This is a genomic window from Acinetobacter sp. CFCC 10889 (assembly GCF_003268395.1).
Taxonomy (GTDB): Bacteria; Pseudomonadota; Gammaproteobacteria; order Pseudomonadales; family Moraxellaceae; genus Acinetobacter.
The window spans coordinates 1-115343 of the sequence record NZ_LQXQ01000004.1 but is presented as its reverse complement, the minus strand read 5'-3'; the positions used below and the strand labels follow the sequence as shown (position 1 = coordinate 115343).

Genomic DNA, 115343 nt, shown 5'->3' with positions numbered 1-115343 from the left:
AAGGCAATATGAAAATCTGAAACAAGTTCAATTTCAACAGGTTCCAAACAACGTTGGCACTCCATTAAAACTTTTGTTTCAGCATGTCCATCTAACCATACAATGCGATGATAGGCATCCATTGATAGTGTACAGTCTATATTGACCAATTGATCATCAATTGATCCAACAGCTTCACGAGCAATACGAACACAGCGAGACAATGGCAGTGTACCTGACCATGTAAAGCCCTGTTCAGCCCATTTAAACGGCTCAATCTGTGCCGGAAAGGTTTTTGCTGACATAATTAAGGCGGCAATTCTACAAATTCATCGGTACTCTGTCAAAGATTAAGATACAATTTTGTACTTATTTAGACAGATCTTTTAGGTAATTCAAGTTATGCAACAGTTGCAGCCGCAACCTGAAGTCAAAACGTCATTACAGTTAAACACTTCTTCGACCTTAAATTGTGCTGAAAAATCAAACACTGTGCAACGTTTACAGTGGCATGATTTAAATACAGAAGCGCAACAAGTCGATTGGCTTATCTTACACTTTAATCAGTGGTTTTCCCACCTAAATGTACAACTTGTTCGTGGTGACTTTGAACCTGAGTATTTTCCTGCGACAGATCAAGTGCCTGCACGGATCCAATTTGCTCATGGTTATTTTAATAGTGCCTTACATGAAATCAGTCATTGGACTATTGCTGGTGAACAACGTCGTTTATTGCCTGACCTTGGTTATTGGTATGCACCTGATGGGCGTACTGCTGAGCAACAAGCCTTATTTGAACAGGTTGAAATCAAACCACAAGCAATTGAATGGTTATTTGCAAAAGCTTTTGGACGAAAATTTCGTGTGTCCTTAGACAATCTCACAGGTGAAAGTGGCGATGGTGCAATATTTAAAGATCAAGTTTTTGCTCAAGTACAGCGTTATTTTTCAGGGGAAGCACAACTGCCACGTGATGCAAAATGCTTCATAGAATGCATCTGCACAAGTATACGAAGTGGCAAAACATTACAAATTGCCGAATTTCAGCGTGAAATGCTTGATTAATTTACATAAATCAACATAGTGACATTGCAACTGTGCTTTTAAGCAAGTGATAATGAATGAAAAATATTCAGGAGAGAAAAATATGCTGCATTTAAGAGTTCATCCTGACAATCCTCAGCCACGTTTAATTAGCCAAGCTGTGGAGCGTATTCGTGCAGGTGATGTTGTGGTCTATCCAACCGATGCAGCTTATGCAATTGGCTGTCAGATTGGAAATAAAAATGCGATGGAACGTATTGCTCAAATTCGTGGCTTAGGTCCAAAGCATCAATATGCCATTATCTGTGCAGATTTATCAGACATTGCCACCTATGCCAAAGTCGACAATGCCATGTATCGCCTACTTAAAGCGAATACTCCTGCAGTAACCACTTATATTCTACCTGCAACCAGTGAAGTGCCACGTCGTTTGATGCATGCGAAAAAGAAAACCATAGGTTTACGTGTACCAAGCAACGCTGTTTGCCAAATGTTATTGAAAGAATTAGGTGAACCTTTACTGACCAGTACCTTGATTTTACCCAATCAAGATCAGCCTTTAGATGATCCTTTCGACATCGAACAACAACTGGAAAAACGGATTGATGTTTTTATTGATAGTGGTTTAGGTACATTAACCACCACCAGTATTGTTGATTTATCAGGGGCTAATCCTGAAATTATCCGCCGTGGTGTTGGGGATGTGAGTGCTTTTGAATAAGATTTTTTTATTAATATTCAAAATCTTATATTAAAAATCATTGGTATTTACAATCAAATGCTGAAGTGATTCAACATGAAAAATATTATTCACCAATATAAGAATATTTTTTAGAGGTTTGTATTGTTTTAGAGATCTTGGAAGAAATGGAAGCATCTAATTTGTGTATTCAAAATCAATACTGAACAAACATTGAATATGCAATTTATGATGCTTAATGATTTAAAAAGTTAATTTTATTAAAACAACATATTAGAAAAAATATACCATATGATTTAAAATCCACTCCTAACAAATATTCTAAATCTAAAAATAGCCCAATGAATAAAGTAGAAGCAGAAATTCAACACCTTAGCCATATCATCCAATTTGGTATTCATCAGCAAAATGTAAGTCTAGACATAGATCTTTTAGCAGATAAACTCACAGGGCAAATTCCTCGAGGTGCAGACGCACCGACTTTTTCAGCACGTAAAAATATGATCAATGCTCAAATTTTTATGAAATGTATACAATTTTTCTTTGCTGCAATTATCGCATTTTTAGTCGCTTTGGTTTTTATTTGGTTGAGTTGGGGAGAATTACAAAAATCGAATATTGAGCCAATGTTTATCGGTATTGCGCTTGTTGCTATAGCAATTACTGTATTTTCTACTTTAAAATTTAAATATTACTTTCAAGTTTTTAATGCCATTCGTAAAGTTATACAAGTGCAAGCTGATCCTGAACGTCGACAAATAGATGCTGATGAAAATTTCTTAACGCAACAATTTTCTACGCAAAGACGAAATACTCGCTTCATTGGTCTATTCATTACCCTACTCAGTGCTGTTCTTCTCACTTATATCTTCATGACTGCACCACAAAATCTGATCAAACTCGCCTTTGTATTACCGTTTATGTTGATGCTCGGTATTGGCATCATGATTCATCCAATTTCCAAAGCAGAAAATATGTATCTTTATGGTACAACACAAATGCCTTGGAAATATTTTCCAACAGCTTTAAAAGTCTGCACAATTCTAGGTGTTGTATTTTGTATTTTAATGTTGGCTTGGTTTGAAATTTAAGTCCTTTAAATACTGAAGGCTTTCATCATCCTCGAGTCTGTAAACGCTCTTTTTGCTGCCCATTCTCATCAAAATTTTCAGGGCTTAGCCAGTCCTCATAATTTTTTTGAATTGCTTGCCATTCTTCATCTAACATCGAAAACCAAGCCGTGTTGCGATTATTGCCTTTGGAAATGCGGTCTTGTCGAAAAGTCCCTTCATACTGAAAACCAAAACGTAATGCAGCATCCTGAGATGGTTCATTTAAATCATCACATTTCCACTCTACTCGTCTAAATCCTTGCTCAAAGCATGCTTTTAAAAGTAAATAAATCGTTTCTGTTGCTGCAATACTGCGTTTCATTTGATGTGAAAAATACACATTACCAATTTCAATCACACCATGCGCTGCTCGTTCGTTCATTAATGCAACCCAACCCAAAATCTTCCCTTCAACTTCGATCAAAAAATGTTGCGTATCAGCAAAACCAAAATTTTTCTTCAACGCTTGCTCTAGTTGTATTTGAAAGCTAAATGCCACATAAGGTAAATACGTCCAACATGCATGATTCGGCTCACTTTCCATCGCTTGCCATAAATAGGAAAATGCTGCTGTTTGTAAAATATCATGTTGCATAGGAATCAAACTTACAGATCGCCCCTTTAAGTGACTTGATTGAAAAGCTTGAGGGAGATCACTTGTAACTTTTTTACCAATTTTTTGTCCAAATTCATTAACTTGGTGTTTTTGATAGTTCAGCATTTTGATTATTTATAGTCATACATGAAAGAATAATATGCCCGTTTTTTGCTATTTTCTCTAGTAAAATTCTGCCTAATTGTTTAACAAAAAAAGCCTGAGCATTATCACGTAAGAAAATATTCCCTATTTATTTTCAGGTTTTTTTCACATTTCTACACAATAGTAATTTATTCCCATGACTTTTTAATTTAGAATACGGCTACTTCTATATTCAATGCTATTCGAATATCACTTCACATCTCCTATTCTTGAAAAGTGATCTCCCGAATCGCCTAACATGCCTTTGAAAATTCGCGTGGCTAAAAACGGTAATGACTCAATCAGTCTATAACTCAATGGAAAGCATTCCACAAATTCGAGTACTCGATGAGTGGCAAGATTCGATCCCTGAGGATTTATACATTCCACCTGCTGCATTCGAAATTTTGTTAGATCATTTCGAAGGACCACTCGACTTTCTCATTTACCTGATTCAAAAAAATGGTTTTGATTTGCTTCAGTTAGACATTGCACCAATCGCAAGTCAATATTTGTCGTATATGGACAGCATGAAGTCATTAAATATTGAACTTACCGCAGACTATATGGTGATGGCTGCGCTATTGGCAGATTTGAAATCTCGTTTATTATTGCCAAAACCAAAAACTGTAACGCTAGAAAAAGATCCTAAACAAGCATTAATAGACCGTTTAGAAACTTATTTAAGAATTAAAAAAGCTGCTGAGCGTTTAGGGCAAATGCCTGTGTTTGAACGTGATATTTTCCCAACAAATGTTTCTATCGGACAAACAGCAACAGTATATGAAGGCTATGCAGCTGAAATGCTGCGTGATGCTTTATACTGTATTTTTAATCGTCCTGAACCTGTCATCCATAAAATTGAGCATGAACCTGTTTTACTTGAGGAACGCATTGCTTATATTGAAAATATGATTACATCAGGGCAAGTTTTGAGTTTTGAAAGCCTGCTTTTGCCCACCCAAGGTCGTATGGGCATGGTCGTCACTTTTATGGCAGTATTGGAACTGACTCGCCAACAGAAAATACAGATTATTTCTAGTGGACTTGATGCGCCGCTTGCAATTCAAGGAGCTGCCGCATGACCATTGATCAACATAATGTATTTAATGTCGATGGCTCTCAACACGATCATCATCATGAAGTTTTGATGCAAATGGAAGCAATTATTTTTGCTAGTGATGCACCTGTGTCGATTGCTCGTTTAAAAGAAGCTTTTCAAAATCAATACTCAAAGCAACAACTGCAAAATTATTTGCAACAATTGTCTGTTTTACAACATGGTCGTTCGATTGAATTAGTCGAAGTTGCACAAGGCTACCGCTTTCAAGTGCGTGCCAAATATCGCAATATTATTAGCCAAGTTTGGCCAGAACGCCCAACCAAATTATCCCCGTCACTGTTAGAAACCATTTCAGTGATTGCTTATCATCAGCCCGTAACCCGAGCTGATATTGAGCAAATTCGTGGAGTGACAAATAATAGTCAGCTACTCCGTACTTTATTTGAATGGAACTGGATTAAAGAATCTGGTTTTCGTGAACTCCCAGGAAGACCTGCGTTGTTAGTCACAACGCCACAGTTTTTAAATGCTTTTGGTCTAGCGTCATTAGGTCAATTGCCTCCCCTACAGGATGCCAAGGAAGCTTTTATGGCATTGGATGCGCAAGCACCAAAGTCGTAAATAGGCACACTGTTGATTATTATTTCTAAGGTTATGCTGTCATGAGTGAAAAGTTGCAAAAGGTACTCGCACGAGTAGGATTAGGCTCTCGCCGTTATATGGAAGAGGTCATTGCTGCCGGTCGTGTGAGTGTCAACGGTCAAGTTGCTCAAGTGGGTGAACGTATCGAACCAACCGATGAGCTTCGCATTGATGGTCGTAAGGTTCAGTTCCAAATTGAAGATGAAATTCGTCGTCGTGTGTTGATTTATTATAAACCTGAAGGCGAAATTTGTTCACGTAACGACCCTGAATCACGTCCTACTGTATTTGAACATTTACCTCCGATTGCCAATGACCGTTGGGTGATGGTGGGTCGTTTGGATATTAACTCAACAGGTTTGTTATTGTTTACCAATGATGGTGAACTTGCCAATCGTCTAATGCACCCGTCAAATGAAATTGAACGTGAATATGCTGTGCGTGTTATGGGTGAAGTCACTCCTGAATTGCGTAAAAACATGCTCAATGGTGTTGTTTTAGACGATGGTCCTGCTAAGTTTGAATCATTTACTGAAATTGGTGGTGAAGGAATCAACCGTTGGTATCAAGTGGTAGTAAAAGAAGGTCGTAACCGTGAGGTTCGTCGTATTTTTGAATCTCAAGGTTTGAAAGTAAGTCGATTATTACGTACACGTTATGGCACAGTGATTTTACCACGTGAACTTCGTACAGGTCGTTGGATGGAACTTGATAAACAAGACATCGACAATTTAGCAAAAACTGTTGAGCTTAAACCTCGTCAAGGCACAGGTTTATACGGTATGGCAAAACGTCGTAATGAACGTATGCAAGACAAACCGATGACAGCACGTCGTGGTGGTTATTTACGCCAACAGCGCCGTGATAGTGAAAATGCTCATGAAGATCAAGGCTATCAAAATCATCGCCAAGACACACGTTCTGAGCGTCCTGCTTATGGTAACCGTGACCGTAATGACTTCCGTGCTGAACGTCCTGCACCACGTTTTGAGGGCAATCGTGATCGCAACGACTTCCGTACTGAACGTTCTGCACCACGTACTGAAAGCAACCGAGATCGTAATGGCAATAACTTTAATAGCCAAAACCGTGATGAGAATAAATTTTCACAGCGCAAACCATTTGGTTTAAAAAAAGGTTTTAATAAACCTTAATTGAGCGTTATAGAAATAATAAAAAACCACTATTTCGATAGTGTTTTTTATGCAATATTTTCTAAATAAACTTTCTCTGACACCAAATACTTTTGAAATTCAGCCCGATGCTTCTTCTGTTAAATCCTTAATTGTTTCAGAAACTCCATTTTTCTTCACAGATTCAATGCCGTTATCTCGTGCTGCATCACCTGAATAAAATTGACTCGACCCAATAATCTGATGATTTGCTGCTTTTAAATTAAAATAAGGCTTACCATTTTTTGCCTCTAAACGATCATAACGACCATCATCGGGGCTATTCTTCTGTACTGAAGCAATACCATTTTGTGCTGATGCTTTTGCTTTATAAAGCTCACTGGTTAGAATCACTTCCCCATTTCCTGCTTTTAAAACAAAGCGATACTGACCATCTTTTGCTTGACTAATTTCATACCATCCAGACATTGTTTCACCTCTTAATTTTTGTCTGCTTATTTTCACTTCACAGTGTTTATCGACTAAAAAATACACGAAACATATAAAATATAGATGACTTTTCAATATTTAAAAAGCTGATTTTGTAATAACTTTACATTTTTTATGATTTTAAAATTTTCAAGCAATGCAGCTCTTTTAAGCTGCTGAATCAATATATCACCAACCACACATTTCCCTGATTATTTTGAATGTTGTTGCCAAAGTTCATATAAATGAAAAGGTACATCTGCTTGCAGTTGTGCATAACTCAAACCTTGTTGTACATGCGGTTCATCTCTTAAACTTTCAGCGATTTTTGCAGTAGACAGACCAAAAGGTTCAGCATCTGCATTGGAATAGGCATAGACAATTTTTTCCACACCCGCCATTCGTAGTGCTGCCAAACACATTGGGCAAGGCTGTCCACTTGCATAGACCACACAATCTTTCAGCGAGGTGCTTTTTAGATTTTGCGCTGCCTGACGTAAAGCATTCAGTTCCGCATGTGAGGTTGGATCGCCTGTCGTCAATATCTGATTAACACCTGTACTGATCACTGTGCCATTTTTGACAATCACGGCACCAAAAGGACGACCACCTTGTTCCACATTGACTTTGGCAAGATGAATGGCTTGGCTAAGGAAATCTAAATCTGTCATGATCAAACCTATACTTTTCAAATGAGTCCAAACTCAAATTTAACTGTCTGATAATTTTACCAAAGTATGCGCTTCACCTTGTAATTCATCCTCAATGATTTGAGAAATAATTGACCAATCACCATGCGCCAAACCTGCACCAATCAAAGGATAAGCGATTTTCAAGCCTGAAAATTCAGCTTTAATTCCTTGAAAAACCTGCCGAATAGCATCGTAATCGGCTTTTAGACCACGCCCACGCCAATCAAATTGGCTATACGCATTGATGATAATAAACTCAACACCATCACGCTGAATCTTGGCTTGCGAATAACTGCCCAACTTTTCCCGATCACCTGAAATAGTTTGTAAATCAGCCTGATAGGCTTCAGGGAATTGTGCTTTAATCGCTTTGGCAATGCCTGCACCCATCGTACAAAAGCAGTTACAGCCATGTACAATTACATCAAACTGTCCCTGCTCAGCAAGTACCAACAATCACCAATCACAACTTTCATTTTTTATTCTGCAAAAAATATTTCTGTTTAAATTACAGGAATATCCATCCAAATACTGTTTGGAAAATGTTTAGCCAAATAAGTTTTTAAATATTCCGCAGTATCTTTGGAAATCAGTTTATCCTGAGATTGATCTTTTAAGTTATAAGCCAATGCATAAAGTTCCAAACCACGACTTTTCAATGCTTCCAGACTCAAGATCGTATGGTTAATACTGCCCAAACGCCCTGAAGTCACGAGAATCACAGGCAATTTTTTCTCAGCTACATAATCAATTGTAAGTAGTTCTGTGGTTAACGGCACCATCAAACCGCCTGCACCTTCGAGCAAGACAACCTCATACTTTTCAGCAAGTTGAGCAGTCGCATTTTCTATTTTTTGAAAATCAATCTCACGACCATCAATTTTGGTTGCCAAGTGTGGCGATGCAGGATAAGTAAAAATTTCAGGCATGGTCAGTTTACTGTCATCTTCAGGAAACCAGCCCATACCCATGATTTCACGATGCTGCTCAATGTCTTCTGAAATATCCACATTACCCGTTTGAATCAGTTTTTGCGTGATGGTTTTCTTACCTTGCGCATTCCATAACTTTGCTAAATAGCCTGTGGTGTAGGTTTTGCCAATGCCTGTATCGATTCCACTGATGAAGTAAACTGAACCTGTCATGGCATTCTCCGCGCGATACAATAAATCGGATGATAAGACAAAGGATATGACGCTTTACCCAATTCATCCTGTGTTAAAAACTGCTGATAATTCAAATAAAAATCCTGCAAACTTTGCTTTGTCCAGCGGAAGTTTGAAGCCGTAGCAGTGACACCTGTGGCTTTTAAATGTTGCAAAATTTGCTTTGGATGTTCGAAATTTAAAGCTTCAATCTGTTCGGAAATATGCAGAATTTCAAAACCATTTTTTAGTAGCTTTTCCTGAATATTTTCAAGGCTTAAATAATCCAAGCCCTGCCCTGTTAAAGCTTTAATTTCCTGTAAATTCTGCTGACCAAAAGTCGAAAAACACAACAATGCTTGAGGATTTAAACTGTGTCGTGCTTTGGTGAATACAGCACCTAAATCACTCATCCATTGCAGAACAGAACTTGAGGCAATCAGGTCGTTATTTTGAGGAAAATTCAACTGTTCAATATCGCCAATCAGGAACTCAATCTTTGGCTGAGTTTGAACTGCTTGAATCTGATCTGACTGAAAATGTTGCTGAACTTCTGAATAGAGATCATTCAAAATCAGATGCTTGATCTGTAAATTTTCAATGAGTAGATGACTTAAATTACCCGAACCACACCCCATTTCAAAAACCTGATTTAACTGCTTAGGACTATATTGTGCGATTAAATCAAATAATTGCTGTGCAATTTTGCGTTGCACAATTGCATGTTCAGGATAGCTTTGCCCTGCTTGTGCAAAGCGCAACGCCACTTGCGTTTTATCAATATGTTGTGGATTTTTCATTACAATATTCATCATCAGTTCACAACAAAGTCACAAGTTGCTCAAGCTCAGATTGCTTGATTTGTGCAGTGAGTGAAATGCGTAAACGTGAACTGTTTTGTGGCACTGTCGGTGGACGTACAGGCATGATGTAAAAACCCACATCCTGCAACGCTTTGGCTTTTGCCACTGTTTTGGTAGATTCACCGATAATCACAGGAACGATATGCGAACTTGAAGGACAATCAAAACCTTGATTAATCACAGCTTGTTGTAAATATGTGCTGAGCTGTTGTAAATGCTGACGTTGTGAATTTAAGTTCAACACTTTCTGAAAAATAAAATTTGTCCATGCCATACAGATCGGTGGTTGTGCAGTACTGAAGATCAATGGACGCATCGCATTAATCAAATAATCCCGAATAATTACATGACAAATCAAATATCCACCGACTGAAGCAATCGCTTTACCAAATGTCCCAACCAAAAGATCAATGTCATTGATCACGCCATATTGTTCCGCACAGCCTAGACCCTGCTCGCCACGCACACCGATTGCATGCGCTTCATCGACATAGAGCATGACTTTGGAGAATTGCTTTTTAATCCGAACCAGTTCAGCCAAATCTGTTTCATCACCATCCATACTGAAAATAGATTCAGTCACTACAATGATGCGTTCAAAGGCTTCATCTTCATGATATTTATGTAAAAGTTGAGTCAGATGAGCCAAATCATTATGACGATAACGCACATATTTTGCAGTGGATAATCGAATCCCATCAATCATACTTGCGTGAATCAGCTTGTCAGCAAGAATCAAAGTTTTACTGTCTGCAAGCGCAGGTAAAATTCCAATATTCATGTGATAACCACTGTTAAATAACAGTGCAGCACGACCATGAAAAGCCTGACCTAAACTCGCTTCAAGCTGTTCATATTCAGGAAAATTTCCTGTGAGTAAGCGTGAAGATGTCGAACTCATCCAGCGTTGATCATTCGGTGTTTCATCAAAAAACTGTTCACGTAATTGCAGGTCAGAATTTAAACCCAAATAGTCATTCGATGCGAAATTGAGCATGTTCCGACCATCAATCTGAATATAACGATCTTGCTGAATATTGGACGTAAATTGACGAAAATTTCCCTGTTGTTTCAGTTGATTCAGTTGTGCTGAAAAATGCTCCAGTAAATGACTCACAATGCATTCTCCATAGCATTTTTCATGTTTTCAACCACTTCAACCAGTTGTTCTAACAGTGTTTTTAATTCATTTTCGGAAATAACATAAGGCGGCATCACATAGACCAGTTTGCCGAATGGGCGAATCCAAATCCCACGGCGCACAAACTCTTGTTGCAGGGTTTTCATATCGACGTTAAAGGTCAATTCCACCACGCCGATTGCACCTAAAACACGCACGTTATTGACAAATTCAAGCTGTGCCAAAGGCTGTAAATGACTTGATAGTTGCTGTTCAATGCGCTGAATATTCGCTTGCCAATCCTGAGAAATGAGCAATTCTGTACTTCGTACCGCCACCGCACATGCCAAGGGATTTGCCATAAAAGTTGGACCATGCATAAACACACCCGCTTCACCCTGACTAATGGTTTCCGCTACTTTTTTTGTGGTCAGCGTCGCTGATAAAGTCATATAACCACCTGTCAAACCTTTGCCGATACACATAATGTCAGGCTCTACACCTGCCCATTCCCATGCAAAAAGCTTGCCTGTACGTCCAAAACCTGTGGCGATTTCATCGAAAATCAGCAGGATATTGTATTTTTCACAAAGCAATTTGGCTTGACGTAAATATTCAGGATGATAAAAACGCATACCGCCTGCACCTTGTACAATTGGTTCAAGAATAAGTGCAGCAATATTCTGATGTTGTTCTGCTAAGGTTTTTTCGAGTTCGGCAATGTCAGATGGTTTCCATTCCTCATCAAAAGCTGTTTGTGGTGCAGGTACAAAAATCCGATTCGGTAAACTTGAACCAAAAATCTGATGCATACCTGTGACAGGATCACACACCGACATCGCATTCCATGTATCACCATGATAGCCTGAGCGCGGTGTAACAAAGTTGGTCTTAGCAATTTTGCCTTGCGCAGACCAAAACTGAACTGCCATTTTCAGCGCCACTTCTACAGCAACAGAACCTGAATCGGCATAGAAAATTTTATCCAAACTCGGAGGCGTGATTTGAGTAGTAATTTACCCAATTGAATCGCAGGATCATGGGTAAAGCCACCAAACATGATGTGCGACATATTTTGCAGTTGATCAGTCACTGCCTGATTCAGCTCAGGATGGTTATAACCATGTATCGCACACCACCATGACGACATGCCATCAATCAACTGCCGACCATCTTCAAGTTCAATGATCGCACCGTGTGCCCTTTTCACTTTAAACGTCGGTAGCGGGTTGGTCATAGACGTATAAGGATGCCAAATATGTTGTTGATCAAATGCCTGATCACTGAGTTGATCATTCAACGAATCATCTAATGTTTGGTTTGATTCAGTATTTGAATCGGTCATCCTTAACTCCATGTACATCTATCACAATAAATCTATTTTACAGATCTTAAACCTGCATGAATGATAAATAAATTGCGAGATGCACCACTTATCAGGATGTTTGCTTTATTTTTTGTAAATATTGGCAGATTTTGTCAGTAATTAGATCAACTTGGAAAACAGGCAAACCATGTGAGCCACTGATTAACTCAGCTTCTAAAAACTTTGCGTCTAATTTTTGCAGATTCTCCAAGACTTTGTAACTAACTAAATAATCCTGTTTTCCGAAGATATGATATTGCTGACCTACATAATTTTTCAGAATATCAACAAGATTTAAATTTTCCAACAAGTTTAACCCATCTTGTAATAGCTCAATCTTCTGTGCCTGTATCAAACTTTGCAACTTTACAAAATCTGCTTTGGTACTTTCTACACCTTGGCAGACCATGTAGCCAAATTTCTTTAAGGTCGCAATTGCGTCAGCTTCAAAGGATTGTTTAAAACTTTGGAATGTTGTTTGTGGCATAGCTGTTTGCCATTCAGCATTGGCAACAAAACATGGATTGGATGCTAATGTAATCAGCACTTTGTGTTGTTGGTATTGCTTGGAAATTTGATCAACCAATAATGTGGCAAGTTGCCCACCCAAAGACCATCCGATGATCACATCAAAATCTTTGGCTTTTTCAGTTTGGCGTTGCAATTCTGCATTATCCAAAGCATTGAAAATATTGATCAGTTCAACTTCATGTCCTTGGTTTTGTAAAGCTTGCTGTAAGGCGCTGAGTAGTTTAGTACCACCGCCCCAACCTGTGATGAGTAAAATTTTTTGGTTCAATTGAAAATAAACTACATTGTCATTCTTGAAACTTTATTAGATCATGCTTAAAGTTCAACAACAATCATCTTCAGAAAGAAAGTAATGACTATCGTTTTAATGATAGAGAATCCAATAAATGAGATAGAACAAAGTACTATTCCCATTTCCACAGAAGCTTTTTTCACTAAAGCTTGGCAACCTTTAGCTAAAACCTTAAAATTAGAATGGGTTCCAATTTTTCAGACAGGTATTTTCATTAGTTTCTCAGATAAAAATAACGTATTGACTGAACTCAATTTATTATTAAACAATCTAAATTTGATTTCATTGCTCGATTCTGAAATAGCTTATTTTTCTGAACGACTAAATCTGTTAATTAAATCTATAAATTCAATTTTCGATTTAAGGGAAAATATTGTTCTGTATATTGGTTAATTCTTTATTTTTCATCATTATCCAAATCCACCAACAACGTTGCTTTATAACCCTTTTCCCAATTTTGCTTAAACTGTTTATGCATCGCATCTATTGGAAACTGACTTTCACGTCCGACTTGTTGCGCTTTAGCAATGTCTTCTGCTCGCATATAAGCAATCAAATAATCCTGCCCCTCAAGTGCCACATGAAACCATGATTCAACAAAAACACCTTCAGCTTTTAAAGTTTCAATCGCCTCAGCTTTTCGTGCATTCAATTCAGCCTGCCATGCTTCAACATTCTGCATTGAATTGCCTTTTAATTTAATCAGCACTGCACCGACATCCATTGTTTTTCTCGTTGTATTTATTGAAAATGTGAGAATAGATCATAAATTTATTTCGCATAAATACCAACATTTTTCATCACGCATGAAATCTAAAATTTGCTATGATCAAAACAGCTTAAATGTAGGAAAAATCTGTAATGAAATTCGTTAAACTCGTAAGTATGAGCCTACTTTCCATTTCTACATTAGGCATGTTTAATTTCGCCCAAGCTGAAAACTCAATTTTTTCCAAAGTAGATTCAGATCAAAAACAATGGGTAGGCAAACCTGCACCAAGTTTTAAATTACAAGATCAAAATGCAAAATGGCATGAACTCAGCCAATATAAAGGCAAATGGGTCGTACTCTATTTTTATCCAAAAGATAACTCACCAGGTTGTACCCAAGAAGCCAATCAATTTAAAACGCTTTATCCACAATTTATCAAAAATAATGCCGTGGTTTTAGGCGTAAGTTTAGATGATGTTGAGTCACATCAAAAATTCTCTGAAAAATTAGGTTTAAACTTTCCAATCCTTGCTGACAATGATCATCAACTTGCAAGTCAATTGGGGATTATTCGAAATCTTGGTATTACAAAAATCGCCAAAAGGGAAACCTTTCTGATTGATCCACAAGGCATTGTGACCTATCACTATAGCAGTGTGAATACACAAACCCATGCAGGGCAAGTTTTAGCAGATATTCAAAAGTTTTCTAAAAAGTAGCCCATAAAAAGAATGCTGATCAGTTAAGCAAAATTATTGGAAAAATTCCTAAAATCTCCCCTAACCCTGAGCCATATATGGCGCAAGGAAAAGAGGGGAACTTCTTGTAACTAAAATAATTTTTTAGTAATCTTGCGCAGCTGAGCTACTCATCCCTCCTTTGAAAAAGGAGGGTTGGGGAGGATTTAAAAACTAAACTGACGGACAATATCCAATAAAAAAGCCTTTAGACATTTACCTAAAGGCTTTTATTCCACCTCATCCCAACCTTCTCCTCAAGGAGAAGGAATGAACAAAGTAATCTTACATTTGAGATTGAATATAGTTTGGTAGACCAATCAACTCAATCAAACGCATTTGTTTTTCTAACCAATACGTATGATCTTCTTCAGTATCCGACATTTGCTGACGAAGCATATCACGCGTGACATAATCGCCTTTTTCTTCACACAGCTTCACGCCTTGCGCTAACTTTTCACGTACATGATATTCAAGTGCCAAGTCTGCTTTTAAGCAAGTCACTACATCTGTACCAACTTCGATGTCATCACGATCCATGTTGGGTGTGCCATCAAGGAACAATACACGGCGAATCAAAGCATCTGCATGTGCGCCTTCTTCTTGGCTTTCATGGTCAATACGTTCGAAAATTTTGCTTAAACCCCAGTCTTCGTACATACGAGAATGGATCAAATATTGATCACGAGCAGCCAGTTCACCACCGATCAACATGTTTAGATAGTCTACAACTTCTGGATTGCCACGCATTTCAATTACTCCATACCCTTTTGCTGTATTATGGACAATTTTTCCATACAATGCAAAAAATAAAATGTGTAAGTTTATGATTTTTATAAAATTAAAATGAGAAACATACGCATTTACAGTCACATTCATAAATTTTTTAGATAAAAAATAAGCCTTTGCAAACTTTTTAGAGATGGCAAAAGTATAAATCTGAGCAAATTCGTCAATTTTAAAATTTGTAACGATTAGGAATGTGTCTTATTTCAAGTATTTTAAATGAGAATACGCATAATTTAAAATCAACATCATGACTTTCTAGCAAGCTTTCATAGCTGTATGTAATGTAATCCTATTTAAAAATATAGCCCATTTCTCAATATTAAAAATGGGCTATATTTCAATTGATCCTAGACGATGCATTCAGTCATCAAAAGACCCTCTTTTAGAAGTCAAAAGTTACCCCTGCTTTATAAGTACGTGCACCACCCACTAAAGCATAGTTTTCAGTAAACATTCCTTCCCAATATTTTTTGTCTGAAACATTATCAACATTTACAAGGAAAGTCGTATCTACACCACCCAGCTTAGTCTTATAACGTGCACCCACATCAACAATGGTAAAATCAGGAAGTTCTAAAGTATTGGCATTATTCATATACTGTTTGCCAACATAGTTGACACGGGTATTAACATTTAAACCGTCAATAAATGGAATTGCATAGTCCAAACCGACTGATGCTGTCCATTCAGGTACACCATATACCGTATTGCCTTCATTGGTGACGCCTTTGCTCACTGCTGCTTTGGTTAATTCAGAATCATTATAAGCAACATTACCCAATAAATTTAAACCATCAATGACTTCACCTGAAATCGCCCACTCTACGCCACGTGAACGTGTTTCAGCATCATCCGTAGTGATTTGATTAATTTTATCATTTGTTGTACTTGAATATGGCATCACCATCGTACTTGGCTTTTCAATTTGATAAAGTGCCAAAGTATTGAGCCATTTACCTGCTTGATATTTTGCCCCAACCTCATATTGTTTGGTTTGGAATGGTGCAAATGTTACACCTGCATTGGCATCGTTGCTTAACGTACTGTCAACGGTTGAGCCTTCAGATAATCCTTCGACATAACTTGCATACAATGACAGATTCTCACCAAATGGTTTCACCACAATGCCTAAACTTGGTGAAACTTTATCTTCGCTATATGCTGTTTTTTTCTGTAAATTTTTCGTATCAATGTCTTGATAACGTGCCCCCAAAATCAACTGTAAACGATCATCTAACATCGAAAGCTGATCTGTTAAGGTATAACTGACATAGTCATTATCCCCCATTGGTGCAATTTCAGGTCTTAACAGTGGCATATTGCCTTCATGTGATGGGTTATAAATATTGGTATTAAATGGAACAGCTGTTGCACCTTGCCCTTTATGTTGATCAAATTTACGGTTTAAATAATCAGCTCTTAAACCTAAAGTATGTTTAATTGAACCTGTATCAAATTTTGCTTCAAAACCTGCATTGGCAGACGTATTTTGTTCTTGTGAACCAACACGGTAATATTGCGAGGTCGCATCGCCTTGTGCATTTTGTAAAATCATGCGTGTGCCAAATAAATGCCCTGCATATTGTTTTTCAATATAGCCCACACCTGCAAATGCTTTTAGATCTGGCGTAAATTTATATTCCCCAGATAAACCAACAAAATTACTTTCTGTATGACCTTGTAAATGTGGAAAATAATTGGAATCCCCTACAGGTGCTTTCACAACATGATCCAACTTTTGCATAGAAACCATGGCAGGTGAACCACCATCTCGGTCATCACGTACAGCATAGGAATCAAAGTTAATTTTCACTTTGTCTGTGGTATAGTCCGCAGCGATTGCCCCTGAAATGTGGCGATCATCCATACCATCAATGGTATGTTCACCTTGACCATATGTACCATTGACACGCAAACCAAATTCTTTGTTCTCACCAAAACGGCGTGAAATATCAAAACCTGATTTGTAAAAACCTTCATCTTCAAAAGAGCCTGACACTTGTGTGACTTCTTTGTCAGCACGTTTAGAGTTAGCAATGACAACGCCACCGACACTACCTGTTGGTGCTACACCTGAAACCAAAGCATTTGGACCTTTTAGCACTGTAACGCTGTCTAAGAATTCAGTGGGCACACGTCCATACGGTGCAATTCCAAACAAGCCGTTATAAGCCATGTCTTCGTGATTTAAATCAAAACCACGGATTTTAAAGTTTTCATTTAAATGTCCTTGATTACTTGTGATACGAATACTTGGGTCATTTTTGAGTACATCCCCCACAGTTGATGCTTGTTGTTCTTGAATGAGTTGTTCGCTATATGAAGCGATGCTAAATGGTGTATCGACAATTTTTTTATTGCCCAATGGACCTAAATTGGTCTGTTGTTTGAGTTGCCCATTGGCGAAAGTCTCATTATTTTTTTGTTTTTGCGCTTGCAGAACCACTTCAGGTAAAGTGGCAACTTCATCTTCTGCTGACACAACCGAGCTAAACGTGCTCGTGATCATGGCAAGCCCTATTGAGCTTACTAATATTTTTTTAGAGAACATGGAAATAACACACAATTACTAATGAGAATGATTATTATATTCACAATCAATTCGTTTATTTATTGTAAAATTTAATCTTGCTTTAAGTTTACATCTGTTTTAACAATAATAAATATTATTCTCATTTAGAAACATGCTGTATAAATTTCTAAATTAAATTTAAATCAATAAATTAAAGTTATTTTTCAGATTTTTCTTCAGCTAGCTGTGCAAGTACAGCAGGTGCAATTTCTTTACTTTTATATTTTTTTGAGCCAATTTGCACATGATCTAATGCAACGCTCCACCATATTCTACGTGTTTGGCTATCCCCATTTTGAATGGAATCAAAATATAAATATGCTTTTTTAGTATTGGGTAACTTGATTTGTATTACACATTGACGTACTTCATTCTGTTTAAAAAAAGACCATGACTCCAATGTCTCTGCTGTCCGCGTATTGAATGGTAGTTTTGTTTTTAAAATATTGATTGCTTCTCTTTTATATTCAAAACCACTTTCAATCATAAATTTTTGTTTTTTCAATAATCTTTTTGCAAGATCTGGTTCATCTTTTAGTAATTTTTGCAACTGTAAATCTTTCTTTTCAAAAAACAAATCAAGTTGTTGAACAAGTGGTTCGTAATTCTTTTTAATTTTAAATTTATGTTGCCCCATTAAAACAGATTGATAAATTTGATCATTTTCAGTGAGCTGATCTTGTTGATTTATATTTTCTAGCTTTAAAAGCATTTGATTAAATATAATTTTTTCTTGCTTTCGTGTATTTTCTTGTTGTTGGACACACATACTAAGCTGCAACATATTCAAGTCTTCTTGTTGCGTATTTGCTATACATTTCCCTGCTGTTTTATAAAGATAAACCCGCTCAAAAGCGTCATTACGCTCAAGCAAATAAGGCATTATTTCATTTATTAATTGTGTGTAAAATACCTCATTTAACTGATTAAGGACTGCTGTACGGTCACAACGGTTAAAAGTGTTATCACAGCGATATAAAACAAAACATGCGAAAGTAACTAATCCGATCCAAATTATAAATTTCATTATTTTTCTACTCATATTAAAAAGGAGAGCCGAAACTCTCCTCTGTACCACTCAAAATTTATTGATATTGTTTTAAAAACTCTAAAAACTCTTGCTCAGTCAATACTGGTACACCTGCTTTTTCAGCTTTTTCAAGCTTTGAACCTGCTTTTTCACCTGCAACGACACATTTGGTTTTACTCGAAACACTGCCACTGACTCGTGCACCTAAAGCCTGTAACATTTGTGTTGCATCATCACGTCCCATGGTCGCCAATGTTCCTGTGATCACCCAACTTTCACCATTTAAAGGCTGACGAGTAGGTGCAGTTGGCGCATCCCAATGAATGCCAGCTGCAAGCAAACGATCAATTACTTCAAGGTTATGTGGTGCTTGGAAGAAATCAGCAATCCATTCTGCGGTAATGTCACCAACATCAGGGGTTTTCTTCAATGCTTCTACATCCGCTTGTCGTAAAGCCTCAAAAGTTTGAAAAGTTTGCGCCAACATTCTTGAGGTATTCTCACCAACTCCACGAATACCCAAAGCATAAATAAAGGCAAATAATGTGGTTTTTTTACTCTTTTCAATCGCATCAAAAAGGTTCTGAACTGATTTTTCACCCATTTTTTCAATGCTTAATAACTTTTCACGGTGTTCATGCAAATGGTAAATGTCCGCAACATCTTTCAATAAATCAAGATGTAATAGAGACTCCACCCAACGTTCACCCAAACCTTCTATATCCATCGCTTTACGAGATACAAAGTGGCGAATCGCCTCTATACGCTGTGCTGCACAATATAAACCACCCGAACAACGTGCCAAAGCTTCGCCCTCAGGCATCACCACAGGCGAAGCACAGACAGGACAACTTTCAGGCAATGTCACTTCTACCACATCGGTAGGACGAAACTCTAGCCAGACTTTTTCAACTTTTGGAATCACATCACCACTACGATATACGCTGACAGTATCACCAACCCGCACATCTAAACGATGGATCTCACCAATATTATGCAGTGTGACATTGGAAACAGTTACACCACCAACTGCGACAGGGTTTAAACGTGCCACAGGCGTTAAAGTACCTGTACGTCCCACTTGCCAGTCGATATTATCCACTGTGGTCAATGCTGCAACCGCAGGGAATTTATATGCTGTTGCCCAACGTGGTTCACGACTTAAAAAGCCCAATTGCTGCTGCTGTTTGAGTGAATCAACTTTGACCACCATGCCATCAATTTCAACGGATAAACTTGGGCGTTGTTGGTTAATTTGTTCATATTTTTCTTGAACTTCTTGAATACTACTGCAAACAAAATGTTGTTCACCGATAGCAAAACCAAAATTAGTCAACCATTCCAAACTTTCTGACATTTTGTCTAAGCCATGATGTGGCTCACATTGTGCGATTCCATAAGCATAAAATGCTAAAGGACGTGCAGCTGCAATACTTGGATCAAGTTGACGTAAACTTCCTGCTGCGGCATTACGAGGATTAGCAAAAGTTTTTTCACCTTTGGCTTCATTCTCAGCATTCAGTTTTTCAAAGCCTGCTTTAGGCATCAACACTTCACCACGTACTTCTAGCAAACGTGGCACTTCCGCTTTATCTGATGCCAAGACTTTGGGTAAATTACGAATGGTTTTCACATTTTGGGTAATGACTTCACCTGTTTCACCATCACCACGAGTCACGCCACGGACTAACACACCATCTTCATACCATAATGAAATCGCTAATCCATCAAATTTTAATTCAACATCATATTCTATTTTTTGATTGGGTAAGCGCTCTTCCACACGTCGAGCAAAAGCAAATAATTCTTCTTGATCGAAGACATTCCCTAACGATAACATGGGTACAGTATGGGTAATATTGTCAAATTTAGACAATGCTTTCCCACCCACTTTGTTCGTTGGTGTATCTGCCTGAATAAGATCAGGATATTGTTCTTCCAATGCTTTTAGCTGATGAAAAATTTGGTCATATTCACTATCAGCAATACTTGGTTCATCCATCACATAATAGGCATGATTATGTTGTGCTAAGATTTGAATCAATTGACGCATTTGAGAAATTACGGCAGTTTTATCCATATTGTTTTTCACCATATAAACAGGCGAAAAGTCCGCCCTAAGTAGATTTGATCGTAAGTATAAAGGAATTTTGTTGCAGGATATAAGTGAATGCCATAAGCCTTACGACAAAAATTGTCGTACTGATCTTTAAATAGACTTCATGATCATTTTTTGTTTTTCATATTTTCTAATCAAAACATTTTTATCATTTTTCAATAAAACCCCGCCATCCATAAATCACGGGGTTTTCCACTCAGGTCTATACCTTAAGCTTCTTGTTCAGAACGATAATCTATCGCTTTATGACGCCAATGCTCTTTTAATTGCGGGGTAAATTCCAGATTATTTTCATCATATACTGTACCATCCACTTCACGTGCAATTAAACCAGCAATGCTTGCCATGGTATCAAAACCTTTTTGCACATTGCTATGTGGTAAAGCTAAGAAGAATGCCAGACCTTTGACTTGCTCAGTTGACAATGTTTCCAAATCAAAACCTACAGGTCCTTCATCCGTCAAACGCAATACGGAAAACATCAGTGGACTTGGCTCATCAATATTGTCATAACGATGGAAACACGATAATTCACCATAGCGTAAACCGTATTTTAATAATACTTTTAGTGTTTTATCACCTGACAATGCTTTACGTGGATTTGGATAAACATTCAGTGCAATGATGCTTTCAGCATTCGCTAATGTGCTTTCATCATCAAAACGTTGCTGTTCATGCAAATGTACATCTAAGATACTGCTTTCATCATCAAACTCTTTGATTTCAGCTGTTTCCACATTTGGATTTAAACTAAATTCTTCAGCTTTCGCGTCTTTAACTTCAGTTTCAGTCACTTCTGCTTGTTCAGCTTTTACATCTGCATCTGTAGTTTTCTCAACAATTTCTGCTTTTTCTACAGTCGTCTCAACCGATTTTTCAACAGCTTCCGCTTGAATAACAACAGATTCTACCTTTTCTTCTACAACAGTCTGTGTTGCAACTGTAGATGCATTCTGTTCAGCTTTAGGTGCATCTGCCACTTGTGCAGTATCCAAAGTATTTAAATTGGGTTCTACTCGAGCGGTTTCTGTCTCTGCTTGGAGTTGATCACGAACATGACGTGGAATAACAGGTTTATTACTTTCTGAGTTAATGTGCAACTCTGATTCTAAAGAAGGTGCTGCATCATCTGATTTGCGTAAAACCATTCTTAGACCAATAAGAATAATAATGACTGCAACAACAATCCCAACGATTGTGGTGATTTCCATACTACGACTCCGCGGCTAAACCGTATTCTTTTGCCTCTTCCAAATTTACAGTGACGAGTTTTGATGTTCCCGGTTCGGGCATCGTCACACCCAGCAAATCGGTTGCCATCGTCATTGCAACTTTATTATGCGTAATGTAAATGAATTGTACCTGTTCAGAAAGCTCTTTTACCAAATTACAAAATCTTCCTACATTCGCATCATCTAACGGCGCATCAACTTCATCTAACACACAAAAGGGCGCAGGGTTTAATCTAAAAATAGAAAATACCAATGCCAATGCGGTTAATGCTTTTTCGCCTCCAGACAATAATGCCAGTGAACTGTTACGTTTCCCCGGTGGACGAGCCATCAATTTAACACCCGATTGCCAGTCATCTTCAAGGCTTAAACTTGCTTCACCGCCATTAAATACTTTTGGAAACAAATCTTTTAGCTCAGTATTCACCCGATCAAAAGTATTCATGAATAATTTTTTGGTTTCTTGATCAATACTTTTCATCGCATCTTTAAGCTGTGTCACAGTATTTTCCAAGTCTTGCATCTGATGACTAAGCTCTTCATGACGTTTTGACACTTCTAAATATTCTTCCGAAGCTGCCAAATTCACAGCACCTAACTTTTCAAACTGCCGTTGTGCCTTTTCTAAGTTCTGTTGATGAGCAACCAAATCAATGCTTAAACCTTGTTTGACTTTGGCATTTAAAGCATTGAGCTGATCTGAATAATGTTGCAAATCAGACTTTGCCACTTGCCAAGCCAAACGCTTTTCTTCTAACTGCGTGCGCAATTTTTCATCATTTTGCTGATGTAAATGACGCATTTCCGTTAACTTTTGCTGCTTGGACTGCACACTATTCAGTTCAACTTGCCAATCTGACCATGTCTTTTGTAATTTTTCAGTCAGTTGTGATTGCTCAGTATATTGGCTTTGTAGACTTGGCAATTCAAGCTGAATTGGATCAACAAATTTTTTCGACTGTTCCATTTGTGCCAAAATTTGCTGATATTGCACTTTTTGAAAAATTCAGGTCTTTTTCCAAAAGTTCAGTTTGTTGTTTATTTTGTTCTAATACACGGCGTGTCGCCTCTAGGTTCTGTTGTTTGGCTTGTGCTGTTTGTTGCTGTGCTTCAAGCTGTTCATTCAACTCATCCAGTTGATATTGCCATGTTTTATATTCAGGTAAATTTTCTTCTAGCTTAAAGCTCAACGCATGCAGATCAATGTCTAAATCATCTTTTTGCATTGCATCTTCTTCAAGTTGCTCCTCTAACTGCTGCAATTGATGATTGAGCTGTACTTTTTGTAAATCAAAAGCTTGGCTTGCACTTTGTTGTTTAGCAATCACCACATCAAGATTTTGCAATTGTTTTTGCTGCGTTTTCAATTGTTCTTGCTGCTGTTGCAATTGATTTTTCAATACTACAATTTGCTGCTGTGCTGGTGGTAATAAAGCTTCTGCTGTGGTGAATTGGGCTTGTAATTCAGCAAGTTTCTGCTCAATTTCATCTAAACGAATACGATGACTCAGTGCGCCTTGTGCCGCTTGACTGGCTTCGTCATAAAATAAACCAATTACCCAATCTTGCCCGACATGATAACCATCTAGGCTGAGAAGACTTTGCCCAGTTTTTAATTGAGCTTGCATGTTCAAAGCTTCAGCCAAATTCGCTGTAATCGCCACGTGTGCCCACAATGAGTGATGCGGAGATTCAATCCAATCGGCTAAACATGGCAATGAGTTAAGTTGAATACGATCTTTGCAAACCGATACCTTAAACTGACGTGCAATACTTTCAACAAAATCATTCTGCTCATCAAGCACATGGGCAGACAACCATTTTGCTAAAAACTTTTCCACAAGGTTCGCATGTTGTTTGCCTTGTGCATTTAACTGTAAAACCTGCATTAATTGCACCGCTTTCGCATCTGCTTTCACTGTGCTTTTTGCCATCAATTGATTGAGATTTTTCTGTTCTGATTGTAAAACTTGAATCTCAGATTTGAGCTGTGCACAGATGGTTTTTTGTTGGTTATATTGCTCTTGCTGCTGTTCTGACTCAGTTTTAGCAACTGCTATTGCATTTTCCAACTCAACAACTTGTGCTTGAAGTACATTTTTTTCTTGCTCAAGTTGGCTTAAACCCTCACTTTGACATTGCTTTTGTACCTGTACAGCTTGTTGTTTCAACGTATCTTTTTGTTGTTCAAGACGGCTGACATTTTTCGTTAAATGCTCAATCTGGGCTTGCATCTGTGCTTTTTGCTGTTGCTGCTTTTCAACTTGGTTTTTGATCTGTTCAAATTGTTTTTGTGCTTCAGCTTGTTGTGCTTTTAGGTCTGCACCGCTTTGCTGACTGAGCTGCGTTTCTGACTCTAATGTTTGTAAAGTTTGGCTTTGTTCATCGACTTGCGTAAATAAAGTGTCTAATTGCAACTCGAGCAGTTGAATGCGTTCTTTGGTTTGGACTTTTTGCTGTTCTAATTGCCCCACCATTTCCGAATTTTGTTGAAATAAACTCTGTTTTTGTTCCAAAGTCATTTTCAATTCTGACAATTTTTTCTCAGCCTGTTGCCATTCTTGTTGCAAAGGTGAAGACTGCTGAATCAAACGTTGGAATAACTCACTGGTCGCAGCAAGGTCATGCTCCAACGTCGTCATATCTGAACGGACGAGTTTAAAATGCTCACCCAATTCATTCATTTCTACAGCATATTGTTCTTGTAAACGTGAACTTTGTTCGCATTGAAATGACAAAATTTCAACTTTTAAAGTACGAATTTGCGTTTCTAAGGTTTTGTACTGCACCGCAGATTCGGACTGACGTTTAAGCGTTTTTAGTTGTGACAATAATTCACTAGAAATATCTTCTAAACGTTCTAGGTTTTGTGTGGTGTGCTCTAAATGTTGTAGTGTTTCTTTACGACGGGCTTGGTAACGAGAAACGCCAGCGGCTTCTTCGATAAATACACGCATTTCTTCAGGTTTGGCATCAACCAAACGGTTAATCATCCCTTGTTCAATAATCGCATATGAACGTGGACCTAAACCTGTCCCAAGAAAAATATCAGTAATATCACGGCGGCGACATTTCGTACCATTGAGAAAATATTCAGATTTACCATCTCGGTTAACTTGGCGACGAACGGCTAATTCACTATAAGCATTGTATGTGCCACCAAGCTTACCATAGGTATTTTCAAACCGTAATTCTACACTTGCCATCCCCACAGGTTTGCGTTTGCTCGTTCCTGTAAAAATAACATCTTGCATGCTACCGCCACGCAGTTGGCGTGCACTTGACTCACCCATCACCCAACGAATGGCATCAATCACATTGGATTTACCGCAGCCATTGGGACCCACGACTGCGGTACGGTTCGCTTTAAATTGTAATGTTGCACTATCGGCAAAAGATTTGAAGCCTGAGAGTTTTAAGCTGCTTAAACGCATAATGTCCTAATCACTTGCCAATGCCACGCTAACGGCGTGATCTCCTCGCCCATGCGAGTTCGATTTGTTTCATACGTGTCAGCGACTCCAACACGAGATTACGCAAGTGTCGACAAAAATCTTCCATAAATAAAGTGGCTTGTTGTGATTTTCGGATTAAAATTGCATCAATCACGAGTTTTATCAGCTCTAAAGCTTCTTGCAACTCACGTCTAGAAGTATTTAAGGTTAAAAAATAGCTTCTGCGTAAAGAAGGCAACAATTCTTTATAAAATTTCATCAGGTAGGGATTGCCGACCATGTCTTGTTGTTCAGCCAAGTATTGAAAAATACTGTCATAAAATTTTTCAGTATTACTATTTTTGACATGCTCGTTTAGTTGTTGCAATAATTTCTGTAAACTTTCTGCTTCATGGTTGCGCCATGTTTCACTCATACGCTGTACGATTTGCCCAAGAAATAAACTGCTTGTATCAAAAAGTGCACGTACTTGTTGCGGTGACATTTCCGAAACAATTGCACCTCGCCTTGGGTAAATTTCGATTAAATGCGTCCGTTCCAGCAACAGTAATGCTTCACGCACTGAGCCACGACTCACGTCGAGTTCTTTGGCAATGCGTAATTCCTGTATGCGCTCCCCTTCGACCAACTCACCACTGATAATTTGTTCACTGATATGTTTGGCGATTTGCTCTGAAAGGCTATCCACTTCTTCCAAATGCATAAAAATCCTATGTTATTTATTTTATTGTGATCAATATCAATCATTGAAATTTTATTTAACCTGTTCAATGCTGATAATTCTATGTCATTGTCGGACAATTTTAATGGATTTTGAGCCAATTGCACTGAGATTTCGATGAATAGAAAAGGATTGTTAATATATTCTTGTTTTTAAATCATCAATGATATTTGTACATATTGATCTCAATATTTATGACATAAAGCCTGTTTATTTCGCTAAATAGAAAATAAACAGACCAGAAATATTGTTTTAAATTTAATCTAAAAAAAAGCCAAAACACCTTTCACAATAAAAAATAAACCGATGATAGTCAGTAAACATGCAAAACACTTTTTCAACATCGCAGGCGAAAGCGCATGTGCAACTTTTGCACCCAATTTTGCTGTGATAAAACTCATGACACTAATGCCAATAAATGCATAAATATGTACAAAACCAATGGTATTTGGCACATTGATTTGTGCTTGAGCACCAAAGAACATAAAACCAAGCGCCCCTGCGATTGCAATCGGTAAACCACATGCCGCTGAAGTCCCAACAGCTTTTTGCATCACCACACCATTTTTATTCAAATATGGCACTGTCAAACTACCACCACCAATGCCAAAAATCGCAGAGGCAATCCCAATGCCGCCACCAGCTAAAATTTGCATTGGTGTAGATGGCAGTTGTTTTGATTCATCAACTTTGGCATTTGCGCCTTTAAACATTTTCAAAGCCACCCAGATCGCAAATAGTCCAATGATCAACTGTAAGTTTGCACCTGACAAAATACCTGCAATACCAGCACCGAGAAATGAACCTAAGACTAAGCCCGGTGTCAGATTTTTAACAACATTCCACAGTACCGCACCATTTTTATTATGTGCCATTAATGAACTGATTGAAGTCACCATAATCGTTGCCAATGAAGTTCCCAAAGCAAGGTGCATAATCACCGCAGGGTCATAACCCATTTGGGTAAAAACCACATATAAAATCGGCACAATAATTAAGCCACCGCCAACTCCAAACAGCCCTGCGGCAAAACCAGCGATTGCACCAATCCCTAGATATATGATTAACTCCATAAATATTCTTCCATTATCTTGATATTCAACATGGATTTAGAAACTCGTCATTTACGTCAACTGCTGACAAATGCACAACAATTGCCTGAAATTTTGCTATTAAAACATAGCACTACATCAACCAATGACGATGTTCGAGACATTGCACAAAAAGGCATTAAAACAGTTTTGGTCTGTAGTGAAATACAAACCAATGGTCGAGGACAACATCAGCGTGAATGGGTTTCCCCCATCGGTAATATTTATTTAAGCACATTGTTACAAACGCAAACAACAATAGATGGACGTTTGGCTTTAGAAATTGCATTGAATATCCTACAAATGCCGACCCTAAAAAGTTTGCCTCATTTACAAATTAAATGGCCAAATGACTTGTATAGCACACAAGGGAAATGGGGCGGAATTTTAGTTGAACCTATTTCACCAAATGAAGCAATTGTTGGTGTGGGCATTAACTTACTGCCTTTACCGCAAGAACAAATCGATCAACAAGCAACATCTGTTGTGCAACTTGGCGTGGAATTTCCAAATCGTATTCAAATGATTAGTGAACTTTATCTTGCTATTCAACAAGCTGGACAATGGTTTGAACATGGTTGTTATAACCTTGCTGCTCGCTTCAATCACTATGCAGCTTTTATGGATCAAAATGTCCATTTTGAACAGATCAAAGGCAATGTAGAAGGAATCTTCAAAGGCATCAGTGATGATGGTTCAGTGAATCTACAAACCCCACAAGGTTTAGTTAATGTCTACCAAGGACGTTTGCGCTTAGCGGAGCAAGATGCGCTATGAGTCTATTCAATGAAAAAAAACTTTGGCTCGATATTGGTAATACCCGTTTAAAATATTGGGTCACCGAAGCCAATCAGATCGTAGAACATGCAGCGGAATTACATTTACAATCCCCTGCTGACTTACTTTTGGGTTTGATTCAACATTTTAAAAACTTAGACATCAGCAGAATCGGCATTTCTTCCGTACAAGATAAGAAAAATAACCAACGCATTGAGCAAATTTTAAGACTGTTGGATGTGCCTGTCAGTTTTGCCAAAGTTCATACCGAATATGCAGGGTTACAATGTGGCTATGATGACCCAAAACAATTGGGGATTGACCGTTGGTTACAAGTTCTAGCGGTTGCCAATGCTGATGAAGATCTCTGTGTGATCAGTTGTGGTACGGCACTAACCATTGATTTAACACATGGTTATCAACATTTAGGTGGTTATATCGTACCCAATCTCTATCTACAACGAGATTCTCTAATTCAAAATACCAAAGGAATTAAGATTCCTGATGCCGCTTTTGAAGAACTTAGCCCAGGGCGTAATACGATTGATGCAGTACATCATGGTATTTTTTTAGGGCTACTCAGTACGATTCAGCATGTATTGCAACAATCTCCACGTAAATTGATTTTAACAGGTGGAGATGCACCATTATTTGCGCAATTTTTAGGAGAATACTCTCCACACATCGAAGCCGATTTACTACTCAAAGGTTTACAAATTTACATTGCACATCAAACATAATCCTGCAAAATAAAAAGCTTAAATATAAATACTATGTTGAAAATATAAAGGCATTCAAATGAATCACCTAAAACCATTTTTCAATGCAAGTTTTCTCAGCTTAATGTTGTTGGGTTGCACCAATTCATCCAATACAACACAGCAAAAACCACTGGAAATTAATACACTTAAAATCCCAAAAACCGTTGAACAAAAACAACATGAGCAGCCAATCATTGCCTATTTTTCACCTGAAGCGGCTGAAACCTCAGACTTTGAAAATACGACTCGGCTAGAAGCTGCAGGTATGGGATATTCTACTGTGCCTGTAAAAAATGGTTACTATCGCAAACTATTAGATCGTGATCAGAATGGTCGTTATTTGGTACAAGATTTTTTTCAAGAAAGTGATAAAAAACAAACTGATCCCTATTGGATCAAAGAAGTTTCTGCTTTAAAAAGCTTCGATGGCAAAGCAACTGATGGGATCATGATCGCTTACCATGAAAATGGCAACATTCAAATAAAGCATCACTATAAAGACTTCAAACAAATTGGAAAAAATGATTATTACTATAAAAATGGACAAATTGCTTTCGCAGATGACATTATCAGTGATCAATTGATTTTACAAAAAATTTGGTATGAAAATGGCAAACTCGCTGCTGATCTTAAAATTAATCCATCCAATAACAATTGTATTTTTGACAGTAAAGTTTGGGATGAACGTGGTCGGCTGGTCACAGATAGTGAAAAAATAGATCAAATTTTGGCGAAGTTACATTCATATTTTTAGTTGATATAAAACGCAACAAAATAACACTGATTTATATTTACAAATTTATATTGAAAATCAAAGCCAATCGTTCAAAATAACATAAAAATGACTCGCTTTATATTGGAGCAGTTAAAACCAATTTATAACAAGTGTAAAAATAAGTGAACTTTATGATGCCAAATTTCAAACAACTTTTTTTGATCAGCTTACTTGGACTTTCAATCACGGGATGTAGTCAATTAAAAACTAACAATCCGATTGCTATTTCAAATGAAATCAAACAGCAACTTTATACATCTGAGCCAATCGTTGCCTATTTTGACAAAGATGCAAGTGCTGGTGAGGAATATGATTCAGGCTATTCAGCAACACCATCACAAGATGGCTACTACCGTAAACTTTTGGGTCGAGATAAAGATGGTCGTTTCCTAGTTCAAGATTTTTATCAAAATACCCATAAAAAACAAACAGATCCTTTTTGGGTCAAAGAACCGCTTGCTCTCCGTAGCTTTGATATTATTTTTACAGATGGTGCTATCACCACTTATTTTGAAAATGGTCATATTTCATCCACATCAACGTATGAAGAAGGCTTAGAAGTAGGACTATCTAAAACTTTTTATAGCAATGGACAACAAGCTTTTGAATATGAAATTGCAGATCCTGAAGTACACTCCTATAAGATTAAATTTTGGTATGAAAATGGCAAGCCTGCTGTAGAAGGCTTTGCTACCTATAAAGATGATCAACCAACTTATGATGCAAAAGCATGGGATGAGCAAGGACAACTTGTAACAGATAACACTGCGGTTAACGATATTGTTGAAAGTATTTATGAAAAAACTGAAAATGAATAATTTTAATCTTTAGACAGTACAAAACGGCTTAAATATAAGCCGTTTTTTATTTATTGTACTTCTGTTGAACTTACGGGTATTTCTAAAAGTAGTGCCAATTTATCCCATAACTGTGGAAATTCGGTAAAACCATCCTCTTGCATAAAATGTCCTGCAAATTTTACTTCAACCAATTGCGCATGGATCGCCTGCCCTAAACGAATACTCATCGGTGCACTCACATAAGAATCATTATTGGATAAAAATACAAAGCGTTTTTGAATCGTTGTCCGAATGATAAACTCATCTATTTTACATTGTTGAATAAATGTATTTAGCTCAGGCAATGATGAAAGAGGCTCTTTAAAAGGTGAAACTAAAAAAAGTGCTTTTAGTTTTTTATTCTTTAAAGCGTCAGATAAAAAATCTAATGTGCTAATACTCCCCAAACTATGTGCAATCACAATACTATTTTCATCTAAAGGTGCAATTTGCATATGCAAACATTCTTTCCAGACTGCATAATTCGGTGCATCCGCATCTTCTAAATGAACAATTCACAAGCAGCCCCCACAGACTGGATTTTATGACTCAGCCAAGGAAACCAATGCTTTTCTGGAGATGCTTGATAGCCATGTACAATAAAAACTGTGCTCATATCATAATTCTTATCAAATACTTTCATTTAACAACTTAACAGAAGTTTATTTTTAGATATGTAAATTTTTATAAAAAAGAGCGCCTAAAGCGCTCTTTCTGATGATCTGTCTGATTTATTTTTTTGGCTCATTGTTGCCAAACAAAGGCCCCATACCACCACCGCCACCAAATTGTTTTTGCATACCACTCAATGAACGCATCATTTTTGCCATACCTGATGGATTGGCAATTTCTTCATCATTTTCGCCATCTGCGCATGTTGTTTGATCAGTTTATTAACTTCAACCACATCCATACCACAACCCGCAGCGATACGCTTTTTACGGCTTGGATTCATTAAATCAGGGTTACGGCGTTCTTTAATGGTCATCGATTGGATAATCGCTTCCATTTTTTTCACTTGCTTTTCAGGGTTCGCTTGTGCAATCGCATCTTGGATCCCTGAATTACTCATGCCAGGCAACTTATCTAAGAAGCCCATCATACCGCCCATTTTGTTCATTTGTTCAAACTGCATCAGCATGTCTTCAAAGTTGAAGCTACCGCCTTTTTGCAATTTTTTCGCCATTTTTTCGGCTTTTTCTTTGTCGATCTTACGTTCAACTTCTTCGACTAAAGAAAGTACATCACCCATACCCAAGATACGTTGTGCAACACGCTCAGGATGGAATGGCTCTAAGGCATCAAGCTTTTCGCCCATACCTAAGAATTTGATTGGCTTACCTGTGATTGCACGTACTGAAAGTGCTGCACCACCTCGTGCATCACCATCAGTTTTTGTCAGGATCACACCTGTCAATGGTAAAGCATCATTAAACGCTTTAGCAGTATTTGCCGCATCCTGACCTGTCATGGCATCAACTACAAACAGCGTTTCGGTTGGGTTAATTGATGCATGTAAAGCTTTAATTTCGTCCATCATGTCATCATCGACATGCAAACGACCCGCCGTATCGACAATCAAGACATCGTTAAAGTTAATCTTCGCTTGCCCAATCGCACGCTGTGCAATTTTGATCGGATCTTCTGATGCTTCTGACTCGATAAAGTCTACACCCACTTCGGCTGCAACAGTTTGTAACTGTTTAATTGCCGCAGGACGATAAACGTCAGCAGACACCATTGCCACTTTTTTCTTCTGACGTTCTTTTAAGAAACGTGCAAGTTTTGCTGCTGTGGTGGTTTTACCCGCACCTTGCAAACCTGCTAAAAGAATCACAACTGGCGGTTTTGCTGCCAAATCCAGTGTTTCATTCGCCTCACCCATCATTTTGGTGAGTTCATCGTAAACAATTTTAACGAAAGCTTGACCCGGTGAAAGCTGTGTCATCACTTCCTGACCCAATGCCTCTTCCTTAACTTTCGCGATAAACTCACGAGTTACAGGCAGAGCAACATCGGCCTCGAGTAGTGCCATACGCACTTCACGTAAAGTGTCTTTAATATTGTCTTCGGTCAGTTGCCCTGAGCCAGTAACATTTCTGAGACTCTGCGTGAGTCGTTCTGTTAAGGTATCAAACATTGCGAAATCCGCTTAAAATAGTTGTTGCAAAAAAACTTTCTGAAAAATAGAACTTTTATGCATAAGATGCTATAGGATACTTGAGTTCATATCGAATTTATATCTTATAACATGAATATTTATCATCCCGAAAAAGGTTTGACATGATTAGCCTCCCCTTGGTGTATACCATTTTAGCATTAATTGCCTATACCACATCATTTTGGTATTTATTTATGCATCTAATGTCTAAACGTGCGCCAAACCATTGGTTTATTGGCGTGGTTTTAGGCTTAGGGCTATTGTTACATGCTGCTGTACTTTATAACAATATGATCACCCCTTTTGGGATCAATTATGATGTATTTAATTTAATGTCGTTTACATCAGGTTTAATGTTGTTACTGAGTGTATTATTTAGTACCTATCGACCTGTAATCGCCTTAAATTTATTGGGAATACCTGTTGCTGCGTTGGGTCTAATCTTAGGCTTTGCTTTTAGCATCCCACGTCAGTTTATTGAAGTACATTCTCTTGGGCTTGATGTTCATATCATTTTATCTTTATCTGCTTATGCTGTCTTGTTAATGGCAACCATTCAAGCTGTGCTGATGTGGTTACAAAATCGAGAACTAAAGAAAAAGCAAAAAAAACGTGTTTGGGTGACTTTTCTTCCACCATTGCAAGTTATGGAATCCTTGCTGTTCGATATGCTCATCACAGGTTTTACTTTATTAACTCTTGCTCTTGGTTTTGGCTTCTTTACCGTTGAAAACTTCTTTGCACAACATTTAGCCCATAAAACTGCATTTAGTATTATTTCTTGGTTTGTCTATGGTTCACTGCTTATTGGACATTATAAATTTGGTTGGCGTGGTCAAAAGGCGATTCGTTTTACCATTATTGGTTTTTTCCTACTCGCTGTTGGTTTTATTGGTTCTAAGTTTATTTTAGAAATGATTTTACATCGCTAAACCACTATACAGAGATATAAGAGAAAACCAATTTCCTCGCCTTATTGCTCAAATATTTGAGCTAAGTATCAGAAATAAAAATAAAATTTATATTTTATGACTTGCTTAAATGCCCAATTAGCTCTAATCTCTTAAAAAAACTAAGTGTATATATTTCACACAAAAGGATTTTATGATGAAAATACGAACACATGCAGTATTAGAAGAGTTTAGTGCGATGACACCTGAAAGATGCCAACAATGCGATCAAATTTTTTTATTGAAAGATGCTGATCCCAACTATGATGGTGTAGTTTCTACCATTGATGATAATAGCTATTGCACATTTTCATGTGTGACAGAAACAAAATAGTACAGCATAAGCCAAGACATTAATAAAAATAGTGAACTTATCCTCTATAAATTAGAGGATAAGTTTTATTGTCTTAACACAATTTTTATCAGCAAAGATTTGATGATGAAAAATTTATGGATTATTTTTTCTCCACAACTACTTTCAACTTAACACAATCAATATTACGAGCGTGATGTAACAAATAAAACGGATAGACAAGCACTGTAAAAAACCGTATAACGCTCCTGTTTAGATTTTGCATTTAGGTAATCCATTGAAACTCATCCTTGCACCCATGGAAGGCTTAACTGATCCGATTATGCGTGATGTTCTCACATCCGTAGGCAGCTTCGACTGGTGTGTCACTGAGTTTATTCGTGTAACCAACTCTGTATTACCTGATCATATCTATCACAACTATTGTCCTGAACTATTAAATGGCGGTAAAACTGCTGCGGGTACACCCGTACATGTTCAATTCTTGGGAAATGACCCCGAAATGTTGGCTGCCAATGCCGTTCGGGCTGTTGAACTCGGTGCACCTGTCATTGATATGAATTTTGGTTGCCCTGCCAAAACCGTCAACCGTCATCGGGGCGGTTCGGTGCTTTTGGATGAACCTGAAGTTGTCCATGAATTGGTGAAGGCTGTGCGAGATGCTGTTCCAAGCCATATTCCTGTATCTGCCAAAATGCGTTTGGGCTATATGGACAGAAATTTTACTTTGGAAAATGCCCATGCCATTGAAGATGCAGGCGCTGCATGGGTCACTGTACATGCCCGCACCAAAGCGGATGGTTATACTCCGCCTGCATTTTGGGATTTATTGCACCCGATCCGTGAATCATTAAAAATCAATGTGATCGCCAATGGTGAAATTTGGAGCAATGCCGATGCTAAACAATGTCAACTTGAATCAGGCTGTGAAGACCTGATGATTGGGCGTGGTGCAGTCACTACACCTGATTTGACCCTATGCATTCGTCAAAATATTGATACGCCTTTGATCACTTGGAATGAGCTTCTGGGTTTACAAATTCGTTTCTTAAATGGCACATATAAAAAAGAAATGAATATGGTCGGGCGTTATAAGCAATGGCTTGGCATGATGTCAAAACATTATCCTGAAGCCAAAGCTTTATGGGATGAAGTCAAACGTTTGAAACGCATTGATGAAGTGGTGGAAAAGCTAAGTCTGTAAACTAATTGCTAGAAGTATTTCAGCTATATTTCCCACATCACATAAATATTATAAAATATTGAAAATACAGTAAATTTAGCTACTATATTTTCAATTTTTCTATCAACAGATTTGAGCAGCATACTTTTTGATACACTACCAAAAATTTTTATAATCAAACTTATTCTAAAAATTAAAATAAATCTTGGGCAACTTTTAAGCCGTCACTGTTTTAAACCTTTCACCTCAACAATTACAGTAGGCAAGCGCCATGCGCCGCCGGCAAAGCCTCGGCATTTTCCTGTCGTACCATCAAAGGTTTGTACATAGCGCTGACCATTCCAAGTCCATTCAGCTTGTGACCAACAATCTCCGATGCCACGACCTTTATGATTTTCAAACAATTGACTGTCCTGAGTATCGCTAATCGATGCGCTGACAAATTGCTTTACCTCAGTCAGTTGTTTATTCATCACCCACACACCTTGACCAAAATTATATGCACCTGACCAACATGAGCTACTCACCCTACTTAACTCAGGAGTCATTGGCGTAATCACCACACGATCTGAATCAAAATAGTCCGATTCACCAAATAAAATAGGACAATCATCTGCATTCGTACTTTGCTTAAGTAAACGAATAATTTTCAATGCTTGTTCACTTTTCGGTAGCAGCTTAATTTCTTTGCCTTGACTTAAATCTTTCGCTACAACCACAGGTTTAGCTTCAGCTTTCAACACATGTTGATTGGAATTTTGCCCTTTTTTGATCAATGCGGAAGTTGTTTCGATTCGTTTTTGAAACTCATCCATTTTCAATAAAACAGCACTCATGCCCTGTCCTGACAAACGAAAACGTTGTTTGCCCGCTTCAAAAGTCACGACAGCATCTCGTTGTGCAGTGGCTAACAGTGCATTCAGTTGGTTGGAATTAAGTGTCGCTTCAGTGCTATTTTTAACCCAACCATAAGATTTTCCATCTATTTTCAGTTCATATTTAGCATGTGTACTTTGATTTTCCTCAAGTTCACCAAATTGTATTTCTGCTACAACAGGCGTATTTGCACCTGCTTTTCGGGTCAACAGTACACTGACAGGACGATCATAATCTTCATCTACCTGATAACCTGCTGCGCGACACGTTCCTGTATTATCACAGCTCAGTTCCCAATCTTTATGCTCAAAACTCATCCCTTGTATTGCTGCAAAACTTGCAGTATTCACAATTGCAAGCAACGTTCCCAAAGCGATTCTTTGTGCTAAATACGGTGTCATGTCAGCATCCTTTTTTAAATTTTAGCTATATTTTAAAGCGAATATGACTATATTCTATTGAATCATTAGACCTCATGCGTAAGTCAAAAAATGTTCAAATTTTAGATTAAAAACATATCCAAAAGTATATTGGAAGTTCCTTCTCCCTTTGGGATGAGGAGGTAACTCCTCAAGAGGATGAGGGGCTTTTAAATAGAAAACCTCTCCCTCTTGCGAAACGATGTTTCTCATCCTGAAAGGAGAGGGAACATTCAATATTGATTTAGATCTCGCCGAAAATAACTTTCGCAAGAGGTCTATTATTGAATGATCGACTTTTAAAATGCTCGACTTTGCACTGTACCATTAAAATTCAGACAATCTTCAATGCGCACTTTTTGCACCGCTGAAAGTTCATCTATTGCAAACCAACGATATTCGGAATGCTCATCACTGAGCTTGATCTCAGCAGATGCAGGCAACTGACATTTAAAAATAAAAGCATGTGAATTGACAGCAGAATGAAAATACACACCTGATAAATAATCGACCAATATTTCACAGCCAATTTCTTCATGACATTCTCGGATTAAAGCCTCGTGAATAGTTTCTCCCACATCCAAACCACCACCCGGCAAGCCCCACGCATGATCTGCATAAGTGGCTTTTAACAATAAAATTTCATTTTTTTCATTACAAATTACAGCATGTGAACTCATTCGGTAAAAATCATGAAAACCCATTATCCGATTCCTTTAACGTGCCAAATAACATTTTGAAAAAATCAAACGCAATGCATAAACAATCGCCATTGCAAAAACGGCATATCCGATCTGAGATACCACACAAGGAATACTCAGCACAATCATCGTGCTTAATGGATAAAGCCATTTTTTAATCCCTTGTAAATGATGTGCTTCGTGCAATAGCCATAAACTTGCGGTATAAATCACCAAAGGAATCGCCACCAACCATCCCATCAATTGTGCTGAAATTTCTGCTTGATGTGTACTAACATCCACGGCAGCAGCGAGACTTGCACCAAGCGCTGCGATACTGATAAATATAAAGAAATGCCCATATCCCCAAGAAAATGCACGTTTACGGCTATTTAAACGATCTGCAATTTCATGATCAAAATATGCCCACCACATGGTAAACATCATGATCAAACCGCCTACCATTAAAAAAATAAGCTCCGCACTGACTTGTTGATGTGCCAATGCATCACTGATCGCAGCATAACTCCCTACAATGGACTCACCCAACACGATAATGGTCAACAGCGAATAACGCTCTGCGATATGATGTGGATGCCATGGTGTCATATTGGCAGATTCTGCCCACATTGGTACAGATAACTCAGCCATCACCAAAATTGCAAAAAGATAGACACTGAAATGGATCGGGCTAAAGTGGAAAAATAACCACCCAATTTGTACCACAATAATCCCCCATGCATAACGCAAAGCTGTGGTTCTTCGTGCGACATCACTTATGGCAACCCGTAACCACTGACTGACCAAAGCAAAACGCATGATGGCATAGCCGATGATAATCACATCAAAATCTTGTTGCTGAAATGCACTTGGAATCCCCGCTGCCAACACCAAAGAGCCAATGATTTGAATAAAGGTCAACACCCGATACAGGGCATCATCATTGTCATAAGCAGAAGCGAACCAACTGAAGTTCATCCACGCCCACCACACAGCAAAAAACACCATGAAATACAGCAAGATGCCGTGTGAAAGATGATTTTCAATAATCGCATGATGCAATTGCTGCCCTGCTGTGGCAATCGCCACCACAAAAATCAGGTCAAACAACAATTCCAAAGATGTGGCAACCCGATGTTTTTCATGTGGGTCACGAGGAGATAATGGCTTTAACCATTCATGCTTAGCAAAAAATGAATGTGGCATATATGTATTTTTCTAGATATTTTGAACTATTTTAGCGAGAAATATGCCACTTTTCTGTTTTATATTTTGATTTGTACCTATATTTCTTATTTTATACGATCACCCAAAACTGACATATTAGACCTTACATTGGTCAAATATATTTCTTCATCTATTATGGCAGCAAAATATTGCAATGATGATCATTAAACTACCAATTTCAACTGAGCTTTAACTTTTAAATCAATCGCTTTTTTCGTCAACATATTGACTGGCATAGAGATATGTTGATGCAATAAAACCCACTGATCATTTTTTTTCTGCAAACACAATGTCGTTCTACACCAAGGCATTTGAAAAAACTCATTCAGTTGTGGATTTTCCATTTTGGTATAACAATATAAAAATGCAACATCCCCTGAGACATGGATCTTTAGATCACGTCTGCGAATGTTGATATTATGAGTGAAATAAGGACTGATTTTTTCGAGTTCAGTTTTATATTGTTCAAGTCCATTGAGCTGTGAACTGACATCAAATAAACGAATATCATCAGCATAATCTTGTGTGATTTGCTCAAGATCATTATTTTTTAGTGCATGATCCCATTTTTGTATTTGAGCAAGTACATTTTTTGCAGCAATAGGATCACCATCGACCTCAAAATTCATATAATTATTCTCACTCTATTTTAATAAGTGTGACTAATTTGACATTTTTAAAAATAAATAACAATATTAAATTCATTATTTTTAAATTATTTTATGTAAAAAAATTAATTTTATTAAACATATAATTTAAATACATTTAATAAATAATCAAATCAATTAAAATAAATCCCGATTAATTTCCATTTTATATAATGTCTTTTAAAAATAAACTTGGTTTCTTTTGATGAAAATGTTGGCACAATCACTTGAAAAGTATTTAAAGAAATATAATGTGTTTTAACTTGGTTTATATTTACTGTCGTTAAACTCGGCGTATTTTTTACCGATAAAAACTGATCTGAAGCTTGCTTTTCAAATGGTAAAATTTTTTCAACCGTGTTATTCACACTCAGTTTAGGTAAGCGAACCGTCTCTTTTAATTGTTTCCCTTGCATGAATAACATTATACTTTCAGGTGTTAATAAGATCTGTGCAACTTGATGAGCAATTTTCTCACTCATATCTTCCCCTAATTGCCCTAACCATGTAGGATTATTTTGCAAACCTATAGCCTGAATTATTTTTTGCTGAATTTGCGGTTCTAAACTTGCTTGTACTTGAGGAAAATCAATATATTTGGAAATCTTTGCAGCTTGATTTTGTTCAATAGCTTGATGGATTTGATACAACATCCAATAGGGTGACGCCAACCAAAGAACAAGAGATAACATCACTAAAAAGCTCAAAAAATAAGATATTTTCCTCATGTGTCATCTCTTGAATCATCATCTAATTTATATATAGAAAATCATCTAATATTTATGCCTTTTTCACAAATTCAGATTTGAGTTTCATACTTCCAACACCATCAATTTTACAGTCAATATCGTGACCATCACTGGCATCTGGTAATAAACGAATATTTTTAACTTTGGTGCCCACTTTGACCACAGCAGATGAACCTTTAATTTTTAGATCCTTTACAACAGTGACCGTATCCCCATCATTTAAAATATTACCAAAGGCATCTTTAATCATTTGCTGTGCATCTTGTGCGACTTGCTCTCCTTGTTTCCACTCATGTGAGCACTCAGGACAAATCAATAGGTCAGCATCTTCATAGGTATATTCAGAACTGCATTTTGGGCAATTGGGTAAAGACATAACAACCTCAAAACCAAGGAAAAATAATGCACACTATAACGCATATACCCAATGAAAGCTAAAATCCCATATTAAAACTATGGCTTAATTTTTATACGACCTTGTAAAATATCTTGTAATACGATTACATGATTATGTGTCTGGTTTTTTGCTGCTGTTAATAATGTCATCGTTCCTTGCTGCGCCAATTGACGATATTCTTCTAGCTGTGGCTGAAACTCTGCCAATTCAAGCAAATAGCGCTGTTGAAACTCATCCCAACGTTCTGTCATATCCTCGTGATACCATTTCCTAAGTGCATTGGATGGCGTGATTTCTTTTGCCCATAAATCTAATTGAGCATCTTCCTTTTTAATACCACGTGGCCAAAGTCGATCAACTAAGATTCTTTTACCATCACTTGGTGCCACTGGATCATAAATACGTTTTATTTGAATATTCATCTTATATTTACTTTTCTGAGTATCCATGTTTACTGATCAGGAATATTGGGATTCACCAATAAAGATAAGAGCTGCAACGATTCTTGCCACCCCAAATAACATGCTTCTGCTGGAATTACATCAGGGATGCCTGATTGGGTAATCGTCACTTCAGTACCCACCATGACAGCCTTAAGTTCAATCAACATTTCAATTTCACCCTGCAAGTTTGGGTCATCAAATTGATCTGTGTAGCGAATGCGCTGATTGGGTATTAACTCTTGGTATGTACCCCCAAAAGCATGGCTCGTATCTGTGGAAAAATTAGTAAAAGACATTCTATATGTCCCACCCACACGTGCATCTAAATACTCTACATGAGCCGTAAATCCATGTGGTGCCATCCATTTCACTAAGGCATCTGGGTCTAAAAAGGCTTTGTATACCCGTTCAGGTGGTGCACTAAATACACGATGCAGTTGTATGCTATTTCCCATTCAGCTCATTCCTTGCTATTTTTTGTTATTTCAGTGTACTGCTAAGTTGTATTTGCTATGTATTTCTTTGGTATATGCAAACTTAAAAATTGAGTTTTCAGCATAAAAAAAGCATACTTTTTAGTATGCCTTTCATCTTATGATCAGGTGAGGTTACTTTATTTCATCCAATTCTTCTTCAGTAAACTCATCATCAAATGCGTCATCAAAGACATAGGTGGTACAGCCCCAGCCATCGTATTCACCATTAAATTCTGTTGCAATTTTAGTAAACCATTCTTCAAGATCAACAATATCTGCATATTCAGGAAGCAAATTAACAAAAACCGTAATCACCCATTCACTTGGTTCAATTTCTTCATCGAGATACATTGAGACTTTTTGTTCTTCTAGCAATAAATGTAGAGCACATTTTTCAGCAAGTTCTTGGGTTTTAAAATACATTGAAAATTCAATTTCATGTATTTCATTTAAATCATCCCCATCTTCTTGCATTTGCCATAATAAATTGCCGTTATCATCATCAGGAAATTGTTCAAAATCACGTGTCATTTTGGTGTCCTTGTTATGTTTGCCATTTTTGTTGATTTAGATTAACCGAATTTTGTTTCAATTTGGCGATTAAAGTTTTACTGAATATAAATAACGCCAACTTGAAGTTGAAAAACTGTTTTTCAAATCCCTTTGTCGATTAACTTTTCAATATATTTTCGATCTTTGATACTGATTTGAGGCTGTGCTTTAATCTGCTGAATCGTAGATAATAAATCTCGATTATCCTCTTGCTGTGCTTGTTTCAAATACTGATCAATCTTTTTTAAATCCGAAGAATCAGCAGGTGTAAAACCATAAATTGCAACCATTCCGCCCATTATCACCATGAGATAAACACAGAAATAGCGATTCTCTTTGCAAAATGTATAAGGGGACAAATTTTTAATGCTGATATAAATCAACCAAAAAATGATCCCACCCCATGCCAAACCCAATAAAATCAGCAAAGTAATCCAAGCAATATCGGGTGACATTATTTGCTCCACATAAAATCAAAATTTAAAAAGGCACATTTCCCCGAATTTCTAGCGGTTTGCCACTTAGAGGTTGGGTAAATGCCAAATAACTCGCATGCAATGCCATACGTTTTAATGGACTGCGGGTTGGCTCAGGATGATAAATTTTATCGCCTGTAATCGGATGTCCAATGTGCATCATGTGTACACGTAACTGATGTGAACGCCCTGTAATCGGAGTGAGGAGAACTCGGCTAATGTCTTGCTCCACATCATAACTAATTTTTTTATATAAAGTTTTCGCCGTTTTACCGAGTTCAAAATGTACCATCTGGCGGGGGCGATTTTCCCAATCGGTAATCAATGGCACATCAACACTACCCTCCTCTGACAATTTCCCTTGTACCAGAGCAACATAATTTTTTTCTACAGTACGCGCTTGGAACATTTTACTCACCGCAACTTCGGCATCTCGATGTTTAGCAAACATCAGAATTCCAGAGGTTGCCATATCCAAACGATGGGTTATTTTTGCATGAGGAAATTTTTCTAATACTCGAAAGTAAGCACTATCATGATGTTCAGGTAAGCGCCCTGGCACAGACAACAAGCCCGCAGGCTTTTCAATCACCACCAAATCATCATCTTCATATAAAATAGACAATTCGTCTTGCGGAGGCATATAAATAAAGTTGTCGTCTAAAGGCATAACAGTCGAATTTTTAAAAATGTGGGCGAATTTTAGATTTTAATCCATATACATGCCAGTAAAAACTACTTCAACGCTATCAAAGCTAAACTTCTAAACTTACAGTAGTTTGCGATTTGCCTTGTGCTTTAGACTGATACATCAGTTGATCTGCTTGATGGGTTGCATCGTCTAAATTTCGTGGTAAATGCTTAAATATACGCACCCCCATACTAAAATCTACCCCATATTTTTGCTTTAATTCACTCTCTAAAAATACAGCTCGCAGTCTTTTCTCAAATATTTCCATACCATTTTGATCAGTATCTTTTAAGATCATGATAAATTCATCACCGCCCATACGAGCCACAATATCACCGCTACGAGCCACATTTTTCAACACTTGTGCAAAAGCGATGAGAACCTCATCTCCAACACTATGCCCATGATGATCATTCACCGCTTTAAAACCATCCATATCAATTAACGCAACAGCTACGGTCTGCCCTATTTTGGTTTTCTGTGCTCTAATCTGATGATATTGAATAAAAAATGCACGTGTATTATGCAATGAAGTTAAATTATCTCGCATTGCCATTTCAGTCATTGCAGTTAAATTTTCACGTACTTTTATTAGCAAAAGTGCAACAACACTAAAGAAACCTAAGCGCACAATGGCATTCCAATAAGGAATCACAACATTTGAATAATGATGTCCTGCTACATAATCGGCATATAACCATGTTAATCCAGATGCAATAATGGTTAAAACTGTTACTTTTTTATTGTCTAACCATGCAGCAATTGACACAGGAACTAAATAAAACACGGCAAAAGAGTATTCATAGCCTGTTGCGATGTCAATCCATCCCCAGATCAAAAGAATGAAGAGGATCGTCGCTCGTCTCCCCCAAGCATACTTTGACAGTAGGCTCTCAATTCTATTTGTGTTCGGCATCTTAACTTTTACCTGAAATACATAGACTTAAATCTAACATTTTTTACCAAGTTTTAAATTAACCAATACACTCAAAAAATCTAAAAGAATGATTATACCTTTTTAAACACTCCAAATTGGCTATTTGGCATTGCTATTTTTTAATCCTAAACCTTGCAAAACTCTTTTGGATAATCCAATTTTGTTGTCCAACCCAACCTGTTGTAATGTCAAGATCATAACCTTGATCAAGTTTGGTATAATTGACTGAGCTGAGTGCCATCATATCCCAATCACCTGTAAACTGCAGATCATCCAAACTTTGTGGATATTCTCCAAAGCGGACTTTATGCAGTTCAATCAAGGCAATGGCTGTTTTAAAATGTTGATCGCCAAATTTTTCATCGGCTTGCTCTTTAAAATTCGCCAAATCACCACATGCAGTCAGTATAAAAGTTAAAAGACAAACAGTTAAAAAACGATAAATTTTCATATTTTTCTCATACTTATTTTCATGGCTTGCTTCATATTATACAAATCAATGTTTTAAATTAAGTTTTGATTCATACTCTATCTAAGTCAAATTTTAAATATTCACTGTGGCTATGCTGTTGATTGATAAATCAAGGCAGTGTTAACACGACCTTGATTTTTTGCGCTGATGTATTATCTGTTGATGTGCTTATTTTTTCTGTTGTTGCGCTGCATACCACGCATTGATGTCCTGTTTCTCAATGGCTTTTGCCATCAATTCAGGAAATTGATCAGGCGTACAAGCAAAGGTCGGAATCCCTAAAGCGGCAAATTTTTGTGCATTTTCACGGTCATAATAAGGAGTTCCCTCGTCTGACAGTGCAAGTAAGGTCACAATCTGTACACCACTATTCAGCATTTCAGCAACTTGTTTAAACAGTTGTTGTTCACTGCCACCTTCACACAAATCCGTCACCAAGACAAAAATCGTATCTTCAGGGCGGGTGATTTTACCACGACAATATTTAATCGCTTTGGCAATGTCCGTCCCCCCGCCAAGTTGCGTACCAAACAGCACATCGACAGGGTCTTCAAGCAATGGTGTTAAATCAACAATTTGCGTATCAAACACCACCATTTGCGTGGTGACTGCCCGAATACTCGCCATGACTGCGGCAAAAATACTTGAATACACCACCGATGGCGCCATCGAACCACTTTGATCGACACACAGCACAATGTCTTTTAAGGAACTGCGCTGACGTGGATGTCCATGTAATTGTTCAGGAATAATGGTTTTGTATTCTTCTTGCCAATGTTTTAAATTGGCTTGAATGGTGCGATGCCAATTAATATCCTGAATGCGTTTCGGGCGACGAGTATGCGCAGAACGATTGACTGAGCCTTGAATCGCTTGCTCCAAACTTTGTCTTAAACGACGCTCAATGTCTTCCACCAATTTACGCACTACAATCCGTGCAGTTTCTTTGGTTTGATCAGGCATTAAATGATTTAAACCGATTAAAGTCGAAACCAAATGAATATCCACTTCAATATTTTCAAGCAATTCAGGTTCTAACAACATTTGTTGTAGATTCAGCCGTTCAAGCGCATCTTTTTGAATAATTTGCACCACTGAACTTGGAAAATATTGGCGAATATCACCGAGCCATTTGGCAATTTTAGGGCTAGAACGTCCCAAACCGCCACGTTGTTTTTCTTCGTTATACAGCACATCCAAGCATTGATACATATTTTCATCATCACTTGACCAATATTCAGGTGCTGCTTGTTCAGGACGTTGACCTAAAATTAAACGCCAACGTCGTTCTTGTTCTTGGGTACTTTGATTAACTTGTGACATCAGAACCCTCTTTAAGATCTACTTTTGCATCTTTAGCTTTTGCATCGACAGCTTGCGGATGCAGTAAGTTTTTTAAACTTAGCAAAGTGGCATATCCACGTTCTACATTAAACTGATGTGGTAATTGTGCGATATGCACTGTAACGCCCGAAGCCGCTTTTTCAGCAATTTTTGCCGATTCACTCGGACTGAACTTACTCGTTGAACGACGTAAAATCGGCAAAATGTTAATAAATTGTTCTTCAGGTAAATCGCCCAACCATGCATTCACCAAGTTCCATAAATTGTCTTCATGTAACAATAATAGGGCTTGATCACTGATAAAACCTTCAAACCAACCCGCACTATAATCGACAGTTTGCCCCACAGATAATGCTTGTGACAGATAATACTCAATCTCATCTAAATCAAGTAATTGCTGTTGTTTGGCTAGTTTGGTGACAAAACCATGCAAATAACCATTCATATAGCTTTGTTGCATTAAAGTCAGAACGAGTTCTTGCCAATATTGCGTTAAGGTTGCATTGTCCAAACGCTGTAACAGTAAATATAAACCGTTGAGTTGTTGCGCCGTTTGCTGTGCCATATCATCATTAATAGACTGACAATATTGTGGTAAAGACAGCATTAATCGCACACTGAGTTGTTCGATAATTTGCAACAATTCATGTTCAGAAAATTGGCGTACACTGCCATAACGCAACGCTGTGACCAAGGGCTTTAAGGTCGCAAGCATGACATCAGGGTCTTGATGTAAGGTCGAAAGTGACTGTAGACGTTGCAAAGCAAGTGGCAAACTATGGTCTAGCCCTGCCAATAAAATCTGCTCGATATATTTAGCAACCGTTGCTAAATCATCACTTTGCTCAATTTTATCCCGCACTATACTTGCTGCTGCGTCAGCAATGGTATAACCCCATAGCGACATTTCATTCAGATACAAACTGCTTTCAGGTTGCCATGACAATTGCCAATGTTCTTTATAATTACCACGACCTGAGGAATGATTTTGCAATTCTGCCCATGCCAAACCGAGTAAATTCACCCGATGGAAAAACTGACTTTTACTTAAATCAAAAGACTGACGCAAATCAAGTTCTACACCACGATGTACCGCTTCAAGCTTTAAACGCAAAGATTTACATTGTTTTAGAAAATCTTGCTGAATCGGCAATTCAGAATAATCTTCAGGTAAATGCCCCAATTTTTCCGCCAACAGCATTTGGTTCATAATCGGTTCAGGCAGATCATAACCATGATGTAACACACTGCGGATGGCTTCGCTTAAATCCTCTAGATCAGGAATACGACGTTCACGCAATTCAAGTAATGATTGAATCAACTGTGTGGCATCAATAATTTGCGCACTTGAAGCATCATGTCCCGCTTCACGCAAGGCATTGGCAAATTGACTGAGCCAATCAATACTGATTTTTTCAGCATCAATATTGCCTTCAAGTGCTCGTTGATAATGCTTCCATAAATGCGCATACCAACCCACCGCTTGAATGCCTGCACCATAACCACTTTGACGATGCAAACGCCCATGTGTCCACGCGATCCATGCCGATTCGATTTTGGTTTTTGGCAAACCTTTTAAAAGCTGATTATCGTCCTTTAAAGTGCTTTTTAAATCGACCAATGCAGGCGCATGCCATGCACCACAAATCACCACAATACGTTCAAAGCCTTGCTTCTGTGCTTGGCGGATGATTTTTCGCATCGACGCTTCACGGTATTCTTCTAACAATTGTTCTTCATCTGCTTCTATATGCGGATTTAAACTGTTTAAATAATCCCGAATTTCTGCCATCGCTTCATTGATGGATTGAAACATATCGCCTGCATGCGGTTGTTGCTCGACCAAATGTTCCCAAAAACGTTCGCTGTCCTGATAGCCTGCTTGATGGGCAAGGAGGGCAATTGGGTCATGACGATATTGTAGAAATTTACGTTCTTCATCTGAGATTTCAATTTCGTCTTGAACATTTTCATCTACAGCAGCCGATAAATCTTCATCGACATTATCATTTACAGATTCATCAGCTTGTTCATTTTCTGAATCCGCATTTTCCTCTGTTTCAACAGCACGTCGAGCTTCTTCGGCTTGTTTTTCCAAAGCAAAACGATGCTGACACGCCAAATCCATAAACTCAGTATGAATTTGATATTTTAAGGCAAATTGTAAGGCTTGCCATTCAGGTGAAAACTCTGCAAAAGGATAAAATACAGCACGTGGGCGTTCATCCTTTTGTACAGGTGTATTAATGAGTAACGCAATCGGTGGCTCAATCTCAGCATGACTGAGCTGTGCAATGCGTTCATTGGCATCGGGTGGTCCTTCGACAAGAATACAGTCAGGTTGCAACTGCTGTAGTGCATTTAACACACTACGTGCAGAGCCGGGACCATGATGACGTATCCCTAAAATATAATGCATGGGCAAATCCTTCGATTATAATTATTGTAAAATTATTCTAAATCTCGGCATGCTTGATAAATCTCGTTCCAACCTTCACGCTGTTTAATCACAGTCTCAACATATTCTTTCCATGGCACCACATCTTGCACAGGGTCTTTCACAATCGCACCTTGTAAACCTGCAACCAAGTCATGCGCATTTAAACTGCCATCACCAAAATGTCCTGACATCGCCCAACTGTGGCTCATCACAGAAATGGCTTCAGCAGTTGAAAGCGTGCCTGTGGTACTTTTCAGTTTTTGTTTACCATCGACAGTTTTACCTTCACGCAATTCACGGAAAATGGTGACGAGGGTTTTAATATGCTGATCAAGTGGCTGAATTTCAGGTAAAGATAAACTACGACCTAAAGAGGCCACACGTTGTTGTACGATTTCAATTTCTTCGGCAATGGTCGCAGGCGGTGGCAGAATCACGGTATTAAAACGACGCTTTAATGCAGATGAAAGTTCATTGACACCTTTGTCACGGTTATTGGCAGTGGCAATCACGCTAAAACCTTGTACCGCTTGATATTCAATACCAAGTTCAGGCACAGGTAGATTTTTTTCTGACAATAAGGTAATTAAAGTATCTTGCACATCGGCAGGAATACGAGTGAGTTCTTCAATACGGGCGATTTTCCCTGTACGCATCGCACGTAACATCGGGCTTTGTACAAGTGCGTCTTCAGTTGGTCCTTTGGCAAGTAACTGTGCGTAGTTCCAACTATAACGTAAAGTATCTTCACTCGTACCTGCAGTCCCTTGAATGAGCAAGGTACTGTTACCACTAATCGCAGCTGCTAAATGTTCAGATACCCAAGATTTTGCAGTTCCCGGCACACCCAACAATAATAAAGCACGGTCGGTGGCTAAGGTTGCCACTGCAATTTCCATCAAACGGCGATTACCAATATATTTTGCTGAAATTTCAGTACCATCGGGTAAAGTTGTTCCCATCAAATAATCCACAACTGCATTGGGTGAGAGTTCCCATTGTGCAGGACGTTGTTTTTTATCGTGTTCTTTTAAAGCTGCCAATTCATGGGCATATTGTTGTTCTGCTTTCGCACGTAAAACTTGACTCATGTCAGTGTCCTTTTTATCTAAAATTAAAATGATGTTTTGTTACGCAAGCAATGCCAGTTTTTGTTGGGCAATGCGATTTAAAATGTTAAAACGGCTTGAATCTAAATCTTTCAGTGGGCTAATTTCAGTCGGATAGCCATAAACCACCAACCATTCATACAGTGGATGGAGTAAATAGGCATATTCCTGTTCTTCTTGCAGATAGATTTCCGCCAATAAACGCTCAGTTAAATCTTTGGACAAAATGCCAATACTTGATGCAGGCAAAGGCAAGGTTTTCCAAACATCCAATAAAAAATCAGGCTCATGACGTTTACGTGCTTGACGTAAATGTTGCAACATCAAATGATCACGTTTTTCTGTTGCCAAAAGCGGATAGAGATATTGCAGATTGGATGCAAAACGCATGCTTTCGAGTTCTGCGAGATAATTCTCGTAGAGCCATTCTGCTAAATCAGTACGTTGCTCATGAAAGCATCGGAAACAAAAGGCATCTAAAATATGATTGCGCTGATTTTTATATTTCAGCTTCAGTAAGCTTTCCCATGTTGGAAAAATTTGTTGCCAATAGGACAGTGGCATCGCCGTTAAAATAGAATATAAATACTCTTCGGCTTTACTCGACTGTGAAAACTTGATTAAGTTTTCTTGCACATCAAGGGCTTTTAAGGTTTTACGTTCATTACCATTGGCAGTGTAATTGATGATATTCAGTTGTTGTAATTGTTCATCAATTTCAATACTCATACGCACAATCATGCAACGATTTTTAGCATCAAATTCAAGTACATTTTGCAATAACGCATGCAATTTTTGCGTATAAGGATGTTCAGAATTGTGCAGGAATAAATAATGCAAACCTTGCCCTAAAGCCTGTTCAGGTTTCTTTTGATGCAATGCGGTTAAATACTCAACATGTGGCGCAAAAAATGCAAAAGGCGTTTTTTTAATCCATTCTTCACGCTGATCTTTGCCCAAACGCTTCCATAACATTTCAAAATGTGTATGAATAAAATCGGCATGTTCAAGGCTTAAATTTTGAATCAGGCGTTCAGCAGGACCTTTACTTAAACTTGCAAATTTTGCATCTTCTTCATCCATTGGCTGTTGTTGAATCAGACAATCACGCAGGATTTTCGCCACTTTCAAGCGATTATCCTGACGCAAATCTTGTAGTTTATAACTACGCTCAGGCAAGGTTTCAGCCAAAAGCAAATCGTTATTTGCCACGTCTAACACATCTAAAACCAAGTGCGGTGCAATAGCATGTTTCTGTAAACGAATCAGGTGTAAAATATAATTCAGCCAAGCCGATTTTTCATACTGAAAATTATATTGATTCAGTTGCACAATGCTTTGAATCACACTGTTAATGCCCTGTGTACTTGGCGTAAATGGCATTTCATCATCTGCCAAAGTTGCCAACTGTTGCTCAGAACACGGATAGGCTTGTTGTGCAGACACTTGGAACAGCGTCCATTGCAAATTTAAACCGAGTAAATCATTTTCATCACTGACAAATTCAGAAATTGGCGCAGGCACTTGAATCGGTTGCTGATAATGCTGCCCAAGTGTCAATTTAAGTTCAAGTTGTTTGGTAAATTGTGCTAAAGGTGAGCTTATAGACATTGGTAATGCGCTCCTTGCCAAAGACTAATCAGTTTCAGGTCTAAACCATTCCACTCTAAACCTGCATAAAAGGGTTGATTGCTGACCATCATCCATAATCTGGTAAATTGTGCTGTATTGAGTTCAATCGGCATCATGTGGTTTGTGGCATCAATCAGAAAATAACGCTCATCTTTTTGGCTTAAACGCACAGGATTCATCCACCAAAAACTGGTTAAATGCATTGGATTTTGATTGAGTTTTTCGGCATGTTTTGCCAAAGCAGCTTCAAATGAAGCAAAACCTTGTGGGGGTTGCTGTTCGATTTTGACAGCATCAATTTCGTTGAGCATCAGATTGTCTGCGAGTTTTAAGCGTTGTTGCTTAACACCGGGGTAACGCTGTGCTTTCAGTTTAAAACTGTGTTGACTGGGCAAGGTAATGCCATAACGTGTATGCGGTGCAATATCAAAATCAAGAATGAGATGATCTGTTAAGGTTTTTTCATCCCACAACCATTGACGACGGAAATTGCCTTTTGACTGTTGTAGAGGATGAGTCGTTGATGCCACGACGCTTACTTGTAATTCTTCAGTCGCTTGTGTCGCCCAAAAATCACTGGCAAGGTTAATGCCCATAAGCTGACGTAATTCGTGTTGTAAATCCTCAGACAATTGTTCACGCTTTTGCCAAAGTTCAGCAATCAAATATAAACGTGCAAGCCAAAAAGCACTTTGTTGTTGCCAATTGCTTTGATAGAGCGAACTTGACAGTTCATCAATCCATACATTCAACCCTGCAGCTTGAGCATCAACCAAACGACTGGAAATTTCATGGAAAAATTGGTGACCACTTTGCGAACGTACTTCTCCCAAACCTAAATTCACCACATCTTTAAGCCACAATTGTAATGCTTCAATGCCTTGATCAATTTTTTTATCACGTGATTCTTGGCGTTTGGCACGGGCTGCTTCATCAACAGGCTTATTGGCTTTCTCGGCTTTTTTCTCGGTGCTTTGCGTCAGTTTATCCCGCCATTTGGTCACACGCTCGGGGAATTGGGTTTCATCTTCCTGAATGTGGAATTCTTGCGGATGTTCCTGATAGACCAAAAGCAAAGCCAAAGCATGTTTACAAGGGCGTTTAAAACTAGGACAACTACATTCACATTTTAATTGCGGTAAAAAAATCGCACTTTGATAAATGGCACTGCCTTTAATCTCTGCCCACACCCACTGATCTGCGGAAGCACCTTTATTATTCCAATCATTCACTTTCGCCAATTTCTTTGCGGCTTTTTCTGAATTCGCATCAGGAATAATTTGTTGTATTTGATCTGGCTGAATGGTCAGCAACATAAAAAGTCCTTCAATTATTCTTCATTGTAAGTTTGATTTCGTAAATCAATTTATATTTTCAGCGCTTATTTTTCAACGGGAAAAAGTAACAAAACGACATATTTTGTCGCTAATTTGTGAGTGAAAGTACATCATAAATCTGAATATTCATGCAATTTTTATTATTTTAAGTTGATGCTTATTTTTATGTTTATTTGTGTCTTGCAAATTTTTTAGGGCATTGGGAAAACATCGTATGGTTTACTTCAACTATTAAAACTTGATAAGTTCTAATCCTATTGCCTATAAACTTTTGGTCTATAGCGTCCTAAGCCGAATCGAGATCTTTTGGATTTGTACTACACACACGTTGTACGCAACTGGTAGCAGGCTACTCTTTTCGATCCCATCACACCCTTGCGATCTATAGTAGTAAAATGTCTGTGGGATTAATTCCCTAAGAATGACGCATTTTTACTAAATTTGAAAATATTTTTCATTATTTATAAAATAACAATAAATTTTCCCAATCAAGCCAAATTCATGCACTTTTTTACGCTATTTAGCGTTAAATATGAGATATTTTTCTGTATCTAAATTCGGTTTTAAAAGCACCATATCTAAAATGTTATTCTCCTCTGCATTATAAAATACAGACTAAGCTCACTTATATATCTACATGAAAATGTTATTGGTTCAGGCAAATCAGAACCAATGTCAGAAGTAAATTTAAAAAGTATAATTTATGAATAAGGTACTAAGAGATAGATACTGGATTTTTTAAATTGAAGTGGTACTTTATATGGATATGGCTATTTTTATTCTAACTTCTCACTGCGAATTTTTTAGGGTATTTGGGAAAACATCGTATGGTTTACTTCAACTATTAAAACTTGGTAAGTTCTAATCCTATTGCCTATAAACTTTTGGTCTATAGCGTCCTAAGCCGAATCGAGATCTTTTGGATTTGTACTACACGCACGTTGTACGCAACTGGTAGCAGGCTACTCTTTTCGATCCCATCATACCCTTGAGATTTATAGTAGCCAAATGATGACGGGATTAATTTCCTAAGATTGCTTAATTTCTATCAAATTCAAAAATATTTTTCATAAATTCCCAAAAAAATCTATTTTTTTCCATTTAAGGCAAAATTTGTCATTTTTTACTGCAAAAAAACTGATTAAAACAGAATTTTTATCTTTCCTTTGACCTATTAGAGTCTCAAAAATTTAATGATGCTTTTTGTTTACTGTCCTTATAATGCTGCTCCAAAGCCTCTAATTCACCATTTAAAAAGTACAGCAAATATTGTCGGGTTGCAGCAGCATCAATTTTTTTAAAAAAGATATAATCTTTGGTTTTTCGAGTAATCAGTCCAAATACATCTTTTTGTGGCACGATCACGGCTAGATCACTTTCAATTTTAAATTCTAAATCATCCAATCGTGAAAGTGCATTTAACGTTAACCGAAGTGTTTGCTTGGTTTCTAAATCTGTAATCGTAAAACTCGCATTATCACTGTTAAATTGTAGTTGACGTACCAAAAGTTGTCGCCAAGAAATACTATCAAACTTAATTAAAGCCTGAATTGCGCTAAGCTTCTCTGAAAACTCATCCCCACCCTCTTGTAAATTTTTAGGTGTATGTATCACCAAATCAAATGTTTTCATTGTTATTTTTTCCTATTAAACAGGTGTATTTTAACAACTTATCTCATCTTATCGTTTTTATTTCCGATGAAATAACATTTGAAAATAAATGATCTCAATCTTCATAGGTTCAGTTTGGGCAACACTTGATACAAGCTTGTATTTTTTCTTTAGGCCAATTCATTCTTGCACGTTTATGCGCTAACTCAACATCTGCAAAATAGCCAATTAAAATTTGATGGTAATGTTTGGGTAAATCCTCACAGCCTTGTGTCGCATTATGTAATTGGTAGGTTCCATTGCTTAACGGATTTTCATCTACAATAAATTTAAGCATTTTTATTCCCTCGCTTCAGACTTATCATTTAATGCCACCATAAATCCATAAAAAAAATATGGATTTATATTAAGCTAAAAACTATGCTGTTTTTGAATAAAAATCAAATGTTTTTCGAGAGAAATTTAACGCAATATTTTTCAAAATATTTTCAACACTGCACACTGGTATGTGTCATTTATAAAGCTGTTGGATGAGCGTTGTTTTTATTTTTTAAACGTATCCAACGGATCACAATGATCATTAGAATAATCCCAACAATCACCACCAAAACAGGGACAAAGAAAGATAAAACTGACACAATCAATGCACTGATCCATTCAGTTGTAGATACAAGTGGATTTCCGATCCCCCCTGTGGTTGCCGTGGATAAGCCACGTACAGCAACTGTACTGAGTTGTACTGCCGATGCTGTTCCGCCTCCCACAATAATCGCTGCCGCCCAACTGGCAAAGGGTGACATTTCCCCTGTACTGACTGCCATGGTTGTGAGTGTGCCTGCGATCATGGCTGCTGGTGTGGAAATGGTGTCCAATGCATTATCTACCCACGGAATGTAGTAAGCTCCGATTTCACAAACAGTTGCAACTGCAAGCCCGATACAGACCGATGGCATGGCAAGCCATTCAAAACCTTTCATGGGTTCAAATACACCCATTAATGATGCTGCGCTCATAACAAGTAAAGGGACAAAAACACGAAAGCCACAGGCAGCGCTTAATCCGATGCCGATGCATAAGCTGAGTATTGTTTCGATCATCGTGTGTCTACCTTTGTTTTTATGGATTGATGAATAAGGTAGCAAAAAGCCCTATTGAGTAATAGGGCTTTTATTTTAAAACAGGGAGTATCCGTTTTAATTATTGTGCTTATGCAATCTTATTTGTTGAAGTGATTGCCAAGACATTTGGTACACGGTGGTAGTCGATCTGTACCAATTTCTAAGTAGGTGCGTTGACCGCATTGAACACAAAAATAGAAGCCTGTTCCAGGTTTAGAGCCAGCAGTAACCATTTTTGTTCTCCATAGGTTTTTAGAAATGGTGAACTCAGTATACTGTTATCGGTGTAAATGTCTATTGGCTATTTTGAAAAATGATGGTGTCATTTTTGCAAGAAATGGCTTAAACGAATTTATTGTCAGTTTTATTTCAATTTTGAGATATAAATCGCCACTTTTTGTTTTTTCTTTGCTTATTTTTTCCAAATTGAATCGAATTTTCTATGCAATTCGATTTGTTTCAATTTATTTCTGCATATCAAGTGGCATGCCGTCTGCTCCAAATACTACGCTTCGTTTTTTGAGTTTTTCACAGGCTGCGTGATGGACAACACCTCGTTTGCTGACTTTGGTTTCGAGTAGTCTGCGTAATGTGGCTTCGCTGACGTTGGCATGGTGGACGACTTCCATGCGTACACCCCAAAATTTGTCGTTTGCAAAGCGGTCAAGGATTTCGGCATCTGCATCGGGGTTCATGGCGGCTGTGGCTCGAATCGCTTGATTTGGGTCTGTTAGGAATGATTCAAGCTCGGCTGTATTAGCTGCACCACTAGCAGCAATATAGCGGCGTTCTTCTTCGGCTTTTTGTTCGGGGGATTTTTTGGGCATGGGATCTCAGCTTAGATTCTTTATTTTGGTGGTTTATCTTCCTTTACTTCTACTAATAAATCATTAGGTATTTGCTCTATTGCAGTATTAGCTTGTTCTGCTGTGATTGGTTTTTCTCGCAGAATAACTTCATCGCCATTACGAAAAATTTCGACTTCTGAACCCTTAAAGTTAAATTCTTCGGGAAGATTAATATATTGATCTTCTCCAATCATGTAAGGTTGAATTGTGGGCATTTGTATACTCCAATAATACTATTTAATCCTTGAAAACTTTAGTTTCATTATTAATTAAACTAATTGTTTCAATATGAGATTCAATATTTTCGTAAATTTTTTTATAAATCACAGGTAAATATTTAATAAGATCATTCATATTAATTTCCTTTTTTTCAAACCCATGATGAGAATTCAAGTATTTAACAATATTATCTTGCTTTTCTTTCGCCATTTTAATAACAGGATCAACATCTTGATATAAGTGCTTATTCGATAAATGTATCAAACCACAGCCAAAATCATACACTAGTGCTTCCCAACCACCTTGTTTAAGCATTTTATTATCCGTTATACGCTCCATCTTATTATTAGCATTCAGAAACTTCCACTCACCCAATTCAACACTATTTTTTACTAAATCAAAGGCATTAAACCTTAATTTCACTCCATTTTCGTAGTCCACTAAATAAGAAGTTCTTAATAAACTGTCCAACTCTTGCCTTATAATACCAATACAAACTCCATAACATTGATGATCATAAAGTAAGTCAAAGGCTTTTTTATTTTCAATTGATCTAGCTGTGACCTGCTTTAAAAACTTATCTAATATATTCATAGAAATTTCCATTAAAACCCCCACTTAACAGTAGGGTCTTTTTACAACAAAATCAATTATGTTTGCTTAAAGTCTTAAACCACATTCCCTTCCAAAAAATCCTAAACAAAGCGTTGTAATATACCTACTGCATTTACAAAATAGTAAAACTAAAGTTTGTTCCTTTAATTTCTTGACTTAAAAGATGATTTTGATCAAAGGTGTAACCTTGCTTATTTTCATTAATATATGTCAGGCAAGTACCTTCTTGTATTGTTCTATGTACACCAACACACCAAAAACTTCTAATATAACTATGTTCGCTTGGCTTTAAAGAATTAAACTTATTTATATCTTTCATCATTTCTTTAATACATTGTTTTGCATCTTTATGTTGTTTTAATTCAATCGCAATCATCGTTTCTGTAGATTTATTTCTTTCTCTTAGCCAAAAATCAATGATGCCTTGTAATTTTAATTTTTCAATTCTTTTATCCATAGAACAAGGAACTTCTCTTAGCCACTCCATTACATTATTTTGATCATCTAAAAAAAATGCCAATTCAATCTGTAACCAGATTTCCCAACCCGTTATTTCTTTGTCTTCAATTAATAATAAGCGGTCTTTAATATATTTTTGTTTAAAAAACTTTTCAAACAATGAAGATAAAAAATTGAAATCCCCATTTATAGCATTTTTATTCACTTTATTTATCCTCAGTAAAAAAACCCCACATAAATGTAGGGTCTTTTTATAACAAAATCAATTGCTTTAATCTCCCCTAACCCCTCTTTTGAAAGAGGGGAACTCCCTCCTTTTTTAAAAGGAGGGTTGGGGTGGATTACTTAAGCCACATTCCCTTCCAAGAAATCCTGTGCAAAGCGTTGCAACACACCACCCGCTTCATACACATGGACTTCTTCTTCAGTATCTAAACGACAAGTTACAGGCACTTTCACGATCTCATTCTTACCATCAGTCGTAGAACGCTCGATCACCAAAGTCAGATCAGAACGCGGTGCAATATTACCAATCACGCTATACAACTCAGTACCATCAAGCTTCAGCGTCTTACGGTCAGTACCCGCTTTAAACTCAAGCGGTAACACGCCCATACCTACAAGGTTAGTACGGTGAATACGCTCAAAACCTTCCGCAACAATCACCTCAACACCTGCAAGACGCACACCTTTTGCAGCCCAGTCACGGCTAGAACCCTGACCATAATCCTTACCTGCAATAATGATCAGCGGTTGCTTACGATTCATATACGTTTCGATTGCTTCCCACATACGCATTACTTCGCCCTCAGGCTCAACACGTGCTTTCGAACCTTGCTTGATCGTACCGTCAGAGCGAACCACCATTTCATTAAACAGTTTCGGGTTGGCAAATGTCGCACGTTGCGCAGTTAAATGGTCTCCACGGTGCGTTGCGTATGAGTTAAAGTCTTCCTCAGGTACGCCCATTTTATGCAGATATTCACCTGCTGCTGAATCCATCAAGATTGCATTCGATGGTGACAAGTGATCCGTTGTAATATTGTCAGGAAGAATCGCAAGCGGACGCATATTTGCCAAAGTACGTGGCGCAGCCAAAGCACCTTCCCAATACGGCGGACGACGGATATAGGTACTTTGTGGACGCCAATCATATAGTGGACTCGCAGCTTGTACACGCTCACCCAAATCAAACATTGGGATATACACTTTCTTAAACTGCTCAGGTTTAACAGCAACTTTTACCAGTGCATCAATTTCTTCATCCGATGGCCAGATGTCTTTTAAGTAAATTGGATTACCGTCTTTGTCATTGCCTAAAGAATCTGTTTCGATGTCAAAACGAATCGTACCCGCAATTGCATACGCCACGACCAATGGAGGAGATGCTAAGAATGCTTGTTTTGCATAAGGATGGATACGACCATCGAAGTTACGGTTACCTGAAAGTACTGCAGTTGCGTACAAGTCACGGTCAATAATTTCCTGCTGAATCACAGGATCAAGCGCACCTGACATACCGTTACAAGTCGTACATGCATACGCCACAATACCGAAACCAAGCTTCTCAAGATCACCCAACACGCCTGCTTCTTCAAGATACAAAGCAGCAGCTTTAGAACCTGGTGCAAAAGATGATTTCACCCAAGGTTTACGCACTAAACCAAGTTCATTTGCCTTACGTGCCAGTAAGCCTGCTGCAACAGTATTACGTGGGTTTGATGTATTGGTACAAGATGTAATTGCCGCAATAATCACCGCGCCATCTGGCATTAAACCTTCAGCTTCTTGCGCGCGAGCAGCTTCTAAGTTACCTGCAATGCCTTTAGCTTTTAAGTCAGCTGTAGATACACGTGCATGTGGGTTTGATGGTCCTGCGATGTTACGGGTTACTTGCGATAAATCGAAACGTAAAACACGTGGATATTCCGCTTGTTTCATATCCGATGCCCAAAGACCAATTTCTTTGGCATAAGTTTCAACAAGTTTAACCTGATCTGCTTCACGACCTGTCAGTGTTAAATAATCAATGGTGTTTTGGTCAATATAGAACATTGCCGCAGTTGCGCCATATTCTGGGGTCATGTTGGAAATCGTGGCACGATCACCCACTGACATGCTGTCTGCACCTTCACCAAAGAATTCTAAATATGCACCCACCACACGTTCTTTACGCAAGAATTCTGTCAATGCCAATACGATGTCCGTTGCAGTAATGCCCGCTTGACGCTGACCCACAAACTCTACACCGATAATGTCTGGAAGACGCATCCAAGATGCACGACCCAACATCACGTTTTCAGCTTCCAAACCACCGACACCAATTGAGATCACGCCAAGTGCATCAGTATGTGGTGTATGAGAATCTGTACCTACACAAGTGTCTGGGAATGCGATACCTTCGCGGTTTTGAACCACTGGCGACATTTTCTCCAAGTTGATTTGGTGCATGATGCCGTTACCAGCAGGAATGACATCGACATTTTCAAACGCAGTTTTTGTCCATTCGATGAAGTGGAAACGGTCTTCATTACGACGGTCTTCCACAGCACGGTTTTTCTCAAATGCATCTGGATCAAAACCACCGTATTCCACTGCCAAAGAGTGATCTACGATCAACTGAGTCGGTACAACTGGGTTTACTTTTGAAGGGTCGCCACCTTGATCCGCAATCGCATCACGCAGACCTGCAAGGTCAACCAATGCAGTTTGCCCGAGAATGTCATGGCACACCACACGTGCAGGATACCAAGGGAAATCATGGTCTTGTTTACGGTTAATCAGTTCTTTTAAAGATTGTTCGAGAATGGCTGGGTCACAGCGACGGACTAACTGTTCAGCCAATACTTTTGAAGTGTATGGAAGTTTCGCGTATGCGCCTGGCTGGATGTCTTCAACGGCTTGACGCACATCGAAGTATTCGAGCTGGGTACCTTGCAGTGGTTTGCGGTAATTGTTATTCATTGAATTGTGCCTCTTGCATCATTTTGTACTGCGTGTCTGATATTCGAATAGTACACTGCCGAAAACCCATTTCCCAAATCGTTTATATTTCATAAGCTTAGATATAAAAACAGGGGTTTTAGAAATATTTAGTAACAACTTGCTCGAATTATTTTTCTTAAATGTGCATTTTTTATAAAAATAGCGGAAAATAAGGCTAATTCTTTAGTATTAGATTTAAATTGGATGAATATTTCATGAGCAATTTAGCGTTCTCCTCTTTCACGTTAATCGGTGTTGATGCACAAAAATTCTTGCAAGGACAAGTGACTGTAAATACAGAAGCTTTGGCTGAAAATGTATCGCAATACACTGCAATTTGTGATTTAAAAGGTCGTATTCATTTTGGTTTATGGTTAAAAAAACGTAATCCTGAAGAATTTGAAATCGTGACCACACAAGATCAAGCGGAAGAATTTGCTAAACATATTAAAAAATATGGTGCATTTTCCAAGATGAAACTTGAGCAAATTGGCGCAGTTTTTCCAACTGTAAATGGCACGACAACTGACTTTTCTGACAGTGAAACTGATATTTCTGCTTGGGAAGTTTCTTCGATTCAAAATGGTCAAGCTTATATTAATCAAGCGATTGAAGGTTTATTCCAACCACAAGAGTTACGTTTCCATCAACGTGGTGCTGTGAATTATGACAAGGGTTGTTACTTGGGTCAGGAAGTGATTGCTCGTCTTTGGTTTAAGGCTAAACCGAAAGCGTGGTTGCATGCCATTCAAGGCACGGGCACTGTCCCTGCACAAGGTGAACAACTCAATAAAGGCGTTCAAGTGGTGAATAGCACTACTTTTGAAAATGGCTATGTTGCCCTAGTCGTTGCTCGTCCTGAGGCTTTGACTGAACTTGAAGTGACTGTCTTAGACTTGCCTGAAAGTTTGAGTGGTGATGTGGCTAGACAGGTTTAATAACAGAAAGACCGTATTTTTATAAATGCGGTCTTCTTTTATATGAAAGGGATTATAATGAAATGTGCACCTGCTGATCTGTATTTTCTATTCGAATTACCCTATTTAACTCTAGCGCGCCAACAAACAGCTATTTCATTTTTATCACATCAAATTGAACGTGCAGATGCATTAAGTCATGTTTTATCTGCTTATCCCATAATAAAATATGAACCTCTTGATTTTTATTATCGCTTACACCAATGCCTTAGCATAATAGATCAAGATGTTATTGCTGATTTAATGTCAAATCCTGTATGGCAAGGAAAGATTATTGGTGCTTTTTTATGTTTTTTAGAGTCTGATTCTAAATATGAAAGTCTTCTTCTTAATGCTATACAACATACGCCTAAAATCAATCAGTGGTTATTATATCTTGCCCTATCTGAAATTCATCCCCAATATAAAACAGAGCATTTTTCTAAGGAAGCCGAAATATGTTTTAAGAAATTAAAACAAAATTTAATCCCCATTAAATCTAAAAAATCTATTCGAAAACTTTCCTATGATAATTTAAATAATATTGAGCAAGAACAAAAACTATTGCTGGCAAAGATTTATCATTCCCAAGGTGTACATGCCGCATATCAATTCATAAAAAATTCCGATTTTTACACGCTATTCCATAGACCTCTTGCGTAAGTAGGATTTTTAGTTATTTTTGATTTACACAATGCCTTATAAATCAAAGGTTACATCTGCTTAATTTTTGACCAATGCAAAAGGTCTATTAATTACTTATCTATAATCCATTCATCATGTTTCTTTTCGATTCAAATTCGATGAGATATATCAACCCAAAAGAAGTTTAAAACTTATCTCTCAACCTCACATAATAAACCACACCTGCTCGATCATCCGAAAAATAAAATGAATTTCCATCAATCCGATAAATATCTACAGGTCGCCCATTCACTGTTTTACCCACTAAAAACCCATCTATAAAAGTTTCAAACTTTTGACCTTTACGCATAATCGCAATTTTATAACCATGACCAACTTTCTCATCCGTTGAACCATGTAAAGCCACTAAAAAAGAATTCTGAATCGTCTTGTCTGTACTACCCTGATCAAAATAATCAAAACCTAAAGCAGACGAATGTGACGGGAAATAAGCATAAGGTGATGGCACATTTTTACAGCCTGATACGCGTTTAAACTTAGGATCTGCAAAAATTTTTCCATTGGATGAATAACACGATGGCCAACCATAATCAGCATCTCGCTTGAGCGCATAAAAAGTTTCATCAGGCTTACTTTTACCTAAATGATCTGCACCTTGATTGGTTGCAAATAAAAACTTGCCAATCCATTTTAAACCAACAGCATTACGCAAACCTTGTGCATAAATTCGTTGTTCTGAACCATCAGGATTCATTTCTAAAACACTTGCTCGGACTTTTTCTTTTTCAATGCAAGCATTACAACTCGAACCGACTGACACATAAATTTTCCCATTTCCACCCACAGCAATGGTACGTGTGAGATGCCATCCGCCATACTTATAACTTAAACCATAATCAGGGAAAGTCGCTAAGACTTCGGCTTTCGCTGTTGGTTTTATCTCACCTTGGGTAAATTTTCGTCGAGTCAATTGATGTGTTTCAGCGAGATATAACCAATCTTGACCTGTGGTATCGGTATAAAACTGCACAGAATTTGGATTTTTCAAACCTGTCATATAGGGAGTGATTTTGCCAAATTTTCCTGTTTCAATATTCCAGTCATCCAAAATATAAATCGTGCCTTTTTGGTTGTCACTCAAATCATGCATATCGGTGACAAACATTCTGCCATCAGGCGCTTTGGCAAAAAATCGAACACGTTTAAAGCCCTCTGCCGCAGGAATAATTTCATAATTGGAAGGAAGATTTAAAGAGAAATGCTTGCTATTTTTTAAGCTAATGGGATGAGGAACAAGTTTTGGTTGTTCAGCAAATATCGTCACTGAACAGAATAAACTTAGCAATAAGATTGAGAGTCTTCTTATCATTTTTAGATCCACCCAGCTTCATCTTGTTCAATCATTTTTATGAAAAGTCATTTGCTTTATCTCAGTATAGACAAATGGCATAAATGAAAAAAGGCTGATCTATGCATTGAATAAAAACAATACAAGATACAGCCCAATTTAACTGAGATCTAAAACAAGTTAAACATCAAAACCCATGAAATAACTTATTCATATCTTTACATAAATAGTCTTTAAAATGATAAGCACGAGCATGCTTGGCATCAAACTTAGCGGTCAGATCACCCTTTTGAAAAATATAAACCCGATCTTCTTTACTGACTAAAAAATCAGCACCCAATTTCATCAATAAAGCATCAATTTTATCTTCATCGGCAATGCTGTCATCTGCTGCAACTTTGTCATAATTACGTCGAATGCCTTTAATAAACATGCGCTACTCTACAGTTCTCTTGAATGGGTGAATTTAAACAAACTTCACCATAAAAACCTAACTTTAAATACAATAAAAATGCTCATCCATCTATTTACATCTTGCCTAATGTAAGTGATGCCGATAAAATCGCCACATCATGTGTTATCGCGGCTGCTGAACCCGATCAACTCATGAGTTTAAAATAATGAATACTCACAATTTATCTTTAGATCAAACTGAAACCCAACAACACCCTGACGAAACACACAACCCAAAACGCAACCGTGCTTGGCGGCGTAAAACCAATTATTTACATCGCGGACGTGATTGTTGTCATAGCCCAAACTATTGGAAATATGAAAAAGATTGGAAAATGCTTTGGAACCGATCACAAAAACGTGCACGCTCCAAACAGTTAGGTATTGAGTTTCCACGTATTTCTGTACATCAACAACGCCTAAATGCCCAACAAGACTTTTGGAATACATCGGATTGAATTGTCTTTTTATTTGTAGCCGTAACCAATGGCGTAGTCCCACTGCTGAGCGAGTCTTTGCAGTGGACTATGGCATTCGCACTCGTTCCGCAGGCACGAGTCGCCATGCCAAACATACCATTTCGAGCAAAGATGTCGCATGGGCGGATCTTATTTTTGTGATGGAACAAAAACACAAACAAAATATCAAAGAAAAGTTCTCGAAACAATTGCAACATAAAAAAGTCATCGTGCTTGATATCCCTGATGATTATCACTACATGGATGAAGAACTGATCGCACTTTTGCAGGATGTTGTACCACCCTATTTGGCTAAAAATACAATGGATTAATGCAAAATTTACGTGTGTTTTATTACAGGAATGATCTATATTTTTTTAAATCATTGCGCCAAGATAACGCAAATATTTTTTGAGTCCATCCATGAAAATCTGGTTCACTGCCCTCACTTTGAGTCTTTTTACCATGACTGCAAGTCATGCAGATATTCAAACTGTTGAAAAAAATCTTAAGCAAAATTTTCCTGATATCCCTGTCAAATCTGTTCGAACTTCACCTGTCAAAGATGTTTATGAAGTCTATATGGGCGGGCGTATTGTTTATACGACTGATGAAGCCAAATACTTTTTTTGTTGGTAATTTAATTGATTTAAAAGAACAAAAAAACTTAACTGAAGAAAGTATGCAAACTTTAAGTAAAATAGACATTGCAAAACTTCCGCTTAACCAAGCCATTAAAAAAATCAAAGGTAAAGGCGAACGTGTGATCTATTTATTTAGTGATCCTGATTGTCCATATTGTCAAAAACTTGAGCATGAATTGCAAAAAATTGACAACTTGACGGTGTATTTATTCTTATATCCAATTCCATCTTTGCATCCAAATGCAGTCAATATTTCCAACCAAATTTGGTGTTCAAAAAATCCATATCAAACATGGCTTGACTATACACTTGAGAAAAAACAACCGACAAATAGTAAAGCATGTAGCACACCAATCACCCAAATTGCAGACTTAGGTAAACAGCTTGAAATTGATGGTACACCAACCTTTTTCTTAAAAGATGGTACACGAATCTCAGGTATTCGTAGTGCAGAAGAATTAGAAAAAATTTTAAAATAAAAATGCTCAGGATGGTGAATATTTGCATACATTCACCATCCATGTTGAAAACTAAAATACAATTTTCCAAGCTTATTTTTTCAGTTATATTGAAGCCTTTAGCACTGTGAAATCACTTTCACGACCCCATACTTTTCTTGACCATTTTTGCTGTACAACTTTCATAAACTTTTATTTTTAAGAATTGAAAATGATGAAAAAAAATCTCATTACTTGCTTCATCTTAAGCCTCGCACCATTCACATTTTCAACTGCCAAAGATGTGGTCGTGCAACCACGTATTGCCACAACCCCTGTTGAAATCATCCCTCGCCCGATTCAGATTATGACTGCCAAAAATGAAGTGGCAATTCAACTGAAAAGTGTCAAAACTCAAGTGGAAATCATCAATGGTTTGGCTGAAACAACGTTGGAAATGCAATTGTATAATCCAAATCACCGACAACTTGAAGGCAATCTAGAATTTCCACTACAGGAAGGTCAGCAAATTACTGCTTTGGCTTTGGATATCAATGGTGAAATGCGTGATGCAGTGCCTGTACCAAAAGCCAAAGGGCAACAAGTTTTTGAAGCGATCGAACGGCGCAATGTAGACCCAGCTTTGCTTGAACAAACCCAAGGCAATAATTTTAAGCTGCGTGTTTATCCAATTCCTGCGCAAGGCATTCGCACTGTTCGCATTCGTTATCAAGAAGCATTGAGTAATACGACTCAAGCGAAGTTGTATCGTTTACCCTTACAATTTGCCAATCAAGTGCAAAACTATCAACTGGATGTCCGTATAAAAGGGCTTGAAAATATACCGAAAAGCGAGCAACTGACATTTAATAAAAATACACAAAATGAATATCATGCAACGCTGAAAAATCCAAACATCACTGCGCTAAAACACATTGATATTCAGATTCCAAGCAGTCAGCAGGCACAACTATTTACCCAACATTTTAAAAATTCAGATTATTTTTATGCTGAAATTCCTGTTGCAGATCAATCACAAGCACGCCAACTTCCACAGAGTATTGGCATTTTATGGGATGCTTCGTTATCTGCTCGACAACGTGATGTGCAGAGTGAACTCGCCTTGCTGGATGCCTATTTTCAAAAAGTGCAAAATGCCGATATCGAACTGACTTTATTACGTCACAAAGCATCCTCACCTCACAGCTTTAAAATTAAAAATGGGGATTGGTCAGCACTGAAAAAGTTTTTAGAAAATGTCATCTATGATGGTGCGACCAATATATCGGATTGGAAAAATAATACGAAAATTCAAGAATATTTACTGTTTAGTGATGGCTTAGATAACTATGGCATTCCACAAAATATTCAACTCAATGCTAATCAGCGTTTATATAGTATCCAAGGCAATGCTGAGAGTTTAAATCATCTACAACTGCGTCAACTTGCCGAAAAAAATCATGGGCAATATCTATCTTGGCACAATGCGACTGAGTTTAAACAAGCACAACAACAATTGTTCAATGATCAAAGTCGCTTAATACAAGTTGATGGTAATGGCATCAGCGAGTTATACATCCCTTCCTATTTTCCTGAAAATGGTGTTGTCCGTGTGTTTGGGAAATACTCCACCGTTGTGGGTGATCAAGCCAAATTAAAGCTAAAATTACACAATGCGAATCAACAACAAAGCTTAGAAATTCCATTTAAAAGTAGCTTAAACAGCCAACAAGTCGCAGCACTTTGGGCAAAACAAAAAGTGGCTGAACTACTGCCTCAAGCTACAGTGAATGAACAAGCCATTCAAAAAATTGCCCAAGATTTTAATATTGTGACACCCAACACTTCTTTGATTGTCTTAGAAAATTTAGATGATTATGTGCAATATGAAATTCAACCTCCTGCAAGTTTAAAAACGGAATATGAACAACGTATTTCTAGTCAAAAACAGAGTGTGCAACAAAAACAACAGCAAGCACTTGCACGTAGCATTGATGAATATCAAGCACATCAGCAGTGGTGGGAAAAAGATTTTCCAAAACAAAAAATCAAGCCAAGTCGTGCTGAAAAAATGGCAGCCAATGCACCTGTGGTTGAAGCTGCACCTGTTGCACCACCTATGCCTGCACCAGTATCGGTTGAATATGTAGCAGATGCCGCATCCGCAGATTCAGTTGCCGCTGTAACAGATGCGAGAGAAATAGCTCAATTACGCCGCAGCCAACAAGCAGAGGAACGTGTCAGAGAAACTATACAAAATATTAAAATCGAAATTCAACCGTGGAAAGATGATGCACCTTATGTCGCTCGTTTAGATGCAGCATCCAAGCAGCAGGCGTATCAAATCTATTTAGATGAACGTGAAAATAATTTGAATAATCCATCATTTTATCTAACAGTTGCCGAGATATTTAGACAGAAAGGTTTGGATGATGAAGCAGTTTTAGTGATTTCCAATTTGGCTGAATTAAACCTTGAAAATCGTCATGTGCTGCGACTTTTAGGGCAACAATTGATGTTACTCAAACAATATCAAGATGCGATTATCATTTACCAAAAAGTCCTGAAAATGGCAGAGGAAGAACCACAATCTTGGCGTGATCTCGCTTTGGCATATGCCGAAAATAAACAATATGATGATGCAATTCGTACCATGTACCATGTGGTGAGCAATGAATGGGATCCACGTTTTGGTGGTATTCATTTGATTGCGGCAGATGAATTAAATAATTTTATTGCCAAAGCACCGAATAGCCCTGCGCTCAAAGACATCGACAAAAAATTAATTCGTAACCTACCTGTGGGTATCCATGTGGTACTGACTTGGGACAGTGATAATTCAGATATGGATTTGTGGGTGATTGATCCCAACAATGAAAAAACCTTTTATTCCAATCCTAACAGTGTGCAAGGTGGTAAAATTTCCAATGATTTCACAGGCGGTTATGGTCCTGAAGCCTTTTGGTTAAAACAACCGATGAAAGGTGAATACAGCATCAAAGCACACTATTACGGTGATCGTCAGCAAATCGTGACTGGACCGACCACCGCATTTGTCCGTTTAATTCGTAACTGGGGGACGAGCAAACAAAGTGAAGAAATTTTACGGGTGAAAATGACCAAAGAACGACTACAAACAGGTGAAGATGGTGCGGTGTTGATTGGTAAATTTAAGGTCAATTAAGAAGTAATTGTGATGTGCATGATCCATTCAAAAATCACTTTTTTTGAATGGATATTTTCATCCATAATAAAGTATTTAAAAAATCACATTAAATAACAAATATTTAAAATATCAATATCTCTTGTATATTTTTATTAACATTTAGATCATTTACTCACAATCCCATACAAAAATTAAAGAAAACACGACCTGCAAGACTTTACATCTTATTTTTATAGCACTTATGATGACAGCACGAAAACTAAAAAATTTCTTTCAGGAAGAAATACTTCAACAAGGTTATGTATCAATGAAAAAAATTCTACTCTCAGCTCTACTCAGTTTTTCTTGTGCGACTGCTTTTGCAGCACCACAAGCTGCTCCTGTCGATCCAAAATTTGCAAAAGTTGAACAACTGATCCAAAAGAAAGATTTTACCACAGCCTATAAAGAACTTGAAAGCATTGCAAAAACTGGCGATGCACAAGCTTTATATAACTTGGCATTTTTAACCCAAGCAGGTCAAGGCACAACGGCTGACAATAAAAAAGCTTTACAATATTACCAACAGTCTTCTGACAAAGGCTATTCAGTAGCGAGTTATGCGCTTGCCAAAGCCTACCAAACAGGTGAATTGGGTGTTAAACAAGATCAAGGTAAAGCCCGCCAATACTTAGAAAAATCGTCAAAACAAGGCTATGATGATGCCACTGTCGAATACGCTGTACAGCTTTTCTCTGAAGATAAAGCTGAATCAGATAAACTTGCACTACAAAAATTAGATCCTTTAATTAAAAAGGGAAATATGCAAGCGATCCATGCCAAAGCACTCTATGACATTAGCCAAGGCTTTAAAAATAAAAAACTTGAATTGGTACAACAAGGTGTAAAATCAATTCAAGGACTAGCTCAACAAGGTTATATTCCTGCCCTACTTGCGATGGCGAATATGCTAGTGAAAGGTGAAATCATTGAACAAAACTTGCCTGAAGCAAAGAAAATCTATGAAGCTTTAGCCAAACAAAATGTACCTACAGCCAAAGAAGCAGTTGAAGCGATTAATAAAATGATCGCAAATAAAGCTGCGAATCCTGCGAAAAAATAATTCACCTATAAAATAGGCTGAATAAATTCAAGAAAATGATAGCCCAATTGGCTATCATTTCTACTTATAACTCGTTGTAAAATAAAATATTTAAATCTCTAACACTAGTTCTCTGTAATCTTTTGTAAATTCATCTTGAAAAATATATTGTCTTTATGACACTATATATGTATAGGCAGTTAGCCAACATATAGAGATATGAAAATGTCTATTCAAATCAAAGATGCAAATAACAATATCATTCCTGTGCAATGCATGCAGTTTTCAGGCGGTGAACGCCATGTACAAGTTGATGCAGAAATTTTAAAAACACTGACAGACTGCGTGCATGTTCAAGCCAAAATCAGCAACAGTCAGGATTTGATGGATTATCTTTTGCTTGAAAATGTATTACTCAATCAGGGTTTAAGCATTGATTTGGAAATCCCCTACTTCCCTTATGCACGTCAGGATCGCATCTGTGCAACAGGACAGGCTTTTTCCTTAGACATCATGACCAAGTTGTTAAATCTCAATGCTGAACAGTTTCCACAGCAACGCCGTTCAATCACCGTTTGGGATGCGCACAGTGTAGTAACTGAAAAACTACTGCGTGAAAACACTCATTTTCTAAATGTCGAAAATGTGCAATCGAGCGATATTATTTTACAAAGCAATGCATTAACCAAAATTTTAAAGACTAAAAATACGGTATTGATCTGTCCTGATGCAGGTGCAAAAAATCGTACCCAACACATTGCAAATGTCATCAATGATTTAAGACAGCGTGAAATTGAGATTATTTATTGCGATAAAAAACGTAATCCTGAAACAGGAAAAATCATGAACTCACATGTCAATGCCACTGATTTAACAGGAAAAGTTGCGGTAATTACTGATGATATTTGTGATGGTGGTGCAACCTTTAAAGGCATTGCAGAAGAATTGAAAAAACTGAATTGCGAACATGTGGTGCTCTATGTCACACACGGCATTTTCAGTAAAGGCTTTCAGGTTTTTGAAGGATTGGTTGATCAGATTTTTACTACGAATAGCATCAAGCAAACTGAACATGAAAAGCTGACTGTTATTAACTTTTCAACAAAATAATACAACGAATAATATTGGAGATATAAAATGAGCTTAAAAATTAATCCATTAAATGCAATCGACTTTTATAAAGCAGACCACAGACGCCAATACCCTGTTGGTACTGAATATGTCTATGCTAACTTCACGCCACGTTCATCACGTTTAGCCAATATGTTGCCTGATTTTGATGACAAAATCGTGTTCTTCGGGCTACAAGGTTTTATCAAACATTTTTTAATAGAAACATGGAATGAAGGCTTTTTCCAACAGGATAAAAACAAAGTCGTATCTAACTATAAGCGCCGTATGGACAATGCTTTGGGCGAAGGTGCGATTCCTGTCGATCACATCGAGGCTTTATATGACTTAGGCTATTTACCGATTAAAATTAAAGCCTTAGCTGAAGGCAGTCGAGTCAATATGAAAGTGCCTGTATTGACCATTGTAAATACGTTGCCTGAGTTCTTTTGGCTGACCAATTATTTAGAAACTGTACTGAGCGCAGAACTTTGGAAAAGCTGTACCACTGCTACGATTGCTTTTGAATACAAACGCTTATTGACTGAATATGCGATCAAAACAGGTGCACCGCTCGATTTTGTTCCTGTGCAAGGACATGATTTTAGTAGTCGTGGCATGAGTGGTATTTATGATGCAACACAAAATGGTGTGGGTCACTTAACAAGTTTCATCGGTACGGATGCAGTATCTGCGATTGATTATGCAGAAGAATATTACAATGCCTATGGTATCGTGGGCGTATCTGTCCCTGCAACCGAACATAGCGTCATGTGTATGGGCAGTGAGGACAATGAAATTGATACCTTCCGCCGACTCATCACGGAACTTTATCCATCAGGTGTGGTCAGTATCGTGTCGGATACATGGGACTTTTGGCGTGTGATTACTGAATTTACTGTTGAACTCAAAGCTGAAATCCTTGCTCGTCAACCGAATGCTTTAGGTTTAGCGAAATTGGTATTCCGTCCTGATTCGGGTGATCCTGTAAAAATCATTTGTGGCGATCCTGAGGCTGAAATTGGTAGCCCTGCATTTAAAGGTGCTGTGGAATGTTTATGGGAAATCTTTGGCGGTACGACTACAGACAAAGGCTATAAAGTTTTAAATGAACGTGTCGGCTTAATTTATGGTGATTCGATCACCCTAGACCGAGCTTTACGGATTTTAAAAGGCTTAGAAGCCAAAGGTTTTGCCTCAAATAATTTGGTCTTTGGGATCGGTAGTTATACCTATAACTATCTGACTCGCGACACTTTTGGTTTTGCAGTTAAAGCGACATGGGGGCAAGTGAATGGTGTTGCTCGTGAATTGTTTAAAGACCCTGCAACAGATTCGGGTATTAAAAAATCTGCCAAAGGTTTGCTCCGTGTTGAAAAGACTGCACATGGTTTTGAATTGTTTGATCAACAAACACTTGAGCAAGAACAACAAGGCGAGCTAAAAACAGTATTTGAAGATGGTCAATTGCTTTTTGAATGTAGTTTGGATGAGATTCGAAATCGTTTAGCATCGGAGTTATAAACAATCGCCATAAAATCATAAATTCTATCCTTGATCGTAAATTTCCAATATCAAGGATAGAATCTGATGAATTAGCAATCATTTTCCCAAAGTCTATAATAATCTAAACGGTTATTTTTAAAATAGAATTGAATCGATTTATATTCATCATCGCTTGAAGATGCGAAAAATCGATTCGGATTGTCTTCATCTTGCTGTGCGATATTTTTAAAGTTTTTGAGAAAACTACTTTTGGTGGTGCTTGCATCCAATTTTTTGCCATAAAAAATCACAGCATTATTTTTAAGCATATGAACTGTTTGAATTTGATTATTGTCGTTCACTGTAAAGGTTCCAAAATCATGTTGATCTGGAAAATTTCCGCCATTACATTCATCAGGCTCACCTTTGATGATTTTGATTGGCTTCGGCAAAGTTTTGATATTCATTTCAAAAGATGAATAAGTTTTACCCTGAATCACAGGTTTAATGTCTTTGTCAGCCCATGAGGTTGTAGCAAGTAGGGTGAATATAGTGAAACTGAGTATTTTTATTTTCATATTGAATGAGATCAGTAGAATTATGTACTGATCATAGCATCGTAATTTATGCTGACCATCGAATATTAAAGACATTTACAAGCATTCAACAATGCCAAAAGCACCTAAATATGCAGATTATGTGAAAACATTTGGAGAAAATCCTATAGCCTGCAATAATCCTATGAACTTTTGACTTTTATAAAATAAAGCGAGCCTGACTGTGACCTTTTCTTCAGAACAAGATTTTTTAAATCAATACAATAAAAAAGAATTTGATGCGCCTTTATTTACAGTCGATATGGCGATTTTTTCTGTTGACGCAGGTCAGTTACAAGTTTTACTGATCAAGCGTTCTAATTTTCCACAAAAAGACAAATGGGCGCTACCAGGCGGTTTTGTCGATTTATCTAAAGATACAGATTTAATGGCTTCGGCACATCGTAAATTGGTCGAAAAAACAGGGCTGAAATCACCACATTTGGAACAAGTGTGTACGGTGGGTAATCCAACCCGTGACCCACGTGGTTGGGCGGTAACCTCTTTGTATTTTGCCCTGATTGATTTTAAAGAGTTTCAACGCATCGCCACTGAACAGACTGAATACAGCGAATGGGTTTCCATCACTGATGCCAAAAAACTCGATTTGGCTTTTGACCACTTACAGCTTTTAGATATGGCAGTAGAACGTTTAAGTTCTAAGGCACGTTATACCGCTTTGCCTGTCAGTTTGATGCCTGAATTGTTTACCCTGACTGAGCTACAACAAATTTATGAAATTATTTTAGGGCAAAGTTTAGAAAAGAAATCATTTAGACGTCGTATGATTGAAGCGGGTGCGGTTGAAGAAACAGATCTATCGAAAATTGCAGGGAAACGCCCTGCTCAATTGTATAAATATGCTTTGGATAGTTTTGATTTTCATTTTCCGAGGATTTTGGAGTATCCGAGGGATAATTCAAATAAATCCGAATGAACCAAATAAAATGGATCGAGATTTTCAACGCTTTTATTTAAATGCATTTCCTCAATACCTTGAAGAAGATGTATTGGCAGTCTTGAACTATTTACAATCATATAGCACAAAATTTCACTCAAAACATACTTATCAAGTCTTTGTTAAACAGGACGTGATACATCTTCCTGTACGCACCTATTTTAAACTGCCGAATAACCCACAATTCAGTAATTTTCCCATTATTCAGCAGAAAATATTATGTTGTATCTATACTCGCCACCATGATGGTTTTATTCGTCAGACCATGCTTGAACGCTTACTCAATTGCCCTCTTGATGATTTTATTATTCCTTATGTTTTTCAATTATTAGGTGAATATGTTCAGGAAATTTTACTCAGTATTGCACCTTTTATTAATGTAGAAAATCAAACACATTTCGCTGAATTTATTTTAGAAAATCCTAAATATTTCAGAACAACTGAAAGTAGAATTGTAAGCTATTGGAATGAATACTATAGACATAAACAAAATAAATATTTTAAAGACTATATCGGTGCAAAAATTTTAGAAAAACTTAGGAGTCTCGTTCAAAACCATGCTCATGATTTAAACAAAATCCATTGATTAGATATTGAGGTGGTTGGACATCTTCTACGCCATATTCAGGCGAAAAGTATACTATCACCTGACTCTTACTGATTTTTACAATCGCATTATTGAGTGATGAATCATGTTTAACTGAATAGTTAACTTGTTCTTTATTCAAAATTTTTAAAAATTTGCTCAATGTCATTTTTTTATATTTTTTCAACACCCAAGGTTGAATATTTAAACTTCGACTTTTTTTGAGCTGATGCAAACCATCACAGAAAATTTGAAAAAGTTCCTTTTCAAAAAAATAGAACTCAATAGTTCCAAAACGCCAAATCTCTACTTGTTCTCTCCCATCCCCTCGATCATCAGGATCTGCAAAATTCTGTGCCAACCATTCTTGTGTTTGTCCAATTTCTACAAAATCAAATTTCCCATTGAGAATAAATGCTTTTAAATCAATATCTATCTTATGGTTAAGTTTCATTTTTATAAATTCCCTGCAATCACCACATAATGTCCAAATTTCATTTGTTGCTCAAGACATGCAATAAGTGAATAAATAAAATCAGATAATTCTTGGGAATCTGAATTGTTTGCTTTGCCTTTTAATTGATCAACTAATTTATGTATTGTGGAATGCTCAAAATAATTGCTTTTCGAACATACATCAAAATCTTTTTCTATTTTATTAAAGCGATGGTTATAGATTGGATAAAGACTTTTAATAATCGGTAAAACCTCATCACAATCCTCTAAATAGGCAAAATATTGCTGATAATCTGATGATATATTTTCATTATAATTTATATCTTCAGCTAAAATAGTAAAACCCACACGTGGATATATATCTATACGTTCACCATATTTTAAAATTATGCATGGAATATGCGAATTTTTATTATGCTGATATTGGATCTTTTGCATGTCAAAACCAAATTTTTGATAATACAATTGAGCTTTTCTTTCATCACAGCCTATTTCCTCACTAATTTTTCTTATATTTTCATCGTGATACGCCTGTATACATCGTTCAATATTTTCATCATATTGCTTGAGTAAAGCCAAAGCCTCAGCAAGTGGAATAGTAATTTTGGAACGCAGTTTATTGAGCTTTTCTTTGTTCATCACTTTACTGATTTCCCTCAACAACAACATAAGTACCTATAGACATTTTTTCTTCAAGGCATTGAACAATTTTTGCTAAAAAATTCATAACATTAATATCTAAAAAATTTAATATTTGAATCTTTGAAATAATACGTTGAATAGTCTCTTGACCAAAATAATTATCAAAACAAGCATCAAAATACCGTTCCATTTTTCCTGAGCAAGGATTTAAAACAGGATACATTGATCTAAAAATTTCAATCACATAGGAAAAATCATCGCTTGGTATGAAATATCGTCTATTTTTCTCACTAACAATAAATTCCAAATCTTCATCTGCTGCCCAAATAAAAAAACCAATATTGCTTACAGTTTCAGGATTTTCTTCTACCGTTAATTTGATCGGCATTTCATTCAGTGCATCATTGATGTGTATAATTTTTTCAACGACCTTTTTTACATTATTTTGATATGAAACGTCATAATAATATTTTTCTGCAACCATTGACTCACAAGCTGTTTCAAAACAAATTTTTCCTATATTTTCATCGTGATACGCCTGTATACATCGTTCAATATTTTCATCATATTGCCTGAGTAAAGCCAAAGCCTCAGCAAGTGGAATAGTAATTTTGGAGCGCAGTTCATTGAGCTTTTCTTTGTTCATGACATCAATATTCCAAAATTTTCATCGTTTTTATAGTTTCAGTATTTATACATTGAAACTTGCAAAATTGCTTTATCTTTAAGTAAAAATCAAACAGGAATAATAACAATGACCGCCCTCACCTACTTCGAAATCCAATCCTCAAATCCTGAGCGAGAAGTAAAATTTTACAGTGAAGTTTTTAGTTGGACATTTACTAAAGTCGAAGGCTTACCAATCCAATATTATCAGATCGAAACTACGAATATTCATGGCGGTTTACTCGAACGCCCTGCACAAACGCCTCCAACACATTGTGGAACCAATGCATTTACCTGTTCATTTGAAGTTGCTGATTTTGATCAAACTGCTGAAAAAATATTAGCTTTGGGCGGTCAAGTTGCAATGGAAAAATTCGCCATTCCCAATAAATGTTGGCAAGGTTACTTTTTAGATACAGACAATAACACTTTTGGTTTGGTACAAATTGATGCTCATGCAGGTGCTTAAATCATGTCATTTAAGCAAATCGTTCATTTGAATTTAATAAGTAAATAATTTAATACTTTGATTTATTTAAAATAATAAAGGTTACTCATACATTATGAAATGCCCTCAATGCAACTCAACAATCTTAAACGAAAACATTAATATTCAAGATAATATTGCCAAATGTACATTTTGCTCACATATCTTTAAAGCCTCAGAAGGTTTAAATGATACGGACTCCAAGTTCCAAATCAATCAAGCTCCAAGTGGTGCATGGTACGAACCCAAACCCAATGAAGTCATTTTTGGAGCGACGACACGTAGTGCTACAGCATTGTATTTGATTCCATTTACCTTAGTTTGGTCAGGCTTTTCACTCGGCATGCTCTACGGCTCACAGATAGCAAATCAACAATTTAGTTTATTTGAATCTCTGTTTGGTATCCCCTTTTTACTCGGTTCAATTCTCATGATCATACAATGCCTCATGAGTGTATTTGGTAAAGTCGAAATACATGCCAATCGTGAAGGTGGAACGATTTTTACAGGTGTCGGTCCAATCGGCAGTAAAAAATCATTTCTATGGCGTGAGATTTCATCAATTAATAATGGTATTTCAAAACCATGGTTTCAGCGTTACGAGCAAGAAGCAATTGTGCTCGAGGGTACGAGTTCCTACACGTTTGGTGGTGATTTAAATGAACAGCGTCGCTATTATATTTTAAATGCTTTAAAGAAAATGAAAGCCCAATCTCGTTGATCATATAGTGAAATACTCTTGAAATTTAGGCGACACTTTTTGTCGCTTAAATACATATCACTCAAGTCCAACAATGAAAAACATGCTAAATTACACAGGGCATTTCAAAGACTTGAGTTCACATGACTGTACGCTTTTTTCATACTTCAGATTGGCATTTGGGACAATTTTTCTATAACCATTCCCGTCAATACGAACATGAACAATTCCTTGCATGGTTACTCGAACAAATCAAAGAAAAACAGCCACATGCTTTGCTCATTGCAGGCGATATTTTCGATGTAATCAATCCCGCTTCATCGGCACAAAAACAGCTTTACCAATTCCTTGCAGATGCCCACGATCTTGCACCACACATGCAAACCCTCATGATTGCAGGTAACCATGACTCAGGTTATCGTATCGAACAGGTTGAACCATTACTTGAAAAATACCATGCTAAAACAGTCGGTGTCATCCATAAGAACAATGAAAGTTCAATTGATTTAGACCGTTTACTGATCCCACTCCATGATGAAAATAAAAATACAGTCGCATGGTGTCTAGCTCTACCCTTTTTACGTCCTGCAGAAATTACAGGGTTAAATGAACACACAACCAATAGCCAAAATGCGATTGCCTATGTGCATCAGCAACTGATTTCAGCAGCTAAAAAACGTAAAACCGATGATCAAGCTTTAATTTTGATGTCACATGCTCACATGCAAGGCGGTGAAACTTCGGACTCAGAACGCCCGATTATTATTGGTAATGAAGAAGCACTTTCGACAGCACTTTTTGATGATGTGATTGACTATGTTGCACTTGGGCATTTGCACAAACCACAGAAAGTCGGTCAGGAACATATCCGCTACAGCGGTTCGCCAATTCCGCTCTCGTTCAGTGAAATAAACTATAAACATCAGATTGTTGAAGTTACGATTGATCCATCAAAAAATGATGAATCGCGTTTTCACTATGAAGCGATTGCCATTCCACGCAGTATCAAACTGCATAAGATCAAAGGCGAACTGAATGAAGTGTTTACGCAGTTAAAAGCCTTAGCAAGTGGTGAAATTGACGATATTGATCAGCGTGAATATGTGGATATTGAGTACCATACCCATGTTCCGCCACAGCCTAATTTAAGACAACAGTTTGAAGATGCTTTGCCACCAAATCGTTATCGTTTAGTGCGTATTTCCCGACAGTATCTAACCACAGAAAAAAATGGCGATGATGCAGTTCAAGTCAGTTTAGAACCACCAACACCTGAAAAACTGTTTCAACAAATCTGGGAAAAAAATGGTTATGCCAATGATGATGCTGTGCTGAAAGACTTTTTAAGCCTCGTTCATGAAGCCGAAAAATCACTTGAAGATGAACACAAAGCATAAGGAGTTGCCATGAAAATTTTATCTATTCGACTTAAAAATCTGGCATCTCTTTCAGGTGAACATTTTATTGATTTTGAATCTGAACCTTTGGCTTCGGCAGGTTTAGTGGCGATTGTGGGGAAAACAGGTGCAGGCAAATCCACCATTTTAGATGCGATGTGTCTTGCCCTGTTTAATAAAATTCCACGTTTAAAAGACAGTGATGGCAAACTCACTGATGTTGATGGATCAGAATTACTGACCAATTCACCACTGACCGTTTTACGTCGTGGCACGGCGCATGGTTTTGCTGAACTGACTTTTGTGGCACAGGATCAGAAACATTATTTAGCCCGTTGGGAACTGAAACGTTCACGTGAAAAAGCTGATGGAAAACTGCAAAGCGTACAGCGTTATTTAAAATGCCTGACTGATGGTGTGGTGGTTGCAGATAAAGCCAAAGCCGTCGATGCCAGTATTCATCAAATCACCCAACTCACTTTTGAGCAGTTTACCCGTGCGGTACTGTTGGCACAATCTGAAGTCACCGCATTCTTAAAAGCCCGTGACAATGAACGAGGTGAATTACTTGAATATTTAACCAATTCTTCAATCTTTGCCAAGATCGGTCAATTGGCTTTTGAACGTACCAAAGCCGTTGCAGTAAAACGTAAAGAACTTGAAAATCTGCTTGGACATATCGAGATCCTTTCAGATGAACAGGTCACTGAATTATCCAATCAGTTTCAAATGGTTGATGCTGAATATCAAAAACTGGATGCTAAAAAGGCACAACTTGAAAAGCAACGCCTCTGGTTTGAACGTAAGCAAAAGTTTGATCAAGAGATTATTTTAAAACAGCAAAAGGTTGGTACTTATCTTCAAGAACAACAAAGCTTAGCACCTGAGCATGAACGTTTAACACGTTTGGAAATATTCTCCGAAATTCGTCCTTATGTGTTTCAGCAACAGCAACTGATCAAAGCTGAACAGGAACTTGTGCCACAAATTCAGCAACAACAAAATATATTTAATGAATTATCAACACAATTTGAAGCTCAAAAAACTCAATATCTGCAAGCTGAAACTGCACTGGCTGAAATTCAAAATTTTGAAAATAAAAATCTAAATAAGATTAATGCAGTACGTGACTGTAATACCGAACGTGATCGTATCGTGATTGAGTTTAAGAAAACTCAAGTAAAGCTTATTGAATTAGAACAGACTCAACAACCTTATGCACAACAAAAACAGCAACTTGAGCAACAGATTCAGCAGATTCAACAACAGAAAAATCATGTCAATGAACAACTGTTATCTACCCAACAATTTACAACTTTAGATAAAGGTTTATCTGCGCATCTACAGCAACTCGCCCAATTTATTCAGCACTATCAAAATATTGAAAATCAACTCGGTAATTCAGCACAAGCTGAGCAACAGCTCGGTGCACAAAAAACTGAATTAGAACAAGTCATTGCACAGTTTGGAAATAGTGCACAACTTGAACAACAGGTTGAACAAGGGCGACTACAACGTGATTTAAAGATTCATCAACGCAATCAACTGGATGTGACTCAACAAAAGCTCAATCAATTCTTTGATTTACAAAATGAATCTTTGCAGATCCATGAAAAATTTAGCCAGATCACGGCGCAATTACAGCAAACTGAAAAAAGCACCTTAATTGTAGAACAAGACTACCAATCAGCAAAAGACGCACGGTTGAAATTGCAGGAAATACTGCAACAACAACGTTTATTGCATACTGAAAATGTTGAACATTTACGTGCAGAATTGACTGATGGCGAACCGTGTCTGGTCTGTGGCAGCACTTCGCATCCCTATAAAGTGGATGATTCTGCGGTGTCTAAAGCCTTGTTTGATCTGCATCAACAGCAAGAACAGCAAGCAACTATTAAGGAACAAGAGGCTTTAAAAACTTGGCAACAATCACAGCAATCTTTTAGCAAATTCTCTGCTGAGCATGAACAATTAAAAGCTGTGATTCAAAGCAATTCTGAGAAGACTGCGCTAGTTGTGAATGCTTTAAATGAGCAGATTCAAACAGCGAATATTCAACTAGATCTGAACTTATCATCTGCTGAAATTACACAAAAAATCCAACAATTTATTCAGCAAAATCAGTTCGATTTACAGCATATTGAAACACAGACCAATCAGTCGATTGTGAATATTAAACAACAGCAACAATTGATGCAGAATATCCAACAGGCTGAACATTTACTGCAAAATGCACATAATTTACAACAGCAGGTTTCACATCTTGCGGCATGCTTATCTGATACTGAAAAAGAACAATGGCAACAACAGACGACTGTACAAGCACAGCAACTGCATACACAACTCAAACTACGTTTCCAACAACTTGAACAATTTGAGCAATTGAAACAACAACTTGATCATGCATCGCAACAGCTTCAGACAGTACAACTAAATCTGGAAAATACGTCCAAGCAAATTGCTGAGAGCACTGAAAACCTCAATGCGATCAGAACTAAAGGACTACAAAATACAGAAAAAGCCAATCAACTGATCTTAGAAATGACCAGTTTAAGTGATGTTAAACCGAATGAATGGTTGGCTGAACATGATGCTAAACGCCAAAATTTACAAACACAATATCAGCATCTGAAACAGCAATTTGACCAATCACGTAGCCAACACGATCAGCAAAAAAGCCGTGTAGAGCAATTACAAGCTCAACAGCAACAAAGCCAAAACAATCTAAATCAAGTGAATCGTGATATTCAAAACTGGTTGAATGTTCATGCTGATTTTCAGGTGAATGATCTGGCTGAACTAACACAGATCACGTCTGCGCAGGAACAGCAGATTCGCCAAAACCTGCAAAATACTGAACGCTTACTGCACGAAGCAAGTTCTGTGCTTAAAACCATTCAGGCGCAACTGGCTGAACATGCTTTGCAACAACCTGAAATTGATTTTGCACAATTACAGCAGTTGATTGTGGCGAATATTGAAACACTGAAAGCGCAGTCAGAGATTCGTGATCAGATCAAAATTGATCTAGCAAAACATGACAGCAATGTGCAAAAACAAAAACAATTTGCAGATCAGATTTTAGAAGTCCAACAGGAAGAACATCGCTGGAGCAAAATTTCAGGCTTAATGGGTGATTCCACAGGCAAGAAATTCCGTGATTATGCTCAACAGTTTAACCTCGATATTTTACTTGAACATGCCAATCAGCAATTGGCGATGTTATCTCAACGTTATACTTTAAAACGTCTGGATAACTCTTTGAGTTTAGCGATTATTGACCATGATATGGATGGTGAAACCCGTTCTGTGGCTTCGCTCTCAGGTGGTGAATCTTTCCTGACTGCTCTCGCCTTGTCTTTGGCAATTGCCAATATGGCATCGGGTTCAATGAAAATTGAATCGCTGTTTATTGATGAAGGTTTTGGTACGCTTGATGCTTCATCATTGCACATGGTTATGAATGCACTTGATCAATTGCAAAACCAAGGACGTAAAGTGGTGCTCATTTCCCATATTCAGGACATGCATGAACGCATTCCTGTACAGATTCAGGTCAAGCCTTTGGGTGCAGGGGCAAGTACCATTGAAGTAGTGAGTTAAAAAATGGCAGCTTCATGCTGCCATTCATTCAATAATATCATCAATATAGCTTTAACCATCTTGATGAATCACTTGGTGAATTACAAAATAGTTACGGCATTGCTTTTTTGGCTTTTTGACATAGATCAGCAGCAAGTTCGATTTCATTTTGATAATTTTCAACAGTTTCATCATAATTCATTGCAGCTGCAAAAGAACTTTCATCAAACTGTTTTTTATATTTCACATTATTTTTCAAAATCGTTGCCATATTTTCATAGCCAATACAAATTGGAAACCATACTTCTGCACTTTCATCAGGTTTCGCACTCCAACCCTCAATTTTTTTCTCTAATTCATTTAGGGTTGCTTCATAATTTTTCAAAAAATCGTCAGCTGTTGCTTGGGTCGCAATGGCTTTCTTAAATGAATCTTCATAGCTATTTGCAAATACTGGTGCTGTATTTAGACAAAATAAGCCCAAAATAAGCATGGTCATTTTTTTCATAACATTCTCTTTTTATTCAAGGTATTTTCCACTTAAAGAAAATACCCTAAATCTCATCTATTTTTCAATCACGATCTGCTGGGAAAGCATTTGGTGGCGGCGCATATTTATTGATTGGTTTTTTGTCTTCTTCAGGTGCTTTTAGTTCATACACTACAGTTCCGATAATGCCTGTATTTTGAATGGAACCATTGTCAGAATTTGCAGCATAGGATTCCTCAGGCTTGCCAAAGGTAAATGAAGCCACTGCATCAGCACTTTTACGGAAACCTTCAATGGTTAAAGTATCATGTGCATGCAGAACATAACCTGAATTATTGCGTGATGCTGTACTGCCATCAATCACATCTACACCATCCACGCTTGTCACGATCTCAAAGGTTTTACTGGTGTTATTTTCATAATGCAGTTGATAACTTTGCCCGTCACGCCCTGCTAAAAAATAGTTTGAACCCACACGATATAAAGGAATCGTATCACCACGATCATCAATAATCGTTAGGCTAATTTTTCCACCTGCGACTGAAATTCCTTGAATCGGTTTGCCTTGATATTGCTTATCAGCATAACGTACTAAGGTTTCTGCAATTGGAGAATTTGACTTACGTTCTAAATCAACTTCAGTCACTGATGAGTCAATTTCATCGCCCCATTTAGTCCCAAGTTTTTCATCACTTGCAACATCATTATTTGCATCCGTTGCAGCAGCATCTGCACTTGTTGTGGTTGATGAATTGCTTGAAGCCGATACATCACTTTGCGACTCTTTTTTACTACAAGCAGCAAGAAATACACACATGAGCAAACATAAAAAATAATTTATAATTTTCATGATCATTACCTTTTTTCAAAGATGACTTGGCATCTATTCAAAATTGATTTTCTTCAATTGAATAGTCATTTTTTTAAGGCACTAAGATTATTATCAGATTGAGCATAACCCGAATTTTGCAATTTCTCTAATGCTTATTTTTTGCATTTATGTAACATTATAACATTAGAAAATTAATCCGCAGGAAATGCATTTGGTGCAGGTGCATACCCAGCATTTTGTGGCACTCGTTCAGCTTTCGGCGCTTTTAATTCATAAATCACTGTGCCAATAATCCCTGTATTTTGAATTGAACCCTGTGAATTATTAGCTGCATACGATTGCTGAGGCGAACTAAAGGTAAATGACGCCACTGCACTATTACTCTTTCTAAACCCTTCAATTGAGATCGAACTATAAGGATGCAACACATAACCACTTTTTTGGCGAGATGCTTGACGACCATCTAATACATCTAAACCATCCACACTTGCTACAACCTCAAAAGTTTGTGCACTGCTATTGGTATAACGCAATTGATAACTCTGTCCATCATTACCTGAAAGGAAATAACGTTGCCCTTCCCGATACATCGCTAAATTTTGCCCACGATCATCAAGTACAGAAAAGCTGACTTTCCCTGCTGCAAGAGAAATACTGTTAATGCTACGCCCTGAAAATTGTTTACCCGCATAGCGAATTTGTGTTTCATCAACAGGTTGATTCGATAATCTTTTTAAATTTACCTGCTGTACATAAGAGCTAACGTCATCGCCCCATTTTGTACCTAATTGTTGACTTGTACTGACACGGTTTGTGCTACTTTCAGCTTGAACTGCTGCGGGTGTATATTCTGCATTGCTTTTTTGACTAATGGGTTGTGATGTACATGCAGTAAGTAATCCAGCCCCAATCAGTGCAAGTAAATAATGTGGTTTCATCATCTATGATCCTGTTATTTAATTTTTTATTAAAAAAATGATTTAACGTCATATAAACAGATATGAAACCACGGTTTTGTAGCCATTTGTTGGATAATGTTTAAAACGGATACACAACTCTAAGCAACTTTTTTAAATAGTTGCAGATATACCTAAACTGGGCGCAATGTCAAAATTTGCTCACTGCGTCCAAATGGTCCATGAATGTCATGTAATACCGAGCTAGTTAAGCCTATTCCATCTTCTCCATATTGTTGTACTGTTTCTAAACCCAACCATTTGCCTTGTGGTAAACGATATAAATGAATCTGTAGGTCTAAGTTTGGAAAACCCCAACTAAATGGCGGTGTCTGTCGTGCAACAATCCCATTTGCTGTGTCCACCATCCCCATCAGTTTAACAAATGCAGTGGTTTCTTGCCCTTCAACCATATCTAATTCATTGCTTAACCATACGATTCCTGCACCTTTACGGCGTTGCTCTGTACGTGCCTCTATAGATTGAATATATCCCCCTGGCCATTGACGAATTTCATGCCAAACGGGTAAATTTTCTGGCGTCCCGATCTTTTGATCTTCCAAACCAGCAACATCTCGGCTGTTATTGGTCATCATACGCCATGTTCTTGCGACAATGCAGACTTTGCCTTGTGCAACCATTTCCGACTCAACCAGTTCAATGGTTTTTCCACCACGAATCACTTTGGTGGTGATACTAAACTCACCACCTGCAATCAGCCCAAAAATGTCTAGACTAATCCGTCCGATGCGTACATCATTTCGTGGTGAAAATTGCTCTAACTCTGCACAAATCACCCCTGTTGCAGGTGCCATATGTTGTTCATGTTCATTCCATGCACCTTGTGCATGAAGAGTGGATTGGTAATGTGCAGTGACCACGCCGTGTTCATCGACTGTGCGTTGTAATAACTGATAATAACTCGACATATTCTTCCCTGCGTATTGATATTTAAAATACTATTCCAGCAATTTATAAAATTAAACTGCAGTATTTTTGTACTCAATTTAGCAGGAAATGTCCAATTTTCAACGTAATACTGAACCCTATAGTTCAATATTTTACTGCTGACTCCAATGCTTATTTGGAATAATCTCTCGTACCAAACAATGCTGTGCCTACACGTACCATAGTTGAGCCTGCTGCAATCGCCTCGGTCATATCACTAGACATTCCCATACTCAATGTATCCCAATCCTCAGGATGTGCATGTTGTACTTTAACTCGCTCGAATAATGTCTTAGCATCTGTAAATGCTTGTGTGTTGTTTGGTGCAGGTATCACCATCAAGCCACGTAATCTTACATGTGGCAATTGACTGATCTGAGTAACTAATTCAGTAACTTCTGTTGGCTGACAACCATCCTTTGTATCTTGTGCATCAATATTCACTTGCAAACAAATATTTAAAGGCGTTTGCGCTGCTGTTCTTTGACTCGACAAGCGTTCCGCAATAATCAGACGATCTACCCCATGTACCCAAGTAAATTTTTCAGCCAAATGTTTGGTTTTATTACGTTGTACATGTCCAATAAAATGCCATTCGATATCTAAATCTTGTAATTGTTCAATTTTATCTAAAGCTTCTTGTAAATAATTTTCACCAAATGCACGCTGTCCCGTCTCATACATTGCTTTTAACATTTCACTTGGATGGGTTTTCGACACTGCCAATAATTGCACCTCTTGCACATCTCGTTGGGCAATTTGACACGCTTGTTTAATCTGTTCAAGGACAATCTTATGGGCTTGTGTTAAATCATTCATCGGCAAGGTCTCATTTAAAAAAATTTCAGCTTTCTTGTTCATCACATGTTGGTTATGCTGACAGAAAGCCTTATTATTCTACAAAATAATTAAGTAAATAAGTTTTACTTTGGGGACATTATGGACATTACAGAACTACTCGCTTTTTCAGTAAAAAATGGCGCTTCAGATTTACATTTATCAGCAGGTATGCCACCAATGATTCGTGTCGATGGTGAAGTGCGCCGCATCAATCTGCCTGCATTTGAGCATAAAGATGTACATCGTCTTGTTTATGACATCATGAATGATAAACAACGCCGTGATTATGAGGAACTACTTGAAACAGACTTTTCCTTTGAAGTTCCAGGAGTCGCACGTTTTCGTGTGAACGCATTTAACCAAAACCGTGGTGCAGGTGCTGTATTCCGTACCATTCCATCAAAAGTTTTGACTATGGAAGATTTAGGTCTTGGTCAAATTTTTAAAGAAATTTGTGATTATCCACGTGGGATTGTACTGGTCACAGGTCCAACGGGTTCTGGTAAATCAACAACATTGGCAGCAATGCTTGATTATATCAATGACAATCGCTATGACCACATTTTAACAGTTGAAGACCCAATCGAGTTTGTACACCAGTCAAAGAAATGTTTGATCAACCAACGTGAAGTGCATCGTGATACTCACGGCTTTAACGAAGCACTACGTTCGGCACTGCGTGAAGACCCAGACATTATCTTGGTCGGTGAGATGCGTGACTTGGAAACTATTCGTTTAGCACTCACAGCAGCTGAGACAGGTCACTTGGTTTTCGGCACACTACATACCACTTCTGCTGCTAAAACTATTGACCGTGTGATTGACGTATTCCCTGCCGAAGAAAAAGACATGGTTCGTGCTATGTTATCAGAATCTTTACAGGCAGTTATTTCACAAACTCTACTAAAGAAAAATGGTGGCGGTCGTGTAGCTGCACATGAAATCATGATCGGTGTACCTGCGATTCGTAACTTAATCCGTGAAAACAAAGTGGCACAGATGTATTCAGCGATTCAAACTGGTGCGAACTATGGTATGACCACGCTGGATCAGAGCCTAAAAACTTTAGTATCTAAAGGCACAATCAGCCCACAAGCGGCACGTACTGCTGCGAAACAGCCAGAATCATTCTTATAAGAAAAAAAGTAAATTTGGGGAATTAGAATGGATTTTAATGACTTGCTCAACATGATGATTGAGCAACAAGCATCGGATTTGTTTATTACTGCTGATGTTGAACCATCAATGAAAATTAACGGTCAAATTGTTCCTGTGGTCAAAACCAAACTGACCGGGGAATTAGTTGGACAAATCATTCATTCGATTATGAGTGATAAGCAACGTAAAGAATTTGCAGATACACGTGAATGTAACTTTGCGATTGTGAATAAAGACAAAACTGCACGTTTTCGTGTCAGCGCATTTCAGCAACGTGACCAACCTGGGATGATCTTACGTCGAATCGAAACTACGATTCCAACGATGGAAGATCTAAAACTACCTCCGATCTTAAAAGATCTCGCCATGACCAAACGTGGCATTATCATTTTCGTAGGTGCAACAGGTACGGGTAAATCGACTTCTTTAGCTTCTCTTATTGGTTATCGAAATCAAAACTCCAAAGGTCATATCATCACCATCGAAGACCCGATCGAGTTTGTACATGAACATGCAGGTTGTATTATTACCCAGCGCGAAGTGGGAATTGATACAGACTCATTTGAAGTCGCACTGAAAAATACCTTACGTCAAGCGCCTGATGTGATCCTGATCGGTGAGATTCGTTCTCGTGAAACTATGGATTATGCGATTGCCTTTGCTGAAACAGGTCACCTGGTTTTTGCCACTCTGCATGCAAACAATGCCAACCAAGCAATCGACCGTATTATTCACTTCTTTGAATCAGACCGTCATAGCCAATTGTTTATGGATTTATCCTTAAATCTAAAAGCAATGATTGCACAACAATTGATTCCAACACCTGATGGTAATTCACGCCGTGCTGCGATCGAAATTCTGATTAACTCACCATTAATTTCAGATTTGATCCGTAAAGGTGAAGTCCATGAAATTAAAGACCTGATGAAACGTTCACGTGAATTGGGTATGCAAACTTTTGACCAAGCTTTATTTGATCTCTACAAAGCAGGTCAAATTACCTATAAAGATGCGCTAAAACATGCTGACTCACCGAATGATTTACGTCTACAAATTAAACTGGATGAAGAAGGTGGCGCACAATTGTTAAATGCTAGCAACAAACTCACTTTTGATGGTCAGTAATTTTTCACTGAATCCAAGAACAAAAAAAGAGCAAATTTACATTTGCTCTTTTTTAATTTGTTGTATTTATGTGATTTTATTTCTTACGAAAAGCGTCTTGGCACTCTTGTTCATCACAATAACCATAAAGGTTTAATGAATGTCCTGTAAGATTAAAACCATATTGTTCAGCAACTTTATGTTGTTCATGTTCAATAATATCATTTGTAAATTCAATCACTTTATTACAATTTTGACATACGAGATGATCATGATGATCTTCTTGCATGATTTCAAAAACAGAATGATTATTTTCAAAATGATGGCGCTGAATAATTCCAGCAGCCTCAAACTGTGTTAACACACGATATACGGTTGCTAGACCAACATCTTCACCTTGTTCAAGTAATGTTTTATAAATGTCTTCCGCGCTCAAGTGATGTTGTCTTGAATTTTCTAATAGTTCCAAAATCTTGATTCGTGGTAGGGTAACTTTAAGTCCAGCTTTGCGTAAATCTTGATTTGAAATAGGCATATAAAAGGGTCTCTCAACAAATTTTAAGTTGGAATATGCAACAGTCTTGAGATGCAGTATGATCTATCCATAGTTCAATTGCATCATAATTAATTTGGGATAGTGTAGCAAAATGCAAAAAATCATGCTGACGTTATTCGTCGCTTCTTTACTTGGTGGGTGTTCAGTATTTGGTGTCTATAAGGTAGACATTCCACAAGGAACACCACTCACCCAAGCTCAAGCCTCAAAAGTTCAAGTCGGTATGAGTTATCAACAAGTCCGCTTTTTGCTCGGCAGTCCAACAGTGACAGATCCATTGAATCCTAGTCGTTGGGACTACATTTACAACTACATCCCGGGAACTTATGCTAAAAAAGCAAAAATCCCAGCAGCACATGGCCAACACTTAAAAATATATTTTAATGAGTCAGGAATTGTAACTAATATTGAAGGATTAGACACGATTCCAGAGTCTCAACCTGGTTTGCCTGCTTCCAAAGAAGCAATTTTGAATGCGCCTCCACTATAGTCAATTTATAATAAAAAGAAACCCCTTATGTAGGGGTTTTTTATTATCAAGGCTATAGTTTTAAGCGATGAGCGAAATATAGTGCTATTTGGATAATAATTGACGGTAGCGATTGCCACGACAATAACGCCCAACAGGATTGGCTTTGGCACGATTACGACGAATATCTTTAGGGTTAATGGTCAATGCACGATAAATCTCGACCCGATCACCTGCTTTAAGTAATTGGTGTTCATCGGCAATCTTTACCCCAAAAATTCCTAATTGATATGTTTCAGGTAATTCGATTTGTGCTTGGATACCACTGTGTATCATTGCATCCAAAGCAGTCATACCGTCTTGGAAAGCAACAGCTATATGAAACTGCTGCGTAGGGGTAGCATACGCCACCCAGACTTTAGCAAAAGCTTGATCAGATATTGACATCAAAACAACTGTCCTACAAAAGCAATGATCGCAAGTACAATTGCTAAAGGCGATACGATACGAACAGCAATACGCCAAATATTATAAAAAGCTTCATTACTAAAGTTCATCGCCTTACGCAAATGACTGATTTTCATGATCCAACCAACAAAAATGGCATAGATCAAACAAATCACCAAGCCCCATAACATCAATATTGGATTAAAAATTGCTGCAATATTTGGAATCGCCCAAACCAACAACACAACCAACATCAGCACAAACTGCAAAACAGGTGCAATTTGACGTTGTGCCAATTGTTCTTTTGCCAATTGTAATAATAAGGCTGCACTCGCAATTGCTGCAAAACACACAGTATATGCTGGGATTTGAGCACTTACAGCAAAGAATCCAAAAGCAATCACAGCAGCTAATTGTGCCAACCAAATCGGCAATACAGCACCTGTTGCAGCACTTTCTTTTGCATGCAAGGTATTGGTCTGCCAATATAAGCCCAATCCTAAGCCACTCGCAACCAATGCCAAAATCGTAGCATTGCCCCATTCTTTAAACTCGATTGGAGTCACATGCCAAGGTTGTAAAGCTGTACCAAATATATTTGCCACGAGCAAAGAAGCAATGACCGCAAGTGCTGTAAGCAACACTAAGATTTGACGAGATAAGAACGATAAGGCAAATGCCACCACCGCACAAATCACAAAGAATACATTTGCTTGTAGACCCAATTGCATACTTTGCAAAGCATTTACGCTGATATTAGATAAAATTGCACCTGCAAGAAATGGAATAAATGCAACTGACAACCATCCCACAATACGCCATTTTTGTGAAGCATCTGCATCCCGAGTTAAGGCTGCCAAAGCTGCAAGTGGGCTTTGTTTTGAGCGTTTTGCGAGTGCAATTTCTAAATAGGTGATTGGCAATGCCAAAATGAGCATGGTTGCTAACCACAATAACCAAAAATCAATTTGTCGATCAAGCTGAATACCTAAACTTGGCGCCAAGCCAACAATAATCATAAATGATAAACAAAATGCCATGAGCGGCGATAACCATCGTGACATAGAATAATCCTGCATGAGGTGTTTCGTAATAAAGTGCTGCTATTTTGCCTTTGTCCTCAATGAAAATCAAAGTTTAGGCATAAAAAAAAGCAAACCAAAACGTCTGGTTTGCTGCGCTAATAAGAATCTTATTAATTTTATTTCAGTTTTTATTATCCTGATTAAGAGAAAAAGCGTTGAAACCAGTTCTTGCCTTTTTTCTTTTCATTTTCACGAATAATGCCGATCATATTATGCTTTACAGCACCAACATAATCCGCATCATCATGTTGAATATGATTAATCAACCATTTTGCTAAAACTTCGCTTAATTCATTTTCGATTGATTTACCATCTTGGAAATCCTGACGATAACCTTCGATACGCTTAATAAATAAATCATGTACACGTTTATGTGGTACACGATATTTATAATTTGCTTCTTCTTGCAAGCTTTCTTCAAAAGTAAAATGTGACTGCGTATAATCAATAATATTATCTAAAATCTCTTTGATTTGTGCACGGTCAGAAACAACATCTACATTTTGTAAATCATTAATATAATCTAAAATGCGTTTATGTTGATCATCAATAACCTCAATCCCTGTATTATATTCAGGAAGCCATTTCATCTTCATCGCAATGCCCTACACAATTCAAAAAAATTTTTCAATCATTCAGCTACATCATAGCCTTTTAGAATATAAATAAAAATCAACAAGATTAGTCGGGATTCAAAATTTTAAAAATAAAAAATTATAAATCACTGTTTTACAATATGATTTAAATAAATCCCGAGTAAAAGAATAAAGTATTATTTAACCAACCCATAATTTAAAGTTATAAATTAATGGAAAATAATATTAATTAGAATACTTTAATAAAATACAATCATCATTAAATAAATATTAATAACCATATTTTTTAAACAGCAAAATATAAAATTAAATATATCTTAAAAAAATATATGAAATACAATTAAACTAAACCCATATTCTATTTTCTTAATATTGATCCGCTTTAGTCACCCGTTTTAAACTCGGATCTTTCGCTTCACGTTGCAAACGTTCAACCACGGTCATAGCCTGTTTAATCGGTTGTCCGTGTTGAAATAAAATCATTTCACCTGCTTGATAAGCATGCCACTGCTCATTATTGGTTAAAGGCTCAGTGGTAATCACTGCAACTCGATCTTCAGGTGTAGTCACTTCACTAAAATCAACCTCTACATCAAGATCAATTAAACTGGCAGGTTTAAATGGATATTCACGCACAATCCAATGCAGTTTTGTCGTTGCATAACTAAATAAAGCTTTTCCATTGGATAAACAAAAATTAAACGTACCATGTTCTGCAATTTGTGGAGAAATCTCTAGCAGCACAGCAAATATTTCATCTAAAGAGGGTTCTTCATAAGCAAATTTTTCAACAAACTTATCTAATAAGTAACAGAACGAGAGTTCACTGTCTGTATTGCCTACAGGGGTAAAACGTCCTGACAATTGTGGCTGAAAATCATGTAAATCACCATTATGGGCAAAAATCCATTGTCTGCCCCACAACTCACGGACAAAAGGATGTGAATTTTCTAAAGTGATTTTGCCTTGTGTTGCTTTGCGAATATGGGCAATCACATTGCGTGATTTTATCGGATAGTTACGCACTAGCTCTGCAATCGGAGATTCAACTGCGGACTGATTATCTACAAATAAACGACAAGCTTTGTCTTCAAAAAATGCAATGCCAAAACCATCTGAATGATCAGACGTTATCCCTGCTCGTTGGGAAAAGCCACGAAAAGAAAAAGTAATATCTGTAGGTGTTGCACAGTTCATTCCAAGGAGTTGGCACATAATCTTTTATTTGAATATGATCATTATGTGAATATTGTGCATGAGTCACACCTCGCTTGCAAATCTGAATGTTTACAAACGAAGTATGTTTTTCTTATTTTATGAGCGATTCACCATTTTGTTGAGTACAAAACTCTTGGCAATTTCATTCACATCTAAAAATACAAAATAATCTAAGCAGTTAAAATCTTGATCATGATATGCCTGTTGTGACAAACGTGCTTTCATTTTCAAATATACATCGAATAATTTTGGGATGCGTTCATCTTGTGGAAAACTAAATTCAGGATGTGTTGGTTCATAACTTGGACGAGCAGGAACATTGATTGTCTGATTTTGATTAAGTTTTTTGATAAATTGATGGGTGTAATAGGCACGTGCTTTATTGTCTTCTAAACGAATGCTGACACAACCCATCAAGTGTTTTGCTTTCATTTTCCATAGCACCATCGGTACAAGGTTTAACCACAAAATCGACAATGCCTTACCATTACGATAGCGTGGATGGACACAAGTTCGACCAATTTCAACAATATTATTTAAATGTGAAAACTGAGAAACATCAAACTCTTGAGCGCTATAACTATTGGCTAAATCATTGCCTTGAACCAGTTTCAATCGGGTATAAGCAACGATTTCATTGCTCCATTTATCACGTAAAACAGCATGATGGCAATCTAAGTCATAAATATCTTGATCTAAACCATTTTCAAACTGGATACCAAATTGTTCTGAGAATTGTTCTGCACGAAACCGTTGAATCTCTTTGAGTTGTTTAATGTCTTCTGCCCACTCAAATTTATACTGTAATTGCGCTTTTTTAGGTCGAGTTAATGGAAAGCTAATGTTTTGTCTGTATTGATTTAATTTTGCAAACATAATTTAGAACTCCTTGTGCTTTTCATCACACTAGAGAATCTAAATGACAAAGAAATGACTATTTTATGAACATTTAAAATATTGCTCAATGGTGATGTATATAAAGTATCTACTGTTTGATCGTATTGCTTTAGATACATCACCCAATTTTTTAATTTTAAATTATTTTACTTCAAAGCTTAATGTTGCGACAACATAACGGTTTTTATAAGCTTTTTTATCATATTCACCAGCTTGTTCTACCGATTTACCAGCTTCTATTACGTATTGACCTTTCCAAGGTGTTTCAACAGTAATTTGTCCTTGTTCATTACTGTAATATGTTTTACTCCAACGATTTGGTGCAAAAATTGTAACCTCTTGCTTTGCAAGGGGTTTGTCTTGAAAAATTACTGTAAAAGTATTACTGCTCGCCGCAATAGGCACAAGCTCTAATTCTGCAACAGCTTGTGTTGAGTTACGCCCAGCCTTAGCACGAAACTGTGCCAACATGTCACCATGTACTAAGTCATTGCTCACTCGAACATCTGCTATACCTTTCGTGGCATATATCAGATATTGATCATTTACAGTTGCAGCAATTTCTTTTTGTTCTTGAATTGCTTTAGCTGTATTAAATGATTTGAGTGGACCTTGCTGTGATTCCGTAACATTCTCACTATATTCACCAAAATATGCTTTAGTTTTTTGATCTGCACCACGTTCTAACCACAACATATGTGCTTGTACAGACATAACACTGCATAAGCTAAGTGTAAATAAGCTTAATTTTTTCATCATAACACGCTCATTAGAAATAAAAAGATAATTGATATAGATAATGAGAATCATTATATTTATTAAGTTTTAAAAATACAACTAAATGATTTTAATCTTTTAAGTTTTCATAGATAAATGAAGTTCAGTAATTAATATCTAAAATGTCAGCATAAAGCTGACATTTTTCATCAATTTAAACTATAAGTTACGATGTTTTAGCTCGGTTGGTGATTAAAGTTCCCACGCCATGATCAGTAAAAATCTCTAATAAAGTCGCATGTGGCACACGCCCATCAACAATGTGTGCGCTGACAACACCACCTTTAACTGCATCTAAAGCACAACCCACTTTGGGAATCATCCCACCATAAATCACACCTGTTTCAATCAGATGATCAACTTCTTGGGTTGACAAACCTGTTAAAAGATTTTTATTTTCATCCAAAACACCTGTGATATTGGTCAGTAAAATCAGTTTTTCTGCACCCAATGCTTCTGCAACTTTACCTGCAACTAGATCAGCATTGATGTTATACGTTTTACCCTCTTCGTCCACACCTAAAGGGGCGATTACAGGAATAAAATCACTTTGGCTGAACATTTCCAACACATCGGTTTTAACGCCAGTCACTTCACCCACTAAACCAAGATCAATTTGTTTTACCGTGCCATCGTCTTGGACTTTTTCCATTAACAATTTTTTAGCACGTAATAAATTACCATCTTTACCTGTCAAACCAATGGCACGACCACCATGCTTATTGATCAAATTCACGATAGATTTGTTGACACTCCCCCCTAGTACCATTTCTACAACTTCCATCGTTGCAGGATCAGTCACACGCATTCCATCAATACGGTCAGATTCACGACCCAGTTGTTTCAAAAATGAATCAACTTGTGGACCACCACCATGAACCACAATCGGGTTAATTCCAACCGTTTTTAATAACACGATGTCACGTGCAAATGAACTTTCCAAGGCAGGATCAGTCATCGCATTGCCACCATATTTCACTACTAGCGTTTTACCTGAAAAGCGTTGAATATACGGTAAAGCTTCTGTCAAAATTTGCGCTTTGTCAGTGCCAGTATGTTGATGTGGCATTACGCCTCTCCCCTTCAGAAATGGTAATTAATGAGCTTTCAAAATGTCTTGAGCAATCATAGGATAATGATCATGCAACATGGACGCAAATGTTTGTCGAATTTCATCTAAACGCGATGGATTGTCGGCATCAAAACGTACTGTAAAAAACTCACCTGTGTTCGATGCTCGAATGATGCCAAATCCATGATCAAAATCAAGTCGAATCCCATCTATTTTTATTAATTCTGCACCATAGCCTGTGCTCAAATGCTCAATTTCACTGAGTACTTTTTTGGGATTTGTACTGTGAGTACTGATATAGGTATCTTCGGTATAACAACGCTCAGGATATGCCTCTAAAACTTGAGATAATGTCATTTCCTGTGGCAATTCACATAAATATTCCATGACACGCAAGGCAGCATATAAACCATCATCATAGCCCAAACCACGCCCATCATTAAACACATAATGTCCTGCATATTCACCACCAAAGACCGCCTGACCTTTGGACTGGGTTAAATATTTACGCAAAAAACTACTACCTGTGCGAATCATGGTGGCTTTACCGCCCATTTTCTCAATGGTTTCACGCACCATAGAAGAACATTTCACATCAAAAACTATCTCACGATGTGGATTAGCAGCTAAACAAATCTGTGCAAACAATGCCATCAAACGATCCGCAGAAATAATATGGGCATTTTCATCTAAAATCACCACACGATCGCCATCACCATCCAGTGCAATGCCAAGATCAGCTTGGTGGTTTAAAATATTCTGTCGTAATAATTCTAAATGTGTTGCTTGAGATGGATCAGGTGCATGATCAGGGAAATTACCATCAGCATTGCAACGTAAAGCAATCACTTCACAGCCCAATTTTTTTAAAATAAGTTGTGAACAAAAACCTGCCGAACCATTCAAACCATCAATCACGACTTTCAGCGGACGTTTTAGATAAATATCATGTAAAATTGCAGCTTGATAGGCTGTACAAAACTCAGTTTTGATTTCATGTTTTACTTGAGGCGCTGTGATCGTTAATTTTTGTTGTTCCAATAAACGCTCAGCTTCCTGTCCAACAGATTGAATCATTTCAGGACTTGGTGGCTCTGCATTGATAATCCACTTAATGCCGTTGTCGGTTTTAGGATTATGGCTAGCTGTCACAATGATACCATTGCCATGGGCTTTTCTTGCAGCAAAATACATTTGTGGTGAAGCACAGCATCCAATCGAAATCACTTTAAAATGATGCTGTAAAAATACATTTTCGATAATTTTGGCAAAAATTGGGCTCGTCAAACGTGCATCATAACCGATCACGATGTGATCTTGTTGCTGCTGTTGATATTGTTTTACTAAGGCTTGCGCAACACAGTAAATCAACTCAGAGGTTAATAACTCGACTTTTCCACGAATATCATATGCACGAAAAATATGATGAGGAAATTCTAAAGAATTTATCATAAGCAATACTTCTAATGATTTCCTCCCTTTAGATAACTAATATAGAGTCATCTTTTTATAATTAGGACAAAATCAAAGTTATTTAAAATTGTTTATATAACTATTATAGGCAAATATAAGACATATTTTAAATATACTTTTGGTTACAAAGCTAGAAAAAAACGACAAAAAGCCTGAATTACAGGCTTTTTGATAAGAAATTAATACAAAAGTAGATTAATTTTTGCCAGTATGCCCAAAGCCACCCGCACCACGTTCAGTTGCTTCAAAATCATTTACAAGATCAAACTCAGCTTGTACCACAGGTACAAGAATATATTGTGCTAAACGCTCACCTGGCTCTAACGTAAATGTTGTTTGTCCACGATTCCACACGGACACCATCAGTTCACCTTGATAGTCTGAATCAATTAAACCCACTAAATTACCCAAAACAATACCATGCTTATGCCCTAAGCCTGAACGAGGTAAAACCAAACCTGCAAAACTTGGATCTTGGATATAAATTGCTAAACCTGTTTTCACCAAAACAGTTTGACCTGGTTCAATTTGTGTTGCTTCATCAATGCATGCACGAAGATCTAAACCCGCTGAACCTGGGGTTGCATAGGTTGGCATTGGCCATTCTTGACCAAGACGTGAATCCAGCACTTTTACTTGAACTTTCATATTAAAATCCTGTATTAAACACAATGAAAACTAAAAATCTCTCTGGTCTCTAAAAAGCACAGAGAGATTTTAAAATAAATATAAAATCGTAAATTAACGTTTTAATAACGCTTTTAAATTTTGCAGATAATGTTGTGCTTGCTGTTTTGGATCGACATTTTCCGCTAGCTTTTTCTTACGCCCTAGCCAATCCAACTCATCTTGTGGCAATTCATCTAAGAAACGACTTGGCGTCATTTGCTTCATCTGACCACCATTTTTACGTTGCTCAGCTAAAGTCAAAGTCAAACCTTGTTGCGCACGGGTAATCCCTACATACATCAAACGACGTTCTTCCTCAATCGTTTCAGCTGCAATCGAGTTTTTGTGTGGCAGCAACTCTTCCTCTAAGCCCATGATATAAACGAATGGAAACTCCAAACCTTTTGAAGCATGTAGCGTGAGTAAATTGACTTTATCCGTGTCTTCTTCTTCCTGTTGTTGCTCAAGCATATCGAGTAACACCATTTTACGAATCACACTTTCAATATTTTTTTCATCTACATCTTCCGCACGGTTAATCAAACTCTGGATACTGCTATACAACATTTCCACATTATCGAGTTTAGTTTTTTCCTGTGCTGGTGTTGCAGCCGTTTCTTTTAAATAATCAATATAGCCCGCTTCCATCATCATCTGACGAATCTTCGGCACAGGCTCATCATCATCCAACAATTCACGGGTAAAATCTTCAATAAAACCTGAAAATTCAGCCAATTGTGTTGTTGCCTTTTTCGGCATGACCATCGTCAGACGTTGATCACTTGCTGCTGCTAAAAGTGATAAATGATTTTCTTGTGCAAATAATCCAAGCTTTTCAAGTGTCACTGGTCCAATCGCACGCTTTGGCGTATTAATAATGCGTAAAAATGCACTGTCATCTTCTGGATTAATGATGACACGCAAATAACTCATGATGTCTTTGATTTCAGCACGAGCGAAGAATGACTGACCACCTGAAAGTTTATAAGGAATCTGCATTTGACGAAGCTGTGTTTCTAAAACACGGGCTTGGAAGTTACCACGATACAATACGGCGTAATCTTTCCAATTTTTCCCATTCATAAGTTTATGAGTCAATAAATCTTTGACTACACGCTCAGACTCATCATCATCATTACGACAAGTAATAATTCGAATGACTTCACCGTGACCTTTATCACTCCACAATTTTTTGTCAAAAATATGCGGATTGTTATCAATCACATGGTTCGCTGCTTTTAAAATACGACTGGTTGAACGATAGTTTTGTTCAAGTTTAATGACTTTTAAATTATGGAAATCTTCTTTGAGCAATGCCATATTTTCAGGCTTTGCACCACGCCATGCGTAAATGGATTGGTCATCATCACCTACCGCAGTGAATTGTCCCATCACCCCTACCAGTAATTTTACTAAAATATACTGTGCTGTATTGGTATCTTGATATTCATCGACCAATAAATAACGAACACGATTTTGCCAACGATCACGAACTTCTGCATTATCCTGTAAAAGGCGTGTCGGCATAACAATCAAATCATCAAAATCTACTGCATTATAAGCACGCAAATTACGCTCATAGAGTTGATATAAATGCGCAAATTGTACATCTTCGGTGGTTTCGCAAGTGTTATGTGCTTGCTCAGGAAGAATTAGATCGTTTTTCCAATCCGAAATTTTCTTCATGGCTTTGGCGATTAAATCTTTACTTTCTGCACCTGATAAATTATCACGATGCATCAAATCCATCAAAATGCGTTTACAGTCATCTGCATCTAAAATCGAAAAGTTATTTTTTAATGGGGTATTTTTAAGTTCTAAACGTAATAAATTTAGTCCAAACGTATGGAAAGTCGAAACTGATAGCCCCTTACCTTCTTCTTTACCCAACAATTTACCCACACGCTCTTTCATTTCACGTGCAGCTTTATTGGTAAATGTCATCGCCGTAATACGATGTGCAGGAATACCGCACTGTTGTACTAAATATGCAATTTTACGGGTAATCACTGAAGTTTTGCCTGAACCTGCCCCTGCAAGCACTAACAAGGGTCCTTGAGTATATTTCATGGCTTCAAGTTGCTTGTCGTTCAATTGGCTTGCTTTTGACATGGCGCGTCCTCTCAAAATTTCGAGCTCGATTATAGTCATCAAAACAAGTCTTGCCTAATTTTTCATGACAATTTCCAAGCTTTTTAACAAATAAAAAACCACCCGAAGGTGGTTTTCCAAATCTATTTAAAAACTAAATTATTTAGTTTCGTAAACAGTAATTTCTACACGGCGGTTTTGTTCACGACCTGCTGGTGTTGAATTATCTGCGATTGGAGAAGTTGAACCATAACCTTTTGCAGTCATACGAGAAGCTGAAATCCCTTGACCAGCAAGATAGTTCAATACTGCACCAGCACGGTTTTGTGACAATGGAATATTGATACCATCATTACCTGTATTATCTGTATGACCATGAATCACAAGTGCTAATTTACCTGCTGTACCACCTTCAGCCAATACACGTGCAACATCATTTAATGCTGTTTGGAAACGTGGTTGAATCGTTGCAGAACTTGAAGCAAACGTTACGCTTGGCATCACCATGTTGATCGAACCATCTGGATTACGGTTTACATCAACACCCGTACCTGCAAGTTCTTGGCGTAAACGTTTTTCTTTTTGGTCAAGAAGTGCACCAGCACCAGCACCAACAACTGCACCAATTGCAGCCGCTTGACCCATTTTGTCTTTATCAGCATTTGAATAAGCAATACCAGCGCCGATTAACGCGCCTAAGCCAGTACCAATTGCAGCTTTATCATATTCCATGTTTTGGCAACCAGACAGTGCCAAAGCCCCTACTACAGCTGAAATTACAAGTGCACGCATTACATGCCTCCAAGGTTGGTGTTTTTCTATGAATGAAATAATGATTTAAATTATGCGCTTAAACCATTGACATTTTGTTAAAAATAACCCAAATCGTTACATTTTGAAATAAATAACTGAGTATTTGCAGTGATGTTCATCATAATTTATACATAGTTTAGCAATCAGACTTTTTAATTACCCGAACAACGACTATATTTAAAAGCGACCATGTACAAATAAAACTCTTTTCTAGGACTTTTCTATGTCATCTCAACAACAGAAACAACCTTTTTTAAAAAAAATAAGCAAAGGCTTCACTGTCAGTTCTGTGATTACAGGAAGTACTTTTTTTCATGGACCACCTGTACTTGCATTAGGTTTGACCAAATTATTTAAAAAATCTAAAAAGGTGGATGAAACCAATATTCAAATTACCAACAGTTGGTTAAGCGTGAATAATTGGTTAATTGATCACATATTACCAGAGACTCAATGGGATATTTCAGTTGATGATGATCTAAAACTGAGTATGCAGGGTCGCTATCTGATGACGTGTAACCATCAGAGTTGGGTCGATACCACTGTAAATCAATATTTTGGTTTAACCCGTATGCCACTCACCCGTTTCTTTACGAAATGGGAACTTATTTTTATTCCTTTTGTTGGGCAAGCCTTTAAAATTTTAGGCTTCCCGATGATGAAACGCCATAGCAAAGCACAAATCGAAAAAAATCCAGCTTTAAAACATCAAGATCTAGATGAAGCACGTAAAGCCTGTGAGCAACTTCTTAGCCAACCCTTTACCTTATTAAATTACTTAGAAGGTACCCGTTTTACTTCGGAAAAACATCAGCAGCAACAATCGCCTTATCAAAATTTACTTAAACCTAAAGCAGGTGGTTTGGCATTAGCTTTGAATATTTTAGGATATGAAATTGATGCTTTGGTTGATATGACTATTGTCTATCCTAATGGTGCACCAGGCTATGGTGAATTTTGGTTAGGTGAAGTACCTCGTATTGCAGTTAATCTTCGTAAAATTGAGATTCCAGCATGGGTGCTTGGTGGAGATTATGAAGAAGATGCTGAATATCGTGCCAAATTTCAGCATTGGGTTGATGAGTTATGGCAAGACAAAGATCAGCTCATCACAACCATGAAACAACAATATCAAAACTAAAATAGCATAAAGAAAATAAGGATTGTTATGACAGAACAGGCTACAGTGAAGCAAAAAAGTATCCGCCCAGAGAATCACAATACCTTGGGTTGGAAACTATTTTTAGTGTATGACATTTTCATGATGGGCATCATTGTCTTCAACCTGTTTTGTCTATGCGCTAACTTATTTTTAATGAGTAGTTTTGGGCAATTATTTTTTAATGAGATTCATCTACCTGAAGTATTGGCTTTTTATCGCTCTGATTTGCATCCATTGGTGATCAAAACTGAAGGTTGGTTTATTTTATTTTTAGTGGCTGAACTCGCTGTTCGTTGGATCATTGCGATTATTTATAAACATCATCACCGCTGGTTCTTCTTTCCTTTTATTCATTGGTATGAAGTTTTAGCGATTATTCCTTACTTACGTTTCTTACGTTTGATTCGTGCGGGAATCATTGCTTATCGTTTACATGAGTTAGGTTATAAAGTCATTCCTGACAATATCATGAAAATAGTCCTATTCTATTATCGTGTGGTCATGGAGGAATTGTCTGACCGTGTTGTAGTCTCTGTAATTGATGGCATCAAATATGAACTAGATACCAGTTCAAGTCATAAAAAAATTATTCATGATTTGGTCGATCATCACCGAGAAATGTTTGCACAAGTTTTAGCAGAAATTTTACAAGATGCACTTGCAACAGAGCTCAAAGCACAACAACGTTTAATTGCGGACAATGTTGGTCAAATCGTGAAACAAGCCATTGAAGATACACCACAACTGACCCAACTACTTAGATTGATTCCTATCGCAGGTAGTATGATTGAAAATCAAATCCAAAATATTGGTCAACGTTTGGGTGAGAATATTACCAATGGTTTAATTGATCCACTAACCGCAGGCTCGCATGCACAACCAAATCAAATTTATACGCTCATTTCTGAAAAAGTCAGTCATCTAAATATTGAAAATAAAGCCTTAGAACAATTGGTCGAATCAGCAGTCTATGAAAGCTTAGCTTCTGTGCGTAAACAAGTAAAAATTAAACAATGGCAGATTGAACTTGAAAAATATGACCAAGCCAATGATTAAGTGATTCAAAGATTGAACAAATCAATGCAAATATTTGTATCTATGCTAGAGAATTCAGTGAATTTGTTCTAGCATTTGAGCAGTTTTTACAGTTTGACTTTATTTATAATTTTCAGGTGATAAGCCTTTAAGGAATAGTTATGGCTGATATACGGATTACAGGCAGAATGGTTAATTTTACCCGATTAACCTTTGATACAAATGACCATGATGCTATCCGCCAGCAACTTAGCGCAATGATGACAGAAACCTCTTATCAAGGGGCTTTAGTGATTATCGACAGTACAGTTGAACAAGAACTCATTGCACTGATTCAGCTTTTAATTAGCCTAGATTTACAACCAATGGGTGTAATTGATGGGATTTTAAGCGAACAAGCTCAAGCTATCCAATTTCCGATCCTACCTTCTGATCGACCTTTGCAACGGATTAAAGCAACGAAAGAACAGGTAGTTGCAGCATCGGCAACAGATTCAAATGCAGATCACAACCTAGATGCTTCTTCCAAGCTTACACAACAACACACTACGACAGGTCATATTACGTCTTATCATGACGAAATTTTGCGGACTGGACAGTGTTTAGTACAAGACCATGGTGACATCATTTTGAATGCAGGGATAAATAGTGGTTCTGAAGTGATTGCTTCGGGAAATATACATATTTATGGCAGTGTTCGTGGTAGAGTCATCGCAGGTGCAGGCGGAAATACTGCGGCAAGAATTTTTTGTCATTCCTTGGAAGCTGAATTGGTTTCTATTGCAGGTACATATTGTGTGGCAGACGATATTCCAATGGAATTCATTAAAAAGTCAGTACATATTTACTTGAATGAGCAACAAGAACTTGAGTTTTCAGTTCTGCAATTTTAATGTATAAATTAACACCATAATAAACGCCCCTCACAAAGGGGATGAATGACCATAACAGGAGTGGATTCGGTGGCCAAAATTGTTGTCGTTACATCAGGCAAAGGTGGCGTAGGTAAAACTACAACAAGTGCATCTTTTGCAACAGGACTAGCCCTTCGTGGTCATAAAACTGTTGTTATTGATTTTGATGTCGGTCTACGAAACTTAGACTTAATCATGGGTTGTGAACGCCGTGTCGTTTATGACTTCGTCAATGTTTTAAATAATGAAGCACGTTTACAACAAGCTTTAATTCGTGATAAAGACATTGAAAATCTTTATATTTTACCTGCTTCACAAACCCGTGATAAAGATGCCTTAACAGATGAAGGTGTTGCACGTGTTATGGATGAGCTTTCACAAGAGTTTGATTATATTATTTGTGACTCACCTGCGGGCATCGAACGTGGTGCAATCTTAGCAATGTATCATGCTGATGAAGCTATTATTGTGACAAATCCAGAAATTTCTTCAGTTCGAGATTCTGACCGTATCATTGGAATGCTAGACAGCAAAACCAAGAAAATCGAAAATAACGAAGGACGTGTACGTAAGCATTTATGTATCACACGTTTCAACCCAGAACGTGCGGATAAACAAGAAATGTTGACGATTGACGATATTTCTAAAGATATTTTACGCATTCCAACACTCGGTGTGATTCCTGAGTGTCCAAGCGTGTTACAAGCATCGAATGAAGGTAAACCTGTTATTCTATATACAGAAGCAAGTGCGGGACAAGCTTACGATGACTTAGTTGCACGTTTCCTTGGTGAAGATCGTCCATATCGACATATTACGGTGAAGCCTAAAGGTTGGTTAGCTAGATTATTTGGAGCGTAAGAATGGCGGGATTTTGGAGTAAATTATTTAGTGGTGATGATAAGCCCTCAAGTGCACAAACTGCTAAAGACCGTTTAAAAGTTATTGTTGCCTCTGAACAAGGTTTAGGTAAACGTTTGAGTCAAGATAAAATTGACCAAATGAAAAAAGAAATCATGCAAGTTGTAAACCGCTATGTACGTGGCGTAGATGAGCAACACATTCAAATGTCTGTCCGTTCAGAAGCAAATATTGAAATGCTGGAAATGAATATCAATTTACCTGAAGAACGTTAATTTCATAATTGATTAGTCAAGTGAATTGATTCAGGGCAAAATATGAGACTGGAATAGCAAACTTAAAGCAACGCTTTAAGGATTTACCCAGTCGCAAGGCGAGAAGCTGTACTTTGAGTAGACTTGATGAGTGAAATTTAAAAATTTGCTCATTTTATATTTTGCCCTTTTTATTCGACATAATTCAGAAAACCTTTGCAGTATTCCTTATAAAAAGTTTTAAAAAAGCTTTCTATAATACTGAAGAATGTCAATTTTTTATTTTGAGGAGATGCTGTTATGGCACTTTCACAGCCAGCAACGTTCAACGAAGAGTGGTCGGACGAGCGTGTTTTTGCCTACTTAGATCAGTTAGCTCCAACAGGTGTCAATACCGATTTTCATGTGCTTTATCACTCTTTTAAACACATGCGCCCTTTTGACTATGAACGCTTGTTAAATAAATTTATTGCAGATGGTCGTGACCTCAATGCAACGAATCCTGAAGGTCAACGTATCCACGATGTGATCGCACAATATCCTCGCCAAAGAGATGGATTTTTAGAGGTTTTGGCTAAATTTGCCTAATCTAAGAAAAATAAAAACCTGCTAAAATTGCAGGTTTTTTTATATTTAACGATAAAATTTAATTATTTATTTGCAATCAAATAAGCACCAAAAGCAGTAAATATCCCACCTGACACACCATCAATCCATTTTGCAGCATTTTGATAAGCTGTTTTAAAACTTGGTAATGAAAATACAAAAACCACAAAGCTAAACCAGATTAAAGTTTCAACCCCAATGATCACCCACATCACTGCATGCAAATGATCCAATTGTGGATTAGCTAAAAACATCGAAAATACACTTCCAAAGTAAATCACCGCTTTGGGATTAGATAAATTCGTCAACAAACCTTTGATAAAAAATCGAAAATGACTTTTTGGAAGTTCAATATTCACTATTTCATTGGGCTGTTGATTGTTTTTTTGTTTAGAAAAAGCTGACTTCAACATTTGAAAACCCAACCAACATAAATAAACTCCGCCCAACACCATCATAATTTGCTTTAACCAAACAAATTTTTCAAAAATGATATTCAAACCAATTAAGGCAAAAAATGCCCAAAGTAAGACGGCAACTGTAATCCCCAAAACAACACACATTGCTTGACTACGTGAACGACTAATCGCTGTTTGTGTTACCACAAAAAAGTCTGGTCCAGGCGTAATCAAGGCACAAAAATGAATAAAGACTAAGGTACTTAATGCCAATAACATGTGAAATGACCTTGAGAATAAAAAGTTATTTTATCCTAAAAATAATCACATACACATCGGATTGCAAAACTCAGCGAAAATAATTGAGCAAAAAATTAAAACCACACATTTTTGATCATTTTGGGAGTAGGCATTAGGCTATTGTTATTACTGTCAATTTATTTAGAACTGACAGGACAGTTGCAATGAGCCTAAACCCATTACAACTTTTTAAAGATTACACCAAAATTTCCCGTTTACCATTTGGTCCCATTGAGCTCACGATGCCATTTTCTTCCATCTGATCAACAATACGTGCCGCACGGTTGTAGCCAAGGCTAAATTTACGCTGTAAAGAAGACACTGAAACTTTACGTGTTTCAAGTACAAATGACACACATTGATCATATAAAGCATCACGATTCGGATCAGCGTCACCATCTTCAAAGCCTTTTGAAGTTGGTTCTTCATCATATGGTGTTAAAATTTCATCAACATAATCTGGATCACCACGTTCACGCCATGCATCACAAATGCGATTCACTTCATCATCAGAAATAAAGGCACCATGCACACGTTCAGGCTCAATTTTACCTGGCCCTAAGAACAACATGTCACCATGACCTAATAAATCTTCTGCCCCACCAGCATCCAAAATGGTACGTGAGTCAATTTTACTGTTCACACGCAATGCTACGCGAGTTGGAATATTCGCCTTGATTAAACCCGTAATCACATCTACAGATGGACGTTGTGTTGCTAAAAGCAAATGAATACCTGCTGCACGTGATTTTTGTGCCAATCGAGTAATCATTTCTTCAGCTTTTTTACCAACTTGCATGATCATATCTGCAAACTCATCAGCAACAATCACAATTGAAGGCAATGGTTGTAAACGCGGTGCACGCTCTTGTGTAGCAGAGTCTGATGGCTTCCATGTTGGGTCAATCAAATCTTCCCCATTGGCTATGGCTTCTTCCACCTTACGGTTATAGTCTGCCAATTTACGAATTTTCAAAAACGACATAAGCTTATAACGGCGTTCCATTTCATTCACACACCAATTCAATGCACTGACCGCATCTTTCATGTCAGTAACAACAGGGGTTAATAAATGTGGAATATCGTTGTAGTTGGCAAGCTCAAGCTGTTTGGGGTCAATCAGAATCAAACGCAATTGATCAGGCGTATATTTCAATAACATGGATAAAATCATTGAGTTGACCGCAACTGATTTACCTGAACCTGTTGTCCCTGCAACCAACATATGCGGTGCTTTACCCAAATCAGTAATCACAGGATTACCCGAAATATCTTTACCCATTGCCATTGAAAGTAATCCTGCAGGATCTTTAAATGATGGGGTTTCCAATAATTCAATCAAACGAACCATTTCACGAGCACTGTTCGGTACTTCGATCCCGATATAAGGCTTCCCTGGAATTACCTCAACTACACGTACTGAAGCCATTGACATAGAACGAGCTAAATCACGTGAAATATTTGTTACCTTAGATGCTTTTACACCTGGTGCTAAATCTAGTTCAAAACGTGTTACCACAGGACCTGGCTGTGCTTCAATCACTTTGGCTTTAACATTAAACTCTTGTAATTTAATTTCTAACAATTCAGACAAGCGTGCCAATTGTTCAGCTGTATAGTTAACCTTTTTATTCGGATCAACTTTATCTAATAACTCAAAACTAGGTAGTGTTGGTAAATCTTTACGCTTTTGCGCCACTTGCATTGCACGTGACATTGGACGACCAAAAGCATCGGTGAGTGGCGCATCCAAATCAAATTCTTCATCCAACTCATCTTCTTCAACAGGTTTACCAGCTGTCTCTTGCCAAGCTTCTCTAAACGCATCTTTATCTGAAGAAATACGTGATTTTTCTTCTTCAGAAACAACTGAAGTCATTAAATTGGTTTGAATTTCAGCTTTTACTAAAGGTGAAGATTGTGCATAACTACTGGTGGTACACACTTCTAGCTGAGCCGCTATTTTTGGATCAATCGGCTCATCAGCAAGATGAGCTAAATCATCTAATTCAGCAGCCAAACGATGTGCATCATCTACATGGTGGCGTTTCGTTGATTGTACTTGGTCAAACTCTGAAAAATGCGCTTCTGAATTGTGCTCTGTCTGCGGATTAAATGGACGATGTACATCAGTTGCAGCACTATCTTTCGGCACAACTGCCAATAAATCATCAAAAACTTGATCATCATCCCAATCTAAATTTTGATCGTCATGTGTAGATTGCTTGAATGCTGTTGTATTGTGTTCAGTATGTACTTTGTTATTCAATACATCAGAAGAAGATGACTGGAAATTATCTAGCCCATCTTCTGAAGCACGTAGTAGCGCATCAATATCGCGATTATGATCTTGATTTTGCTCCAATGGCTTCCAAACCTCACCCGTAGGCACAAAACGCTTACTTTCTTCTTGTAAACGGTGTGCTTTTGCTAAAGTTTGTTCTAGTTCTTCATCTTCAAGTTCATTTGCAGATGATGCCGACTGTTGAGCTTGATGCTCCTGATCAACCATATCATCAAACAAACGTTCAGCTACTTGTGCATGTTTACTTGCCGTTGCTGTTTTAGCAACATTCATTTGTGCAACAACTTCAGTGTGTTCTTTTTGCTGTTCAGGCTCTACTACTTTCTTCTTAGTTTTGGCAACTGGCTTAGGCTCAGCAGTCAGATCATAAGCAGACTCACTTTCAGGCACATTTTTATAGAATAAATCTTGCAAATATGCAGGTGTTGCCTTGAGTGTCGCCCATGTTTTATTCCACTGAATACCAAAAGCTAAAGTACATAACACACCAAGTAAGAACAATAAAAATGCACATGCCCCATAAATGGTCAACAATTGAGAAAGGCTTTCACCTAACTCATAGCCAATAATACCACCTGACGCATTTGCCAAGGTATCAGCAGGAACATTCCACAACAGATACAATAAACTAGCACTGGCCAGTAAAATAAAAAACTGCGCAGCATAGCGAAAAGGCATACTCAGGAAACTTCTCGGCCACCACACTTGGATCGCTTCAACAAAGAGATAAAAGGGAATGAGTAAACTCGCCCACCCTAAGAATCCAAAGAGTAAATCAGCAATCCACGCCCCAGCCACGCCACTGGCATTAGACACTTGTTGCGTGTCACTTGAGATATGCATCCAGCCTGGATCAAATGGGGTATATGTTACTGTCGCTAAAAACAGATAAATCCCAAATGAAATCAAGAATAATGTTAATAAAAAGCGCTGTGCATAAACACTCGACACCGCAGTCATATACTGTCCTGTAACCAATTATTCATTAATGTACTTTTGATGAAACGAATCACTTTCTTCATAGAAGAAATCTTTATATTATGCACCTGTTCTTACAAAAAAGATGCAAGATTGTTGCAGTATGTTGTTAAGTTATTTGTATATATTCGGTATATGGTTCAATTCGATTTAGCTCATCAGTTTTATCGACATTGAACACCCCCAATCACATTCAACTTTCACGTATAATTTTAACAGATTCTATATTTTCTGATATAAAAAGGATGGCATACATGAGCGCTCGTCACTCACGTTTAATTATTTTAGGTTCTGGTCCTGCGGGTTATAGCGCCGCTGTTTATGCTGCACGTGCCAATTTAAAACCAACTTTAATTGCAGGTATGCAGTTGGGTGGACAACTGACCACAACAACTGAAGTAGATAACTGGCCGGGTGACCCAGAAGGTTTAACAGGTCCTGCTTTAATGGAACGTATGCAAGCACATGCTGAACGTTTTGGCACTGAAATTTTATATGATCATATCAATGAGGTAGACGTTACTGTACGTCCATTCGTACTCAAAGGTGATATGGAAGAATATACCTGTGACGCTCTCATTATCGCAACAGGTGCAACAGCACAATACTTAGGTTTAGAATCTGAACAAGCGTTTATGGGACAAGGTGTAAGCGCATGTGCAACTTGTGATGGTTTCTTCTATAAAAACCAAAATGTCATGGTTGTTGGTGGTGGTAATACTGCGGTTGAAGAAGCTTTATATTTATCCAATATCGCATCGCATGTCACTTTAGTACATCGTCGTGACAAATTACGCTCTGAGAAAATTTTGCAGGATCATCTTTTTGAAAAAGAAAAAGAAGGCAAAATTAGTATTATCTGGAATCATGCAGTTGAAGAAGTACTTGGTGATGATGCATCAGGTGTCACGTCAGTTCGTTTAAAATCAACACTTGATGATTCTCAGCAAGATGTTGCGGTCACAGGTTTATTTGTTGCTATTGGTCACAAACCAAATACAACAATGTTTGAAGGTCAGCTTGAGCTACGTAATGGTTATATCCAAGTCCACAGTGGCACAGCAGGTAACGCAACTGCAACATCTGTTGCGGGCGTATTTGCAGCAGGTGATGTTGCTGATGATGTTTATCGCCAAGCAATTACTTCAGCGGGTTCAGGTTGTATGGCTGCACTAGATGCTGATCGTTATTTAGATGGTTTAGATAAATAATTTTTTGCCCTACAACCAATAAAAACGCTAGCAATGGCGGTTTTTTTATTGTTACTACACCAATTACTCCCAATATTACATAAAATATAATTTTTTTATTTGAATAGTATTGCTTTTTAGTGCCAACTTATTGCATCTTAATGATGCTTTTATACACTCAGTTCTCACAATAAATTTTATTAAAATCTAAATATTTAAGGGTAAAAAATGAGCATTACATGGACAGATGGCTACCAAACAGAAGTAAATTATACCTACGGTTATTACAAAGATTTAAGTCCGAACTATCAAAAATTTTGCTTATTACTCAATGGTGTAGACAGCCCAAGTTCAAATGAAACCCATTTTCATTGTGAATTAGGCTTTGGACAAGGTGTCAGCTTAAATATTCATGCTGCATCTAGCCTAGGACTTTTTATAGGTACTGACTTTAATCCTGCACATGCTGCACATGCCACCATGCTTGCAGAGCAAAGCCAAACACCACACCAATTTTATGATGCAAGTTTTGAAGAACTACTTAATAAAGATTTACCGATGTTAAACTCTATCAGCCTACATGGTATTTGGAGTTGGATCAGCCATGAAAATCAGCATATTATTTTAAAATTTATCCGAAAATATCTAAAACCCAATGGTATTGTCTATATCAGTTACAACTGTCTCACAGGTTGGGCTGCAAATATGCCTGTTCGTGAATTATTCCATAGCCATTTTAAATTCAACAGTACAAGCACTAATCCAATTCAAAAAGTCAAAGACTCACTGGCATTCAGTGAAGCACTTTTACAACAGAATCCAAATTTTGCCAAACGCAATCCAAATGCATTAAATAAAGTCCAAGATTTACAAAAGCAAAATCCAAACTATCTTATTCATGAATACCTCAATCAAGACTGGCAATGCTTTTCATTTCAACAGGTGGTGCGTATTTTAGAAGATGAAAAACTCACTTACGCAGGATCTACAGACTTAAATACCCATCTCGATAACATCAACTTTTCTGAAGAACATCAACAATTTTTAAATCAAATTGAACATCCTATTTTCAAAGAACAATGCCGTGATTATTTTGCGAATACACAGTTTAGACGTGATTTATTTATTCGTGGCAAAAATACATTAACCCCTCAACAAACCCAAGAGCGTTTACGTAATACCGCTTTTGTAATTTTAACTGCACCTGAAAATTTCCCTAAAACAATTACAGGTTATTTAGGTGAATTTAATTTACTCCCAGATGTATATGAACCTTTGGGTAAATTATTTAAGCAAGAAAATTATGCACCACAAACCATTGCACAAATCGAAAAGTTGTTACCAAACCAATCTTATGCAAAAATTTTAAATGCTTTGATCATTTTATGTCATCTTGGTCTAGCACAGCCTTGCCAAGCAGAAATCTCGACAGAAATGCTTAAACATGCTCATCAACTCAATCACTTCATTCTTAAGCAAGCAAGCTTTCATAGCAGCTATCAAGTTTTAGCTAACCCAATTTCAGGTATTGGTTTAAATACTGATCAATTTACCCAATTGTTCTATCGTGCGCATTTCATTGATGGTTTAAAAACTGCCAAACAATTCGCTGAATATGTACAAAATGTTTTAGATGAATTGGGCTGGTTTGTAATCGAACAAGGTGAAACCATTCAAGATAAAGCACAAAGTTTAAAAATTTTGCAGGACAAAGCGAAAAAATTCTTGGACAGAGATTTAATACAAATCGCTAAACAATTGAAACTTTTTGCATAACTTCTATAAAACATTCCTAAAAAAGATCAGCTAATATAAAGCTGATCTTTTGCTTTCTGATAACTATGTTAAACCTCTCACAATTTTCATTTCCAGATCCGATCCAATCCGACCCAGAAGGTGAAGGACTGATTTGTATTGGTGCAGATCTGCATCCTGCGACATTATTTGAAGCCTATTCACATGGTCTGTTTCCTTGGTTTTCAGAAGGCGAACCCATCTGTTGGTGGAGTCCTGAACCACGCTGTATCATCCGACCATTGGATTATCATCCAAGTAAATCACTTGTGCGTAACATGAAAAAGTTTGATTATAAAATCACAATCAATCAAGCTTTTGAACAAGTGATTCGCTCATGCTCACTTCCACGTACCTATGCAGATGAAACATGGATTTCAGAAGATATTATTCAAGGCTATTGTGCATTATTTCAAGCAGGCTATGCTTACAGTGTTGAAGTTTGGGATCAAGAGCGATTAGTAGGCGGTTTATATGGTGTCAGTATTGGACATGGTTGCTTTGGTGAATCTATGTTTAGTACGCAAACCGATGTTTCTAAAATGGCATTTTATACATTAATGTTACTTGGTCGTGAAAACAATTACCTTGGATTGACTGCCAATTGGTCAATGATCACCTGTTAAGTCTAGGTGCATGTACACTTTCTCGCCAAGACTACTTAAAATCGTTACAAGATGTAATTAAATGCCCCTCTATAGATTGGAAAAGTTATCAAGAACGTGTATTTTCAAGTAAAACAATAGCGCAAACTGCAAAATTAATGGACTGAAAAATAACTGGATTAGAAAGAGGGACAAATCGTTATGAACTCATATCAGCCTAAGTCCCGATTGAATGACTTACAATATTATATTACCCCGCCACATGGCTGCAGTTATTTAGCAGAAAAATCTGCACGTATGGTGTTTTTAGACCCTGCCCACCGCATTGATGTGGTGACGCTTTCCGAATTATCACGTATGGGTTTTCGTCGCAGTGGTGATTTTGTTTATCGCCCTGAATGTCATTTATGTCGACAATGCCTCTCCTGCCGTGTGCCTGTTGATGAATTTAAAATGAACAGTACACAAAAAAAAGCATGGAAACGCAATCAAGACTTAACGATGAAAATTGTATCTACACAAGATGCAAATATCATGCACTATCAGCTTTATGAACGTTATATCAATGAACGTCATGCTGATGGCGATATGTTCCCCCCTAGTTATGACCAATTTGAGAAATTTTTAATTCATAGCTGTAGTGATAGCTTTTTTTTAGAACTTTGGAAAGATGATCACCTGATTAGCGTATCGACCTGCGATACACTCGATGATGGTATTTCTGCGGTTTATACTTTTTTTGATCCTAATGAAAGTCGCCGCTCATTAGGCGTATTTGCTATTTTAAAACAAATCGAATATGTCAAATCGCTACAACAAGACTATGTATACTTAGGCTATTGGGTTCCTCATTCACAAAAAATGAATTATAAATCACAATATGCCCCCTTTGAACTCTTACTTGATGGACAATGGCGACATATTAGCCGCCATTTAGATGCTGAAGAAATTAATAAACTCGGCAATATGCTGATGACAACTTTACCATCAGAATGGAATGAACCTATCATAAAATAATGATTATTTTCAAAACCTTAAAGCTTAAATAATTGTGAAAAATCTTCAGTACAAGTTTTTACCATAATAATGGCATGTTCACGACCACCCTCTTTATTTGGATAATAATTTTTACGCAGATCAATTTGATGAAAATCAGACTTTTCATATAAAGCAATTGCAGCGAGATTAGACTCACGTACTTCCAAAAAAATCTGAATTGGATTGTTTTTTAAAAATTGAATAGATTCTGCTAATAATTGATAACCATAACCCTTGCCTTGCTGCTGAGGGTCAACCGCCATTAACAACAAATTCGCTTCATCCAATACAGGTTGTAAAATACAAAACCCCACAACTTGCCCATGCATTTCAAGCACTGTGCTTTGGTAACTTTGAATCGAATCCTGAAATTGACTGAGTGTCCAAGGATGTGTTTGAACAAGATTTTCAATACGAGAGACTGCATTTAAATCTGAGGCTTGCATTAAACGAATCATCTTCGTTCATCAACTTTTATAAGCAAAAAGTGAATTATAAGAATTTCTATATAGAAGTCTAATAAAAAAGGAAGATTTATCAAACCTTCCCTTATTCACAACAAATCAGCGTAAATTAAATGCCTAATTTAGCTTTCCATATTTCTAATAATTCAACAGTATCTAAATCATTTGGATGAAAACTTGGACGGAAATAAGCCAACATTTCTTTGGTCATGCCTGCGATAATCCCTTTCGATGGACTATAGGCATATTTATAAATTGTACCCAACTCTTTTAAATTCAGCTTACCATCATTTTTCAGTAAACGGATAACAAATGATGATTGTGCACTAAAAATTAACGCCATTGCGATCACTAATGCTGTACTACGCAAAGCATATGCTTTTAAACCCGTGCCAAATACACCTTCATAGACATCAAATGCAACAGCTTTATGCTCATTTTCTTCAACGGCATGCCAAAACCACATATAAGACATTGTTGGATCAGTCATGAGTTCTTGAATATGTGGATTACGCAATAACTCAGAAGCGATTGTCGCTGTAAAGTGCTCAAGTGCAGTCGTTGCCGTTAAATCTACCATTTCTTGTGTCATACCAAATGGCTTCACCGCACGAGCAAACCATTTACGTGCACCTTGGATTAAACGCCCCGTTTCACGCTCATGCTTCGCAACATCATGACCATATTTTTGCGCTGATGCATTAAAGCCCACATGTTCTTGTGTGTGCATCGCTTCTTGCCCAATAAAAGCACTGATTTCTTTTTGCAATGCCTCATTGTCTTTAATTGCAGGATGGTGACGCACCGCACGAACAGAATCAATAAATAGTTTTTCACCATCAGGAAATAATGCTGATAATGCGGTCATAAAATGAGTAATACCCGCAGACTCATTTGCCCAATATTCAGGGACATTATCAAAGTTAAAATTCATTCGACGCACTGGAAATGAAGCACCTGCACGGTTTGAAATATTGACTTTAGCATTCATTTGCACTGACTCCTTTTTTAGTGAAAGGTCACTAATTCTTTATAATTTAATTTCTTACTACTTATATTACTTTTTTATGAATATTCGATAATTGCAGATTAGGTCACAGAAATATCACTTAAGGACACCTTTACAAGATATTGTTCGACAATAATAATTTACTGATGGTAAAAATAAAATATTGATGCATAAAAAAGCGCCCCAAAAAGGAGCGCTCTTTTTCACACAATCAGATG

115 protein-coding genes and 5 pseudogenes (1 of these 120 running past the window's edge) are annotated in these 115343 nt (G+C 37.4%); 43 read left to right on the top strand and 77 right to left on the bottom strand.

What is annotated here, in order from left to right; all coding sequences use genetic code 11:
* Window positions 1–284 carry the 5' portion of a YceD family protein gene (locus tag AVJ19_RS02635; protein WP_111858256.1) on the bottom strand. The gene continues 280 nt to the left of window position 1, outside the view, so 284 of the gene's 564 nt are visible here — the first part of the coding sequence; the start codon lies at window positions 282–284; the stop codon falls past the left edge of the window.
* Window positions 285–381: 97 nt separating this feature from the next.
* Here AVJ19_RS02635 and AVJ19_RS02630 point away from each other — a divergent pair, with 97 nt between their 5' ends.
* The 3 genes from AVJ19_RS02630 (at window position 382) to AVJ19_RS02620 (ending at window position 2814) form a co-directional block, all read left to right on the top strand.
* Window positions 382–1044, top strand: a complete 663-nt coding sequence (locus AVJ19_RS02630) for an elongation factor P hydroxylase (RefSeq protein ID WP_111858255.1) — start codon at window positions 382–384, stop codon at window positions 1042–1044.
* 82 nt (window positions 1045–1126) lie between these two features.
* Complete coding sequence (locus tag AVJ19_RS02625) at window positions 1127–1744, top strand: L-threonylcarbamoyladenylate synthase (protein ID WP_111858271.1); 618 nt, start codon at window positions 1127–1129, stop codon at window positions 1742–1744.
* Window positions 1745–2064: 320 nt separating this feature from the next.
* Window positions 2065–2814, top strand: a complete 750-nt coding sequence (locus tag AVJ19_RS02620; protein WP_111858254.1) for a hypothetical protein — start codon at window positions 2065–2067, stop codon at window positions 2812–2814.
* A gap of 25 nt (window positions 2815–2839) precedes the next feature.
* Here AVJ19_RS02620 and AVJ19_RS02615 read toward each other — a convergent pair whose 3' ends face one another.
* Entirely contained in the window at window positions 2840–3556 is a 717-nt protein-coding gene (locus tag AVJ19_RS02615; RefSeq protein ID WP_111858253.1) for a GNAT family N-acetyltransferase, read from the bottom strand.
* A 311-nt stretch (window positions 3557–3867) separates the two neighbouring features.
* Between AVJ19_RS02615 and AVJ19_RS02610 the strand changes: the two genes are divergently transcribed.
* The 3 genes and pseudogenes from AVJ19_RS02610 to rluB all read left to right on the top strand — a co-directional run.
* Window positions 3868–4659: a segregation and condensation protein A gene (locus AVJ19_RS02610; RefSeq protein ID WP_111858252.1), complete on the top strand. Its 792-nt coding sequence runs from the start codon at window positions 3868–3870 to the stop codon at window positions 4657–4659.
* Window positions 4656–5258, top strand: a complete 603-nt coding sequence (gene scpB / locus AVJ19_RS02605; protein ID WP_111858251.1) for an SMC-Scp complex subunit ScpB — start codon at window positions 4656–4658, stop codon at window positions 5256–5258. Before AVJ19_RS02610 ends, scpB begins: the two co-directional genes overlap by 4 nt.
* A 41-nt stretch (window positions 5259–5299) precedes the next feature.
* Window positions 5300–6151 (top strand): annotated as a pseudogene (gene rluB, locus AVJ19_RS02600) (23S rRNA pseudouridine(2605) synthase RluB); the annotation flags it as partial.
* Window positions 6152–6532: 381 nt separating this feature from the next.
* Here rluB and AVJ19_RS02595 read toward each other — a convergent pair.
* The 8 genes and pseudogenes from AVJ19_RS02595 to AVJ19_RS02560 all read right to left on the bottom strand — a co-directional run bounded on the left by AVJ19_RS02595 (window position 6533) and on the right by AVJ19_RS02560 (window position 12865).
* Entirely contained in the window at window positions 6533–6880 is a 348-nt protein-coding gene (locus AVJ19_RS02595; protein ID WP_111858249.1) for a YegP family protein, read from the bottom strand.
* 212 nt (window positions 6881–7092) lie between these two features.
* The gene (locus tag AVJ19_RS02590; protein WP_111858248.1) at window positions 7093–7551 is read right to left on the bottom strand and encodes a nucleoside deaminase; all 459 of its coding nucleotides are present in this window, start codon (window positions 7549–7551) and stop codon (window positions 7093–7095) included.
* 39 nt (window positions 7552–7590) lie between these two features.
* Entirely contained in the window at window positions 7591–8028 is a 438-nt protein-coding gene (locus tag AVJ19_RS02585) for a macro domain-containing protein (RefSeq protein WP_228203267.1), read from the bottom strand.
* A 47-nt stretch (window positions 8029–8075) separates the two neighbouring features.
* Window positions 8076–8717, bottom strand: a complete 642-nt coding sequence (gene bioD / locus AVJ19_RS02580) for a dethiobiotin synthase (protein WP_111858246.1) — start codon at window positions 8715–8717, stop codon at window positions 8076–8078.
* Complete coding sequence (bioC, locus tag AVJ19_RS02575; protein ID WP_111858270.1) at window positions 8714–9517, bottom strand: malonyl-ACP O-methyltransferase BioC; 804 nt, start codon at window positions 9515–9517, stop codon at window positions 8714–8716. Before bioC ends, bioD begins: the two co-directional genes overlap by 4 nt.
* A gap of 19 nt (window positions 9518–9536) precedes the next feature.
* Window positions 9537–10697: an 8-amino-7-oxononanoate synthase gene (locus AVJ19_RS02570; protein WP_171334151.1), complete on the bottom strand. Its 1161-nt coding sequence runs from the start codon at window positions 10695–10697 to the stop codon at window positions 9537–9539.
* Window positions 10694–11937 (bottom strand): annotated as a pseudogene (gene bioA, locus AVJ19_RS02565) (adenosylmethionine--8-amino-7-oxononanoate transaminase). Before bioA ends, AVJ19_RS02570 begins: the two are co-directional and overlap by 4 nt.
* Before the next feature lie 199 nt (window positions 11938–12136).
* Window positions 12137–12865: a hydrolase gene (locus AVJ19_RS02560; protein ID WP_111858244.1), complete on the bottom strand. Its 729-nt coding sequence runs from the start codon at window positions 12863–12865 to the stop codon at window positions 12137–12139.
* 84 nt (window positions 12866–12949) lie between these two features.
* Between AVJ19_RS02560 and AVJ19_RS02555 the strand changes: the two genes are divergently transcribed.
* A complete protein-coding gene (locus AVJ19_RS02555) occupies window positions 12950–13282 on the top strand; it encodes a hypothetical protein (RefSeq protein ID WP_111858243.1) in 333 nt (110 codons plus the stop codon).
* A gap of 4 nt (window positions 13283–13286) precedes the next feature.
* On the opposite strand, the gene AVJ19_RS02550 is transcribed toward AVJ19_RS02555, so the two are convergent.
* The gene (locus AVJ19_RS02550; protein WP_111858242.1) at window positions 13287–13613 is read right to left on the bottom strand and encodes a DUF6176 family protein; all 327 of its coding nucleotides are present in this window, start codon (window positions 13611–13613) and stop codon (window positions 13287–13289) included.
* Window positions 13614–13750: 137 nt separating this feature from the next.
* Between AVJ19_RS02550 and AVJ19_RS02545 the strand changes: the two genes are divergently transcribed.
* Window positions 13751–14320, top strand: coding sequence for a peroxiredoxin (locus tag AVJ19_RS02545; RefSeq protein WP_111858241.1), 570 nt, complete (start codon window positions 13751–13753; stop codon window positions 14318–14320).
* 303 nt (window positions 14321–14623) lie between these two features.
* Here the strand turns inward: AVJ19_RS02545 and ftn are convergent, their stop codons facing one another.
* The 9 genes from ftn to AVJ19_RS02505 form a co-directional block, all read right to left on the bottom strand.
* Window positions 14624–15088 (bottom strand): heteropolymeric bacterioferritin subunit Ftn, encoded by a 465-nt coding sequence (ftn, locus tag AVJ19_RS02540; RefSeq protein ID WP_111858269.1) that lies wholly within the window; start codon window positions 15086–15088, stop codon window positions 14624–14626.
* A gap of 421 nt (window positions 15089–15509) precedes the next feature.
* Window positions 15510–17636: a TonB-dependent receptor gene (locus tag AVJ19_RS02535; RefSeq protein WP_416240564.1), complete on the bottom strand. Its 2127-nt coding sequence runs from the start codon at window positions 17634–17636 to the stop codon at window positions 15510–15512.
* Between the two features lie 220 nt (window positions 17637–17856).
* Complete coding sequence (locus AVJ19_RS02530; RefSeq protein WP_162626522.1) at window positions 17857–18726, bottom strand: hypothetical protein; 870 nt, start codon at window positions 18724–18726, stop codon at window positions 17857–17859.
* 58 nt (window positions 18727–18784) lie between these two features.
* Window positions 18785–20809, bottom strand: a complete 2025-nt coding sequence (gene ligA / locus AVJ19_RS02525) for an NAD-dependent DNA ligase LigA (protein WP_111858267.1) — start codon at window positions 20807–20809, stop codon at window positions 18785–18787.
* Window positions 20810–21057: 248 nt separating this feature from the next.
* The gene (locus tag AVJ19_RS02520) at window positions 21058–22059 is read right to left on the bottom strand and encodes a cell division protein ZipA C-terminal FtsZ-binding domain-containing protein (protein ID WP_111858239.1); all 1002 of its coding nucleotides are present in this window, start codon (window positions 22057–22059) and stop codon (window positions 21058–21060) included.
* A 1-nt stretch (window position 22060) separates the two neighbouring features.
* Window positions 22061–23074, bottom strand: a complete 1014-nt coding sequence (locus AVJ19_RS22850; RefSeq protein WP_416240563.1) for a hypothetical protein — start codon at window positions 23072–23074, stop codon at window positions 22061–22063.
* Window positions 23022–25514: an AAA family ATPase gene (locus AVJ19_RS02515; protein ID WP_416240562.1), complete on the bottom strand. Its 2493-nt coding sequence runs from the start codon at window positions 25512–25514 to the stop codon at window positions 23022–23024. The genes AVJ19_RS22850 and AVJ19_RS02515 overlap by 53 nt, the downstream gene beginning before the upstream one ends.
* A 28-nt stretch (window positions 25515–25542) precedes the next feature.
* The gene (locus AVJ19_RS02510) at window positions 25543–26238 is read right to left on the bottom strand and encodes a GntR family transcriptional regulator (protein ID WP_111858238.1); all 696 of its coding nucleotides are present in this window, start codon (window positions 26236–26238) and stop codon (window positions 25543–25545) included.
* Between the two features lie 281 nt (window positions 26239–26519).
* On the bottom strand, window positions 26520–27329 hold the full coding sequence (locus tag AVJ19_RS02505) for a sulfite exporter TauE/SafE family protein (RefSeq protein ID WP_111858237.1): 810 nt from the start codon (window positions 27327–27329) through the stop codon (window positions 26520–26522).
* Window positions 27330–27359: 30 nt separating this feature from the next.
* Between AVJ19_RS02505 and AVJ19_RS02500 the strand changes: the two genes are divergently transcribed.
* The 4 genes from AVJ19_RS02500 (at window position 27360) to AVJ19_RS02485 (ending at window position 30478) form a co-directional block, all read left to right on the top strand.
* Window positions 27360–28124, top strand: a complete 765-nt coding sequence (locus AVJ19_RS02500) for a biotin--[acetyl-CoA-carboxylase] ligase (protein ID WP_111858236.1) — start codon at window positions 27360–27362, stop codon at window positions 28122–28124.
* Window positions 28121–28864 carry a type III pantothenate kinase gene (locus tag AVJ19_RS02495; RefSeq protein WP_111858235.1) on the top strand — a complete coding sequence of 248 codons (744 nt, stop codon included), beginning with the start codon at window positions 28121–28123 and terminating at the stop codon, window positions 28862–28864. Before AVJ19_RS02500 ends, AVJ19_RS02495 begins: the two co-directional genes overlap by 4 nt.
* Before the next feature lie 58 nt (window positions 28865–28922).
* A complete protein-coding gene (locus AVJ19_RS02490; RefSeq protein ID WP_111858234.1) occupies window positions 28923–29639 on the top strand; it encodes a toxin-antitoxin system YwqK family antitoxin in 717 nt (238 codons plus the stop codon).
* A 152-nt stretch (window positions 29640–29791) separates the two neighbouring features.
* A complete protein-coding gene (locus tag AVJ19_RS02485; RefSeq protein WP_228203266.1) occupies window positions 29792–30478 on the top strand; it encodes a toxin-antitoxin system YwqK family antitoxin in 687 nt (228 codons plus the stop codon).
* Window positions 30479–30528: 50 nt separating this feature from the next.
* Here the strand turns inward: AVJ19_RS02485 and AVJ19_RS02480 are convergent, their stop codons facing one another.
* From AVJ19_RS02480 to ffh, 3 genes and pseudogenes are all read right to left on the bottom strand, one after another.
* Window positions 30529–30954 carry an RBBP9/YdeN family alpha/beta hydrolase gene (locus AVJ19_RS02480; RefSeq protein ID WP_265736077.1) on the bottom strand — a complete coding sequence of 142 codons (426 nt, stop codon included), beginning with the start codon at window positions 30952–30954 and terminating at the stop codon, window positions 30529–30531.
* Between the two features lie 47 nt (window positions 30955–31001).
* Window positions 31002–31115 (bottom strand): alpha/beta hydrolase, encoded by a 114-nt coding sequence (locus AVJ19_RS22660; protein WP_265736076.1) that lies wholly within the window; start codon window positions 31113–31115, stop codon window positions 31002–31004.
* A gap of 115 nt (window positions 31116–31230) precedes the next feature.
* Window positions 31231–32639, bottom strand: a pseudogene (gene ffh, locus AVJ19_RS02475) (signal recognition particle protein).
* 143 nt (window positions 32640–32782) lie between these two features.
* On the opposite strand from ffh, the gene AVJ19_RS02470 reads away from it, so the two are divergent.
* From AVJ19_RS02470 to AVJ19_RS02465, 3 genes are all read left to right on the top strand, one after another.
* Window positions 32783–33592, top strand: a complete 810-nt coding sequence (locus tag AVJ19_RS02470; protein WP_111858232.1) for a cytochrome C assembly family protein — start codon at window positions 32783–32785, stop codon at window positions 33590–33592.
* Window positions 33593–33767: 175 nt separating this feature from the next.
* Window positions 33768–33944: a hypothetical protein gene (locus AVJ19_RS21975; protein ID WP_162626521.1), complete on the top strand. Its 177-nt coding sequence runs from the start codon at window positions 33768–33770 to the stop codon at window positions 33942–33944.
* A gap of 256 nt (window positions 33945–34200) precedes the next feature.
* Window positions 34201–35127 (top strand): tRNA dihydrouridine synthase, encoded by a 927-nt coding sequence (locus tag AVJ19_RS02465; protein ID WP_213067185.1) that lies wholly within the window; start codon window positions 34201–34203, stop codon window positions 35125–35127.
* A gap of 203 nt (window positions 35128–35330) precedes the next feature.
* On the opposite strand, the gene AVJ19_RS02460 is transcribed toward AVJ19_RS02465, so the two are convergent.
* The 27 genes from AVJ19_RS02460 to acnD form a co-directional block, all read right to left on the bottom strand.
* The gene (locus AVJ19_RS02460) at window positions 35331–36383 is read right to left on the bottom strand and encodes a DUF1176 domain-containing protein (RefSeq protein WP_111858230.1); all 1053 of its coding nucleotides are present in this window, start codon (window positions 36381–36383) and stop codon (window positions 35331–35333) included.
* Window positions 36384–36700: 317 nt separating this feature from the next.
* Window positions 36701–37105 (bottom strand): NUDIX hydrolase, encoded by a 405-nt coding sequence (locus AVJ19_RS02455; protein WP_111858229.1) that lies wholly within the window; start codon window positions 37103–37105, stop codon window positions 36701–36703.
* Window positions 37106–37117: 12 nt separating this feature from the next.
* On the bottom strand, window positions 37118–38287 hold the full coding sequence (locus tag AVJ19_RS02450) for a low temperature requirement protein A (protein WP_111858228.1): 1170 nt from the start codon (window positions 38285–38287) through the stop codon (window positions 37118–37120).
* A 185-nt stretch (window positions 38288–38472) separates the two neighbouring features.
* Complete coding sequence (locus AVJ19_RS02445) at window positions 38473–38937, bottom strand: YybH family protein (protein WP_111858227.1); 465 nt, start codon at window positions 38935–38937, stop codon at window positions 38473–38475.
* Window positions 38938–39089: 152 nt separating this feature from the next.
* Window positions 39090–39647 (bottom strand): DUF2939 domain-containing protein, encoded by a 558-nt coding sequence (locus tag AVJ19_RS02440; RefSeq protein ID WP_228203268.1) that lies wholly within the window; start codon window positions 39645–39647, stop codon window positions 39090–39092.
* Window positions 39648–39735: 88 nt separating this feature from the next.
* Entirely contained in the window at window positions 39736–40080 is a 345-nt protein-coding gene (locus AVJ19_RS02435; protein ID WP_111858225.1) for a zinc ribbon domain-containing protein YjdM, read from the bottom strand.
* Between the two features lie 77 nt (window positions 40081–40157).
* Complete coding sequence (locus AVJ19_RS02430; protein ID WP_111858266.1) at window positions 40158–40523, bottom strand: DUF488 domain-containing protein; 366 nt, start codon at window positions 40521–40523, stop codon at window positions 40158–40160.
* A 29-nt stretch (window positions 40524–40552) separates the two neighbouring features.
* Window positions 40553–40999, bottom strand: coding sequence for an SRPBCC family protein (locus tag AVJ19_RS02425; protein ID WP_111858224.1), 447 nt, complete (start codon window positions 40997–40999; stop codon window positions 40553–40555).
* 153 nt (window positions 41000–41152) lie between these two features.
* Window positions 41153–41551 (bottom strand): ribonuclease E inhibitor RraB, encoded by a 399-nt coding sequence (locus AVJ19_RS02420; protein ID WP_111858223.1) that lies wholly within the window; start codon window positions 41549–41551, stop codon window positions 41153–41155.
* Window positions 41552–41673: 122 nt separating this feature from the next.
* The gene (locus AVJ19_RS02415) at window positions 41674–42027 is read right to left on the bottom strand and encodes a hypothetical protein (RefSeq protein ID WP_111858222.1); all 354 of its coding nucleotides are present in this window, start codon (window positions 42025–42027) and stop codon (window positions 41674–41676) included.
* Window positions 42028–42052: 25 nt separating this feature from the next.
* Window positions 42053–42718, bottom strand: coding sequence for an RluA family pseudouridine synthase (locus AVJ19_RS02410; protein WP_111858221.1), 666 nt, complete (start codon window positions 42716–42718; stop codon window positions 42053–42055).
* 85 nt (window positions 42719–42803) lie between these two features.
* Window positions 42804–43655 carry a GGDEF domain-containing protein gene (locus AVJ19_RS02405; protein ID WP_111858220.1) on the bottom strand — a complete coding sequence of 284 codons (852 nt, stop codon included), beginning with the start codon at window positions 43653–43655 and terminating at the stop codon, window positions 42804–42806.
* A gap of 133 nt (window positions 43656–43788) precedes the next feature.
* Window positions 43789–44127: a hypothetical protein gene (locus AVJ19_RS02400; protein WP_213067184.1), complete on the bottom strand. Its 339-nt coding sequence runs from the start codon at window positions 44125–44127 to the stop codon at window positions 43789–43791.
* A gap of 189 nt (window positions 44128–44316) precedes the next feature.
* The gene (locus AVJ19_RS02395; protein ID WP_111858219.1) at window positions 44317–45471 is read right to left on the bottom strand and encodes a VWA domain-containing protein; all 1155 of its coding nucleotides are present in this window, start codon (window positions 45469–45471) and stop codon (window positions 44317–44319) included.
* Window positions 45458–47911: a DUF5682 family protein gene (locus tag AVJ19_RS02390; RefSeq protein WP_111858218.1), complete on the bottom strand. Its 2454-nt coding sequence runs from the start codon at window positions 47909–47911 to the stop codon at window positions 45458–45460. The genes AVJ19_RS02395 and AVJ19_RS02390 overlap by 14 nt, the downstream gene beginning before the upstream one ends.
* Before the next feature lie 32 nt (window positions 47912–47943).
* A complete protein-coding gene (locus AVJ19_RS02385; RefSeq protein WP_111858217.1) occupies window positions 47944–49023 on the bottom strand; it encodes an ATP-binding protein in 1080 nt (359 codons plus the stop codon).
* Window positions 49024–49062: 39 nt separating this feature from the next.
* On the bottom strand, window positions 49063–50652 hold the full coding sequence (locus AVJ19_RS02380; protein ID WP_111858216.1) for a hypothetical protein: 1590 nt from the start codon (window positions 50650–50652) through the stop codon (window positions 49063–49065).
* The gene (locus AVJ19_RS02375) at window positions 50643–51989 is read right to left on the bottom strand and encodes an SWIM zinc finger family protein (protein ID WP_111858215.1); all 1347 of its coding nucleotides are present in this window, start codon (window positions 51987–51989) and stop codon (window positions 50643–50645) included. The genes AVJ19_RS02380 and AVJ19_RS02375 overlap by 10 nt, the downstream gene beginning before the upstream one ends.
* 1203 nt (window positions 51990–53192) lie before the next feature.
* Complete coding sequence (locus AVJ19_RS02370) at window positions 53193–53642, bottom strand: hypothetical protein (protein ID WP_111858214.1); 450 nt, start codon at window positions 53640–53642, stop codon at window positions 53193–53195.
* 109 nt (window positions 53643–53751) lie between these two features.
* Window positions 53752–53958 (bottom strand): hypothetical protein, encoded by a 207-nt coding sequence (locus tag AVJ19_RS02365; RefSeq protein WP_111858213.1) that lies wholly within the window; start codon window positions 53956–53958, stop codon window positions 53752–53754.
* Window positions 53959–54136: 178 nt separating this feature from the next.
* Window positions 54137–54715 (bottom strand): DUF4126 domain-containing protein, encoded by a 579-nt coding sequence (locus AVJ19_RS02360; RefSeq protein WP_111858265.1) that lies wholly within the window; start codon window positions 54713–54715, stop codon window positions 54137–54139.
* Between the two features lie 122 nt (window positions 54716–54837).
* Complete coding sequence (locus AVJ19_RS02355; protein ID WP_227542967.1) at window positions 54838–54999, bottom strand: zinc ribbon-containing protein; 162 nt, start codon at window positions 54997–54999, stop codon at window positions 54838–54840.
* Window positions 55000–55203: 204 nt separating this feature from the next.
* Window positions 55204–55566: a hypothetical protein gene (locus AVJ19_RS02350; protein WP_111858211.1), complete on the bottom strand. Its 363-nt coding sequence runs from the start codon at window positions 55564–55566 to the stop codon at window positions 55204–55206.
* Between the two features lie 20 nt (window positions 55567–55586).
* Window positions 55587–55802 carry an antitoxin gene (locus AVJ19_RS02345; protein ID WP_111858210.1) on the bottom strand — a complete coding sequence of 72 codons (216 nt, stop codon included), beginning with the start codon at window positions 55800–55802 and terminating at the stop codon, window positions 55587–55589.
* Window positions 55803–55824: 22 nt separating this feature from the next.
* Complete coding sequence (locus AVJ19_RS02340) at window positions 55825–56400, bottom strand: hypothetical protein (RefSeq protein WP_162626519.1); 576 nt, start codon at window positions 56398–56400, stop codon at window positions 55825–55827.
* A gap of 133 nt (window positions 56401–56533) precedes the next feature.
* Entirely contained in the window at window positions 56534–57085 is a 552-nt protein-coding gene (locus AVJ19_RS02335; RefSeq protein ID WP_111858208.1) for a hypothetical protein, read from the bottom strand.
* Window positions 57086–57225: 140 nt separating this feature from the next.
* Complete coding sequence (acnD, locus tag AVJ19_RS02330; protein ID WP_111858207.1) at window positions 57226–59844, bottom strand: Fe/S-dependent 2-methylisocitrate dehydratase AcnD; 2619 nt, start codon at window positions 59842–59844, stop codon at window positions 57226–57228.
* Between the two features lie 236 nt (window positions 59845–60080).
* On the opposite strand from acnD, the gene AVJ19_RS02325 reads away from it, so the two are divergent.
* The gene (locus AVJ19_RS02325) at window positions 60081–60803 is read left to right on the top strand and encodes a YgfZ/GcvT domain-containing protein (RefSeq protein WP_111858206.1); all 723 of its coding nucleotides are present in this window, start codon (window positions 60081–60083) and stop codon (window positions 60801–60803) included.
* Between the two features lie 57 nt (window positions 60804–60860).
* A complete protein-coding gene (locus AVJ19_RS02320) occupies window positions 60861–61484 on the top strand; it encodes a hypothetical protein (RefSeq protein WP_111858205.1) in 624 nt (207 codons plus the stop codon).
* Window positions 61485–61650: 166 nt separating this feature from the next.
* On the opposite strand, the gene AVJ19_RS02315 is transcribed toward AVJ19_RS02320, so the two are convergent.
* Both AVJ19_RS02315 and AVJ19_RS02310 read right to left on the bottom strand, forming a co-directional pair.
* A complete protein-coding gene (locus AVJ19_RS02315; RefSeq protein ID WP_111858204.1) occupies window positions 61651–62835 on the bottom strand; it encodes a PQQ-dependent sugar dehydrogenase in 1185 nt (394 codons plus the stop codon).
* A 166-nt stretch (window positions 62836–63001) separates the two neighbouring features.
* Complete coding sequence (locus tag AVJ19_RS02310; protein ID WP_111858203.1) at window positions 63002–63247, bottom strand: hypothetical protein; 246 nt, start codon at window positions 63245–63247, stop codon at window positions 63002–63004.
* 187 nt (window positions 63248–63434) lie between these two features.
* Between AVJ19_RS02310 and AVJ19_RS02305 the strand changes: the two genes are divergently transcribed.
* The 7 genes and pseudogenes from AVJ19_RS02305 (at window position 63435) to AVJ19_RS02275 (ending at window position 71687) form a co-directional block, all read left to right on the top strand.
* On the top strand, window positions 63435–63725 hold the full coding sequence (locus AVJ19_RS02305) for a hypothetical protein (protein ID WP_111858202.1): 291 nt from the start codon (window positions 63435–63437) through the stop codon (window positions 63723–63725).
* Window positions 63722–64057: a low molecular weight protein tyrosine phosphatase family protein gene (locus AVJ19_RS02300; RefSeq protein ID WP_111858201.1), complete on the top strand. Its 336-nt coding sequence runs from the start codon at window positions 63722–63724 to the stop codon at window positions 64055–64057. The genes AVJ19_RS02305 and AVJ19_RS02300 overlap by 4 nt, the downstream gene beginning before the upstream one ends.
* 91 nt (window positions 64058–64148) lie before the next feature.
* Window positions 64149–64848: pseudogene (locus tag AVJ19_RS02295) on the top strand (DsbC family protein).
* A 190-nt stretch (window positions 64849–65038) separates the two neighbouring features.
* Window positions 65039–67990 (top strand): VIT domain-containing protein, encoded by a 2952-nt coding sequence (locus tag AVJ19_RS02290; RefSeq protein WP_111858200.1) that lies wholly within the window; start codon window positions 65039–65041, stop codon window positions 67988–67990.
* 289 nt (window positions 67991–68279) lie between these two features.
* On the top strand, window positions 68280–69074 hold the full coding sequence (locus AVJ19_RS02285; RefSeq protein ID WP_111858264.1) for a tetratricopeptide repeat protein: 795 nt from the start codon (window positions 68280–68282) through the stop codon (window positions 69072–69074).
* 204 nt (window positions 69075–69278) lie between these two features.
* Window positions 69279–70163 carry a ribose-phosphate diphosphokinase gene (gene prs, locus AVJ19_RS02280; protein WP_111858263.1) on the top strand — a complete coding sequence of 295 codons (885 nt, stop codon included), beginning with the start codon at window positions 69279–69281 and terminating at the stop codon, window positions 70161–70163.
* A gap of 27 nt (window positions 70164–70190) precedes the next feature.
* Window positions 70191–71687: a nicotinate phosphoribosyltransferase gene (locus AVJ19_RS02275; RefSeq protein WP_111858199.1), complete on the top strand. Its 1497-nt coding sequence runs from the start codon at window positions 70191–70193 to the stop codon at window positions 71685–71687.
* Window positions 71688–71758: 71 nt separating this feature from the next.
* On the opposite strand, the gene AVJ19_RS02270 is transcribed toward AVJ19_RS02275, so the two are convergent.
* On the bottom strand, window positions 71759–72226 hold the full coding sequence (locus AVJ19_RS02270) for a hypothetical protein (RefSeq protein ID WP_111858198.1): 468 nt from the start codon (window positions 72224–72226) through the stop codon (window positions 71759–71761).
* A 202-nt stretch (window positions 72227–72428) separates the two neighbouring features.
* On the opposite strand from AVJ19_RS02270, the gene AVJ19_RS02265 reads away from it, so the two are divergent.
* Window positions 72429–73181, top strand: a complete 753-nt coding sequence (locus AVJ19_RS02265) for an NUDIX hydrolase (RefSeq protein WP_111858197.1) — start codon at window positions 72429–72431, stop codon at window positions 73179–73181.
* A gap of 10 nt (window positions 73182–73191) precedes the next feature.
* Entirely contained in the window at window positions 73192–73788 is a 597-nt protein-coding gene (locus AVJ19_RS02260; RefSeq protein WP_111858196.1) for a hypothetical protein, read from the top strand.
* Here AVJ19_RS02260 and AVJ19_RS02255 read toward each other — a convergent pair.
* From AVJ19_RS02255 to AVJ19_RS02245, 3 genes are read right to left on the bottom strand one after another with little or no spacing between them, the layout of a single operon-like run.
* Entirely contained in the window at window positions 73739–74242 is a 504-nt protein-coding gene (locus tag AVJ19_RS02255) for a hypothetical protein (protein ID WP_111858195.1), read from the bottom strand. The genes AVJ19_RS02260 and AVJ19_RS02255 overlap by 50 nt on opposite strands.
* A 2-nt stretch (window positions 74243–74244) precedes the next feature.
* Window positions 74245–74886: a hypothetical protein gene (locus AVJ19_RS02250; protein ID WP_162626518.1), complete on the bottom strand. Its 642-nt coding sequence runs from the start codon at window positions 74884–74886 to the stop codon at window positions 74245–74247.
* Window position 74887: 1 nt separating this feature from the next.
* Complete coding sequence (locus AVJ19_RS02245) at window positions 74888–75532, bottom strand: hypothetical protein (RefSeq protein WP_111858193.1); 645 nt, start codon at window positions 75530–75532, stop codon at window positions 74888–74890.
* A gap of 108 nt (window positions 75533–75640) precedes the next feature.
* Here AVJ19_RS02245 and AVJ19_RS02240 point away from each other — a divergent pair, with 108 nt between their 5' ends.
* The 4 genes from AVJ19_RS02240 (at window position 75641) to AVJ19_RS02225 (ending at window position 81742) form a co-directional block, all read left to right on the top strand.
* Window positions 75641–76021, top strand: coding sequence for a VOC family protein (locus tag AVJ19_RS02240; RefSeq protein WP_111858192.1), 381 nt, complete (start codon window positions 75641–75643; stop codon window positions 76019–76021).
* Between the two features lie 94 nt (window positions 76022–76115).
* Window positions 76116–76760, top strand: coding sequence for a hypothetical protein (locus tag AVJ19_RS02235; RefSeq protein ID WP_111858191.1), 645 nt, complete (start codon window positions 76116–76118; stop codon window positions 76758–76760).
* Window positions 76761–76882: 122 nt separating this feature from the next.
* Window positions 76883–78136 (top strand): exonuclease SbcCD subunit D, encoded by a 1254-nt coding sequence (locus AVJ19_RS02230; RefSeq protein WP_111858190.1) that lies wholly within the window; start codon window positions 76883–76885, stop codon window positions 78134–78136.
* Window positions 78137–78145: 9 nt separating this feature from the next.
* Entirely contained in the window at window positions 78146–81742 is a 3597-nt protein-coding gene (locus AVJ19_RS02225) for an AAA family ATPase (RefSeq protein ID WP_111858189.1), read from the top strand.
* Between the two features lie 91 nt (window positions 81743–81833).
* Here the strand turns inward: AVJ19_RS02225 and AVJ19_RS02220 are convergent, their stop codons facing one another.
* The 5 genes from AVJ19_RS02220 to AVJ19_RS02200 all read right to left on the bottom strand — a co-directional run bounded on the left by AVJ19_RS02220 (window position 81834) and on the right by AVJ19_RS02200 (window position 85766).
* Complete coding sequence (locus tag AVJ19_RS02220; protein WP_111858188.1) at window positions 81834–82229, bottom strand: hypothetical protein; 396 nt, start codon at window positions 82227–82229, stop codon at window positions 81834–81836.
* Window positions 82230–82293: 64 nt separating this feature from the next.
* A complete protein-coding gene (locus AVJ19_RS02215) occupies window positions 82294–83061 on the bottom strand; it encodes a hypothetical protein (protein ID WP_111858187.1) in 768 nt (255 codons plus the stop codon).
* 173 nt (window positions 83062–83234) lie between these two features.
* Window positions 83235–83984, bottom strand: a complete 750-nt coding sequence (locus AVJ19_RS02210) for a hypothetical protein (RefSeq protein WP_111858186.1) — start codon at window positions 83982–83984, stop codon at window positions 83235–83237.
* 149 nt (window positions 83985–84133) lie between these two features.
* Entirely contained in the window at window positions 84134–84928 is a 795-nt protein-coding gene (locus AVJ19_RS02205) for a thioesterase family protein (RefSeq protein ID WP_111858185.1), read from the bottom strand.
* A 151-nt stretch (window positions 84929–85079) separates the two neighbouring features.
* Window positions 85080–85766 carry a YggS family pyridoxal phosphate-dependent enzyme gene (locus AVJ19_RS02200; protein WP_111858262.1) on the bottom strand — a complete coding sequence of 229 codons (687 nt, stop codon included), beginning with the start codon at window positions 85764–85766 and terminating at the stop codon, window positions 85080–85082.
* Between the two features lie 120 nt (window positions 85767–85886).
* Between AVJ19_RS02200 and AVJ19_RS02195 the strand changes: the two genes are divergently transcribed.
* Together AVJ19_RS02195 and AVJ19_RS02190 are read left to right on the top strand one after the other, a co-directional pair.
* Window positions 85887–86924 (top strand): type IV pilus twitching motility protein PilT, encoded by a 1038-nt coding sequence (locus AVJ19_RS02195; protein ID WP_111858184.1) that lies wholly within the window; start codon window positions 85887–85889, stop codon window positions 86922–86924.
* 27 nt (window positions 86925–86951) lie between these two features.
* Complete coding sequence (locus tag AVJ19_RS02190) at window positions 86952–88070, top strand: PilT/PilU family type 4a pilus ATPase (RefSeq protein WP_111858183.1); 1119 nt, start codon at window positions 86952–86954, stop codon at window positions 88068–88070.
* A gap of 76 nt (window positions 88071–88146) precedes the next feature.
* Here the strand turns inward: AVJ19_RS02190 and fur are convergent, their stop codons facing one another.
* The gene (gene fur, locus AVJ19_RS02185) at window positions 88147–88584 is read right to left on the bottom strand and encodes a ferric iron uptake transcriptional regulator (RefSeq protein WP_111858182.1); all 438 of its coding nucleotides are present in this window, start codon (window positions 88582–88584) and stop codon (window positions 88147–88149) included.
* 112 nt (window positions 88585–88696) lie between these two features.
* Here fur and AVJ19_RS02180 point away from each other — a divergent pair, with 112 nt between their 5' ends.
* Window positions 88697–89095: an outer membrane protein assembly factor BamE gene (locus tag AVJ19_RS02180; protein ID WP_111858181.1), complete on the top strand. Its 399-nt coding sequence runs from the start codon at window positions 88697–88699 to the stop codon at window positions 89093–89095.
* A gap of 84 nt (window positions 89096–89179) precedes the next feature.
* On the opposite strand, the gene AVJ19_RS02175 is transcribed toward AVJ19_RS02180, so the two are convergent.
* From AVJ19_RS02175 to AVJ19_RS02125, 11 genes are all read right to left on the bottom strand, one after another.
* Window positions 89180–89521: an RnfH family protein gene (locus AVJ19_RS02175; protein ID WP_111858180.1), complete on the bottom strand. Its 342-nt coding sequence runs from the start codon at window positions 89519–89521 to the stop codon at window positions 89180–89182.
* The gene (locus AVJ19_RS02170) at window positions 89521–90600 is read right to left on the bottom strand and encodes a hypothetical protein (protein ID WP_171334150.1); all 1080 of its coding nucleotides are present in this window, start codon (window positions 90598–90600) and stop codon (window positions 89521–89523) included. The genes AVJ19_RS02175 and AVJ19_RS02170 overlap by 1 nt, the downstream gene beginning before the upstream one ends.
* Window positions 90601–90746: 146 nt before the next feature.
* Entirely contained in the window at window positions 90747–91202 is a 456-nt protein-coding gene (locus AVJ19_RS02165) for a bacteriohemerythrin (RefSeq protein WP_111858178.1), read from the bottom strand.
* Between the two features lie 366 nt (window positions 91203–91568).
* On the bottom strand, window positions 91569–92417 hold the full coding sequence (locus tag AVJ19_RS02160) for a class II glutamine amidotransferase (RefSeq protein WP_111858177.1): 849 nt from the start codon (window positions 92415–92417) through the stop codon (window positions 91569–91571).
* A gap of 99 nt (window positions 92418–92516) precedes the next feature.
* Window positions 92517–93296 carry a GNAT family N-acetyltransferase gene (locus tag AVJ19_RS02155; protein WP_111858176.1) on the bottom strand — a complete coding sequence of 260 codons (780 nt, stop codon included), beginning with the start codon at window positions 93294–93296 and terminating at the stop codon, window positions 92517–92519.
* A 162-nt stretch (window positions 93297–93458) separates the two neighbouring features.
* The gene (locus tag AVJ19_RS02150; RefSeq protein ID WP_228203265.1) at window positions 93459–94076 is read right to left on the bottom strand and encodes a DUF4198 domain-containing protein; all 618 of its coding nucleotides are present in this window, start codon (window positions 94074–94076) and stop codon (window positions 93459–93461) included.
* A gap of 184 nt (window positions 94077–94260) precedes the next feature.
* On the bottom strand, window positions 94261–95163 hold the full coding sequence (gene argB, locus AVJ19_RS02145) for an acetylglutamate kinase (RefSeq protein ID WP_111858174.1): 903 nt from the start codon (window positions 95161–95163) through the stop codon (window positions 94261–94263).
* Window positions 95164–95190: 27 nt separating this feature from the next.
* On the bottom strand, window positions 95191–96618 hold the full coding sequence (locus AVJ19_RS02140) for a phosphomannomutase/phosphoglucomutase (RefSeq protein ID WP_111858173.1): 1428 nt from the start codon (window positions 96616–96618) through the stop codon (window positions 95191–95193).
* 216 nt (window positions 96619–96834) lie between these two features.
* Window positions 96835–97287, bottom strand: coding sequence for a dUTP diphosphatase (gene dut, locus AVJ19_RS02135; RefSeq protein ID WP_111858172.1), 453 nt, complete (start codon window positions 97285–97287; stop codon window positions 96835–96837).
* Window positions 97288–97380: 93 nt separating this feature from the next.
* Window positions 97381–99420, bottom strand: coding sequence for a UvrD-helicase domain-containing protein (locus AVJ19_RS02130; protein ID WP_111858171.1), 2040 nt, complete (start codon window positions 99418–99420; stop codon window positions 97381–97383).
* Window positions 99421–99558: 138 nt separating this feature from the next.
* A complete protein-coding gene (locus AVJ19_RS02125; protein ID WP_111858170.1) occupies window positions 99559–100191 on the bottom strand; it encodes an OmpA family protein in 633 nt (210 codons plus the stop codon).
* A 244-nt stretch (window positions 100192–100435) separates the two neighbouring features.
* Between AVJ19_RS02125 and AVJ19_RS02120 the strand changes: the two genes are divergently transcribed.
* The 6 genes from AVJ19_RS02120 to AVJ19_RS02095 all read left to right on the top strand — a co-directional run bounded on the left by AVJ19_RS02120 (window position 100436) and on the right by AVJ19_RS02095 (window position 105026).
* Window positions 100436–101353, top strand: a complete 918-nt coding sequence (locus tag AVJ19_RS02120; RefSeq protein ID WP_111858169.1) for an acyltransferase — start codon at window positions 100436–100438, stop codon at window positions 101351–101353.
* Between the two features lie 27 nt (window positions 101354–101380).
* On the top strand, window positions 101381–102430 hold the full coding sequence (locus AVJ19_RS02115; RefSeq protein ID WP_111858168.1) for a preprotein translocase subunit SecA: 1050 nt from the start codon (window positions 101381–101383) through the stop codon (window positions 102428–102430).
* Window positions 102431–102570: 140 nt separating this feature from the next.
* Window positions 102571–103302, top strand: coding sequence for a septum site-determining protein MinC (gene minC, locus AVJ19_RS02110; RefSeq protein WP_111858167.1), 732 nt, complete (start codon window positions 102571–102573; stop codon window positions 103300–103302).
* Window positions 103303–103371: 69 nt separating this feature from the next.
* A complete protein-coding gene (gene minD, locus AVJ19_RS02105; protein ID WP_107008261.1) occupies window positions 103372–104184 on the top strand; it encodes a septum site-determining protein MinD in 813 nt (270 codons plus the stop codon).
* Between the two features lie 2 nt (window positions 104185–104186).
* Window positions 104187–104459, top strand: a complete 273-nt coding sequence (gene minE, locus AVJ19_RS02100; protein ID WP_111858166.1) for a cell division topological specificity factor MinE — start codon at window positions 104187–104189, stop codon at window positions 104457–104459.
* Between the two features lie 279 nt (window positions 104460–104738).
* Entirely contained in the window at window positions 104739–105026 is a 288-nt protein-coding gene (locus AVJ19_RS02095; RefSeq protein WP_111858165.1) for a PA4642 family protein, read from the top strand.
* Window positions 105027–105088: 62 nt separating this feature from the next.
* On the opposite strand, the gene AVJ19_RS02090 is transcribed toward AVJ19_RS02095, so the two are convergent.
* Both AVJ19_RS02090 and AVJ19_RS02085 read right to left on the bottom strand, forming a co-directional pair.
* A complete protein-coding gene (locus tag AVJ19_RS02090; protein ID WP_111858164.1) occupies window positions 105089–105721 on the bottom strand; it encodes a LysE family transporter in 633 nt (210 codons plus the stop codon).
* Between the two features lie 217 nt (window positions 105722–105938).
* Window positions 105939–109007 carry a DNA translocase FtsK gene (locus AVJ19_RS02085; protein WP_111858163.1) on the bottom strand — a complete coding sequence of 1023 codons (3069 nt, stop codon included), beginning with the start codon at window positions 109005–109007 and terminating at the stop codon, window positions 105939–105941.
* Window positions 109008–109279: 272 nt separating this feature from the next.
* On the opposite strand from AVJ19_RS02085, the gene trxB reads away from it, so the two are divergent.
* From trxB to AVJ19_RS02065, 4 genes and pseudogenes are all read left to right on the top strand, one after another.
* Complete coding sequence (gene trxB, locus AVJ19_RS02080; protein WP_111858162.1) at window positions 109280–110236, top strand: thioredoxin-disulfide reductase; 957 nt, start codon at window positions 109280–109282, stop codon at window positions 110234–110236.
* Window positions 110237–110443: 207 nt separating this feature from the next.
* Entirely contained in the window at window positions 110444–111991 is a 1548-nt protein-coding gene (locus AVJ19_RS02075; protein ID WP_111858161.1) for a class I SAM-dependent methyltransferase, read from the top strand.
* Window positions 111992–112050: 59 nt separating this feature from the next.
* A pseudogene (aat, locus tag AVJ19_RS02070) lies at window positions 112051–112781 on the top strand (leucyl/phenylalanyl-tRNA--protein transferase).
* A gap of 34 nt (window positions 112782–112815) precedes the next feature.
* Complete coding sequence (locus AVJ19_RS02065; protein ID WP_111858160.1) at window positions 112816–113631, top strand: arginyltransferase; 816 nt, start codon at window positions 112816–112818, stop codon at window positions 113629–113631.
* A 17-nt stretch (window positions 113632–113648) separates the two neighbouring features.
* On the opposite strand, the gene rimI is transcribed toward AVJ19_RS02065, so the two are convergent.
* Together rimI and AVJ19_RS02055 are read right to left on the bottom strand one after the other, a co-directional pair.
* Window positions 113649–114110, bottom strand: a complete 462-nt coding sequence (rimI, locus tag AVJ19_RS02060) for a ribosomal protein S18-alanine N-acetyltransferase (RefSeq protein WP_111858159.1) — start codon at window positions 114108–114110, stop codon at window positions 113649–113651.
* 115 nt (window positions 114111–114225) lie between these two features.
* Window positions 114226–115107 carry a metal-dependent hydrolase gene (locus AVJ19_RS02055; RefSeq protein ID WP_111858158.1) on the bottom strand — a complete coding sequence of 294 codons (882 nt, stop codon included), beginning with the start codon at window positions 115105–115107 and terminating at the stop codon, window positions 114226–114228.
* Between the last annotated feature and the right edge of the window lie 236 nt (window positions 115108–115343).

Excerpts from the sequence above, each read along its gene's own strand:
- AVJ19_RS02630 (WP_111858255.1), top strand. The coding sequence starts at position 382 with ATGCAACAGTTGCAGCCGCAACCTGAAGTCAAAACGTCATTACAGTTA.
- AVJ19_RS02625 (WP_111858271.1), top strand. The coding sequence starts at position 1,127 with ATGCTGCATTTAAGAGTTCATCCTGACAATCCTCAGCCACGTTTAATT.
- AVJ19_RS02620 (WP_111858254.1), top strand. The coding sequence starts at position 2,065 with ATGAATAAAGTAGAAGCAGAAATTCAACACCTTAGCCATATCATCCAA.
- AVJ19_RS02615 (WP_111858253.1), bottom strand. The coding sequence starts at position 3,556 with ATGCTGAACTATCAAAAACACCAAGTTAATGAATTTGGACAAAAAATT.
- AVJ19_RS02610 (WP_111858252.1), top strand. The coding sequence starts at position 3,868 with ATGACTCAATCAGTCTATAACTCAATGGAAAGCATTCCACAAATTCGA.
- scpB (WP_111858251.1), top strand. The coding sequence starts at position 4,656 with ATGACCATTGATCAACATAATGTATTTAATGTCGATGGCTCTCAACAC.
- AVJ19_RS02595 (WP_111858249.1), bottom strand. The coding sequence starts at position 6,880 with ATGTCTGGATGGTATGAAATTAGTCAAGCAAAAGATGGTCAGTATCGC.
- AVJ19_RS02590 (WP_111858248.1), bottom strand. The coding sequence starts at position 7,551 with ATGACAGATTTAGATTTCCTTAGCCAAGCCATTCATCTTGCCAAAGTC.
- bioD (WP_111858246.1), bottom strand. The coding sequence starts at position 8,717 with ATGACAGGTTCAGTTTACTTCATCAGTGGAATCGATACAGGCATTGGC.
- bioC (WP_111858270.1), bottom strand. The coding sequence starts at position 9,517 with ATGAAAAATCCACAACATATTGATAAAACGCAAGTGGCGTTGCGCTTT.
- AVJ19_RS02555 (WP_111858243.1), top strand. The coding sequence starts at position 12,950 with ATGACTATCGTTTTAATGATAGAGAATCCAATAAATGAGATAGAACAA.
- AVJ19_RS02550 (WP_111858242.1), bottom strand. The coding sequence starts at position 13,613 with ATGGATGTCGGTGCAGTGCTGATTAAATTAAAAGGCAATTCAATGCAG.
- AVJ19_RS02545 (WP_111858241.1), top strand. The coding sequence starts at position 13,751 with ATGAAATTCGTTAAACTCGTAAGTATGAGCCTACTTTCCATTTCTACA.
- ftn (WP_111858269.1), bottom strand. The coding sequence starts at position 15,088 with ATGCGTGGCAATCCAGAAGTTGTAGACTATCTAAACATGTTGATCGGT.
- AVJ19_RS02535 (WP_416240564.1), bottom strand. The coding sequence starts at position 17,636 with ATGATCACGAGCACGTTTAGCTCGGTTGTGTCAGCAGAAGATGAAGTT.
- AVJ19_RS02530 (WP_162626522.1), bottom strand. The coding sequence starts at position 18,726 with ATGAAATTTATAATTTGGATCGGATTAGTTACTTTCGCATGTTTTGTT.
- ligA (WP_111858267.1), bottom strand. The coding sequence starts at position 20,809 with ATGGATAAAACTGCCGTAATTTCTCAAATGCGTCAATTGATTCAAATC.
- AVJ19_RS02520 (WP_111858239.1), bottom strand. The coding sequence starts at position 22,059 with ATGGAAATCACCACAATCGTTGGGATTGTTGTTGCAGTCATTATTATT.
- AVJ19_RS02515 (WP_416240562.1), bottom strand. The coding sequence starts at position 25,514 with ATGCGTTTAAGCAGCTTAAAACTCTCAGGCTTCAAATCTTTTGCCGAT.
- AVJ19_RS02510 (WP_111858238.1), bottom strand. The coding sequence starts at position 26,238 with ATGCATTTGGAAGAAGTGGATAGCCTTTCAGAGCAAATCGCCAAACAT.
- AVJ19_RS02505 (WP_111858237.1), bottom strand. The coding sequence starts at position 27,329 with ATGGAGTTAATCATATATCTAGGGATTGGTGCAATCGCTGGTTTTGCC.
- AVJ19_RS02500 (WP_111858236.1), top strand. The coding sequence starts at position 27,360 with ATGGATTTAGAAACTCGTCATTTACGTCAACTGCTGACAAATGCACAA.
- AVJ19_RS02495 (WP_111858235.1), top strand. The coding sequence starts at position 28,121 with ATGAGTCTATTCAATGAAAAAAAACTTTGGCTCGATATTGGTAATACC.
- AVJ19_RS02490 (WP_111858234.1), top strand. The coding sequence starts at position 28,923 with ATGAATCACCTAAAACCATTTTTCAATGCAAGTTTTCTCAGCTTAATG.
- AVJ19_RS02485 (WP_228203266.1), top strand. The coding sequence starts at position 29,792 with ATGATGCCAAATTTCAAACAACTTTTTTTGATCAGCTTACTTGGACTT.
- AVJ19_RS02480 (WP_265736077.1), bottom strand. The coding sequence starts at position 30,954 with ATGCAAATTGCACCTTTAGATGAAAATAGTATTGTGATTGCACATAGT.
- AVJ19_RS22660 (WP_265736076.1), bottom strand. The coding sequence starts at position 31,115 with ATGAGCACAGTTTTTATTGTACATGGCTATCAAGCATCTCCAGAAAAG.
- AVJ19_RS02470 (WP_111858232.1), top strand. The coding sequence starts at position 32,783 with ATGATTAGCCTCCCCTTGGTGTATACCATTTTAGCATTAATTGCCTAT.
- AVJ19_RS21975 (WP_162626521.1), top strand. The coding sequence starts at position 33,768 with ATGAAAATACGAACACATGCAGTATTAGAAGAGTTTAGTGCGATGACA.
- AVJ19_RS02460 (WP_111858230.1), bottom strand. The coding sequence starts at position 36,383 with ATGACACCGTATTTAGCACAAAGAATCGCTTTGGGAACGTTGCTTGCA.
- AVJ19_RS02455 (WP_111858229.1), bottom strand. The coding sequence starts at position 37,105 with ATGGGTTTTCATGATTTTTACCGAATGAGTTCACATGCTGTAATTTGT.
- AVJ19_RS02450 (WP_111858228.1), bottom strand. The coding sequence starts at position 38,287 with ATGCCACATTCATTTTTTGCTAAGCATGAATGGTTAAAGCCATTATCT.
- AVJ19_RS02445 (WP_111858227.1), bottom strand. The coding sequence starts at position 38,937 with ATGAATTTTGAGGTCGATGGTGATCCTATTGCTGCAAAAAATGTACTT.
- AVJ19_RS02440 (WP_228203268.1), bottom strand. The coding sequence starts at position 39,647 with ATGTTATCTCTTGTTCTTTGGTTGGCGTCACCCTATTGGATGTTGTAT.
- AVJ19_RS02435 (WP_111858225.1), bottom strand. The coding sequence starts at position 40,080 with ATGTCTTTACCCAATTGCCCAAAATGCAGTTCTGAATATACCTATGAA.
- AVJ19_RS02430 (WP_111858266.1), bottom strand. The coding sequence starts at position 40,523 with ATGAATATTCAAATAAAACGTATTTATGATCCAGTGGCACCAAGTGAT.
- AVJ19_RS02425 (WP_111858224.1), bottom strand. The coding sequence starts at position 40,999 with ATGGGAAATAGCATACAACTGCATCGTGTATTTAGTGCACCACCTGAA.
- AVJ19_RS02420 (WP_111858223.1), bottom strand. The coding sequence starts at position 41,551 with ATGACACGTGATTTTGAACAATTTCCTGATGATGATAACGGCAATTTA.
- AVJ19_RS02415 (WP_111858222.1), bottom strand. The coding sequence starts at position 42,027 with ATGTCACCCGATATTGCTTGGATTACTTTGCTGATTTTATTGGGTTTG.
- AVJ19_RS02410 (WP_111858221.1), bottom strand. The coding sequence starts at position 42,718 with ATGCCTTTAGACGACAACTTTATTTATATGCCTCCGCAAGACGAATTG.
- AVJ19_RS02405 (WP_111858220.1), bottom strand. The coding sequence starts at position 43,655 with ATGCCGAACACAAATAGAATTGAGAGCCTACTGTCAAAGTATGCTTGG.
- AVJ19_RS02400 (WP_213067184.1), bottom strand. The coding sequence starts at position 44,127 with ATGAAAATTTATCGTTTTTTAACTGTTTGTCTTTTAACTTTTATACTG.
- AVJ19_RS02395 (WP_111858219.1), bottom strand. The coding sequence starts at position 45,471 with ATGTCACAAGTTAATCAAAGTACCCAAGAACAAGAACGACGTTGGCGT.
- AVJ19_RS02390 (WP_111858218.1), bottom strand. The coding sequence starts at position 47,911 with ATGCATTATATTTTAGGGATACGTCATCATGGTCCCGGCTCTGCACGT.
- AVJ19_RS02385 (WP_111858217.1), bottom strand. The coding sequence starts at position 49,023 with ATGAGTCAAGTTTTACGTGCGAAAGCAGAACAACAATATGCCCATGAA.
- AVJ19_RS02380 (WP_111858216.1), bottom strand. The coding sequence starts at position 50,652 with ATGTCTATAAGCTCACCTTTAGCACAATTTACCAAACAACTTGAACTT.
- AVJ19_RS02375 (WP_111858215.1), bottom strand. The coding sequence starts at position 51,989 with ATGTTGCTGACCATTCAGCCAGATCAAATACAACAAATTATTCCTGAT.
- AVJ19_RS02370 (WP_111858214.1), bottom strand. The coding sequence starts at position 53,642 with ATGAAAACATTTGATTTGGTGATACATACACCTAAAAATTTACAAGAG.
- AVJ19_RS02365 (WP_111858213.1), bottom strand. The coding sequence starts at position 53,958 with ATGCTTAAATTTATTGTAGATGAAAATCCGTTAAGCAATGGAACCTAC.
- AVJ19_RS02350 (WP_111858211.1), bottom strand. The coding sequence starts at position 55,566 with ATGCCCAAAAAATCCCCCGAACAAAAAGCCGAAGAAGAACGCCGCTAT.
- AVJ19_RS02345 (WP_111858210.1), bottom strand. The coding sequence starts at position 55,802 with ATGCCCACAATTCAACCTTACATGATTGGAGAAGATCAATATATTAAT.
- AVJ19_RS02340 (WP_162626519.1), bottom strand. The coding sequence starts at position 56,400 with ATGAATATATTAGATAAGTTTTTAAAGCAGGTCACAGCTAGATCAATT.
- acnD (WP_111858207.1), bottom strand. The coding sequence starts at position 59,844 with ATGAATAACAATTACCGCAAACCACTGCAAGGTACCCAGCTCGAATAC.
- AVJ19_RS02325 (WP_111858206.1), top strand. The coding sequence starts at position 60,081 with ATGAGCAATTTAGCGTTCTCCTCTTTCACGTTAATCGGTGTTGATGCA.
- AVJ19_RS02320 (WP_111858205.1), top strand. The coding sequence starts at position 60,861 with ATGAAATGTGCACCTGCTGATCTGTATTTTCTATTCGAATTACCCTAT.
- AVJ19_RS02315 (WP_111858204.1), bottom strand. The coding sequence starts at position 62,835 with ATGATAAGAAGACTCTCAATCTTATTGCTAAGTTTATTCTGTTCAGTG.
- AVJ19_RS02310 (WP_111858203.1), bottom strand. The coding sequence starts at position 63,247 with ATGTTTATTAAAGGCATTCGACGTAATTATGACAAAGTTGCAGCAGAT.
- AVJ19_RS02305 (WP_111858202.1), top strand. The coding sequence starts at position 63,435 with ATGAATACTCACAATTTATCTTTAGATCAAACTGAAACCCAACAACAC.
- AVJ19_RS02290 (WP_111858200.1), top strand. The coding sequence starts at position 65,039 with ATGATGAAAAAAAATCTCATTACTTGCTTCATCTTAAGCCTCGCACCA.
- AVJ19_RS02285 (WP_111858264.1), top strand. The coding sequence starts at position 68,280 with ATGAAAAAAATTCTACTCTCAGCTCTACTCAGTTTTTCTTGTGCGACT.
- prs (WP_111858263.1), top strand. The coding sequence starts at position 69,279 with ATGTCTATTCAAATCAAAGATGCAAATAACAATATCATTCCTGTGCAA.
- AVJ19_RS02275 (WP_111858199.1), top strand. The coding sequence starts at position 70,191 with ATGAGCTTAAAAATTAATCCATTAAATGCAATCGACTTTTATAAAGCA.
- AVJ19_RS02270 (WP_111858198.1), bottom strand. The coding sequence starts at position 72,226 with ATGAAAATAAAAATACTCAGTTTCACTATATTCACCCTACTTGCTACA.
- AVJ19_RS02260 (WP_111858196.1), top strand. The coding sequence starts at position 73,192 with ATGGATCGAGATTTTCAACGCTTTTATTTAAATGCATTTCCTCAATAC.
- AVJ19_RS02255 (WP_111858195.1), bottom strand. The coding sequence starts at position 74,242 with ATGAAACTTAACCATAAGATAGATATTGATTTAAAAGCATTTATTCTC.
- AVJ19_RS02245 (WP_111858193.1), bottom strand. The coding sequence starts at position 75,532 with ATGAACAAAGAAAAGCTCAATGAACTGCGCTCCAAAATTACTATTCCA.
- AVJ19_RS02240 (WP_111858192.1), top strand. The coding sequence starts at position 75,641 with ATGACCGCCCTCACCTACTTCGAAATCCAATCCTCAAATCCTGAGCGA.
- AVJ19_RS02235 (WP_111858191.1), top strand. The coding sequence starts at position 76,116 with ATGAAATGCCCTCAATGCAACTCAACAATCTTAAACGAAAACATTAAT.
- AVJ19_RS02230 (WP_111858190.1), top strand. The coding sequence starts at position 76,883 with ATGACTGTACGCTTTTTTCATACTTCAGATTGGCATTTGGGACAATTT.
- AVJ19_RS02225 (WP_111858189.1), top strand. The coding sequence starts at position 78,146 with ATGAAAATTTTATCTATTCGACTTAAAAATCTGGCATCTCTTTCAGGT.
- AVJ19_RS02220 (WP_111858188.1), bottom strand. The coding sequence starts at position 82,229 with ATGAAAAAAATGACCATGCTTATTTTGGGCTTATTTTGTCTAAATACA.
- AVJ19_RS02215 (WP_111858187.1), bottom strand. The coding sequence starts at position 83,061 with ATGAAAATTATAAATTATTTTTTATGTTTGCTCATGTGTGTATTTCTT.
- AVJ19_RS02210 (WP_111858186.1), bottom strand. The coding sequence starts at position 83,984 with ATGATGAAACCACATTATTTACTTGCACTGATTGGGGCTGGATTACTT.
- AVJ19_RS02205 (WP_111858185.1), bottom strand. The coding sequence starts at position 84,928 with ATGTCGAGTTATTATCAGTTATTACAACGCACAGTCGATGAACACGGC.
- AVJ19_RS02200 (WP_111858262.1), bottom strand. The coding sequence starts at position 85,766 with ATGAATGATTTAACACAAGCCCATAAGATTGTCCTTGAACAGATTAAA.
- AVJ19_RS02195 (WP_111858184.1), top strand. The coding sequence starts at position 85,887 with ATGGACATTACAGAACTACTCGCTTTTTCAGTAAAAAATGGCGCTTCA.
- AVJ19_RS02190 (WP_111858183.1), top strand. The coding sequence starts at position 86,952 with ATGGATTTTAATGACTTGCTCAACATGATGATTGAGCAACAAGCATCG.
- fur (WP_111858182.1), bottom strand. The coding sequence starts at position 88,584 with ATGCCTATTTCAAATCAAGATTTACGCAAAGCTGGACTTAAAGTTACC.
- AVJ19_RS02180 (WP_111858181.1), top strand. The coding sequence starts at position 88,697 with ATGCAAAAAATCATGCTGACGTTATTCGTCGCTTCTTTACTTGGTGGG.
- AVJ19_RS02175 (WP_111858180.1), bottom strand. The coding sequence starts at position 89,521 with ATGTCAATATCTGATCAAGCTTTTGCTAAAGTCTGGGTGGCGTATGCT.
- AVJ19_RS02170 (WP_171334150.1), bottom strand. The coding sequence starts at position 90,600 with ATGCAGGATTATTCTATGTCACGATGGTTATCGCCGCTCATGGCATTT.
- AVJ19_RS02165 (WP_111858178.1), bottom strand. The coding sequence starts at position 91,202 with ATGAAGATGAAATGGCTTCCTGAATATAATACAGGGATTGAGGTTATT.
- AVJ19_RS02160 (WP_111858177.1), bottom strand. The coding sequence starts at position 92,417 with ATGTGCCAACTCCTTGGAATGAACTGTGCAACACCTACAGATATTACT.
- AVJ19_RS02155 (WP_111858176.1), bottom strand. The coding sequence starts at position 93,296 with ATGTTTGCAAAATTAAATCAATACAGACAAAACATTAGCTTTCCATTA.
- AVJ19_RS02150 (WP_228203265.1), bottom strand. The coding sequence starts at position 94,076 with ATGATGAAAAAATTAAGCTTATTTACACTTAGCTTATGCAGTGTTATG.
- argB (WP_111858174.1), bottom strand. The coding sequence starts at position 95,163 with ATGCCACATCAACATACTGGCACTGACAAAGCGCAAATTTTGACAGAA.
- AVJ19_RS02140 (WP_111858173.1), bottom strand. The coding sequence starts at position 96,618 with ATGATAAATTCTTTAGAATTTCCTCATCATATTTTTCGTGCATATGAT.
- dut (WP_111858172.1), bottom strand. The coding sequence starts at position 97,287 with ATGAAAGTTCAAGTAAAAGTGCTGGATTCACGTCTTGGTCAAGAATGG.
- AVJ19_RS02130 (WP_111858171.1), bottom strand. The coding sequence starts at position 99,420 with ATGTCAAAAGCAAGCCAATTGAACGACAAGCAACTTGAAGCCATGAAA.
- AVJ19_RS02125 (WP_111858170.1), bottom strand. The coding sequence starts at position 100,191 with ATGCGTGCACTTGTAATTTCAGCTGTAGTAGGGGCTTTGGCACTGTCT.
- AVJ19_RS02120 (WP_111858169.1), top strand. The coding sequence starts at position 100,436 with ATGTCATCTCAACAACAGAAACAACCTTTTTTAAAAAAAATAAGCAAA.
- AVJ19_RS02115 (WP_111858168.1), top strand. The coding sequence starts at position 101,381 with ATGACAGAACAGGCTACAGTGAAGCAAAAAAGTATCCGCCCAGAGAAT.
- minC (WP_111858167.1), top strand. The coding sequence starts at position 102,571 with ATGGCTGATATACGGATTACAGGCAGAATGGTTAATTTTACCCGATTA.
- minE (WP_111858166.1), top strand. The coding sequence starts at position 104,187 with ATGGCGGGATTTTGGAGTAAATTATTTAGTGGTGATGATAAGCCCTCA.
- AVJ19_RS02095 (WP_111858165.1), top strand. The coding sequence starts at position 104,739 with ATGGCACTTTCACAGCCAGCAACGTTCAACGAAGAGTGGTCGGACGAG.
- AVJ19_RS02090 (WP_111858164.1), bottom strand. The coding sequence starts at position 105,721 with ATGTTATTGGCATTAAGTACCTTAGTCTTTATTCATTTTTGTGCCTTG.
- AVJ19_RS02085 (WP_111858163.1), bottom strand. The coding sequence starts at position 109,007 with ATGACTGCGGTGTCGAGTGTTTATGCACAGCGCTTTTTATTAACATTA.
- trxB (WP_111858162.1), top strand. The coding sequence starts at position 109,280 with ATGAGCGCTCGTCACTCACGTTTAATTATTTTAGGTTCTGGTCCTGCG.
- AVJ19_RS02075 (WP_111858161.1), top strand. The coding sequence starts at position 110,444 with ATGAGCATTACATGGACAGATGGCTACCAAACAGAAGTAAATTATACC.
- AVJ19_RS02065 (WP_111858160.1), top strand. The coding sequence starts at position 112,816 with ATGAACTCATATCAGCCTAAGTCCCGATTGAATGACTTACAATATTAT.
- rimI (WP_111858159.1), bottom strand. The coding sequence starts at position 114,110 with ATGATTCGTTTAATGCAAGCCTCAGATTTAAATGCAGTCTCTCGTATT.
- AVJ19_RS02055 (WP_111858158.1), bottom strand. The coding sequence starts at position 115,107 with ATGAATGCTAAAGTCAATATTTCAAACCGTGCAGGTGCTTCATTTCCA.